Here is a 115,343-nt window from a genome sequence, read left to right as displayed (position 1 = left end):
GAAAATGATCAAACACCTTGTGGCCGCCTGCAACCAATGCAGCGTTTTAACGAAGCCTGCCAGACCCTGAACCTGCCGGTAACTCTGACCTTCGATATGGGCAACTGGTTGTGGGTAGGCGACACCCCGGAAGAAGCAGCGCAACAGCTGGCATCTGCCGTGGGATATATCCATGTGAAAGCCGCCACACCACATCACGACAGCTATCGTGCTGTGCCGCCTGATGAAGCAGACTCACGCTGGATGACGCTGCTAAACAAACTGCCCGCAGATGTGCCGCGCGGCATTGAGTTTCCCCTGGAAGGGCAAGATTTGGCGGCGGTAACCCGTCACTACGTCGATCTGTTACGCAAGGAGTAACGCATGAAAAATTCACTGGATGTCGTCACCATTGGTGAAGCGATGGCGATGTTTGTCGCCACGCAAACGGGTGATTTGGCGGACGTAGAGCAGTTTATCAAGCGCGTAGCGGGCGCTGAACTCAATGTGGCAACCGGCCTTGCCCGCCTGGGCTTGAAGGTCGGCTGGGTGAGTCGCGTGGGTAACGACAGTTTTGGTCGTTTTATTCTTAAGTCGCTGGCGAAAGAAGGGATTGATGCGCAGGGAGTTACCCAGGACGGGCGCTACGCAACCGGCTTTCAGTTAAAATCTAAAGTCGAAAATGGAACCGATCCCATTGTGGAGTATTTCCGCAAAGGCTCCGCCGCTAGCCACCTCAGTGTTGAGGATTATCACGATGGATACTTCTCCAGCGCGCGTCATCTGCACCTGAGCGGCGTTGCGGCAGCACTTTCAGCAAGTTCATATGCGCTGCTGTCTCATACTGCCCGCACCATGAAAGCGATGGGTAAGACAATCTCATTTGACCCGAACCTACGCCCGGTGCTGTGGAAAAGCGAAACAGAAATGGTGGAGAAACTCAATCGATTAGCCTTTCAGGCTGACTGGGTTCTACCGGGGTTAAAAGAGGGCATGATTTTAACCGGGCAACAGACCCCTGAAGGCATCGCAGACTTTTATCTGCGCCACGGCGTCAAGGCAGTGATCATCAAAACCGGGGCCGATGGCGCCTGGTATAAAGCCGCCAATGGCGAGCACGGTAGTGTCGCGCCAGTGAGAGTCGACAACGTAGTCGACACCGTTGGCGCGGGCGATGGTTTTGCCGTGGGTGTAATCAGTGCACTACTGGAAGGACGCTCTCTGCATCAGGCAGTAACCCGAGGCAACAAAATTGGTGCACTGGCCATTCAGGTTCAGGGCGACAGCGAAGGCTTACCCACACGTGAACAATTAGGGGAATAAACCCCCGACCCTCTCTGTACCCTACATGCAGAGGCGGCATAACAGCATAACCAGAGGGCAATCTATGAATAGCTCAACAAATGCAGCAAAACGCTGGTGGTACATCATGCCGATCGTGTTTATCACGTACAGTCTGGCGTACCTTGATCGCGCGAACTTCAGCTTCGCATCCGCCGCCGGAATCAACGAAGATCTCGGCATTACCAAAGGGATTTCCTCCCTGCTGGGTGCCCTGTTTTTCCTCGGTTATTTCTTCTTCCAGATCCCTGGAGCGATTTACGCCGAGCGCCGTAGCGTACGAAAACTGATTTTTATCTGCCTGATCCTGTGGGGAGCCTGCGCGTCACTGACCGGTATGGTCAGTAACATCCCCATGCTGGCTGCCATTCGCTTCATTCTTGGCGTTGTTGAAGCCGCGGTCATGCCCGCGATGCTGATTTATATCAGTAACTGGTTTACGAAGTCCGAACGTTCACGCGCCAATACCTTCCTGATCCTCGGCAATCCGGTAACCGTCCTGTGGATGTCCGTTGTTTCCGGTTATCTGATTCAAGCGCTGGGCTGGCGTGAAATGTTCATCATTGAGGGCTTCCCGGCCATCATCTGGGCGTTTTGCTGGTGGGTGCTGGTAAAAGACAAACCTTCACAGGTGGGCTGGTTGTCGGAATCCGAGAAAGCGGCGCTGCAGGCCCAACTGGAAAAAGAGCAGCAGGGTATTAAAGCCGTACGTAATTACAGTGAAGCTTTCCGCTCACGTAACGTGATCTTGTTGTGCCTGCAGTATTTTACCTGGAGTATTGGCGTCTACGGCTTCGTCCTGTGGCTCCCGTCCATCATCCGTAGTGGTGGCGCAAATTTAGGTATGGTGGAGGTCGGTTGGCTTTCATCAGTACCTTATCTGGCAGCAACGGCAGCGATGATTCTGGTCTCATGGGCTTCAGATAAACTGCAAAACCGTAAACTGTTTGTCTGGCCGCTGTTACTGATCGCCGCTTTCGCCTTTATCGGCTCCTGGGCCGTTGGTGCTGACCACTTCTGGGTTTCATACACCTTGTTGGTGATTGCAGGTGCGGCAATGTACGCTCCTTACGGTCCCTTCTTCGCCATCATTCCAGAAATGCTGCCTCGTAACGTTGCCGGGGGAGCAATGGCACTGATTAACAGCATGGGCGCATTAGGCTCATTCTTTGGTTCCTGGTTTGTCGGCTACCTCAATGGCACCACCGGCAGCCCTTCCGCCTCATACATTTTTATGGGGGTAGCGCTTTTTGTCTCAGTATGGCTAACTCTGATTGTCAGACCAAGTTCTGCTAATAATCAGCAACTTCCAACTGGCGCGCACCACGCTTAAACACTAACTTACGGAGATTCGTATGAAGCCGTCCATTATTCTCTACAAAGCGTTACCTGACGATTTGCTGCAACGCCTGGAAGAGCATTTTACTGTGACTCAGGTGCCCAACTTGCGCCCGGAAACAGTAACACAGCACGCACAGGCCTTTGCCAGCGCGGAGGGACTGTTAGGCTCAAGTGAAACCGTCAATACCGCCCTGCTGGAGAAAATGCCCAAACTGCGTGCGACATCAACAATCTCCGTCGGCTATGACAATTTTGACGTCGATGCTCTCAACACACATAAGGTGCTGTTGATGCACACGCCAACAGTGCTGACAGAAACCGTCGCTGATACGGTGATGGCGCTGGTGCTAAGCACAGCCCGCCGCGTGGTTGAAGTAGCTGAACGAGTGAAAGTCGGTGAATGGACCAAAAGTATTGGCCCAGATTGGTTTGGCACCGATGTGCACCACAAAACGCTGGGGATTGTCGGCATGGGCCGAATTGGGCTGGCTCTGGCGCAACGTGCTCATTTTGGTTTTGGCATGCCGATTCTCTACAACGCGCGACGCCACCATAAGGAAGCAGAAGAGCGCTTCAACGCGCGTTACTGCGATCTGGACACACTGCTGCAGGAGTCTGACTTTGTCTGCCTGATTCTGCCGTTAACAGAAGAAACGCATCACCTGTTTAGTACAGAGCAGTTTGCCAAAATGAAGTCCTCCGCCATTTTCATCAATGCGGGTCGTGGTCCGGTCGTGGATGAAACTGCGCTGATTACTGCTCTAAAAAACGGGGAGATTCATGCGGCAGGTCTGGATGTGTTTGAGCAGGAACCGCTGTCGGTAGACTCACCGCTTCTGTCACTGCCAAACGTAGTGGCAGTACCGCATATTGGCTCAGCAACCCATGAAACACGCTATAACATGGCGGCCTGCGCGGTAGATAACTTAATCGATGCGCTACAAGGAAAGGTCGAGAAAAACTGCGTGAACCCGCAGATTTTGGGGTAAAAAATACCGGGTTGCGTTAACGCATACCCGGCATTTTGTATATAGCTATAGGCCGGACAAGGCGAAGCCGCCATCCGGCATACTGCCATTACTGGGCTGCACTCACCGCAGCAGTCCAGGCTTGAGTAAAGGCCTGGTGCTGAGAAGCCAGCGGGCCAATCAGCGTATTGTACTGACTTGCCTGTTGTGATGTTGGGAACTGGATACCGTTCGCAACAAAGCTCACCTGCGTATCCTGTTGCGCCACAAAATCACCTACCTGTACCAACTGCTGCGTGAAGATTTGCGCGGCAGGTATCAGCGGCTGTAACGCCTCAGCAGGCGCGGTTACCACTTTGTTGTAGACCTGATCAAAAACAGGCTTCAGGTCGTCGCTCTGCTTCAACGCACCGTGTGCAGCATCGGCCTGGAGTTTCGCGTTCTGCAACTGCTGTCCTAACACACCCAGCGCACCATTTGCCTGACGTAGCGGTTCACGCTGAGTCACATAATCCTGAGGAACACGAATTGCATTGACGCTATCAACAACCGGACGCAGACCGGAGTCCATCGCCTGATTTACCTGCTGCGAATAGCCGTAAAGAATCGCGTAATCGGACACAAACGGGCCAAACTGTTTTTTCTGATCGGCGGTAAGCGTCGGTAAACGCTCCCCACTACGCATTGCAGTATTCTGCAGAAAATCGATAAACGCTTTACGCTGATCGCCTTCTTTATCAAAACACCCACTCAGGCCAACTACCATTAAGAGCGCCAAAACAGGCGCAAACCAGCGAGAGCAGGACTTACCTGTCGCCATTTTAATACTCCTTTCACCCAAAAATGCGCACAACGACACCCGCGTGCCTGACGATGACAAGGATAGTCCAGGTCAGCCCCGCAAGATACCCTTTCCACATAATCTTGTAAGGGAAAATCCCCCTCCCCATCGTCCTTCCTTTACTAACCAATGTTCCATTCCTCGCACGGTGTAATTTTTTAGTAATCTTTACAATTGGAATCCGTTGTCTGGAGATCCCGACCGTTATCAAATCGTTAGCAAACTACAGGTTGCCCCATGCGAGACGCTGAAACGAATCCATAACCAGAACCTTCAGCCCGCCTTCATTTTTTACGACTATTCTTAATGAGCTTTGATCAAATTCACGATCCCGTTGTGTGATTTTAGGAGTTCTCAATGGAATACAAAGATCCTATGTTTGAACTGCTGAGCAGTCTGGAACAGATTGTTTTTAAAGATGTATCGCAGACGGTAACCCTGACGCAAAAATCCAACCCTTTCACCGAATTTGAACAGCTACGACGAGGGACTGGATTAAAAACAGATGATTTTGCCCGTGTAATGGGCGTGACGGTCGCGATGGTTCATGAGTGGGAGTCTAAACGCGTAAAGCCTTCCAGCACTGAATTGAAATTGATGCGCCTGATACAGGCGGACCCAAGATTAAGTAAGCAGTTGATGGATTAGAACATTTTTCACATTTGATTTAAGAACGGCCCTGAAAAAGGGCCGTTTTCTCGCCGTCGCTATCCACAAAAAAGAAAATAGTAGTTGCATCCCTATGCGTAAAATGAGTTAATGCACTCAACGGTTTGACGTACAGACCATTAAAGCAGTTTAGTAAGGCAAGTCCCTTCAAGAGTTATCGTTGATACCCTTCGTAGTGAGCATTTCCTTTACTGTTAAAAAATCTGTAAAGCACGCCATATCGCCGAAAGGCACACTTATTTTTTAAAAGGTAATACACTATGTCCGGTAAAATGACTGGTATCGTAAAATGGTTCAACGCTGACAAAGGCTTCGGCTTCATCACTCCTGACGATGGCTCTAAAGACGTGTTCGTACACTTCTCTGCTATCCAGAACGATGGCTACAAATCCCTGGACGAAGGTCAGAAAGTTTCCTTCACCATCGAAAGCGGCGCTAAAGGCCCGGCAGCTGGCAACGTAACCAGCCTGTAAGCTTAAAAAAGCTCAGAATTCAAGATCCCTGCCAAATGGCGGGGATTTTTTTATTTGCACGTTGCGATAAATCCCTCTCCTCTCTTCTTTGCATTACTTTACCCACTACACCTTTGACCTTTCCCTAAGGGCAAGCTTTATAGTACGTCGGCATGTATTCCACAATTTTCACAAGGAATTGAAGCTATGTCGAAATCCTCACTGCTGCTGCTTTTGGGTTTATTCACAGCCAGTAACGTATTTGCAGCAACCCCAGAGTCAACCTTTCTGGCGCAACATGGGCTTAGCGGGAAATCCGTCGAACAAATGGTAGAAACCATTGACCAGTCGCCTCAGAGTCGTCCATTACCCTACTCTGCTTCCGTTACCAGTACGGCTCTTAAGCTGTCTTCCGGTGAGCAGGTTTATACACTGCCGCTCGGCGATAAATTCTACCTGTCCTTTGCCCCTTATGAATGGCAAACGCACCCCTGCTTTAACCACAGTCTCTCTGGCTGCCAGGGCGAAATGCCTGAGAAGACTTTTGATGTCAAAGTGACGGATAACAGAGGTGATGTGGTCGTACAAAAAGAGATGAAAAGCGGCCGTAATGGATTTATCGGCGTATGGCTACCGCGCAATATAGAAGGCACGATCGAAGTGAGTTATAACGGTAAAAGTGCGGCTCATTCCATTAAGACGATGAATGATAGCCAGACCTGCCTGACAGAATTGCAACTGCGCTGATAGCATAAAAAAATGCCGGATAGCGCAATTTTGCTTATCCGGCATTTTCTAAGTCATTTCACGACAATTACTGCAGCAGTGAAATATCCGCCACGCGCAGGAACAGCTCGCGCAGTTTTTCGAGCATAGAGAGACGGTTAATACGTAGCTCTTTATCCTCGACGTTCACCATCACTTTCTCGAAGAAAGCATCCACAGGCTCACGCAGTTCAGCCAGCTCAACCAGCGCTTCCTGGTAGCGGCCTTCAGCGAAGAACGGCTCGAGCTTGTCACGCAGCACGACAACCTGCATCGCCAGCGCAATCTCTTCCGGCTCTTTCAGCGTTGACGCATTCACGCGGTCATTCAGCTTCTCTTCTGACTTCGCCAGAATGTTCGATACACGTTTGTTGGCAGCAGCCAGCGCAGATGCGGCTTCCAGCGTACGGAAGTGCGAAACCGCCTTCATGCGTGCGTCGAAATCAGCCGGACGAGTCGGACGACGCGCCAGCACAGCCTGAATGGTATCAACGCTGTAACCTTCATCCTGATACCAGGCGCGGAAGCGGCCGAGCATAAAGTCGATAACGTCATCAACCACATTGGCGTTAGTCAGCTTATCACCGTACAGACGAACCGCTTCTTCGGTCAGCGTTTGCAGATCCAAAGTCAGGTTTTTCTCAACAATGATACGCAGTACGCCCAGCGCAGCACGACGCAGTGCAAACGGGTCTTTGTCACCTTTCGGATGCTGGCCGATACCGAAGATACCCGCCAGGGTGTCCATCTTATCGGCAATCGCTACCGCACAGGCAACCGGGTTGGACGGCAACTCATCGCCGGCAAAGCGAGGCTGATACTGTTCGTTCAGCGCCACAGCAACATCTTCCGCTTCGCCATCATGACGTGCGTAGTGCATGCCCATCACGCCCTGAGTGTCAGTGAACTCGAAGACCATGTTGGTCATCAGGTCACATTTTGACAGCAGGCCCGCACGGGTCGCATGATTAACATCAGCGCCAATCTGACCGGCAATCCAGCCCGCCAGCGCCTGAATACGATCGGTCTTATCACGCAACGTACCCAGTTGCTGTTGGAACAGCACGGTTTGCAGGCGCGGCAAATGGTCTTCCAGACGTTTTTTGCGGTCGGTATTGAAGAAGAACTCGGCATCAGCCAGACGCGGGCGAACCACTTTCTCGTTACCGGAGATGATTTGCTGTGGATCTTTAGACTCGATATTGGCAACGAAGATAAAGTTCGGCAGCAGTTTGCCGTCGTTCGCATATACCGGGAAGTACTTCTGGTCACCTTTCATGGTGTGGACCAGCGCTTCAGAAGGTACGGCGAGGAATTTTTCTTCAAATTTTGCCGTCAGCACCACTGGCCATTCAACCAGAGAGGCGACTTCTTCCAGCAGACTTTCGCTCAGATCGGCGTTACCACCAATCTTACGCGCCGCTTCTTCGGCATCGGCTTTAATTTTTGCCTTACGCTCGGCGTAATCGGCAATCACTTTACCGCGCTGACGCAGGATTTCAGGATACTGATCGGCATTGTCGATGGTGAATTCCGGCTCGCCCATAAAGCGGTGGCCACGAATCACGCGATCGGACTGAATACCCAGGATCGTTGCCGGAATAACTTTGTCGCCCAACAGCAAGGTCACAGTGTGAACCGGACGCACAAAGTGAACATCAGACGCACCCCAGCGCATCAGTTTCGGGATCGGCAGCTTAGCCAGCGAGGTGGCGATCATGTCAGGCAGCAGCGTTTCAGCACTTTCGCCTTTCACATGCGCACGATACAGCAACCACTCACCTTTATCGGTGGTCAGGCGTTCAGCCTGATCAACAGTGATGCCGCAACCACGCGCCCAACCCTCTGCCGCTTTGCTCGGATTACCGCTGGCATCAAATGCCTGGGCAATTGCCGGACCGCGTTTTTCAACTTCGCGGTCAGGTTGAGACTCAGCCAGAGCGGCTACCTTCAGCGCCAGACGACGCGGGGCGGCAAACCACTCAACATTGCCGTGCGCGAGGCCGGCGTTATCCAGCTCCGCGGTAAAGTTCGCAGCAAAGGACTCTGCCAGGCTGCGCAGTGCTTTTGGTGGCAGCTCTTCAGTGCCGATTTCCACCAGAAAAGTTTTCTCAGACATGGCCGCCTCTTATTTGTCTTTGTTGCACATCGGGAAGCCAAGGGCTTCACGGGAAGCGTAGTAAGCTTCTGCCACTGCTTTAGTCAGGGTGCGAATGCGCAAAATATAGCGCTGACGCTCGGTGACGGAGATGGCTTTACGCGCATCCAGCAGGTTGAAGCTATGGGCGGCTTTCAGAATACGCTCGTAGGCAGGCAGCGGCAGCGGATTTTCCAGTGCCAGCAACTGCTGAGCTTCTTTCTCGTACTGCTCAAAGCAGGAGAACAGGAAGTCAACGTCAGCGTATTCGAAGTTATAGGTGGATTGCTCCACTTCGTTCTGATGGAACACGTCGCCGTAAGTGGTTTTACCCAGCGGGCCGTCGCTCCAGACCAGGTCGTAAACGCTGTCTACGCCCTGAATGTACATGGCCAGACGTTCCAGACCGTAGGTAATTTCCCCGGTCACCGGCTTGCATTCCAGACCACCCACCTGCTGGAAGTAGGTGAACTGCGTGACTTCCATGCCGTTCAGCCACACTTCCCAACCCAGACCCCAGGCACCCAGCGTTGGGTTTTCCCAGTTATCTTCCACGAAACGAATGTCGTGAATGGTCGGGTCCATACCCAGCTCCTTCAGAGAGCCCAGGTACAGTTCCTGAATATTGTCCGGTGACGGCTTAATGACGACCTGGAACTGATAGTAGTGCTGTAAGCGGTTCGGGTTTTCGCCGTAGCGACCGTCGGTCGGACGACGAGAAGGCTGCACATAAGCAGTTGCCATCGGCTCCGGCCCCAGCGCGCGCAGGCAGGTCATTGGGTGAGAAGTCCCCGCGCCGACTTCCATGTCCAATGGTTGAACAATGGTGCAGCCCTGGCGAGCCCAGTAATCCTGTAAGGTCAGGATCAAGCCCTGGAAGGTCCTGGTATCAAACTTTTGCATATTATTTCGTGCTGGATACGTGTGGATTTAAAGGAAGCGGTCAGTATACCCGCTGGCTGCAAGATATACAGTACGAAACGGGAAAAAGGGGGCACTTAGCGCATGGAAAGGTGCAAAAACTGCCCGTCTGCATCAAATGAGCAGACAAAACTCTCTTTACGGAAGGTAGAACCGCGCATCTCATAGCTACCCTGGAATTGTTCAAAGCCGGTAACATCAATTTTCTGGGTCGCAGTGTTATAGCGTTCCGCAGCCTCATTTTTGCACAATGATTCCATATCCAGCGAACGCGTAGGAGTGACTTTGACCTTTTGCGCCTTCTGTTCGGCCGCGGACGATTGAGGGTCGGCGCATCCTGCCAACAGGAAGGTTGTCACCATCACAGGAAAGAAATACTTCATCATCATTTTATTACCGCCTGTTTTGCTGGTCAGTCTTATTATTATTTATGTCTGAAACTCGATTCCTATTGTGAGAATCTCCTCGGACCACCACAAGCTTTAGCGTAAGAACTCGGATTATTCCAGTGAGACACGCCGACAAAATGCCAGTCAGATTATTTTTAAATGGAAACAGAGGAACTGATGCAGCCCAAAATTTTCTGGATTGATAACCTGCGAGGGATTGCCTGTTTAATGGTAGTTATGATTCATACCACTACTTGGTACATCACTAATGCGCAAATCGTCAGCCCAGTAAACTGGGATCTTGCCAATGTGCTAAATTCAGCCTCACGCGTCAGCGTACCGTTGTTTTTTATGATCTCGGGTTACCTCTTTTTTGGCGAGCGAAGTGCTCAGCCACGACATTTTGTGCGTATCGCACTCTGCATTCTGTTTTACAGCTCCGTAGCACTGGCCTACATCCTGTTATTTACCTCAATCAATGCCAGGCTATCGCTAATAAATCTGTTGCAGAAACCGGTTTTCTATCACCTGTGGTTTTTCTTCGCCATCGCCGTCATCTATCTGGTATCACCACTGATTCAGGTAAAGAATATCAGCGGGAAAACGCTGCTGGCGCTAATGGTTGTACTTGGTGTCATTGCCAATCCCAACACCGTATCGCAAAAAATCGGCGGTTTTGAGTGGCTGCCCATCAACTTATACATCAACGGCGATACGTTCTATTACATCCTGTACGGCATGCTGGGGCGGGCAATTGGCATAATGGAGACGCAAAAACGCGCATTAACCTGGCTCAGTGCGTTACTGTGTCTCGTTAGCGTGGTTATTATTTCTCGGGGGACGTTGCATGAACTCCACTGGCGAGGCAATTTTGCCGATACCTGGTATCTCTATTGCGGTCCAATGGTATTTATTTGCGCTATATCACTGCTGACACTAATCAAAAATACGCTCGGCACGCGCACCATACCGGTACTTGGCCTTATTTCTCGCCATTCACTGGGTATTTATGGCTTCCATGCGCTGATCATTCATGCATTGCGCACGAATGGGATCGAGTTTAAAGCGTGGCCCCCGCTGGACATGCTGTGGATTTTTAGCGCCACCCTGGCAGGTAGCTTGCTGCTTTCCATACTGTTGCAACGAATAGATACGCGCAGACTGGTGAGTTAAGTCTCATCAGGTTGATCTTTTTTCAACGGACGCAACAGCAGGATCTGTCCCAGTAAACCCATTACGAATGCCGCCGGATACAGCCCCATTTCGACAGGTAATAACGGGGCATTCCATATTCCTACCAACAGTAATCCTGTTGTTATCAATGCCACCATCTGACATACAGAGGAAAAGCGTTCATCATTCTGATTAAGATTTTTAGCATGATGATAAGCATACGTAACGAACATCCCCGTCACCAACACACCCAAAAAATACCCTTTTCCACTCAACAGTGGGCATGCCCGCCATAAACCAACAATGTAAATAAGTGCGCCAGAAAGGAATAACATCCATGACCACAACCTCAAAGTCTTCATTGGGATCTCCTTATCCATCAGGGATGATGATATGAAGTACCCAAAGGAGATCACACAGGAAATAGTGCCAACGCTGAGATTTAAGAATTAATTCATACTCAATTTCTATTGTTTTGATTTAGTCATACAGAAGATTTATCCCCCTCTACTGAGCAGAGAGGGATAAGGTCAGGACATTAGCGGTAGCAATTGCTGGTAGATACGACGGAAGGTTTCGCGACGTTGCTGAAAGAGAGCATGGCGCTCTGCGTCAGGGTAATGCGACTGCTCCAGCACAAGCTGAGGCAGTAAATCAGATAATGGCTTCCGGGGGTTTATTGCAATTTGCGCCAAACGTGCCGCCCCCAAAGCAGGGCCGACATCGCCACCAGTACGGTAATCCAGTTGCAATCCACTGATATCAGACAACATCTGTCGCCAGTATTCACTGCGCGCCCCACCACCAATCAACGTAATGCTGGCCGGTTTAACGCCGCAGGCATGCACCACATCCATCCCGTCTGCCAACGCAAAACCGACCCCTTCCAGAACAGCTTGAGCCAGTTCAGCCGGACCATGTTGATGGGTCAAACCAAAAAACACGCCCTTCGCCTGCGGGTTGTTGTGCGGCGTACGTTCACCGGACAGATAGGGTAAAAACCAGACAGGACCGGCGTTGTCATCCGCCTGTTGCGCCGCGCTAATCAGTGCCGGAACGTTCGCCATCCCGGTTAATTTCGCCGCCCAGTCAAGGCAGGACGCCGCGCTGAGCATAACCGACATCAGGTGCCAGCGCTCAGGTAAGGCGTGGCAAAAACTGTGCACCGCGCTTTCTGGTTTGCTGAGGAACCCATCACTGACCGCAAAATAGACACCAGATGTACCCAGCGAGAGCATCGCCTGACCAGCATTCATCATGCCTACGCCAACCGCTCCCGCCGCGTTGTCACCACCGCCAGCAACGACCGGGACTTCCGACATTCCCCATGATTGGGCAACAGCAGGCAACAGTGTCCCGGTAATTTCGCTACCTTCATACAAAGCAGGCATATGCTCACGGGTCAGACCACATGCTTCCAGCATGACATCACTCCAGTCACGCTTCGCCACATCCAGCCACATCGTACCCGCCGCATCAGACATATCGCTGGCAAAATCACCGGTCATGCGCAGACGCAGATAATCTTTCGGTAACAGGACTTTCTCAGTCTGGCGGAAAATCTCCGGCTCATGGCGTTGAACCCACAGCAGTTTTGGCGCAGTAAAACCAGGCATCATCAGATTGCCCGTGATCTTACGGGACTGCGGAATCAGATTTTCCAGCATCACGCACTCTTCAGCGCAGCGTCCGTCATTCCACAAAATTGCCGGGCGTAATACCTTCTGTTGCTTATCAAGTAGTGTCGCACCGTGCATTTGTCCGGCAATCCCTAGCGCCTTCACCCCTCTGAGTGAATGTTGCTGAGACAGCGCTTTTACGGCGCGATCCGTTGCCAGCCACCACTGTTCAGGATCCTGCTCCGACCATAACGGATGAGGACGTGAGACCGTGAGCTTCTCCGCTTGTGAGGCCACCACATCACCCTGCTCGTTCAGCAGGATTACCTTTACGCCTGATGTACCAAGATCTATCCCGATATACATAGGGTATCTTTCCTTAAAGAAATGCCCGGTAGCGCAAAGCTATCCGGGCTTACGCACGCTCTCAGAGGCCTGTTATTTGTCGAACAAATACTGGTTTACCAGATTTTCCAGCAGTTCCTGATGACCGCTTTGGTGCACTGGTGCCAGGTTATGTTGTTCAGCGTACTGCGCAATTTCCGTTAACGTCATCTGACCTTTCAGAATTTGCTGGCCCAGCTCACTATTCCAACCGGCATAGCGTTTTGCCACTCGCTGATCCAGACCACCGTCTTCAATCATACGGGCCGCGACTTTCAGCGACAGCGCCATGGTATCCATAGCACCAATATGCCCATAGAACAGATCGTATTTATCGGTGCTCTGGCGACGTACTTTGGCATCAAAGTTCAGACCGCCGGTGGTGAAGCCACCTGCTTTCAGGATTTCGTACATCACCAGCGCATTCTCTTCCACGCTGTTCGGGAACTGGTCAGTATCCCAGCCCAGTTGCGCGTCACCGCGGTTTGCATCGACAGAGCCAAACAGACCCAGGGCGATAGCGGTGGCGATCTCATGATGGAATGAGTGACCCGCCAGTGTGGCGTGGTTTGCTTCGATATTCAGTTTGATCTCTTTTTCCAGACCGAACTGCTTCAGGAAGCCATAAACAGTCGCAGCATCGTAATCGTACTGGTGTTTTGTTGGTTCCTGCGGCTTCGGTTCGATCAGCAGCGTCCCCTGAAAACCAGTTTTGTGTTTGTGCTCCACCACCAGTTGCATAAAGCGTCCAATCTGCTCGCGTTCCTGACGCAGATCGGTATTCAGCAGCGTTTCATAACCTTCACGACCGCCCCACAGGACATAGTTCTCGCCGCCTAATTTATGCGTGGCATCCATGGCCGTCACGACCTGCGTGGCCGCCCAACTGAAAACTTCCGGGTCCGGATTAGTGGCCGCGCCTGCGCCGTAACGCGGGTTAGTAAAGCAGTTTGCCGTACCCCACAGCAGTTTTACACCGCTCTGTTCTTGTTTTTCCGCCAGAACATCAACCATCTGGGCAAAGTTGTTTTTATACTCTTTCAGCGAGGCGCCTTCAGGTGAGACGTCAACATCGTGGAAACAGTAGTAAGGCACGTTCAGTTTGTGGAAAAACTCAAATGCCACATCCGCTTTCCGCTTCGCTAATTCCAGCGCTTCACCAGGCTGTTGCCACGGGCGATTAAACGCGCCAACGCCAAACATATCGGCACCATTCCAGCAAAAGGTATGCCAGTAGCAGGCCGCAAATCGCAAATGATCTTCCATGCGCTTACCCAACACAATTTCATCTGGGTTGTAGTGACGGAATGCTAATGGATTGGTTGATTTAGTGCCTTCATAACGAACACGATCAAGCTGGTCAAAATAGGCTTGCATAATGAGCTCCATAATCAGGTAATGCGGCGGGTGATTGATAATGTCGTAATATTGGGCACTCCCCACATATTGCTCAATTATGTTATTTCACACTGCTATTGAGATAATTCACAAGTGTGCGCCACTTCTCAAAATAAAAACCTTCAATTAAAAAAACGTTACTTATCAAAGATAAATGTAATCATGCTGGTCAATCATTTAAAATAAGATCCCGGTCATAAATTAGAAAATAAACCAAAAAACGTAACTGGAAGATAAAAATCTATAATTGCCTTCTGTGCATTACCTGTTAAAAATCTGCTACGTCTTACGCTGTGATTGTTACTTTTACTGTTGTCTATCCCCTACAAAAGGCATCACGATTATGAAGATGAAAAATATTTTACTCACTGTCTGTACCTCTCTTTTACTCACCAGCGTCGCAGGTCATGCCAAAGAAGTTAAAATCGGTATGGCAATTGATGATCTCCGTCTGGAACGCTGGCAGAAAGACCGCGATATTTTCGTCAGCAAAGCTGAATCTCTCGGGGCGAAAGTATTTGTGCAATCGGCGAATGGTAATGAAGAAACCCAAATGTCGCAGATTGAAAACATGATCAACCGAGGCGTTGATGTCCTTGTGATAATCCCTTACAACGGCCAGGTATTAAGTAACGTTATCAAAGAAGCAAAACAAGAAGGGATAAAAGTACTGGCTTACGATCGCATGATCAATGATGCCGATATCGACTTTTATATCTCTTTTGATAATGAAAAGGTCGGAGAATTACAGGCTCAATCATTAGTCAATATCGTACCACAAGGAAATTATTTTCTGATGGGCGGTTCACCAGTCGATAATAATGCGAAACTGTTCCGTGCCGGACAAATGAAAGTATTAAAACCGTATATCGACAGCGGAAAAATTAAGGTTGTGGGCGATCAGTGGGTTGACGGTTGGTTACCTGAAAATGCCTTAAAGATTATGGAAAATGCGTTAACCGCCAACAATAACAAAATTGATGCAGTGGTTGCCTCAAATGACGCAACGGCTGGCGGTGCGATCCAGGCGCTGAGCGCACAAGGGTTATCAGGAAAAGTCGCTATTTCCGGACAGGATGCAGACCTTGCAGGTATCAAACGCATCGTTGCTGGAACACAAACGATGACAGTTTATAAACCCATTACTCTGCTCGCTAATACTGCCGCAGAGATCGCAGTCGAACTCGGAAATGACCAACAGCCAAAAGCTGATTCCACGCTGAATAATGGCCTGAAAGATGTTCCTTCCCGGCTACTAACGCCAATTGACGTGAACAAAGACAATATTAACGAGACAGTCATCAAAGACGGATTCCACAAGAAAAGCGATCTATAAGCGTTATGCCCTCTGCAAAATCGGAGGGCAACAAACGTGGTTTCAAAATAGCCACGGGTATACGTGAACGTCCACGCAGGGTTCTCTTATTGGCTTATGTGGAGCAGTTATGCCATATCTTCTTGAAATGAAAAACATTACCAAGACATTCGGCGTAGTGAAGGCTGTTGATAACGTTAGCCTCAGGGTCAATGCTGGCGAAATCGTTTCACTATGCGGTGAAAATGGTTCAGGTAAATCGACATTAATGAAAGTGCTGTGTGGTATTTATCCACATGGAACCTACGAAGGCGATATCATTTTTTCCGGCGAAACCATAAGGGCCAGCCATATTCGTGATACCGAACGCAAGGGTATTGCAATTATTCACCAGGAATTAGCACTGGTTAAAGATCTGACCGTTCTGGAAAATATCTTCCTAGGCAGCGAAATCACCCTTAACGGTGTTCTTGATTACGACATGATGACGCTACGCTGCCAAAAATTACTCGCTCAGGTCAGTTTGTCTATCTCACCAGATACGCGCGTGGGCGATTTAGGTTTAGGCCAACAACAGTTGGTTGAAATTGCTAAGGCGCTGAATAAGCAAGTTCGGTTGCTTATTCTGGATGAACCTACCGCCTCGCTCACCGAGCAAGAAACCGCAATACTGCTGAATATCATACGTGACCTGCAGCAGCATGATATTGCCTGCATTTACATTTCACACAAACTGAATGAGGTTAAAGCCATATCAAATACCATTTGCGTTATTCGCGATGGTCAACACATCGGCACGCGCGATGCCACCAGCATGAGTGAAGACGATATTATCACCATGATGGTAGGCCGTGAGCTCACTGCGCTTTATCCCAGTGAGCCTCATACGGCGGGAGAAGAGATTTTACGGGTTGAACACCTGACTGCCTGGCATCCCGTAAATCGTCATATAAAGCGCGTCAACGATATTTCTTTCTCACTCAAGCGTGGTGAAATTTTGGGCATTGCCGGGCTGGTCGGCGCCGGACGCACCGAAGCCGTACAGTGTCTGTTTGGCGTCTGGCCGGGTCGCTGGGAAGGTAAGATATTTATCGAAGGCACTCAGGTGAATATCCGTAATTGCCAGCAAGCGATTGCTCAAGGTATTGCCATGGTGCCCGAAGACAGAAAAAGAGATGGCATTGTTCCGGTGATGGCGGTGGGAAAAAATATCACGCTGGCTGCGCTCGATAAATTTACCGGGGGTATGAGCCATCTTGATGATGCCGCAGAACAAAAATGTATTCTGGAATCTCTTCAACAGCTCAAAGTGAAAACATCATCTCCCGACCTTGCGATCGGGCGTCTGAGCGGAGGTAACCAGCAAAAAGCGATACTCGCCCGTTGCCTCCTGCTAAATCCCCGAATCCTCATTCTTGATGAACCCACCAGGGGAATTGATATCGGCGCCAAATATGAGATCTACAAACTGATCAATCAGCTCGTTCAGGAAGGGATCGCCGTGATTGTCATCTCTTCTGAATTACCTGAAGTTCTCGGACTGAGCGATCGCATCCTGGTGATGCATGAAGGAAAACTGAAAGCTAACCTGGTAAATCATAACCTGACTCAGGAGCAGGTGATGGAAGCCGCATTAAGGAGCGAACATCATGTCGAAAAACAATCCGTCTGAAGCGAAACTTTCAGCCCCACAGGCAAGCGGTTTCCCCGCAATTAAATCGCTTAACTTACAAGTCTTCGTCATGATTGCGGCAATCATCGTGATTATGCTGTTCTTCACCTGGACCACGGACGGTGCTTACCTGAGCGCACGTAACGTCTCTAACCTGCTGAGACAGACCGCGATTACCGGCATTCTTGCCGTTGGTATGGTGTTCGTGATTATTTCCGCCGAAATCGACCTTTCAGTTGGTTCAATGATGGGGTTGCTGGGCGGTGTAGCGGCGATCTGTGACGTCTGGTTAGGCTGGCCGCTACCGCTGACTGTGATCGTCACGCTGGTTCTGGGCTTACTCCTCGGTGCATGGAATGGATGGTGGGTAGCCTACCGCAAGGTACCGTCGTTTATTGTTACCCTCGCGGGTATGCTGGCGTTCCGCGGTATTCTTATTGGGATAACCAACGGGACAACGGTATCACCCACCAGCGCTGCAATGTCTCAGATTGGTCAGAGCTACTTGTCCGATGGCACAGGCTTTATCATCGGCGCTCTCGGTTTAATGGCGTTTATTGGCTGGCAGTGGCGCGGGCGTATGCGTCGTCAGACTTTAGGTCTTGAATCTCCCGCATCAACGTCGGTTGTGGGTCGCCAGGCATTAACCGCCATTATCGTATTAGGGGCAATCTGGCTATTGAATGATTATCGCGGTGTCCCTACTCCCGTGCTACTGCTGACGTTGCTGTTGCTCGGGGGGATGTTTATGGCAACACGAACCGCATTTGGTCGGCGGATCTACGCGATTGGTGGCAACCTGGAAGCCGCCCGCCTTTCCGGCATCAACGTTGAGCGCACCAAACTGGCCGTCTTTGCCATTAACGGTTTGATGGTTGCCATTGCCGGGTTAATTCTTAGCTCGCGACTTGGTGCAGGCTCTCCTTCTGCCGGAAACATTGCCGAGCTGGACGCCATTGCCGCATGTGTGATTGGAGGAACCAGCCTGGCGGGAGGGATCGGAAGTGTTGCCGGTGCCGTCATGGGCGCATTTATTATGGCATCTCTGGATAATGGAATGAGTATGATGGATGTTCCCACCTTCTGGCAGTATATAGTGAAAGGGGCGATTTTATTGCTGGCGGTATGGATGGATTCAGCAACTAAACGCCGCGCCTGAATTTAAGAAGTGGGTGAGTCGCAATGCCGGTTAATGCAACCGGCATTGTCTTTTCTACATGATTCAGCAGGAAAAGAACCATGTTTGATAAACGTCATCGCATCACGCTGTTATTTAATGCCAATAAAGCTTACGACCGCCAGGTTGTTGAGGGTGTGGGCGAGTATTTACAAGCATCACAATCAGAGTGGGATATCTTTATTGAGGAAGATTTTCGTGCTCGCATTGATAACATCAAAGAGTGGTTAGGGGATGGCGTCATCGCCGACTACGACGACGATGACATCGCGCAACTGCTTGCTGACGTCGACGTTCCCATTATCGGTGTCGGTGGCTCCTACCATCTTCCTGAGCATTATCCACCAGTCCATTACATCGCCACCGATAACCATGCTCTGGTAGAAAGCGCCTTTCTGCACTTGAAAGAAAAAGGGATTAACCGCTTTGCGTTCTATGGCCTCCCCGCCTCCAGCGGCAAGCGCTGGGCCGCAGAACGTGAATATGCGTTTTGCCAGTTGGTTGCAGAAGAGAAATACCGTGGCGTAGTGTATCAGGGCCTGGAAACCGCACCTGAATACTGGCAGCACGCTCAAAACCGGCTGGCGGACTGGCTACAAACCCTGCCGCCACATACCGGTATTATTGCCGTCACAGATGCGCGTGCTCGACATGTTCTACAGGCCTGCGAGCATCTGCACATCCCGGTACCAGAAAAGCTGTGTGTTATTGGTATTGATAACGAAGAACTGACCCGCTACCTGTCGCGGGTGGCATTGTCATCTGTTGCGCAGGGGGCAAGACAAATGGGGTATCAGGCAGCCAAACTACTGCACCGACTGCTGGCCAACGAAGAGATGCCTCTACAGCGCATCCTGGTCCCTCCCGTGCGCGTTGTTGAGCGTCAGTCTACAGACTATCGATCCCTCACCGACCCTGCTGTCATCCAGGCCATGCATTACATTCGCAATCATGCCTGTAAAGGAATCAAGGTTGATCAGGTGCTGGACTCTGTTGGGATTTCGCGTTCGAATCTGGAGAAGCGGTTTAAAGAGGAGGTCGGAGAGACCATTCATGCCGTGATCCACGCTGAAAAGCTGGAAAAAGCACGCAGTCTGTTAATTTCCACTACATTATCAATAAACGAGATTTCGCAGATGTGCGGCTATCCGTCCTTGCAGTACTTCTATTCTGTCTTCAAGAAGGAGTACGACACAACGCCGAAAGAGTACCGCGATCGATACAGTGAGGTATTGTTGTAGTCGTGCCAGAGGAGGCTGAGCTTAACAGGTCTACGCATTCACCACGCAGGCCTGTTAAAGCAAAGCTGCTTACATATGCGCAGCGATTAAGCGCTGATTATCCTGGTACATAGCGAACAGATAGTTATTGTAGCTCTGCCCTTTAGTGGAATAACCCTTCAGCTTATGGATCATCGCGGTTGCCGTAACTTCCTGATCGGCTTTACGCAACTGAGCGCGAGATTTACGGAAGGAAGAGTAAGCCGGATGCGTATTCAGGTTAATGACATAGGCATTTACCGACTCTTTCACCGATTCAAACTGTGAGTAACCTTTCACCTTGCCCGGTGCATTATTACAACGACCTTTACCGCATTTCATGCCAAACAGGTTGTTATTGCTACGTGCCAGCTTAGACGTTCCCCAGCCACTTTCTGCTGCGGCCATCGTTGCCACCATGCTGGTTGGGATAATGTCTACACGCTCAAGCAGCGTATTCCACGGAATTTTACGCGTGTTACCAGACCAGTTAACCTTGTAACGTTTGGCGATATCTTTCATACGCGCACGTTCAGTCGGCGACCAGCGATTCTGGTACTGCTTTGAAATCAGCCAGTTACGTTCAGCAGTAATGGCAGCATTTTGACTGGTAATAAAAGGCATAACCGTCCGGAGAAACGCTTTTTTTCTAGGTGTTCCGGAAGGGTATTTTCGCAAATCAGGAAGTGAACTGCTCTTTGCACTATTGCGAGAATACTCTTGTTTACTGCTTACCTGTTTAATACTTGTCTTGGTTATGTGGGACTTCTGACTCGTTGTCGTCGTGTGCGTCTTTGCCAGCACCTCACCCGAAAATGCAATGGTGAGTAACATGAGAATCATTGCCCCATATCGTCGAATGGGAGTCAATATCATTAGGTCTCCTGGTCGGATTTATACATTCCAACACCTTATATTTTTCACAAAAATGAGAGATGAATCTCAAATCATATCAAAAATAGCCGTCAAGAGCACCCAAAGGAATAGTCCAATTCTGAAACTATGTCACGCACTAGCGGTTAAGATTGTCATTAATTCGAAGAAAATGTGGTGGTTATCGCAAAATACGTGCGTTTTTTGCACTTGATCGCTCACCCTCACTCCTCATCCTGACGGAATGCGCTCAAGGGATGAGTTTCTGGCCCCATTTCACTGGCAAACTGGCGAAAATCGCAGCATCAAGGACAGCATTATGAAAATGGCCGCCGTTGCGCTGGCACTCTTGCCCGGCATTACAATCGCCTCAACATGGACTGCTCAAGGCTTCCCTGTCTTCGAAACAGAAGGTACGGGTAAGTTTGTCAGCCATGCAGCGTTGACGAAGGGTACTCGTCCTTTAATCCTAAATTTTGACCAACAGTGCTGGCAGCCAGCCAATACCATAAAACTCAACCAGATGCTGTCACTGAAACCCTGTGAGGGCACACCACCACAGTGGCGTTTATTCAAAGACGGCAATTACACGCTGGAAGTTGATACCCGTTCCGGAACACCGACGCTGATGCTCTCGGTAAAAAACGCTGCAGAACCCATCACCGCTCAGATTCAACAATGTCCAAAATGGAATGGTTCGCCGCTGACGCTGGACGTAAGCCAGACCTTTCCTGAAGACACCGTCGTACGCGATTACTACAGTCAGCAAACAGCTACCGTAAAAAACGGGCAGATTACATTGCTGCCTGCCGCAACCAGCAACGGCCTGTTATTGCTCGAGAGAGCAGAAACGAACGCACCCGCCGCATTCGACTGGCATAACGCCACGGTCTATTTCGTGCTGACGGATCGCTTTCAGAACGGCGACCCAACCAACGACTACAGCTACGGTCGCCATAAAGATGATATGCAGGAAATTGGGACGTTTCACGGTGGCGACTTACGCGGCCTCACCAGCAAACTGGAATATCTGCAACAGTTAGGGATCAATGCTCTATGGATCAGCGCACCATTTGAGCAAATCCACGGTTGGGTTGGTGGCGGCACAAAAGGAGATTTTCCCCACTACGCTTATCACGGCTATTACACCCAGGACTGGACCACACTTGACGCCAATATGGGCAACGAAGCAGATCTGCGCGCACTGGTGGATGGCGCACATCAACGCGGCATCCGTATTTTGTTCGATGTCGTCATGAACCACACCGGTTACGCCACGCTTGCGGATATGCAGGAATATCAATTTGGCGCATTGTACTTATCAGGTGATGAGCTAAAAAAAACGCTCGGGGAACGCTGGACGGACTGGAAGCCTGCCGCCGGGCAAAGCTGGCACAGCTTTAATGACTACATTAATTTCAGCGATAAAGCCGCATGGGAAAAATGGTGGGGGAAAAACTGGATCCGCACCGACATTGGCAACTACGACAACCCGGGTTTTGACGACCTGACCATGTCACTGGCCTTCCTGCCCGATCTTAAAACTGAATCCACCACACCTTCCGGCTTGCCGGTGTTCTACAAAAACAAACCAGACACTCGCGCCAAAGCTATCGCGGACTATACGCCACGGGATTATTTGACCCACTGGCTCAGTCAGTGGGTACGAGACTACGGTATTGACGGATTCCGGATCGATACAGCCAAGCACGTCGAACTTCCCGCCTGGCAGCAACTGAAAATACAGGCCAGCGCAGCGTTGGTTGAATGGAAGCACGCTAACCCTGACAAAGCGCTGGATGATAAATCCTTCTGGATGACTGGCGAAGCATGGGGACACGGCGTCATGCAAAGTGATTATTACCGCCACGGCTTCGATGCAATGATTAATTTTGATTACCAGGAGCAGGCAGCCAAAGCTGTCGACTGCCTGGCCAATATGGATCTCACCTGGCAGCAGATGGCGGAAAAATTGCAGAGTTTCAATGTACTCAGCTATCTTTCATCGCACGATACGCGTCTGTTCCGCGAAGGTGGGGATAAAGCCGCCGAGCTGTTGCTGCTGGCTCCGGGGGCAGTACAACTCTTCTATGGTGACGAATCCGCCCGTCCTTTTGGACCAACCGGTTCTGATCCATTGCAAGGCACGCGCTCAGATATGAACTGGCAGGACATTAACGGGAAATCAGCCGCCAACGTCGCACACTGGCAGCGAATCAGTCAGTTCAGAGCCAGACATCCTGCCATCGGCGCAGGAAAACAAACCACGCTCACATTACAGCAGGGATATGGATTTATACGCGAACATAGCGACGATAAAGTGATGGTTGTTTGGGCAGGCCAGCCCTGATCCCACCGAGCTTCCCGTACCGAATAGTGCGGGAAGCCGGATGCAATATAAAAAACCAGCCATTCAAAAATCTGCAGCACAAAACATCAATTCGGACTTCGGGACCTGATTTGCACCCTGCCATAGGGAGCGTTATGGTTAGCCACTTTAATACTGAGTTCGACAGACCACCTGCTATGACATTCTCACTTTTTGGCGACAAATTTACCCGCCATTCAGGCATCACACGCCTGATGGAGGACCTCAACGACGGTTTACGTACCCCCGGTGCCATCATGCTCGGCGGCGGCAATCCGGCGCAAATCCCGGAGATGCAGGATTACTTCCAGACTCTGCTGGCAGAGATGCTGGAAAACGGCAAAGTCACTGATGCGCTTTGCAATTATGACGGTCCACAAGGTAAAACCGAGCTACTGTCTGAGCTGGCGAAACTGCTGCGCGAACAACTGGGCTGGGATATCGAACCACAAAATATTGCACTGACAAATGGCAGTCAGAGCGCGTTTTTCTACTTATTCAATCTCTTCGCAGGACGCCGCGCTGACGGAACCACCCGAAAAGTGTTATTCCCCCTGGCACCGGAATACATTGGCTACGCCGATTCAGGGCTGGAAGAGGAGCTCTTCGTGTCGGCACGGCCGAACATTGAGCTGTTACCGGAAGGCCAGTTCAAGTATCACGTTGATTTTGAACACCTGCACATTGGTGAAGAGACAGGCATGATTTGCGTGTCGCGTCCAACCAACCCCACTGGTAATGTGATCACTGACGAAGAGTTGATGAAACTGGATCGTCTGGCCAACCAGCACGGTATCCCGTTGGTGATTGATAACGCCTATGGCGTCCCGTTCCCCGGTATTATTTTTAGCGAAGCACGCCCGCTGTGGAACCCAAACATTGTGCTGTGCATGAGCCTTTCCAAGCTCGGCCTGCCAGGCTCCCGCTGCGGCATTATTATCGCTAATGAGAAAATCATCACCGCCATCACCAATATGAACGGCATTATCAGCCTGGCGCCTGGCGGTATGGGACCGGCGATCATGTGCGAGATGATTAAGCGCAACGATCTGCTACGTCTGTCAGAGACCGTTATCAAGCCGTTTTATTATCAGCGCGTTCAGGAGACAATTGCGATCATTCGTCGCTATTTATCCGAAGATCGCTGCCTGATTCATAAACCAGAAGGGGCAATTTTCCTGTGGTTGTGGTTTAAGGATTTACCGATCTCCACCGAACTGCTGTATCAACGCCTCAAAGCGCGCGGTGTCCTGATGGTTCCCGGCGATTACTTCTTCCCGGGGTTGGATAAGCCCTGGCCACATACCCACCAGTGCATGCGGATGAACTACGTTCCGGATCCGGAAAAAATCGAGGCTGGCGTGAAAATTCTGGCAGAAGAGATCGAACGCGCCTGGCTTGAAGGCTGACAGAAAACCCGACCGGAATACAGGTCGGGCTTCGCATTACAACGGCTGGGAACGCAGACGCTGCTGCTGAATCTTATTGGCATCCATACACTGCAACGCACTGGTTGGGCAGGCTTCAACACACGCCGGGCCAGCTTCACGATGCCAGCACAGATCGCATTTAATCGCCTGCACCCGTAACGTATGCGCGACAACATTCATCGCCCCGAACGGGCAGGCCAGCATGCAGCTTTTACAGCCGATACAACGTTCCTGTTCTACGAAGATATGCCCATGTTCGCGACGAATAGCGTGAGTTGGGCAGACATTGGCACAGGGAGCATCTTCACATTGATGACAGGCGACCGCAGTGGTAAATGCGTTGTCTTTAATGACCTGAATGCGTGGGACAAACGCGTCGGAGGAGATCGTCGCACAATCCTGGTTTTCCTGATGAGATACCACACAGGCAACTTCGCAGGTTCGACACCCAATACATTTCGCCGCATCAGCCATAATAAACCGGTTCATTGCCCTCTCCCTCTGCGTTAAAACCACAGAGTGCCAGAGAGCGCGCCCCGGCTGCCTTGATCAGACAGGGGAATCGGTTAAATTTTGTCAGGTGCCTGAACGACTACGGGTAAACGCCTAATCGCGAACGGTAAAGCCCATCGCTGAATAATCGATATAAGCGCGGGTAAGCAGAATACAGGTCCCGGCGGCGGTATTAGTGCATTCGCACGGGCCGTTTACCTGGGGTAAAAATGCTGCTGACGCCGTACATAACGCCGTGGTTCTTGAGGAATGCGCCTATTACAGACGCTGCAATCATATAGCTGTAATGATATGACGGATGGCGACTGTTAGTGCTATCCGTCAAAGCATCATGAAAAGATTACCCTCTTCCGTGAGGGCAAACGGGTGAGAATCAGAAACGCCAGCTCACCCCTGACAGGAAAGTGAAGCTGTCGTCGCGATCGACCATTGGGCTATTCTTAATATCGTCTGGTAGCACGCTATAATTGGCGCTGGCCAGCAACGTCAGGTTTGTGGTTAACGCATATTTTGCGGACAGGCCGACATAAGGTGTCCAGCTATCGCCAGGGGAAAAGCTTGATAACCCGCTACGCCGAGATTCACTGCCAGACACGCCGTAGTAATATTCGTTGAAATTCTCGTCATAGTAGAGAACGCCAATGGCCGGGGTGAGCGTCAGTCTGTCCATCGGCATTTGGCGGAACAGAGACACTTCTCCAATCCAGCCATTGCTGTTGTCCAGAACATCCGCTGCAGCAGAAACTTTTACGCTGCCCCAATTCTCATGGTGATACCACGCAGCCCCTGCCATCGCAGTACTGTCGCGCTTGTCCAGTTGCTTCATAGCATGATCATCGTTATCAGCGGGATCAAACTCAAGCGGCATCCATGAGGCAGTAATGCTAAATTCATTACTTTTACTCTTGGACAGAATATAGCCTAACGTTGTTTGTCTAAAATAGAATGATTCACTTTCATAACTGACAAGCGGTACTGCGTGAACATTATCATTATATCCACGATAAGGAGATTCATTATATACAGCCCCACCGCCAATAGAAAATTCTGCGGCTGTTGCACTAGCCATAAAAGAAAAGGCAAATAGCGCCACAATATTGCGTTTAATTAACATGCCAACATTCCATTTTAAAATAAGCTACAAAGCGCCAGCATAATAATGCTTACAATTTCATCAGTGCAAGATTCATATTTATATAGTAATATATAAATTCATATATATATTGGGTTTGGCGATGAATAAATTACAACTCAAACACCGGGAGCTGAAGATTATCTCTGTCATTGCTGCCAGTGAAAATATCAGCCATGCAGCGACTGTTCTCGGCATCGCGCAAGCCAACGTCAGCAAGTATCTCGCTGAATTTGAATCAAAAGTTGGGTTAAAAGTATTTGATCGAACCACCCGACACCTGACCCTCACGCCTTTTGGCACAGCGCTACTCCCTTACATCAATGACATGTTGGACAGAAACGATCAGTTGAATAATTTCATTGCTGATTATAAGCATGAAAAACGTGGTCGGGTAACGGTATATGCGCCTACGGGGATTATTGCTTACTTATCGCAGCATGTTATTGCCAAAATACAGAATATCGGTGGTATTACTCTTTCTCTAAAAACATATAATCTGGAACGTAAAGCATTTTATGAGGGCGCCGAATTCCCTGATGACTGTGATATTTTAATAAGTTATGCACATCCTAAAGATGAATCACTGGTTGCCAGTTTCATTACTAAATATGCCGTCACGGCTTTTGCCAGCGAGGAATATCTCAAAAAACATCCTATTACCAGTCCTGAAGAGCTGGAGCACCACTCCTGTATTCTAATTGATTCAATGATGATTGATGATGCTAATATTTGGCGATTCACCTCAGCCGAAGGTAAAGAGATACAAGATTATCGCGTGACGGGAAATTACGTCTGCGACAATACGCAGTCAGCGCTGGCGCTGGCCCGTAACCATCTGGGTATTGTTTTTGCGCCGAATAAAAGTGTGCAAAAAGAAACGCAGTCCGGGTTGCTGGTTCCTTGCTTCTCTGAGCAACATAAATGGTGGCTGGATCTCGTGGCTATTTTCCGTAAGCGCGAATATCAACCCTGGCGCGTACAGTTTATTCTTGATGAGATGTTAAATGAGATACGCCAACAGCTTACTCAGGCGCAACAGCAGCAACCTGAGTAGGCAAAAATGGCAAGCAGAACAGCCTACGCTTAGTGGTCGAGATACAGGTAATGCACCCAACTGGTCATTCGTAACAGCACCTTGCGCATCACTGACACGTGGGCAAAATGGTCAGAATAGACGGCTACCTGTGCATAAATACCATCAGGCAAAGCGTTTAAATCTTCATTTTCATTCAGATCTATCGTAGCAATAACGCCTTCAGAACCGGGGGTGGAGTTTAAGGATTGTAGCGTCCCATTTGACTGGTACGTACCACCTGGAACCGCAGGGCTAATCGCCGTCAACTTACCGCTAAATACCTTACCCGGCAGCGCATTAAACACCACTTCAGCTTCATCGCCCGGTTCCAGTCTCAGCAGCGAGTTTTGACGGAACTGGGCAATAATTTGCCGTTTTTGGTCTGGAATAAAGACCATTACCGGACGCATAGGCAGAGCTGCGGCATAGGTACCCGGTCGAATCAGCACCTGCGTGATATAACCATCGCTGGGCGCCCGTACCACAGTTTGCTCAAGGTTAAATTCGGCTTCTGCCAACTGGGCTTTCAGGCTGGCAATTTGTGAATGTTCCCCCAATACCATGCTGTCTAACTGACTCTGTATTTGCTGTTGCTCTGCGACGGATGATTTCACTGACGCTTCCTGCGCCAGATAGTTCTGCCGCGCCGCATCGATGTCGCGTTCAGAAAAAGGATTCACCTTCGCCTGGCTACCCTGCGCATAGCGCTGGTAATCTTTCGCCAGCTTGTCGCGCGTGGCTTTTGCCTGTTGCGTGTTAGCCTTCATTTCATCTAACTGCGCGGCAAGAGCCTGCTCTTTATGCTGTGCCGTCACAATATCAGCTTTCAGGCGGTCAACCCTCGCCTGATAGCGACCAGGGTTAAGTTTAAACAGGACCTCGCCTTTTTTGATTAGCGTATTCTTCTTATCCGTCACTTCTGTTACTACACCCGTTACCTGAGGCACTACGGGAATAGAAACCACTGCTTTTTGCGCCTTAAATGTATACGGATGGTTATAATTCATCAGTAATATAAGTCCACAAACAATAAATATGCCGCCCAATGCTGCTGTTGGTACGGTCCATTTATTTACAGGGATTTTAAATATTTTAAATATCGACCATGCGCACGCCACATAGGTCAGAACGATCAGTAAATCCATCAATATTACTCCGCCGGGGAGGTCTTAACCTCGGCCAGTTTCTTTTCCAGATCGGCTACCCGTGCCTGAAGCTGGTTAAGGGAAGGATCAGCACTCTGCATACCCCACCCTCGCTCCGGGCGATAAAGCGTTGCCCAGATCCATAAAAATGGCCAAATAACATGCAAAGTAAACAAACTTACCCAGCCCGCAACATGTATTGCATCGGCATGAGGATGGTTACGTTTTTTTGCAATCAGATAGGGAATATCATGCAGAATAATAACCCCATAAAAAATAACCAGGAATACAAAAATAAGCACTCCTAATGCAAAATAATCAAGAAACATATTTGCCTCAGGGATTTAAATTAATAAATTTGTCTGCTATTTGTTTTAAACAATAGAGTTAAGAATAATAGATGAACGACCAGAACGTATGCAATTCTCTTATTTATATAACGATATATGGGTTTCTATATACTCTAAATATTTCGGGCTGCAGGAAGACGAAAAGCATAACGATATGCCCGGTATCGCTTAGCGATACCGGGCAATGATTGAGGGGAATTTAAAACAGTCCCAGCGGTTTATCAGAGTAGCTCACCAGCAGGCACTTGGTCTGCTGATAATGCTCCAGCATCATTTTGTGGGTCTCGCGTCCAATGCCTGATTGTTTATAGCCGCCGAACGCCGCATGTGCCGGGTAAGCATGATAGCAGTTGGTCCATACACGCCCCGCCTGGATACCACGCCCCATCTTGTATGCCAGATTGCCGTTACGGCTCCAGACGCCAGCACCAAGTCCATACTGAGTATCGTTAGCGATTTCCAGCGCTTCCTCCATGGTTTTAAAGGTCGTGACAGCCAGCACCGGACCAAAGATCTCCTCCTGGAATACGCGCATATTGTTCTTACCGTACAGAATGGTCGGCTCGAGGTAATATCCCTCTTTTAACTCTCCATCCAGCTGCTTACGCCGCCCGCCGGTCAGCACATCAGCACCTTCTTTTTTACCAATATCGATATAGTTGAGGATGGTTTCCAGTTGACCATGCGAAACCTGCGCCCCCATCTGCGTTACGCTATCAAGCGGGTTACCGCTGCGGATACTCTCCACGCGGCGAATAGCACGCTCCATAAAACGCTCGTATATAGATTCCTGCACCAGCGCACGGCTCGGGCAGGTACACACTTCGCCCTGGTTAAAGGCAAACAGTGCAAAACCTTCCAGCGCTTTGTCAAAGAACGCATCTTCTTCATCCATCACGTCAGCAAAGAAGATATTGGGCGATTTGCCGCCCAGCTCCAGCGTAACAGGAATGATGTTTTGCGTTGCGTACTGCATGATCTGCTGACCCACTTCCGTTGAGCCGGTAAACGCCACTTTCGCAATGCGTTTTGACGTTGCCAGATACTCGCCAATTTCTCCACCAGCACCGTTGACCACGTTCACCACGCCTGGCGGCAGCAGATCTCCGATCACTTCCATTAGCAGCAGTACGGACAGCGGTGTCAGGCGGGCAGGTTTCAGCACCACGCAGTTGCCTGCCGCCAGGGCAGGCGCCATTTTCCAGCTCGCCATCAACAGCGGAAAGTTCCACGGGATAATCTGCCCAACCACGCCCAGGGGTTCATGGAAGTGATACGCCACCGTATCGCTGTCGACTTCACTGATCCCCCCTTCCTGCGCACGAATACAGGAGGCGAAATAGCGGAAATGGTCAATTGCCAGTGGTACGTCAGCAGCACTGGTTTCGCGAATGGGTTTACCGTTGTCCCAGGTTTCTGCGGTCGCCAGCAGCTCGAGATTTTGCTCCATTCGATCGGCTATTTTGAACAGAATCGCCGCACGATCCTGCACGGAGGTATGCGCCCATTTATCTTTTACTTTGTGCGCGGCATCCAGTGCCAGATCGATATCCTTCTTGCCGGAAGAGGCCACTTCGCACAGTAATTGCCCGGTTACCGGTGTCAGGTTCTGGTAATACTCACCGTCCGCAGGTGCGACCCAGTCGCCGCCGATAAAGTTATCGTATCGAGCTTTTAACTTCAGAGGGTAACCATACTCGCCGGGATAAATACGCGTTGAAGGGGGGTTATTAGTCATGACCATCTCCTTGCTGTAGGGGTACTACAAAGGTAGATGGGGCTGGCGAATTATTCGCCAGCCTTTTACTGCTTTACGACAGCGGTCACGGATTAAATGACATCAACTCTTTTCGGGGAATAGCAACGCATCCCGCAGTAAATGATCATTGCCCCGACGACGGGTAAAACCGATGCGGTCAAAATATTCCAGAATCTGGATAGCCAGTTTACGTCCCACGTTAAGCCGATCGCGGAAATCGGCGGCGCACGTCGATCCTCTTTCCTGATCGAGTTCGCGGATCATATTAGCGAAGGCGACAATCCGATCGTTACGGTAATAGCGATCTTTAACGATCGCAGTAATGATGCCTTGCTGGGCTGCCTGTCGTAACGCCAAACGCATAGATTGCTCATCCGTGCCCGTCTCTTTCGCCAGATCCCGCACCCACCATGGTTCATCACCAAAAAGAGGTTCGACTTTTTGCCAGATCGCCTGCTGTTCATCGCTGAAACCAGCTTTATGATCCGGCAAATGCAGCCAACCATGATGGCTATGGATAGCACCGCTATCGCGCATTTTTTCAATCAGCAACAGCACCAGCGCTTCGTCTTCCATCGGCAAGGCCATACGCCGCAGACGCTCACGCCCCGGTCCTGGCTCATCGCGATGCTGCTCATGGTACGTTGCCAGTGTATCGAGGATTTTGCGCTGCCAGCGTGCTGCAACAGGCGCATTCAGCAGACTGTAGCCGGCCTGAATAAAGCCATGCTGCTCAATCAACGGACGCATACCGTTGCCATTGAGTTGCCGCGCCCACGCGAAATCAGGAATATTCACCGCCCCGCGCGTCAGATGTATTGCCAGCGCGTCGCCGTCATCCTGCGCATTTTCCAGTGCTGACAGCCACTGCAGGTATTCCGGCTTACGCTTGCCCCGACGCGGCGGGTTGAGCGTTACCACGCGGGCGCCAGCTAACGTGGTACGCGCAGAAATGTCACGCAGCACCAGTCTGTCGTTATCAGCCAGCCACAGCGGAGTATCAAAAACCAGTTCTGCCAGCGTTCCTTCGAGCAGAGAAATCCGCCCGGTAACGTGGCTGGCCGCGTGATGAATGTGTAACGGTTGCCACTGCATTAGCGGGGCCGAATGTTCTAAGGAAACAATGACACGGGTAAAAGCCTCCGGCGGCGCATCAGAAAGCAGCCAGTCACCACGGTTGAGCTGTTCTTTTTCAGCATCTCCGACAATATTCAGCGCAATACGCTGACCAGCGTGGGCATGCTCACAGGCCTGGTTCTGCGCATGCAGGCTACGCACGCGCATCGGTTTGTTAACGCCCGTCAGCCACAGCGAATCGCCCACATTGACTTCACCACTGAGCGCGGTACCTGTTACCACCAGGCCTGCACCTTTTACCGTAAAGGCACGGTCAATCGCCAGGCGGAAGCTGTGATTGCTGGCATGCTCGCGCGTAGGTAATTGCAGCAAATGGTCACGTAAGATATCGATCCCACGCCCTTCACTGGCGGCGGTCACAAAAAGTGCTGCATCCGCAAAACCATAGTTAGCCAGTGTTGTTTGGACCTCTGCACGCACCTCGTTAATACGCGCCTCATCCACGCGATCGGCTTTCGTCAGTGCCACAGTAAGCTGCGGATTACCCGTCAGTTGCAGGATCTGCAAATGCTCACGTGTTTGCGCCATCACGCCGTCATCGCAGGCAACCACCAGCAGAGCGTGGTCGATACCGCCGACCCCCGCCAGCATGTTGGACAGAAACTTTTCATGTCCGGGAACATCGATAAATCCAAGTACGCGTCCGTCAGGCTGCGGCCAGTAGGCATAGCCGAGATCGATGGTCATACCGCGCTTTTTTTCTTCTGGCAGGCGGTCGGCATTCACGCCGGTAATCGCCTGTAATAACGTCGTTTTTCCGTGGTCAACGTGTCCGGCGGTTGCAATAATCATTTCAGCATCATCTCCATAAACCGGGTCTCGTCTTCAAGACAGCGCAGATCCAGCCATAAGCGGCCATCATAAATCCGCCCAATGACCGGCACCGGTAGCTCGCGCCAGTGGGCGGCCAGCGCCTCAAGACGGCTACCGCGCCCGTCATGCGGGGTAAACGTTAATGCCGCACTGGGCAGCCGATCAACAGGTAGCGAGCCGCTGCCAATCTGCGACAAGCAAGGCATCACGTTCAGTGCGAACGTGTCGCCGTAATGTTCTTCCAGCCGCGCCTGTAATCGTTGTGCCTGAGCGCGGATGGCCTCTTCAGTACGGGTGAGCAAACGTAACGTCGGTAATTTCTCTGCCAGCACCTCCGGGTGCAGATAGAGCCGCAGCGTCGCTTCCAGTGCCGCCAGGGTCATTTTATCGGCCCGTAACGCGCGTTTCAGCGGATGGTGCTGTAATCGGGCAATCATCTCTTTCTTACCGACGATAATCCCCGCCTGTGGCCCGCCCAACAGCTTGTCGCCTGAGAAGCTGACCAGGCTTACGCCTGCGGCGATCAACTGCTGTGGCATTGGTTCCTTCGGCAAACCATACTGGCTGAGATCGACCAGCGAACCGCTGCCCAGATCCGCCACCACCGGAATATCCAGCTCCTGACCCATCACCGCCAGTTCCATCTCATCTACCGCTTTGGTAAAGCCTTCGATGCTGTAATTACTGGTATGCACTTTCATCAGCAGAGCTGTGTTTTCATTCACTGCCTGGCGATAATCACTGGCGTGGGTACGGTTGGTCGTGCCAACTTCACGCAACACACACCCAGCCTGGGACATGACATCCGGAATACGAAACGCACCGCCAATTTCCACCAGCTCACCGCGTGAAACCACCACCTCTTTGCCACTGGCGGTTGCGGCCAGCATTAACAGCACCGCTGCCGCGTTGTTATTTACGATACAAGCGTCTTCCGCCCCGGTAATGCGACATAGCAAATCCGCCAGGGCACGATCACGATGTCCGCGCCCTGCACCGTCCAGATCGTATTCCAGTGTGACCGGCGTACGCATAGCCTGCACAACAGCATCAATCGCTTCTTCCGCCTGCGATGCACGCCCAAGGTTGGTGTGCAGCACTGTCCCCGTCAAGTTGATAACCGGACGCAGCGCGCTTTGCGATTCCCGTTCCAGCCGGGTGCAGGCCTCTTGCGCCCAGTCGTTGCACCATGCCGGAAGCGCTTGTACATCGCGAATCGTTTCCCTGGCTTCGTCGAGCATATGGCGAAGCAGGTCAACCACCCGGGTGTGACCATGGGACTCACGCAAGGCTGAAAAGGCGCTATCGCGCAATAAACGATCGATAGCAGGAAGCTGGCTGTAAAGTGAACGCATGTCGGTTGTCATGAAAGGGCCTGGCTGTTGGTGGCCCTCTCCACCGTGGAGAGGGCTATCGATATAGGGAGGATTGTACCGTGACTTTACTCATGCGGACATACATACACAAAATCAATCAAGATGCGTCGAGGTGGCAAGAGAATGAATCCCCAGGGGCGAACGAACGTTGCCAACAAAGAGGCAGCTTGATGGATGAGATGTATATGCCTATCAAGCTTTCGGCGGCTCTGTGCGGGCAAAGCTTTCTCGCTGAAAGAGTGTTTCCACCAGTTTGACCAACCGCGGCCGGTCCACACACCAACCGGGTGCAATCCGACGAAAATTGAGATAGCCCACCGCGCAGGCAATGGCGATGGTTGCAAGGTTAACCGAGTCTGTTTTAAGCGTACCGTCTGCCAGATAACCTTCCAGCACATCCAGGCTGCGGGTAATTTTCTCGCGCTGGCGCAACAGTTCGGTTTCCGATTGCTGCGCACCAGGGCGGGCCTGTTCGCGAACAGAGACTAACCCAGCATCCATAACACCGTCAGCCAGTGCTTCAAGCTGACGAATCTTAAGTGCCGCCAGCGGTTCGCGCGGCAACATGGCGGGCGCAATATCCAGCAGCTCAATGTATTGCGCAATAATCGGGGAGTCGAACCAGAACTCTCCCTCATCGGTGACCAGCGCGGGTACTTTTCCTAACGGATTATATCGTGCTACGCCGTTTTCAGCGTTATAGGGGAGTTCGTTAACAAATTCGAAAGTGATGCCCTTTTCCAGCAACAGAATAGAAATTTTTCGCACAAAAGGGCTGGTGTAGCTGCCAATGAGTTTCATACCGTGTCCTTTTTGCCAACAAAAAAATAGACTGCGCCTCTGGTTGCCCATAAGCGAACAATTTGGGATACAGCCTAGTATGGCTCAGATGATTTCAAAAAGACGGCAAAGGAAGAGAAATCCCAATAACAGGCTACTTAATACGATTGAAAATGAGACATATAGCTTATTTTTACCGCGCTGATGTAACAGGATGATCGATGCGCAACTCATCAACAAAAAAGTCGCAATCGCATAAGGCCATTCACCAAAATGAAGCCATCCCCGCAGCGTTAATACGGCGGGTACCATCATTGAAAACGCGGTACGTCTCCAGGAAAGTGCCGTGCGTTCAGGCTGAAGTCCAGGATCGCGGTTGGCGCTTACCCCCACAGCATTATTCCCAGTAATACCGCCACAACAACAAGAAACAGAGACAACGCAAAGATAAAGCGGGTATAGCACAACTGGCTGTCCAGGCGCATAGCGTATTCATTATGCCGCCAGCGCCGCCACGCCAGACCACCAAGCAGGGCTCCGCCCATGACAAGAAATAATGCAAGGGAGTGGCGTAAACCAGGAGAGGAGAGCTGCGGAGAAAATTGATCAACGCCCACCGCACCCGCCATTAATGCCAGAGCGGTGCGGATCCAGGCAAGAAAAGTACGTTCATTGGCAAGTGTAAAACGATAATCGGGTTTTTTACCCGCCAGCCACCATTTACCAACAGGTTTTGGAGCAAAATCATTATCCTGAGGACTCACGTTTAATCCTTTCTTTTATCAACAACTCTTTAATCGACAATCCGGTCACTCCGCTATCCCGCAGGTTGTGACGCGTAATTTCGGTACATAAAAACTCGATAATAAACAACTGCGAAATACGCGTAGAAATTGAATCCCCTTGCATCGGCCCTGCTTCACCACTTGTCAGCCAGAATGTATTCGCCAGCTCGTTCAGCGGTGAGTGATGACTATGTGTTATCGCCAGGGTGTAAGCGCCCCTTTTTTGAGCCAGACGAAACGCATTGACTACTTCTGGCGTCTCTCCTGAATGGGAAAATGCGACCACCAGGTCGTCAGCCTTCAGATTGGCCAGCTTAAGGGTCATCGTGAAGCGATCGGTAAACGCTTCAGAGTCAATTCCCAGACGATTCATCTTGTCGCGCGCCTCCAGCGCTGCCAGTCCAGATGCGCCAAATCCAACGAACATCACGCGCCGGGCCGCTAAAAAGCGCTCAACAACGGGCTTCACCACTTTCATATCCAGCAGGTCAATCGTCTCCCGACTTGAGGTCTCAATCATCAAGGCGATTTTTTGTGCTACTTCGTTGCGCGAATCATCCAGAAAAATATCCGGTGAAGATGGCAATGACAGATCGCTTTCCGTCAGTAGTTCCCGCTTGAGATCAGCCTTCAGGTTCAGCAACCCGTCATAGCCCACTTTCTTACAAAAACGCACGATAGTCGCTTCACTGACGCCAATTTCCAGCGCCAGTTTCTTTACTGGTAGCTGCACGACCAGGCCCGGGTTTTGCAAAATATAACCGGCAATTTTTCCATCAGTATCCCCAAGGCTACCGAGGATGTTCGCAAGATAAACGCGCACGTTTTTTTTATTCACACTCATTACGGGCTCTCCTGACCGCGAGATAAGTCAGGTAGTTTATCCCGCTTACCGTCCGCTGTCTGCCGGGAACCTGACCGAGAGCCAATGGCTATGCTGCTCTCCTGCATTCAGCCATTGAATGCCTCTCTTATGCGCTATTTGTCCGTCAAAACAGGGATCGTCCGTGGTGCCAGATAAGGGTTCCACGCACAATAAATTCGCGCCAGGTATGCCCCACAGGGCCAGCCATTGCTGGTTTCCAGCAAAGACTATCTGTTCAACGCCATCCGGCGAGCAAACCGCCCAATGGTTATCATCACTCTGCGAAAAATAGACGGCACCATGGTTAAAGCTCTCCGGCAGAAGCGGAAATGCCGCGATACCGGGGGCATTATCGCTAATCTGCAATGTCCTCTTCTGCGTAGCAAACGGCCCCGTGCACACTGAATTGAATCGCACCGTCCAACCTGGTTCACTCGCTACAGGCAGTGCAAATCCTGGATGCCAGCCAGAGGAATAGCCCCACGTTTCATCACTTGTATTGAATACCGACCATGTCACACGTATACCGTCGGATTCTAGATACCATCCAATACGAACCTGCCAGGAAAATGGCCACACCTCGCGTGTGCTGGCCGTATCATGAGCTTCAATCACCAGGTGAGTTGCATCCTGCTCCACGCAGTCAAATATCTGATAACGCAGAAAACCGTGTGCGGAGAGCGGAAAAAAGCGCTCTCCCTGCCATAGCCCGTTATGGATAAGCTGGCCTACAACGGGGAAAAGCTGCGTCGCCGAGTTATTCCACACGTCTGGTTGCGGTTGCCATATCCAGTTGCGTTGGCCTTTGTTATCCCACAGCAAGCTAAGCTCCGCGCCGGTTGCCTGCACGGTCATACGAAAGCGGGCGTTTTCTAAATTCCATTCCACTTTCCCGTTCCTATGCCGTACGCAGTAATAAGCGCGTCTGGTAGACCATGGCGCGATGTTTATCACCGGTAAATAACTTATCGATTAATGCGAAAATATCAGCTTCATCAACACTGCACCCCACGGTCAGTTCCAATGCATCTTCGCTGCTGTTGCGGATCAAAAACGCCAATGCCTCTGCAACGCCAGGATGCGCACAGGCATACCCTGCGATCTGTTCATGTTGTCGTTGGATAAATTGCGCATCGCGCTCAGGCGTGAGTGGATCGAGTTCGAAGCGCGTATACAGTTCTGGCGGCGCATCATGCTGTTGCATCATGGGGATCAACGCGGCGGCATAGCGTTGAGATAAGGTTCCATCATTAAGTGGCTGAAACTGTCCCGGATCGTTTTTAACATCGAACAACTTATCGCCAAAGCGCCATGGATTAAGATAACCAAAGGTGGCGGGGATCTGCATCACCTGTACACCCTGGGTAAAATCGAAGCCCGGATGAATACGAATATCCTTTAGCTCATCAATTTTAAAAGGGCTATCAATACGCGTAGGCATCAACGTATATTCATACAGATTCGTTTTATTCTGCTCGCGCGGGCAGCGCATATAAACGTATTCACCATCGGTGATATTGATATGGCCACCAAAATAACCAAACAGCGCATAATCACGGATCGACTCATCACGTTCAATGGCCGGGCGCAGCGGTTTTCCTGTCATGGTTGCCGGGCGGGGAATATCAAAATATTCCAGTAACGTCGCCGGAATATCTATTGTCTGCGCCAGTGCGCTACGTCTGACACCCTGCGTTTTACTGCGCGGATCGCGGATAAAGAACGGCGTATTAGCGATTTCGTTATACACCGGCATGATATTTTTACCCCACCACTGGTGCTCCCCCAGCAGGAACCCATGGTCGGTACAGACGATAAACAGAGTGTCATCCCACAGATCCAGCGCCTTAAGTTTATCCATCACCTGACCAAGATAATCATCACACATGGTGATTAGCGCCTGATAAAACTTACGGACTTTCTGATCTTCTGACCCGCCAGGCGCTCCACAGTAATAGGGTACCCAGCCGTCGAATTCACCGGGTTTACAGCCATACTGCGCCAGGTACTTTTCAGGAACGAAGAACGGTTCGTGCGGATCAAAACACTCGATTTGTAAAAACCAGTTATCCTGGTGTTGGTTAGTTTCGAGAAACTCTATACCCGCGCTAATCGTGCGGTGGGTAAAATGTTCCTGCTGGGTAGGCATAGCAGCACGATTGATTAAATCCTGGGTCATACGTCCGGCACGACGACGAAGCGTCTCTTCATCCTCGTTGCCCTGCCAGTGGATTAGTGGCTTTTCAACCTGCCCTTTCCAGCAATCCCCCTCTTGCCCGCGAATAAACTCAAACGTGGAATAACGCGTATGATACGTCGCGCCACCGTCGCGCCAGTAGTGCTTATGGTCAGTAACCATATGTGTATGCACACCATTCTGACGCAACGATTGCATCGCCGAGAAATCAAAAGGTTCCAGCGGTCCCCAGCTACGATGCAGAAAATTATAGCGCCCGGTATGCAGCTCACGTCGTGCGGGCATGCAAGGCATGCTCCCTACGTAAAAGTTATCGAACTGGGCGGACTCCTGCGCCAGACGCGTAAAATTCGGCGTTATCGCATCACCGCCATAGGGCGCAAGGTGATTACGGGTTAGGGTGTCGAACATCAACATAACTGCTTTCATAAGACCGCTCTCTCTATGAACCGATAAATTCTTCAATTTCGTTTTTAATCAGCGTGACATGAGGTCCATAAACAACCTGTACGCCCTGACCGCGAATGAATGCGCCTTTACTGCCAAGCTGTTTGAAGTCATCCAGCCTCACCTTCTCCGGCTCATTTACAGTGATACGCAAACGAGTTGCACAGCAGTCCACATCGACAATATTGCTGCGACCGCCTAACGCCTCAACGATCCCGGCAGCACGTGCATCCGTTGCCACGTTCACGACCGGCGTTTCTTCGCTTTCATCTTCACGACCCGGCGTTTTCAATTGCCGCCATTGAATGATGAAACGGAAGGTAAAGTAATAGACGCTGAACATCACAACACCCAGCGGCAGCATGTAAACCCAATTGGTTTTGGCGTTCCCCTGCAACACCCCAAAAAGCAGGAAGTCCACCAGCCCACCGGAGAATGTCTGACCGACCGTAATCTCCAGGATATGCGTCAGCATGAATGCCACACCGGTTAAGACGATATGCACGGCGTAAAGCAGCGGTGCGCAGAACATAAATGCGAACTCGAGTGGTTCGGTAATCCCGGTCACGAATGCGGTCAATGCGGCAGAAAGCATCAAGCTGGCGACTTTCTTTTTGTTTTCCGGTTTTGCACAGTGATAGATCGCCAACGCAGCACCCGGCAGACCAAACATGAAATCGGCAAAGCGTCCGGCCATAAAGCGTGAAACACCAATGTAGTACTGCGTTACCGAAGGATCGGCCAGTTGAGCGAAAAAGATATTCTGTGTGCCTTCGACGACATGGCCATTAACAACGGCTTCACCACCGACGCTCGTTAACCAAAATGGCATGTAGAAAAGATGATGTAACCCCAGAGGGATCAGGCATTTGAGGATCATGCCGTAAATTAACGTACCAAGATAACCGGTCTTTTCAACAAGAATGCCAAGGTGAGAAATCCCTGCCTGCACGTGCGGCCAGACCCAGAACAGCGCAACGCCAAGAAAGATGGCAAAGAACGACGTCATTATGGGGACAAAGCGCGAACCGCTAAAAAATGCCAGCATATTAGGTAGCTGAGTTTTTCCATACCGGCTATGTGTCCAGGAGGTTAGCAACCCACACATCACCCCACCAAGCACACCGGTTTGCAGCGTCGTGATCCCCAGAACACTCGCCTGCCCGGCAGCGGCGAGATTTTCTGTCGCCAATGTTCCCGTCAGCAGCAACAGCGCATTGATTGCTTTATTCATCACCAGAAAGCAAAGGACTGCTGCCAGACCCGCAGTGCCTTTGTCACTGCGCGCCAGTCCCACGGCAATACCGACGGAAAATAGCAGTGATAAGTTATCAAACACGACACTACCGCAAAGTCGCATAACGGTAAAAATAGCCTGCACAATCTCATTGTTGAGGAAAGGGTAGGTCGAAATGGTCACTGGGTTGGTAAATACGCCGCCAAATCCCAGTAACAACCCCGCAGCGGGGAGAATGGCAATTGGCAACATAAACGACTTACCCAGATTCTGTGCTCCAGAAAATAATCTGCTCATACGAATCCCTGATACTGGCGAATGAAGTTTTAATTTCACGATTAACATGCTTTAATGAAATTATTGTTCCGATCATTCGTTCACTTTGTCAACATAAGACGTTGGAATAGTGACCTTGATCACCAAAAACTTTCTAACGCCTTGAGGGAGAACGCCATGAAACGTCCATTTCATTTAATGGCAAAACCTGTTAGTTATCAGTGCAATATTGCTTGCGACTACTGTTTTTATCTGGGGAAGGAACACGGGACATTGAAACCTGCTCACCAGCAGCGCCATATGGATGAGAAGACGCTGGAGCAGTACATCAAACAGTACATCAATGCTCATCCGGGTAACGAAATTGAGTTTACCTGGCAAGGAGGGGAGCCCACTCTGGCAGGGCTACCCTTTTATCAGCGTGTCGTTGAGCTTCAGCAGAAACACGCCTGCGGCAAGACCATCCGCAACAGTATCCAGACAAACGGTGTACTCATTAATGAAGTATGGGCTAACTTTCTGGCCCAAAACCGTTTTCTTGTTGGGTTGTCTATCGATGGACCCGCGTACTTACATGACCGCTACCGCAAAACACGCAGCCAGGACTCAGTATTTGAGAAGGTGATTAACGCTATGCGTGTGCTGACTCAATATGGCGTGGAAGTGAATGTACTGTGCGTAGTCAACAACGTCACAGCTGAATATCCTGTTGAAATCTATAATTTTTTGAGCCGCGATTTAGGGGCGACTTTTATTCAATTCATTCCGGCAGTAGAACAGTTACCCCTTGCACAACGCTACGGTGAACTACTGTATCCACAATCAATGGCTCAGCGTGCTGTCACTTCGTGGTCCGTTTCAGGTGAGCAATGGGGACGATTTATTATCCAGGTTTTCGATACCTGGGTACGAAGAGATGTCGGACGCGTCTTTATCCAGTTATTTGACAGCGCACTGGCCGCATGGCTGGGTGAAAAACCTTCACTGTGCGTGATGCAATCGACCTGCGGATTCGGTCTGGTCGTGGAGCAAAATGGTGATGTCTACAGTTGCGATCACTACGTTTACCCTGAACACCGACTGGGCAATCTGCGACGCGATAATTTAGAAAAAATGGTGAACAGTAAGCAACAGCACAAATTTGGAATGGCAAAAGCACAAGTTGCTGCCCAATGTGAACGCTGTGAATGGCGTTTTGCCTGCCATGGGGGTTGCCCAAAACATCGGATTCATCCTTCAGGTAAACGCTGGCATAACCATTTGTGTGAGGGCTATCAAGCCATGTTCAGCCATATGGACCCGTATATGCAGTTTATGGCGGCGCAAATACGACGCCAGCAACCACCTGCAGCGGTAATGGATATAGCTGCAACTCTCAGCAACAAGACAACGTAATCACTCAATGATCCAAATAGAGGTAATGCATCCAGCTGGTCATGCGTAGCAAAACTTTACGCATCACGGAGACATGCGCGAAGTGGTCGGAATAGACCGCCACCTGGGCATAAATACCATCCGGTAAAGCGTCTACTTCAGCATTTGGCTCCAGCTCAATTGTCGCCAGTACGCCATCGGTGCCCGGCACAACCGTTAAAGACTGTAACGCGCCTTGTGCCTGATAAGAGCCACCAGGAACAACCGGCAAAATGCTGGTTAGCTTGCCAGAGAATACCTGGCCAGGCAGAGCATTAAACACCACCTCCGCCTCATCGCCCGGTTCAAGACGTAGCAGTGAGTTTTGGCGGAATTGCGCCACTATTTGCCGTTTTTGTTCGGGAATAAACACCATTACCGGTCGCAGCGGCAGCGCGGCAGCATAGGTGCCAGGTCGGATAAGCACCTGCGTCACGTAACCATTACTGGGCGCACGAATAACGGTCTGATCCAGATTGTATTTCGCTTCTGTCAGTTGAGCCCGCAGGCTAACAATCTGCGACTGCTCACCGTTGACCATACTGTCTAACTGACTTTGAATTTGTGCCTGTTCAGCGACAGAGCCTTTGACTAAGGCATCCTGAGCCAGAAAGTTTTGCCGGGCGTTGTCGATATCGCTTTCAGAGAACGGATTCACTCGCGCCTGGCTACCTTTCAGATAACGTTGGTAATCTTTGTACAGACGGTCACGTTCTGCAGAAACCTGGGTGGTATTGGCCTGCGCTTCGGCTAATTGCGCTTTCAAAGTCTCAATATTATGCGTTTCCGTCACCAGGTCAGCCTGTAATCTGTCGACGCGTGCCTGATAACGGACAGGATCGAGCTTAAAGAGCACCTCGCCTTTTTTAATCAACTGGTTATTTTTGTCTGTTACCTCGCTAACAATCCCAGTGACCTGCGGCGTAATGGGAATTGAGATAACGGCTTTCTGCGCGGTAAATGTGTACGGGTGGTTATAGTTCATTAATAAGATAAGTCCCGCGACAATAAACACCCCACCCAATGCTGCGGTAGCTAATGTCCACTGATTGACCGGAATTCGAAATATCTTAAATATCGCCCACGCGAACGCGACGTAGGTCAAAACAATCAACAGATCCATGATCAAATCTCCGGAAAGGTAGAGTCATCGGTTTTATTCGCCTCTGCCAGCTTTTTTTCCAGCAGAGTGATGCGCGCTGACAATGCGGCAATCTCAGGATCTGGCTCCTTTCCGGCCGGCGTGATGTGTGACTGCATTCCCCAACCCCGTTCAGGCTGGTAGAGCGTGGCCCATATCCACAGGAATGGCCAGATGACATGCAGCGTAAACAGACTCACCCATCCTGCGGTATGAATAGCGTCGGCATGTGGATGATTGCGCTTTTTCGCCATGTTATAGGGGATATCATGGATAGCGATGATTCCGTAGAACAGAACCAGAAAAACGAAGATCAGCACGCCCAATGCAAAATAGTTTAGAAACATAGCTGCCTCGGATTCACGCTAATTAGAATTTTGTATGTGCTGGCAGCCGTACGCACCCTGGCTGATATTTTGAACATAACTGCAGATAGGCATTTCTGCCATATCACAAATAAAATATTTTTTCTGGTGAGAAATTGCTCTATTTTGCGGAAAAACAGGCCAGAGAAGAATCAGCTATAGATCACATTTGGATTTATTCAAATGAAAATATCTTGAGATCCAGATCACAAAAACTCAACAAACAGAGAAGTGAAAAACGTGAACTAATTCACATTTAACCGCCTTTTTTAGCGAATTCTTGCGCATCGATGTTTTTATGTACTGGTATTTTGTGATCATAGTCACATTAACTAATACCACACACCCTATATTTACGTGACGCGAATCACATAAAAGCCCGTCGACTGGACAGTTGAACGATTCAGTGCCAGATTTCGCAGTATCTACAGGGTCCGGCTACCTCCTGCCGCTACATTAACAAACCTCGGGCTTTCAGCCTGCGCGATAGCAAACATAAGAAGGGGTGTTTTTATGTCATCCGATTTTAAGATCAAAGTGCAAAGCTTTGGTCGATTCCTCAGCAACATGGTGATGCCAAATATCGGCGCGTTTATCGCGTGGGGTATTATCACCGCATTATTCATTCCGACAGGGTGGTTGCCGAACGAAACGCTGGCGAAGCTCGTCGGTCCAATGATCACCTATCTCCTGCCGCTGCTGATTGGTTACACCGGCGGTAAACTGGTTGGCGGCGATCGTGGCGGCGTGGTCGGTGCTATCACCACTATGGGTGTTATCGTCGGTGCGGATATGCCGATGTTCCTCGGTGCAATGATCGCGGGCCCGTTGGGCGGCTGGGCAATCAAACACTTCGACGGCTGGGTAGACGGTAAGATCAAGTCCGGTTTTGAGATGCTGGTGAATAACTTCTCCGCTGGCATCATCGGTATGATCCTCGCCATTCTGGCATTCCTCGGCATTGGTCCATTGGTTGAAGCACTGTCCAAAATTCTGGCGGCAGGCGTTAACTTCATGGTTGTCCATGACATGCTGCCACTGGCGTCTATTTTTGTTGAACCGGCGAAAATCCTGTTCCTGAACAACGCCATCAACCACGGTATTTTCTCACCGCTGGGTATTCAGCAGTCCCATGAGATGGGCAAATCCATCTTCTTCCTGATTGAAGCAAACCCGGGTCCGGGTATGGGCGTCCTGCTGGCGTACATGTTCTTTGGTCGTGGCAGCGCTAAACAGTCTGCTGGCGGTGCGGCTATCATCCACTTCCTGGGCGGTATCCACGAAATTTACTTCCCGTACGTACTGATGAACCCGCGTCTGATTCTGGCTGTTATCCTCGGCGGTATGACTGGCGTCTTTACCCTGACTATCCTGGGTGGCGGTCTGGTTTCTCCAGCATCTCCTGGTTCTATCCTGGCCGTGCTGGCAATGACGCCGAAGGGCGCATACTTTGCCAATATCGCTGCGATCTGTGCGGCAATGGCGGTCTCCTTTGTGGTCTCAGCTATTCTGCTGAAAACCAGCAAAGTGAAAGAAGATGACGACATTGATGCAGCAACTCGCCGCATGCAGGACATGAAAGCGGAATCTAAAGGCGCATCTCCGCTGTCTGCTGGCGATGTCACCAACGACCTGAGCCACGTGCGTAAAATCATCGTAGCCTGTGATGCCGGTATGGGGTCCAGCGCGATGGGTGCCGGCGTACTGCGTAAGAAAGTACAGGATGCGGGTCTGTCGCAGATTTCCGTCACCAACAGTGCGATTAACAACCTGCCGCCGGATGTGGATCTGGTCATTACCCACCGTGACCTGACCGAACGCGCTATGCGCCAGGTTCCGCAGGCGCAGCATATTTCGCTGACCAACTTCCTCGACAGCGGCCTGTATTCCAGTCTGACTGAGCGTCTGGTGGCGGCACAGCGCCACAACGTCAACGAAGAGAAAGTACGTGGTCATCTGAAAGACAGCTTTGACGAGGGTGATAACAACCTGTTCAAACTGGGTGCGGAGAATATCTTCCTTGGCCGTAAAGCCACCAACAAAGAAGAAGCTATTCGCTTTGCCGGTGAGCAACTGGTAAAAGGCGGCTACGTTGAACCTGAGTATGTTGAAGCGATGCTGGACCGCGAAAAACTGACCCCAACCTACCTGGGTGAGTCCATCGCTGTACCGCACGGTACGGTTGAAGCCAAAGACCGCGTGCTGAAAACCGGGGTGGTGTTCTGCCAGTATCCGGAAGGCGTCCGCTTCGGTGAAGAAGAAGACGACATTGCCCGTCTGGTGATTGGTATCGCCGCTCGTAATAACGAGCACATTCAGGTCATTACCAGCCTGACCAACGCGTTGGATGATGAATCCGTGATCGAACGTCTGGCGCATACCACCAGCGTGGATGAAGTTCTGGCACTGCTGGCTGGTCGTAAGTAAGTCCCATGGCCCGATGGCGCTAGCGCTTATCGGGCCTGCGTCCCACTCTCTCCGATGGCGGGAGAAGGTTGGGGTGAGGGGGAACGTATCGCTGTCCCTCACCCCAGCCCTCTTGGGTAAAAACATTAATGAAGGTTAATACTATGAAAGCATTACATTTTGGCGCAGGTAATATCGGTCGTGGCTTTATCGGTAAACTGCTGGCTGACGCGGGGATACAACTGACGTTTGCGGATGTAAATCAGGTGGTCCTCGACGCCCTGAATGCCCGTCATAGCTATCAGGTTCATGTCGTCGGTGAAAACGAGCAGGTCGATACTGTTTCCGGCGTCAACGCCGTTAGCAGCATCGGCGATGATGTCGTGGAACTGATTGCCCACGTTGATTTAGTGACTACCGCCGTGGGTCCGGTGGTACTTGAGCGTATCGCTCCGGCCATCGCCAAAGGCCTGGTCAAACGTAAAGCCCAGGGTATTACCACCCCGCTGAATATCATTGCCTGTGAAAACATGGTGCGCGGAACCACGCAGTTGAAAGGTCATGTGATGAATGCGCTGGCAGATGCCGATAAAGCCTGGGTTGAAGAGCACGTCGGCTTTGTCGATTCCGCCGTAGACCGTATTGTTCCGCCTTCCGCTTCCGCAACCAACGATCCGCTGGAAGTCACCGTGGAAACCTTCAGTGAGTGGATTGTCGACAAAACGCAGTTCATAGGCGAACTGCCGAATATCCCGGGAATGGAATTAACTGATAACCTGATGGCATTTGTCGAACGTAAACTCTTCACGCTGAACACCGGGCATGCTATAACCGCGTACCTCGGAAAATTGACCGGCCATCAGACCATTCGTGACGCGATTCTCGACGAGAAAATCCGCGCAGTGGTAAAAGGTGCGATGGAAGAGAGCGGCGCGGTGCTGATCAAACGCTATGGCTTTGATGCAGCAAAACATGCGGCATACATTCAGAAAATCCTCGGTCGTTTTGAAAACCCGTATCTGAAAGATGACGTTGAACGTGTTGGCCGTCAGCCACTGCGTAAACTGAGCGCTGGCGATCGTCTGATTAAGCCGCTGCTGGGCACAATGGAGTACGCTCTGCCGCACGTTAATCTGGTCAAGGGTATTGCTGCGGCGATGCACTATCGCAGTGAAGAGGACCCACAGGCGCAGGAACTGGTGGCATTAATTGACGAAAAAGGGCCACAGGCCGCACTGGCGCAAGTGTCCGGGCTGGATGCCAACAGTGATGTGGTGGCGGAGGCGGTTAACGCATACATCGCGACCAAATGATAGAGAATCTGGCGCAGCTCAGCCTGCGCCCGAATAACAGATTGTCAGATATGCAGGCAATAATGGAACAAACGCAGGCCTTTGAAAATCGTGTGCTTGAGCGTCTGAATGCTGGCAAAACCGTACGCAGCTTCCTCATCACCGCCGTAGAATTACTCACCGAGGCGGTGAATATTCTGGTGCTCCAGGTATTTCGCAAAGACGACTATGCGGTGAAATACGCAGTAGAACCGTTACTCGACGGCGACGGTCCGCTGGGCGATCTTTCTGTCAGGTTGAAGCTTATCTACGGCCTGGGCGTACTCAGCCGCCCGGAGTATGAGGATGCAGAACTGCTCATGGCTCTACGTGAAGAGTTGAATCACGACGGCAATGAATATGCATTCACCGATGACGAAATCCTCGGACCGTTTGGTGAACTTCACTGCGTAACAGCACTTCCTCCACCGCCACAGTTTGATACCTCAGACTCGGGTTTGTACGCAATGCAAATCCAGCGCTACCAGCAGATGGTACGCTCAACCATGGTACTTTCCCTGACCGAGCTGATTTCTAAAATCAGCTTAAAAAAAGCTTTTCAGAAATAAGCGATGTCGATTTACTTTTCATCCTGCTGTGGCCGGTACAGCTGGCGATAATACTCCAGACGCTGCAAATACAGCTGCACATTTTCCTGCGGGACTTCAGAAGGAACAACATTGCGCGGCGGTGTTTTATTCAGATACTCGCGAAAAGCCTGGCTTGACGCCATAAAATCGATGGTCTTATCAATAAGAATTGAAACGTTCTCGCCTAGTTTCGCCATAATGACCAATCCTCCATGTATTATCCGCATCCAGCCTGTGTGGCCGTTGATTTAAGTTTAGGATCAGAGAAAAGATTGTATTGAGGAAAACGTGCTTCGCGATAAACCCGCCAACAAAAGCGCCATCATTGATCTTATTACTTAAAATCCATTACCAATCAAACAACTAGTATTATTGTTAGCGATAAAATACTTGCGGCATTTGATTATTTATCTTCGATTAGTTGAGAATAATCCCGCTCTGCGCGCATACTATAGGATATTCATCCTATTTTTATCAGAAGCTATCCTATGAAAGAAGTCGAAAAAAACGAAATTAAACGTCTGAGCGATCGCCTGGATGCCATCCGCCACCAGCAGGCTGATCTCTCGCTGGTTGAAGCCGCCGACAAATACGCCGAGCTGGAAAAAGAGAAAGAAACGCTGGAAGCCGAGATCGCACGTCTGCGTGAAGTGCACGGTCAGAAGCTGAGCAAAGAAGCGCAAAAGCTGACGAAACTCCCGTTTCGCCGTGCTATCACCAAAAAAGAACAGGCAGACATGGGCAAGCTGAAGAAAAGCGTGCGCGGTCTGATCGTCGTACACCCGATGACAGAACTGGGCCGTGAAATGGGCCTGAAAGAGATGACAGGCTTTTCAAAGACCGAGTTTTGATAACAAACCGGGCAACATCCGCTTGCCCGGCCTTCCTTTCCTGCAAATTGGCCCTACCAATTCCAGCCAGTTCCGAAAACCACCTCACATTTCATTAAAATTAACCTACAATACCGTTGCCAATAAATAACATTTGATTAACCATTCATTGTCATTATCCCTACACAACAATATTGGCAGGGCCACTTTTACACATAATGTGACCAACAGATGAGCACAGACTCATCCCATTATGTCGGAGGCCCTCAGGAGACCTGCAATGAATCTCTGGCAACAGAACTACGACCCAGCCGGTAACATCTGGCTCTCAAGCTTGATCGCATCACTCCCGATCCTTTTCTTTTTCTTCGCGCTGATTAAGCTCAAGCTGAAAGGTTATGTCGCTGCATCATGGACGGTTGTGATTGCCCTGTCGGTTGCCCTGCTGTTCTACAAAATGCCAGTCGATCACGCCCTGGCTTCGGTGGTGTACGGCTTCTTTTATGGCCTGTGGCCGATAGCCTGGATAATCATCGCGGCGGTATTTGTCTATAAAATCTCGGTCAAGACCGGGCAGTTCGACATCATCCGCTCCTCAATACTGTCGATTACACCTGACCAGCGCCTGCAAATGCTGATTGTCGGTTTCTCATTTGGTGCATTCCTCGAAGGAGCCGCAGGATTTGGCGCTCCGGTCGCAATAACCGCCGCGCTACTGGTAGGTCTGGGCTTTAACCCTTTGTATGCAGCAGGTTTATGCCTGATTGTGAACACGGCACCAGTCGCTTTTGGTGCGATGGGCATTCCGATTCTGGTCGCGGGTCAGGTTACCGGACTGGACAGTTTTGAGATCGGCCAGATGGTAGGCCGTCAGCTGCCATTCCTGACAATTATCGTACTGTTCTGGATTATGGCGATTATGGATGGATGGCGCGGGGTGAAAGAAACCTGGCCTGCAGTCATGGTCGCGGGCGGTTCCTTTGCCATCGCTCAGTACCTCAGCTCTAACTTCATCGGGCCGGAACTGCCGGATATCATCTCCTCTCTGGTATCGCTGGTCTGTCTGACGCTGTTCCTGAAACGCTGGCAACCGGTGCGCATCTTCCGCTTTGGCGATATGGGTGCTTCACAGGTTGATCAGACGCTGGCCCGCACCAACTATACTGCCGGACAAGTTGTCCGCGCCTGGTCGCCGTTCTTGTTCCTGACGGCAACAGTAACCCTCTGGAGCGTACCACCGTTTAAAGCGTTATTTGCACCAGGTGGCGCGATGTACCACTGGGTAGTCAATATTCCGGTTCCGTTCCTCGACAAGCTGGTTGCCCGCATGCCGCCCGTGGTGCATGAAGCAACGGCCTATGCGGCGGTGTACAAGTTTGACTGGTTCTCGGCAACCGGCACCGCCATTCTGTTTGCCGCCTTGTTGTCTATCGTCTGGCTGAAAATGAAGCCGTCCGCCGCTCTGCAAACCTTCGGCAGTACGCTGAAAGATCTGGCGCTGCCAATCTACTCCATCGGTATGGTGCTGGCATTTGCGTTTATCTCTAACTACTCCGGGCTTTCTTCAACGCTGGCATTAGCGCTGGCGCACACAGGCAGCGCTTTCACCTTCTTCTCACCGTTCCTTGGCTGGCTGGGAGTATTCCTGACAGGTTCGGATACATCGTCAAACGCGCTGTTCGCGGCCCTGCAGGCAACAGCAGCCCAGCAAATTGGTGTCTCAGATGTTCTGATGGTGGCAGCAAATACCACCGGCGGCGTAACCGGAAAAATGATTTCTCCACAATCTATCGCCATTGCCTGTGCAGCTGTGGGACTGGTGGGGAAAGAGTCTGACCTGTTCCGCTTTACCGTGAAACACAGCCTGATTTTCACCTGTATGGTGGGTGTTATTACCACCCTTCAGGCTTATGTCTTAACCTGGATGATTCCATGATTGTGATGCCCAGACGCTTGTCAGACGAGGTTGCTTCTCGTGTGCGGGCGCTGATTGAAGAGCAAAGACTGGAAGCGGGCATGAAATTGCCCGCCGAGCGCCAACTGGCCGTACAGCTGGGTGTGTCGCGCAACTCACTGCGCGAAGCACTGGCAAAACTGGTGAGCGAAGGCGTACTGCTCAGCCGTCGTGGCGGCGGGACGTTTGTCCGCTGGCAGCATGAAGCCTGGTCTGAGCAAAATATTGTTCAGCCCCTGAAAAGTCTGATGGCGGACGATCCCGATTACAGTTTCGATATTCTGGAAGCCCGTCACGCCATCGAGGCCAGCACCGCCTGGCACGCCGCAATGCGTGCCACGGTCGCTGATAAAGAGAAAATCCGGCTCTGTTTTGAAGCAACGCAAAGTGAAGATCCGGATCTCGCTTCACAGGCAGACGTTCGCTTTCATCTCGCCATTGCTGAAGCCTCGCACAACGTGGTGCTGTTACAAACCATGCGCGGTTTCTTCGACGTCCTACAGTCTTCGGTGAAACAGAGTCGTCAGCGTATGTACCTCGTCCCCCCCGTATTTTCAAAACTTACGGAACAACATCTGGCGGTACTGGATGCCATTGTCGCCGGGGATGCCGACGGGGCACGCAAAGCGATGATGGCGCACCTCAGTTTTGTCCACACCACGATTAAACGATTTGATGAAGATCAGGCCCGCCAGGCGCGTATCACACGCCTGCCCGGTGACCATAATGAGATTAGCAGGGAGAACAACACATGATTATTTCAGCAGCCAGCGATTATCGCGCCGCAGCCCAACGCATTCTGCCCCCTTTCTTGTTCCACTACATTGACGGTGGTGCGTATGCGGAGCATACCCTGCGTCGTAACGTGGCAGATTTATCAGAGGTGGCACTCCGCCAGCGCGTGCTGAAGAACATGGCAGACCTCAGTCTGGAAACTACCCTGTTCAACGAAAAACTGTCGATGCCGGTCGCTTTAGCGCCGGTTGGTTTGTGTGGCATGTATGCACGCCGGGGTGAAGTTCAGGCCGCCGCCGCTGCTGATGCCAAGGGTATTCCGTTTACCCTTTCGACGGTTTCCGTTTGCCCAATTGAAGAAGTTGCCCCGACCATTAAGCGTCCAATGTGGTTCCAGCTGTACGTCCTGCGCGACCGCGGTTTTATGCGTAACGCCCTGGAGCGCGCCAAAGCAGCGGGCTGCTCCACGTTGGTCTTTACCGTTGATATGCCTACGCCCGGCGCACGTTATCGTGATGCCCATTCTGGTATGAGCGGCCCGAATGCAGCAATGCGCCGCTACTGGCAGGCAGTAACTCATCCACAGTGGGCGTGGGACGTCGGCCTGAACGGTCGTCCGCACGATTTAGGCAATATCTCAGCCTATTTAGGTAAACCAACTGGCCTTGAAGATTATATCGGCTGGCTGGCGAATAACTTCGACCCTTCCATTTCCTGGAAAGACCTGGAGTGGATCCGTGAATTCTGGGATGGCCCGATGGTGATCAAAGGGATCCTCGATGCGGAGGACGCCCGCGACGCCGTGCGCTTTGGCGCGGATGGCATCGTCGTCTCTAATCACGGCGGCCGCCAGCTTGATGGCGTGCTGTCTTCTGCACGCGCGCTGCCCGCCATTGCCGACGCAGTAAAAGGCGATATCGCGATTCTGGCAGATAGCGGCATTCGTAACGGTCTGGACGTCGTGCGTATGATCGCACTGGGGGCCGACAGCGTTCTGCTGGGTCGCGCGTATCTGTACGCTCTGGCAACCCATGGCCAGGCGGGTGTGGCGAATCTGCTGAATCTGATTGAGAAAGAGATGAAGGTGGCGATGACGTTGACCGGCGCGAAATCGATCGGTGAAATCAGCAAGGACTCACTGGTACAAGAGCTTAGTAAACTTCCGATGGCGCTGGCACCGCTTGCCCATGGGGACGCGGCGTAGTGAAAATGCTATGCTGCCCCCCGCAATTAAGGGGGCAGCATGCTTAACATCGTTTTATTCGAACCAGAAATTCCGCCGAATACCGGCAATATCATCCGCCTGTGCGCTAACACCGGGTTTCGTCTGCATATCATTGAGCCGATGGGTTTTACGTGGGACGATAAACGCCTGCGCCGCGCAGGGCTGGATTATCATGAGTTTACGGCGGTGGTTCGCCATCACGATTACGCCGCGTTTATCGAAGCCGAAAAACCGCAGCGCATGTTCGCCCTCACCACCAAAGGCACCCCAGCACATAGTGCTGTGAGCTATCAGGATGGTGATTATCTGATGTTTGGCCCGGAAACACGCGGCCTGCCAGCGACAATTCTGGACGCCCTGCCAGCCGAACAAAAAATCCGTATTCCAATGATGCCGGACAGTCGCAGTATGAACCTGTCAAATGCGGTATCGGTGGTGGTGTATGAGGCCTGGCGCCAGTTGGGCTATCCTGGAGCAATATTGCGAAGTTGATTTTGAAGGATGGCGGCTGGCGCCTTATCCGACACGAATTTGCCATTTATTTTTCGAGCGTTATCGGCGCAGTCAGGTTGGACACGGACTGCGCGCAGCCACCGGAGCGTACACGCAGTACGTGAGGATGGCGAGCACAGCCCGGGTTCAAGATGAGCTCGAAATCAGATGCCGTCGCCGTACTCGAACGTATGGTGTATGCCATTGAAATGCTGATCCATATCCATAGATGGCTTATCACTGTCGGGTTTGCCGACAATCCGTGCTGGAACGCCTGCGGCGGTGGTGTGTGGCGGTACAGGCTGTAAGACGACAGAGCCTGCGCCAATCTTCGCGCCGCGTCCAACCTCTATGTTGCCGAGAATTTTCGCTCCCGCGCCAATCATCACGCCTTCACGAATTTTCGGATGGCGATCGCCCCCCGCTTTCCCCGTCCCGCCAAGCGTCACGGATTGCAGGATGGAAACATCGTTTTCAATTACCGCTGTTTCACCGACCACAATACCGGTAGCGTGATCGAGCATAATCCCGCGGCCAATTTTTGCCGCCGGGTGAATATCGACCTGGAAAGTGACTGACACCTGATTTTGCAGGAAGATCGCCAGCGCCTGTCGCCCCTGATGCCACAACCAGTGACCGATGCGGTAGGCCTGCAAAGCATGAAAGCCCTTCAGGTACAGAAGTGGGGTTGAGTATTTATCAACGGCCGGGTCACGAGTGCGCACAGCCTGAATATCGCAGGCCGCTGAAGCAATCATTTCTGGATCAGCCGCGTAAGCTTCTTCCACGACTTCGCGGATAGCAATCGCAGGCATTATTGGAGAAGCAAGTTTGTTCGCCAGCATATAACTCAGCGCACTGCCGAGGTTTTCATGCTTGAGCAGCGTTGCGTGGTAAAAACTGGCCAGCATTGGCTCACAGTCAGCCAGTGCCCGGGCTTCCGCTTTAATATTTTTCCAGACAATATCCAGTTCTTCACACGGCATTGCATACTCCAGAAGGTAGCAAAACGACCGACCCGTTCTATGCGGGTCGGGCCGTTATAGTAAAACAGATCCTGATAGCTAGTGGTTACTACGCTCGTCCTTGCGTGCACGACCTAATAACGTCAATGCTGCCTCGCGCGCGTTTTTTCCGCAATACAATACTTGATAAATTTCCTCGGTTATTGGCATTTCGACACCAAAACGGTGCGCCAATTCACGAACTTCTTTCGTATTACGGTAACCTTCAACCACCTGGCCAATCTTGTCCTGCGCGCCCTGCACATCCATACCCTGACCAAGCATCATACCGAAACGACGGTTACGTGACTGGTTATCGGTACAGGTCAGCACCAGATCGCCTAAACCTGCCATTCCCATGAAGGTGGCAGGATCGGCCCCCAGCGCCACGCCAAGGCGCGACATCTCGGTGAGACCACGGGTAATCAATGCCGTACGCGCATTGGCGCCAAAACCGATACCATCAGACATCCCCGCGCCAATCGCAATCACGTTTTTCACCGCGCCGCCAAGCTGGACACCAATGAAGTCCGGGTTGCTGTAGACACGGAAGCTTTTGCCACAGTGCAGCAATTGCTGCAGATCGTCAGCAAAGGTATCGTCCGTCGAAGCCAGAGAAATCGCGGTAGGCATACCCGCCGCCAGCTCTTTAGCAAACGTTGGGCCGGAAATGACCGCCAGCGGGATAGCATCCCCCAGCGCTTCACGCGCGACGTCCTGTAACAGGCGTCCCGTTTCAGCTTCCAGACCTTTTGTCGCCCAAACCAGGCGCGCATCAGAGCGCATCAGTGGTTTGATCTGTCGCAGCACTTCGCCAAAGACATGGCTCGGCACCACTACAAGAATATTACGGCTGGCTGCCAGCGCCGTGGCTAAATCACTTTCCAGGCGCAGCGTTTCAGGAAAAGGCACATCAGGGAGGAACGCGACGTTGCAACGATCGTGCTCAAGAGTCGCGATATGTTTGGGATCATGGCCCCACAGAACAACCTGATGGCCATTTCTTGCCAGGGTGATGGCAAGAGCGGTGCCGTACGAGCCGGCACCAATCACAGTCATTGAAGCATTACTTTGGTTCATCAGGCATCCTGATGTTCTTCAGTACCTTCACCAGCCTGCTGCTGTAAATAGTTCATGAACAGCGCATCGAAGTTGACCGGCGCAAGGTTCAGTTGCGGGAACGTACCGCGTGAAACCAGGCTGGTGATGCATTCGCGGGCATATGGGAACAGAATGTTCGGGCAGTATGCACCCAGGCAATGCGCCATCTGAGTCCCTTCAATACCACTGATGGAGAAGATACCGCCCTGCTGAACTTCGCACAGGAACGCAGTTTCTTCACCCAGAGAAGCCGTTACGGTGACACGCAGCACAACTTCATACACATCATCTGCCAGTTGGGTAGATGCAGTATCAAGATCAAGTTTAACCTCTGGCTGCCAATCTTTCTGGAAAACATGCGGTGCATTTGGCGCTTCGAAAGATACATCCTTGGTATAAATACGTTGGATCTGGAAAGCCATTTCAGTGTTGTTTTGTTCTGACATGTTTAGAAAACCCTTTAGTGTTGTCCTTTAAATACTTTCTGTACGCCTTAACGCAGCAGGGGATCCAGTCCACCACGCGCATCCAACGCATACAAGTCGTCACAACCGCCAATGTGCTGTGCATCAATAAAAATCTGCGGAACCGTCGTACGGCCACTGCGCTTGATCATCTCTTCACGCTTCACGGCATCACCGTCAATCGGAAGTTCCTGGAAACTCACACCCTTGCTGTTCAACAGCGCTTTTGCGCGGTGGCAAAACGGGCAGGTTGCTTTGGTATAGATCTCGATGTTGGCCATGACTTCTCTCCGATATTACCTTACGGTGCTATTTGCCGCGAACCAGTGGCAGGTTTTCACCACTCCAGCCTGCTACGCCGTCTTTCAGTACAGATACCTGCTCAAAACCAGCTTTGATCAGTGCGGTTGCAGATTCCTGACACTGCATGCCGGAGCCATCAACCACAATGACCGGTTTGGCCTTGTGTTTTTCAAGCTCACCAAAATTGTTGGCTTTGATTTCGCTTGGCAGCAGGTTCGTGGAGCCTGCGATATGACCTTTGCGGAAGTCATCGCGCTGACGTAAGTCCACAATAACCGCATCTTCTTTATTGATAAGACGCGTAGCTTCACCACGTGTGATTACCTTCACTTTCGAGGTCAGGCTTTTAAACGTAGTAAATAATACAGCCGCCAGTAACGCAATCCAGGCGATACTCAATACAGGGTGGCGACTAACAAATTGCATAATTTCTTGCATGGGGGGTAACAACTCCCGACTTAGTGATTAAAAAACAGGGAAAGAGTATACCTGCGCGTTGGCGCAAATACAGCCAGAGCGTGCATTGGATTGCATTTTTGCGGAGCGCTACCGAAAAAAAAACGTAAATCAGAGCACTCCCCGGACCGCTCTACCCCATTATTTGATCTTCTGGGGCTATTTTATCGATTCAGCTGTAGTAAAATTACGCAATTACTTTTGTCTATTGAGTGTGAGGTTGTCGCAATGTCGGTTTCTAAAAAACCTATGGTACTGGTGATTCTGGATGGCTATGGCTATCGTGAAGACAGCCAGGATAATGCCATCTTTAATGCCAAAACCCCGGTGATGGATGCTCTGTGGGCAAAACGTCCGCATACCCTGATTGATGCGTCTGGTCTGGAAGTCGGGCTGCCTGATCGCCAGATGGGCAACTCCGAAGTGGGCCACGTCAACCTGGGCGCGGGCCGTATCGTGTATCAGGACCTGACTCGTCTGGATGTTGAAATCAAAGAACGTACCTTCTTCGCTAACCCGGTGCTGACCGACGCGGTTGACCAGGCAAAAAATAGCGGAAAAGCAGTACACATCATGGGTCTGCTGTCTGCTGGTGGCGTACACAGCCACGAAGATCACATCATGGCGATGGTTGAACTGGCTGCAGAACGCGGCGCAGAAAAAATCTATCTGCACGCCTTCCTCGATGGCCGCGATACCCCACCGCGCAGCGCTGAAAAATCCCTGCAAAAATTCGAAGAGAAATTTGCTGCACTGGGCAAAGGCCGCGTAGCGTCCATCATTGGTCGTTACTACGCAATGGACCGCGACAACCGTTGGGATCGCGTTGAACAAGCGTATGACCTGATGACGCTGGCACAGGGTGAATTCCAGGCTGATACTGCGGTAGCTGGCCTGCAAGCTGCTTATGCCCGCGATGAAAACGACGAATTCGTGAAAGCGACCGTGATCCGTGCTGAAGGCCAGGCTGATGCCGCAATGGAAGACGGCGATACGCTGATTTTCATGAACTTCCGTGCTGACCGTGCGCGTGAAATTACCCGTGCGTTTGTTAACACTGACTTCGATGGTTTCGCACGTAAGAAAGTCGTTAACCTCAACTTTGTGATGCTGACTGAATACGCGGCTGACATCAAAACTGCCGTTGCCTATCCACCAGCATCTCTGGCTAACACTCTTGGCGAGTGGATGGCGAAACACGACAAAACGCAGCTGCGTATTTCCGAAACCGAAAAATATGCACACGTCACCTTCTTCTTCAACGGCGGCGTAGAAGAGCCGTTCAAAGGCGAAGAACGCATCCTGATCAACTCCCCGAAAGTTGCTACCTACGATCTGCAGCCAGAAATGAGCTCCGCAGAACTGACCGAGAAGCTGGTTGCCGCGATTGAGAGCGGTAAATACGACACCATCATCTGTAACTACCCGAACGGCGATATGGTCGGCCACACCGGGGTGATGGAAGCGGCAGTTAAAGCAGTGGAAGCGCTGGATCACTGCGTTGAGCAGGTAGCCAAAGCGGTTGAATCCGTTGGCGGCCAGTTGCTGATTACCGCAGACCACGGTAACGCTGAGCAAATGCGCGATCCGTCTACCGGTCAAGCACATACCGCACATACCAACCTGCCAGTTCCGCTGATTTATGTGGGCGACAAAAACGTCAAAGCAGTCGAAGGCGGTAAACTTTCCGATATCGCCCCGACCATGCTGACGCTGATGGGTATGGAAATCCCGCAAGAGATGACTGGTAAGCCGCTGTTCATCGTGGAATAATCCCTCCCCATGAGGGGAAAGGCGATTAATACCATCACATGGGCCGTGAAATTGCGAAAGTTTTCAGTCAGGCCCTTGTTCTACGCCAGCGCGCTTAGCGCTGGCGTATTGTTGTGCGCCTTTTCCGCCCACGCGGACGAACGCGATCAACTCAAATCTATTCAGGCCGATATCGCGGCAAAAGAACGCGCGGTACGCCAACAGCAGCAGCAGCGCTCTACCCTCCTCGCCCAGCTTAAAGTCCAGGAACAGGCTATCGCCGTTGCCGCGCGTCAATTGCGCGAAACGCAAAATTCGCTGGTGCAGTTGAATGCACAAATCGCTGAGATGAATGCCTCAATAGCAAAACTGGAAAAACAACGCGCAGCGCAGGAGCGCAGCCTCGCGGCCCAACTGGATGCCGCGTTTCGTCAGGGTGAGCATACCGGTATCCAGTTAATCCTCAGCGGTGAAGAGAGCCAGCGTGGACAACGTCTACAGGCCTATTTTGGTTATCTGAACCAGGCGCGGCAGGAAACAATCGCCCAGTTGAAGCAAACTCGCGAAGAAGTCGATGCGCAGAAAGCCGAACTGGAAGATAAGCAGAGTGAACAACAGACGCTGCTGTACGAACAGCGCGCTCAGCAGGCTAAGCTGGAACAGGCCCGTAGTGAGCGCAAAAAAACGCTCGCAGGGCTGGAGTCATCCATCCAGCAGGGTCAACAGCAGTTAAGCGAGTTGCGTGCCAACGAATCCCGTCTGCGCAACAGTCTTGCCCGGGCTGAAGCCGCCGCCAAAGCACGCGCTGAACGTGAAGCTCGAGAGGCGCAGGCTGTACGCGATAAGCAGCAGGAAGCGTCACGCAAAGGCTCTACGTACAAGCCGACCGAAAGTGAAAAATCACTGATGTCTCGTACCGGCGGTTTGGGTTCACCACGCGGTCAGGCATTCTGGCCTGTACGCGGACCGACTTTGCATCGCTATGGCGAACAACTGCAAGGTGAGCTACGTTGGAAAGGGATGGTTATCGGCGCTTCCGAAGGTACCGAAGTAAAAGCCATTGCTGATGGCCGCGTTATTCTGGCGGACTGGCTACAAGGCTACGGTCTCGTCGTCGTGGTTGAACATGGTAAAGGCGATATGAGCCTGTACGGTTATAACCAAAGCGCACTGGTCAGCGTGGGTACGCAGGTTCGCGCCGGGCAGCCGATTGCCCTGGTGGGTAGCAGTGGTGGTCAGGGCAGACCTGCACTCTATTTCGAAATTCGTCGCCAGGGTCAGGCGGTCAATCCACAACCGTGGTTGGGAAGATAAGTTTTGCCTCAGTTTCATCGCATATTGTTCTCACTCGCCAGCCTGCTGGCATTCGCAACCCCTGTTTTTGCTGGCAAACTCGCTATCGTCATTGATGATTTCGGTTATCGCCCGCACACTGAAAACCAGGTACTGGCGATGCCGTCAGCGATCTCCGTCGCCGTATTACCTAACGCCCCACATGCACGTGAGATGGCGACCAAAGCGCATAACAGTGGCCACGAAGTCTTGATCCACTTGCCAATGGCGCCGCTGAGCAAGCAGCCGCTGGAAAAAGATACTTTGCGTCCGGAGATGAGCAGCGACGAGATTGAGCGGATAATTCGCGACGCGGTGAACAAAGTGCCGTATGCCGTCGGACTCAACAACCATATGGGCAGCGCGATGACTTCCAGCCTGTTTGGGATGCAGAAAGTAATGCAGGCGCTGGAGCGCTACGATCTCTACTTCCTGGACAGCATGACCATCGGCAATAGCCAGGCCATGCGTGCGGCTGCAGGAACGGGTGTGAAGGTCATCAAACGCAAAGTCTTCCTCGACGACACACAAAACGAGGCGGACATTCGCCGTCAGTTTAATCGCGCAGTCGATCTTGCCCGCCGCAACGGTTCCGCTATTGCCATTGGGCACCCTCACCCTTCTACAGTACGTGTCCTGCAGCAGATGGTTTATAGCCTGCCAGCTGATATTACGCTGGTGCGCCCGAGCAGCCTGCTCAATGAACCGCAGGTGGACACCTCCACGCCAAATCTGACGACACCGAAAAACGGCGCGCCTGATGCACCGCGAAATCCTTTCCGCGGAGTAAAACTGTGCAAGCCGAAAAAACCGTTAGAGCCGGTTTACGCCAGCCATTTCTTTAACGTGCTTGGAGAAAGCATCACCCAAAGCACGCTGGTGCAGTATATGCGACTGCAGTGGCAGGGCTGGCAGTAATCAGTCTTTCAGATTGAGCGTTAAATGGGCCAGTCGGCGCGGAGTCAGTGATGTATCGCGCCACTTGCTAAACCGGATGGCCCACAGAAGCACCTGATAACCCAGTTTGACGCTGCAAATATTACTCACCATGCGCTTAAACATACCAGAGGCAAAAACCTCGGCAATCATGCGCTGACGAATCTTTTCGTCAGGCTCTTTACGTATGCAATGACAAACACGCAACGCTTCGTAAATCACCTGCTGTTTGAACTCTGGATAAATCGGGATCCGTCCGGCGTAATCATGATTCATCTTATCCAACAGACGAGTAATTTTTATGTAATGACGCTGATAGGCCAGGTTTTTCAATCCCGTACGTTTCAAACGGCTAACAGAAGCGCCGTGCAGGAAGTATTTATACAGCGGAACTTCCGTGTAACGCGCACGTTTAGCGTTAAACATAAACTCCGTAGTCCAGATAATATCCTGATGGTGGAGGCCGGAAAGAAAAGTCAGCCCAGCGTCACGGATGGTTTGATGGCGGTAAACGCCCATCCAGACCACATGTCGCCAGCGGCGACTGGCTAACGCTTTTCGCAACCAATCCGGCCCGGTCATCACCTCGGTAGAGCGAATACGATCGGTTGGAATAGATGCCCAGGTATGGCCTGTTTCCGCAATACACCAGTCCGCGTTGCACTGCGCAACATCCAGATTGTCCTTCAGCGCCATAGTCATCAGCGTTTCGTACATTTCCGGATAGGCAATATCATCGCCGTCAACGTAAGCGATGTATTCACCTTTCGCAATCTTCATGCCGGTATTTCGCGCCGCCGAAACGCCCCCATTACGCTGGTGTAACAGATGAACGTGCGGATAACGATCCGCATAAGTCTGAGCGAGCTCCGCCGAGTTATCCGTAGAGCCATCATTAACAATAATTATTTCCAGATTTTTCCAGGTTTGCGCAATCAGCGAATCCATACACGCAATGAACGGTTCACCCGTGTTGTAAAGCGGCATAATGACGCTCAGGAGACCAGGGGTATAGGTCATATAAAATCCTGTCAGACAGTATAATTAACGGCAATTTTAAACATATTAAGCGGCAAATGATCAGAGATAATGAGTCATATCTTTGACGGAAAATGCGCCGGACATGTGGGATCGTGCAAACAAAAAAATCCCCGGAGATTTAACGATAATAAATATCCGGGGACAACACACAGAATCCATTGAATGGATATGGTTAATCCCAGCTCAGGATCACTTTCCCTGACTGACCTGAACGCATTGCGTCAAAGCCCTGCTGGAACTCATCGATAGAGAATCGATGCGTGATGATTGGCGACAAGTCCAGGCCAGACTGGATCAGGGCCGCCATTTTGTACCAGGTTTCAAACATTTCGCGACCGTAGATACCTTTAATAAACAGTCCCTTAAAGATAACCTTTGTCCAGTCGACTGACATGTCTGACGGTGGGATCCCCAGCATGGCAATACGGCCACCATGGTTCATGGTGTCTAGCATGGCGCGAAACGCTGGCGGCGCACCGGACATCTCCAGACCCACATCAAACCCTTCAGTCATCCCCAGTTCGGCCATCACATCGGTCAGATTTTCTTTCGATACATTGACCGCGCGAGTGATACCCATTTTGCGCGCCAGATCCAGGCGATACTCATTAACATCCGTAATCACCACGTGGCGTGCGCCAACATGCTTCGCTACCGCTGCGGCCATAATACCGATAGGGCCAGCACCAGAGACCAGCACGTCTTCACCCACCAGATCGAATGACAGAGCCGTATGCACGGCATTGCCGAACGGATCGAAGATAGATGCTAAATCATCGGAAATATTATCCGGGATTTTAAACGCGTTAAACGCCGGGATCACCAGATATTCTGCAAAGCAACCAGGACGGTTCACGCCGACACCAGTCGTATTCCGGCACAGGTGAGTACGCCCACCGCGACAGTTACGACAATGTCCACAGGTAATGTGACCTTCACCGGAAACACGATCGCCGATTTTAAAACCTTTAACTTCCTGGCCGATACCGACAACTTCGCCGACATATTCATGCCCTACTACCATCGGAACCGGGATGGTTTTTTGCGACCATTCATCCCAGTTATAAATGTGAACGTCAGTCCCGCAGATGGCTGTTTTACGGATTTTAATCAGCAAATCGTTATGACCGACTTCCGGTTCAGGAACGTCAGTCATCCAAATGCCCTCTTCCGCTTTCAGTTTGGATAACGCTTTCATTTCACATCCTCAGGCAATAACGCCCAGTTGTTTACCAATGCGTGTAAACGCGTCGACAGCACGCGTAATCTGCTCAGGAGTATGCGCCGCAGACATCTGGGTACGGATACGCGCCTGACCTTTCGGAACCACCGGATAGAAGAATCCAGTAACGTAAATCCCCTCTTTTTGCAGCTCGCGGGCAAAGTCCTGTGCTACCACAGCATCACCCAGCATTACCGGGATAATGGCGTGATCGGCACCAGCCAGCGTAAAGCCAGCAGCTGACATTTGTTCACGGAACTGACGTGCGTTCGCCCACAGACGACCACGCAGTTCGCTACCTGCCTCGACCATCTCCAGCACTTTGATGGAAGCAGCAACAATTGCCGGGGCCAGAGAGTTAGAGAACAGATACGGGCGCGAACGCTGACGCAGCCACTCCACCACTTCTTTACGTGCCGCAGTATAACCACCAGATGCGCCACCCAGTGCTTTACCCAGCGTCCCGGTGATGATGTCCACACGCCCCATCACGTCACAATACTCATGAGAACCGCGACCGTTTTCGCCGACAAAGCCAACCGCGTGGGAATCATCAACCATCACCAGCGCATCGTATTTGTCTGCCAGATCGCAGACGCCTTTCAGGTTTGCAATCACGCCATCCATGGAGAAGACGCCGTCGGTGGCGATTAGCACATGGCGAGCCCCCGCTTCACGAGCTTCTTTCAGGCGAGCTTCCAGCTCCTGCATATCGTTATTGGCGTAACGGAAACGCTTCGCTTTACACAGACGAACGCCGTCGATGATTGATGCGTGGTTCAGGGCATCGGAGATAATCGCATCTTCTGCACCCAGCAGCGTTTCGAACAGGCCGCCGTTGGCGTCGAAACAGGAAGAGTAAAGAATGGCGTCTTCCATCCCCAGGAATGTAGCCAGTTTTTGCTCCAGTTGCTTATGGCTGTCCTGGGTTCCGCAAATAAAGCGCACCGACGCCATACCAAAGCCGTGAGAATCCATACCCGCTTTTGCTGCCGCAATCAGTTCCGGGTGGTTAGCCAGTCCCAGGTAATTGTTCGCACAAAAGTTAATAACGTGGCTTCCGTCTGCCACGGTGATATCCGCCTGCTGGGCAGACGTAATAATGCGCTCTTCTTTAAACAATCCTTCCGCACGTGCGGTTTCCAGATCGTTCGTTAACTGCTTGTAAAAATTCCCACGCATTGCAATTCTCCAGACTGGGCAAATTTCAGCACATATTACCCAAAGCTATACGTTGATACGAGATGACGCATCATCACTTCTTTAAAATGAAGCATAAATCACGTGTACCCGCACAGCTTATCTGTGAATGGCTGAAGCCAGAGCCATGTAGTGATATGATTAGAGACATTCGTGTCTGAGATTGTCTCTGACTCCATAATTCGAAGGTTACAGTTATGATCATCGTTACCGGCGGCGCGGGCTTTATCGGCAGCAACATCGTTAAGTCCCTGAATGATAAAGGCATCACCGATATTCTGGTGGTGGACAACCTGAAAGACGGCACCAAGTTTGTGAACCTGGTGGATCTGAATATTGCTGACTACATGGACAAGGAAGACTTCCTGATCCAGATTATGGCCGGAGAAGATTTCGGCGATATTGAGGCGATTTTCCACGAAGGCGCATGCTCCTCCACCACCGAGTGGGACGGCAAGTATATGATGGACAATAACTATCAATACTCTAAAGAGCTGCTGCACTACTGCCTGGAACGCGAAATTCCGTTCCTGTACGCCTCTTCTGCCGCCACCTACGGCGGTCGTACTTCTGACTTCATCGAATCCCGCGAATATGAGAAACCGCTGAACGTGTACGGCTACTCAAAATTCCTGTTCGACGAATATGTGCGTCAGATCCTGCCTGAAGCAAACTCCCAGATCGTTGGCTTCCGTTATTTCAATGTCTACGGACCGCGTGAAGGCCATAAAGGCAGCATGGCAAGTGTGGCTTTCCATCTCAACACCCAGCTCAACAATGGCGAAACACCAAAGCTGTTTGAAGGCAGTGAAAACTTCAAACGTGATTTCGTCTATGTCGGCGATGTTGCAGCGGTAAACCTGTGGTTCCTGGAAAATGGCGTTTCCGGAATCTTCAACCTCGGTACTGGTCGGGCAGAATCTTTCCAGGCCGTCGCGGACGCTACGCTGGCGTACCACAAAAAAGGCAGTATTGAGTACATTCCGTTCCCGGAAAAACTGAAAGGCCGTTACCAGGCATTTACCCAGGCGGATCTGACTAACCTGCGTGCTGCGGGCTATGACAAACCGTTTAAGACCGTTGCCGAAGGCGTAACGGAATATATGGCCTGGCTGAACCGCGACGCGTAAGTATGAAAATTTTGGTGATAGGCCCGTCATGGGTGGGCGACATGATGATGTCGCAAAGTCTCTATCGCACGCTCAAGGCGCGCTATCCCCAGGCGATAATCGACGTGATGGCACCTGCATGGTGCCGTCCGCTGCTGTCGCGTATGCCTGAAGTCAACGAAGCCATCGCCATGCCGCTGGGACACGGTGCGCTGGAGATCGGCGAACGCCGTAAACTCGGTCACAGTATGCGTGAGAAACGCTATGACCGTGCTTACGTGCTACCAAACTCTTTTAAATCCGCTCTGGTGCCGTTCTTTGCAGGCATTCCCCATCGTACAGGCTGGCGTGGCGAGATGCGCTACGGCTTACTCAACGATGCGCGCGTGCTGGATAAAGAGGCCTGGCCGCTGATGGTCGAACGCTATGTGGCGCTGGCCTACGATAAAGGCGTGATGCTTTCCGCCAAAGATTTACCGCAACCGCTGTTATGGCCACAACTGCAAGTCAGTGAAGGCGAAAAATCACTGACCTGTAACCAGTTCTCCCTCTCTGCTGAACGCCCAATCATCGGTTTTTGCCCTGGCGCAGAATTTGGTCCGGCGAAACGCTGGCCTCACTATCACTATGCTGAACTGGCGAAGCAACTGATCGACGAAGGCCATCAGATTGTGCTGTTTGGCTCGGCCAAAGATCATGAGGCCGGCAATGAGATTCTGGCAACGCTGAACACCGAACAGCAGGCGTGGTGTCGTAACCTGGCTGGCGAAACGCAGCTGGAACAGGCCGTTATTCTGCTTGCCGCCTGTAAAGCTGTTGTCACCAATGACTCCGGCTTAATGCACGTTGCCGCGGCGTTGAACCGACCTCTGGTAGCATTGTATGGCCCAAGTAGTCCTGACTTTACCCCGCCGTTGTCTCACAAAGCGCGGGTCATTCGTCTGATTACGGGTTATCACAAGGTTCGTAAAGGGGATGCAGCAGAAGGTTATCACCAGAGCCTGATTGACATCACTCCCCAGCGTGTACTGGAAGAACTCAATGACCTGTTGTTACAAGAGGAAGTCTGACGGATGCGGGTTCTGATCGTTAAAACATCGTCAATGGGCGATGTACTGCATACGTTGCCCGCATTAACGGATGCGCAGCAGGCCATTCCGGATATTCAATTTGATTGGGTAGTGGAAGAAGGGTTCGCCCAAATCCCCGCCTGGCATTCGGCCGTTGACCGCGTAATTCCGGTGGCGATTCGCCGCTGGCGCAAGGCCTGGTTTTCCGCACCGATTAAAGCGGAGCGTAAAGCCTTTCGCGATGCAGTTCGTTTGCAGCAGTATGACGTGATAATTGATGCACAAGGCCTGGTAAAAAGCGCCGCGCTGGTCACGCGTCTGGCGCGTGGCATCAAGCATGGTATGGACTGGAGCACGGCGCGCGAGCCCCTGGCGAGTCTTTTTTATAACCGCAAACATCATATTGCCAAACAGCAGCATGCCGTTGAACGAACCCGAGAACTGTTCGCAAAAAGTCTGGGATATGCCAAACCACAGCCACAAGGTGATTACGCTATCGCGCAGCATTTTCTGAATGAACTTAATGCCGATGCGGGACAGTATGCGGTCTTCTTGCATGCCACTACGCGTGATGATAAGCACTGGCCAGAAGCTAACTGGCGGGAGCTGATTGGCCTTTTAAATAATGCAGGCATACGCATTAAGCTCCCCTGGGGTGCTCCTCATGAAGAAGCGCGGGCCAGGAGACTGGCTGAGGGATTTGATTACGTAGAGGTTCTACCGCGAATGAGCCTGGAGGATGTGGCCCAGGTATTAGCAGGCGCTAAATTTGTCGTCTCAGTTGATACCGGATTAAGCCATTTAACTGCCGCACTGGATCGACCGAATATTACGCTGTATGGCCCGACGGACCCTGGGTTGATTGGGGGATATGGGAAGAATCAATACGCGCAGAAGAGCCATTCCGGAAAGTTACAGGATCTGGATGCCAGCGCTATCAAAGTATTGCTACTTGATATTAATTTGCTTTAATTTTAAGAGACGAATCATGCTTCGCCAACACATGTTTTCTCGCCTTATCTGCAGCATAAGAAATAATCCATATGATTTTATATACGTACTATTTTATGCTGGGATCCTTGCAACCCTTGCGATGGTATTGGTCAACCCAGATGAAGCGCTAAAGGTATTTATTGTCTGTGCGATCCTGTCTCTACCATTGATTGGTAAAAATATTAAGCATGTGCTTAGCCACAAACAAAATCTATTTTTACCATTTATGTTGCTGCTCTTCGGTTTAGTCCAAATCATTTGGGTGGAAATCTTTAAGCAACCCGGTTCTGCTTTTACCGGCGCTTATCGTTCATACCAGAACGGCGGCAAGGTCATGATTTTTGCCGCACTGGTTATTGCCGCATTGACATCACAACCATCACGCGCAATAAAAAACCACATTGTCAGCATCTGGGTGATTATTACAGCGATTGGCCTGTATTTTTACGCTGGCTATCAGCTTGCCGGTGCCCCCGATCTTTCGACCTACCGTGTTGCACTCGGTTTTGAGCACCCAACCGGAGCGGCCTACGGCCTGACGTTTATCGCGTTATTAGCATCACAGGCGATTCTCAACCTGCGTTTAAAACATACCGTCTCACTTTACCTGCTACATTTCTTAATATCATTGGCCGTTATCATCACCACACAAACCCGGGCAGCTATTCTGATCTATCCGCTCCTGAGTATCGGTCTTTTTTTCATACACTATCGCCATAACCGCACTATATTATTAAGGGCACTGCTGGCCTTCGCGGTATTAGTCGGGCTGGCAGCGATCCCCCTGAAATCGGTTATTGAAAATCGCTACCAGAATATGATGGTTGATCTGCATTCTTATAGCCAGAGTAATAGTAATACTTCCATTGGCGCGCGATTTGCGATGCAACGAGTAGGAATTGATGCCGGCAAAGCACACTATTTGGGACAATCACTTGAACAACGTGATGCTGAAATCAAAGTATCCGCTTTACAAAATGTCTCACTGCAAGGGGCACTCGCGTATGTTGACATCCACCTGCATAATGAAGTCATTGATACGTTTTCACTTAAAGGCATCCCAGGGGTTGTTGTGCTAATCTTGCTGTATAGTGCTATGTTTTTAATAGGTTACACGCAACGTAGTCCTTTACTATTCGCCATATCAGGCGCTATAGCTATCTATGGCTTAAGTGATTTATTATTATACGCTAAAGGCGAAGCCTTGAGCAGCGTTCTGACGTTATGCGTAGCGGTAATGCTGGTACCGGGTCCAACGAGAGAAAGATGCCATGATTAACGCTTCAGGTTATTTACTAAGCATTATTATACCTGTATACAATAATGCTGAATTTATTACAGCTACGCTGACGTCTATACATCAGAGTATTACTGAAGATGTTGAGTTAATAATTATTAATGATGGCTCTACAGATTTGACTGATGAACGTATCAATGCGTTTTATCGCGAAAAAAACTGCAATAACATTAAATACATCAATAAGGAAAATCAAGGTGTTGCGATTACTCGCAACGTTGGGCTTGCGCATGCTACAGGGAAATATATTGGCTTTGTAGACAGCGATGATATCATCAGCCCAAATTATTTTTCTGTTCTTCTCCCTAAATTACGAGAAGAAAAATATGATATTGTCGAATTCAATTTAACTCGTGATATCAATAAGTTGTATCAGGCTCCATCAGATAGTGAGAGCACTATAGCCCAGCATGAAATTATTTTAACTGACGACAACTACGCGCCCCTGTTACCAACATTCCGTGCCGGGCAATGGCATCTCATGACAAAGATCTTTCATCGCGACATTATCGGCGAAGATCGATTTGAAGAACATCGCCGCTACGAAGATGTTATTTTCTGCCCTTTTCAGTATTTCAAATGTCATCGTATTTTAAAAATTGATAGCAAGTTATACTATTACCGGGTGAATGATAAAAGTATCACCGAGAATATTATCGATAGTGATGCTGATAATATCTTCTTTGCCATGAAAAAAATGAGCAACTACATAAGTAAAAATGATGAAAAGCGAGCTGTTGCTTCATTAATGATTATTAATTGTTTTTTAGAAGGGCGCAAAATTTTACGCAAGAAGAGAGGGTATTATCGCTATGACGAGGATATGATTAATAATATTCAGAATGCACTGGCTAACTGTGACACCAGAGTCGTTAAGAAAAAAATTATTTATAAAATGAAATATCCACATATTGATCGTTCCATTTCTGAATTGAGATATAAAATAATAACAGCTTGCAAAAATTTGTTTTTTGGAAAGGGAGCTAAAAATGTTTGATAAAGTAGAAAGAGTTCTCATTTGCAAGCTAAAATTTTATGGTGATGTACTGTTAATCACACCTGTAATTAACAGTATTCAGACTCGGTATCCGCACGCTAAAATTGATCTTCTTCTTTATAAAGATACCAAATCAATCTTAGCCGCTAATGAAGGTATCAACGATTTCTATCTCATTGAGAAAAAGAAAGGTCCACTGACAAGCGTAAAAAATTACATATCAATACGTCAGCAACTAAAAAAGAACCAGTACGATCTTATCATTAATTTAACCGAACAATGGCCGATTGGTGTACTTATCGCTTCGTTACACCGTCCATCTGTTGCGTTTGAACGCGACAAGAAACAATGGAACAGACTATTTTCACGAGTTACACCACTGACTGGCACACATATTGTCGAACAAAATTTATCAATCCTCAAAGGCATTGGCTTTAGCGAAACAGAACTAAAGAAAAAAATGAGTCTTCGCTATCGTCAGAATGACTATCAATATTTGGTATCTCAACTCCCGGCATTACCTACGCAAAAATATGTTGTTATTCAACCGACTGCAAGACAAGAGTTTAAATGCTGGGATGATGATAAATTTGCACACGTTATAGATCATCTGCATCAACTTGGCCTACATGTTTATCTTACCTGCGGACCAGCATTAAGTGAGCAGCAGCAGGTCCAACGCATTGCTGCACTGTGTAAATTATCTCCTGACCTGACACTGGCTGGTCACACCACTTTCCTGCAGTTAGCCGCATTAATCGACCATGCCATTCTCTATATTGGTGTCGATTCGGCACCCATGCATATGGCAGCGGCATTAGGAACACCACAGGTATGTTTATTTGGTGCGACCAAATATCAACAATGGAAGCCATGGTCAGATAAAGCGATTGTGATTTGGGCTGGTGATTATCACCCTATGCCTTCCAGAGAGGAGCTCGACAGGTCAAAAAAATATTTAACATGGATACCAGAACAAGCTGTGATTGACGCTATCGATACGGTACTTCATGATAGTGATACTGACAAAGGTAATGAGAAAGAATAAATGGATAACAAAAATAACGTCATTAATATTGCTTACTGTACAGATGCTAATTATCTGGAATATGTAGCAGTGTCCATTATGTCGGTCATAATGAACAATCCAGGACAATCTCTTTCATTTTTCGTCTTTGTCTATGATGTCAATGATGAGGATATTGATAAATTACGTTCAACCAGCGAAAAAATTCAGGTTGTAAAGATCGATAAAGAAGAAATTGAAAAATATAATAACGACTTTGCAATCAAACATCTTAACCGCTCGACTTATATGCGTTTGGCCGTGCCGCGCTTACTAAAAGATAAGGTAGAGCATTTTATCTATTTAGATGCCGATACTTTGTGCTTTGATAAGCTCAATGAGATTAATAACATTGATATTAGTGATGTCATCTGTGCTGTTAGCCATGACTCGCTCGATATTCATGATAATAAAAATGCAAAACGTTTAGGTTTGCGCACTGATCACTATTTTAATGCCGGGTTCCTGTACATTAATGTAGCCAATTGGATCAAATATGATATTGAGCATAAAGCAAATACTGTCCTATTTGAACAAGGGAAATCATTACCTTATTTCGACCAGGATGCATTAAACATTGCTATGGATGGTAACGTTGCGTTTATTGATAACCGATGGAATTTTTTATTCAATTGGTTCAACGATGAACAAAGGGAGTCTTTTTTCTACAACTCAGAGTTCCTCCCTCGAATTGTCCATTTTACCGGCGGAAGAAAACCATGGTATAAGGAACATACAGGGCTTTCACAGCAACTCTATCTTTTCTATCATCATTTCACGCCATGGCGAAATACAGAATTGCGCTCATATGCACCACGTATGAGACCTACCGATTATAGGGTTTACTCTCGCCAGGAAGCCAAAAAAGGGAATTATTTCACCGCAATAAAATGGTATATGAAATATCTCAAAACTAAATTGCAATAAAAAAACTCCCTCACGGGAGTTTTTTTTATTTTTGCTTTAATTTTTGTATTAAATAACCTGCATAACTTATCAGCGAGGCGAAAAATTTACCCTGTAATCGCTCATGCCGAGATTTCTTTTTATATTGTTTTGGCGTTCTGGCTGGTAACAGGGGAACATCAGCCCATGGTGATGCCTTCCATGCCTCAACAAAATACTGTGCAGAGGGGTAGTTAGCCCAAGAATTCCATGGTTTAGTTACGCCAACATAATGAATAAGGATTGTATCATCCGTAATATATTTTTTATATCGAGAAAGATCTTTGCTTTTCAATTCTTGTTTAATACCATAAATGGCGTTAAATTTTCTCGGTAAAAAAATAACTTTATTTAAAAAAATAATATTTAAAACATCCTGGTCAGGGAAAGATAGTTTATTTCTTTTATCTAACAGAATATCAAAAGCAGCATTAATAAAATTCTGTTCTTTCCACTTTTTAAGATTTGCGTAGATAACTCCAGAATTAAAATATTCACTGTTTTCTGTAACATCTCTGGCGGGACTATCATCCACATCGGTAACTACAGCGGCAACATGCTGATTAATATCAATTTGACTAAGTTCAATGAGCGAACCTTTACACATCACATCGGCATCGATATATAACAGAGACTCTATTTTTTCGCCCAAATATTCGAATGCAACAAATCTAAAGTACATTGCATGGGACCAGGCATGGCCGCTCGGCAATACTTTTAATCCTTCGGCATCCATAACATAAATTGAGATATTTGTGGAAAATTGTTTTGCTAGTTTTATAATTCTTTGTTGATAATCGTCGTCCAGATAATCTGTAAAGAGATGGAAATGTATATTTAAACCTCTATTATGTAACAGTACTGATGTCATCGAGATCGCAGCACCAAACATAAAATTTTTATCAACACCCCAGGCAATGTTAAATTCTGTTTTTTGTTCAGTGGGTGCCTGATTAAATTCAAGTATCTTTTTTATGGATCGATGACAATCAAAGTTCATTCGCTACACCTATTTAATCTTATTATCAATAAATTACAGTTAGTGTTTTCAGTGCACTTTAGGACTATGTAACTTAGTCTTTATATACATCACATGACTAAGAACTGATCGGATATATTTTCGCTGTACTCTCTCATGCCGCGATTTACGTTTATACAGTTTTGCTGTATTTGCGTTAAGTAAAGACTTTTCCGCCCATGCCGATTTTTCATAAGCTTCAATGAAGTATTTAGCTACTGGGTATTTAGCCCATTTATGCCATGGTTTAGTAACACCAACATAATGAATCAACACCGTATCATCAGTAATATAATCTTGATAGATTTCATCATTTTTATTCTGCAGTTCCTGATCCACACCGTAGATACAGTTAAAATCTCTTCTCAGAAAAATGACATTATCCACGAACAATATATTCAGAACATCCTGATCAAAATAAAGGAGTTCCTTCTGGCGCTCCTCTAAAATAGAAAACGCCTTAGTCAGGAGCTGTTGTTCTCGCCAAACATCTAAATTCGCATATACAACACCAGAATTAAAATAACCATTACTCAGCGCTGGTATACCGAGCCGGTTACCTGATTTGATACGCACTTCATCGATATCATTGATAACAGCAGCATATTCCCCACAGAAATTAACCTCAGTAAACTCTCGCAAAGAACCTTTGCATATAACATCAGCATCAAGATACAGTACGGAGCTTAATTCTGCGCTTAAATATTCAAAGGCAAAATAACGATAGTACATTGCATAAGTCCAGGCTTTCGTGCTCGGTAGCTTACGAAATGCAGCGTTATCGAAAACAAGAATCGTCACCGTCGTACTATACATTTGGGTCAGTCGATTTATGCTTTCCAGATAGTCATTATCAATATAGTCTGTTGCTATATAAAAATTGATATCGATATCAGGATTATTAACTAATACTGATGTCATTGAAATCCCGGATCCAAATAAAAAATTGCGATCGACGCCATACGCAATATTTAATTTCTTATCTTTATCGTGCGTAGAGCTGTCAATAACATGCTTTTGAATAATTACTTTTTGAAAATCAATGTTCATAATAAAATGGCCTCAAACTTTTTATGCATTTTATAGCGCTTTTCTTATTGTTCTTTGTCTTATTTTTTGCGCTTTTGTAACAGCTTGTTGAAACAATCTGGCTTCGTGGCGGAGAATTTCACGCAATGGCATTGCGAAATATACACGTAAGAAACGATAGATATCCCTGGATGTCAATCCGATCTCCAGTGAGGAGAAATAGAGCCCAATTAAATCCTTGTCACGCCAACGGCGCGGTACATGCTGACGTATTTGTGCTCGATGCAGGTCAATTACAGAAAGTTTAATATCCGCGATTTCTGTTGGCATCGGCTGTTGAAGCAGAAAGTGACAGATATAACAGTCCCGATGGTTCACCCCACCACGATGCATTTTTCCGACCATTTCTGCTACACGGGTAATAATGGCCTGTTTTAAGACAAAATCAGGGCGCTCGACACCCCATCTGGCACAAAAATCTTCAAGGCTGATTGCAGGAGACAGGTCTTCAGTGATGATAAATGACGTTCGCTCTAACGGGTTAAGTCCTTTCTGACCAAATGCAACACCGTTCATTGTATCAACATTCAGCTCTTTCAAACGGTGAATAGCTAACCATTCTCGATCTGCGCCAAGAACAGGCATGCGGAGAGAAATGAGGTTCTTCACCACTTCTTTTAGCGTGGTTCCGTGATGATATTTAAGAAAATACCCCTTACCCATCATCTCAAAACGCAGGGTACGCCGTGTTTCCAGAGCGCGGAAGACTTCACCATCCAGCTTAGACACTTCCGCGAACGGATCTTTTCCTTGCCATTGCGTGGCAAACGGTTCTTTTAGTTCAATCATTCTCAATGACCTAAAATGATATCTGCAGCCCTGTCCGCCAGGCTGTAGAGATCCTCTGTATCAGCAAAATGCCGGGCATGGCCTGCCCAGCTATTTCTCTTCTCATTATTTTGCAGCGCATCGAAAAGTGCTGTATTCAGATTTGTCTGCTCGAACGGTTCAGAAATTACCACTCCACATTGGGCGGCATTGATGTAATCGGCATATCCGCATACTTCCGTGGTTAATACAGGCAAACCTGCAACCACAGCCTCTAACAATACAATACCAGCGGCTTCCTGAACGGCAGGATGGAGCAATAAATCAGCAGCGGACATCAATTCAGCAATATCATCTCGCCCCGAGAAAAATTGTACGAGCTCTTCAATACCCAATTGGCGGGCCTGAGCACGGTAGCGATCGGCTTTATCCTGGCCTACTACCATCAATCGCGTCCGCTGGCGTATTGACTCTGGTAAAGACGCCAACGCCTGCAATGTTCTCGATACACCTTTGCGCTTAAAATCTGATCCCACTTGCAGGAGAAAAAACTGATCGCGTTGTATACCATTTTTATTCCTGACATTCTGCCTGCTGTTTTCAGGTTGCTGGCTATATTTCCGATCAGGGTAAATCCCAGGGGGAAGAATATGAAAACGCTGGTTCTCTGTTCGATAATGATGTTTGAAATCGCCAATTTGCTTGTTGGTTAACATCAATAACGCGGTGCGGGATCCTTGCTGAAATACGGCTTTTTCAAATGAAGAATAATGCCGATATCGCTGCGTCAGCTTGTAAAAAAAACCTTTTTCCCGGGCAACTTTTTCGGCATAACAGACGTCAGCTGCATAATAAACATCCAACCCCGGCATTTTATTAAACCCTACGATCCGATCAACTGGGTGCTGGCTTAAATATTGCTGAACCCACTGATAATATTGCTCATTTTTTCCATGGTTAGTTCTGGATGTTACTGGGACGAGTATAATTTCAAGCCCCTCAGGACGCTCCCCCTGCCAGCTCTGGGTAAAAACCTGAACACGGTGGCCACGTGCAGCAACCGTAAGCGCAACCCGCAGGAAATCACGTTGTAACCCGCCATAGGGAAAATACTTGTACAAACAAAAAGCAATGATCATCCATTAATATCCGCATCGCGTCGCCAGCCACACCAAACCTGATGCATAAGAGTACTGTAATCTCTGCTTGCGCTATCCAAAGATTGCCTCCCATGGCTCCGAAGCGTTGATGGCTGCTAGCTACCTGAAATTATGCAGCAGTATACCATTTATTATCACTCAATCCGAAATGAATATTTTTTAACCATATAAAAAATTTATCAATTAAAAACAATCAGATAATAAGAAACGCAATTCACCAAAAAAGTCGTACCGCACAAGACGCTAAGCCTTACAAATGGGAATATGTGCCTTTTTGATACAGTCGCAGCTAAAACAAGGCATTGCCAATTCAATCCTTTTGATACAACCTGGATAAAAATGATGGTAAAGCCATAGTTAAATACATAGAATCCCCAGCACATTCATAAGTCAGCTACTATTATGCTCGAATTGCTTTACACCGCCCTTTTCTACCTTATTCAGCCCCTGATCTGGATACGGCTTTGGGTGCGCGGACGTAAGGCTCCGGCCTATCGTAAACGCTGGGGTGAACGCTATGGATTTTATCGCCGCCCACTGAAACCTGGCGGCATCATGCTTCATTCCGTTTCTGTAGGCGAAACGCTGGCGGCGATCCCTTTAGTTCGCGCTCTGCGACATCGTTATCCCGATCTACCGATCACGGTAACGACCATGACGCCAACAGGTTCCGAGCGCGTACAGTCTGCTTTCGGTACTGACGTTCAACACGTCTATCTCCCTTACGATTTACCAGACGCACTGAACCGCTTCCTGAACAAAGTTGACCCCAAGCTGGTGTTAATAATGGAGACTGAGCTATGGCCAAATCTGATTGCTGCACTGCATAAGCGTCATATCCCTCTGGTCATTGCCAACGCACGTCTTTCTGCCCGCTCAGCTGCCGGCTATGCGAAACTGGGTAAATTTGTTAGCAGGCTACTACGTCGCATTACGCTGATTGCTGCACAAAATGAAGAAGATGGCGCACGCTTTATTACCCTTGGCGCAAGAAACAATCAGGTAACGGTTACTGGCAGTCTTAAGTTTGATATTTCCGTCACTCCGCAACTGGCTGCCAAAGCGATTACATTGCGCCGCCAGTGGGCACCACATCGCCCGGTATGGATTGCAACCAGCACGCACGATGGTGAAGAAAGCATCATCATTGCTGCTCATCAGGCGCTATTAAATCAGTTTCCGAACCTTTTACTGATTCTGGTTCCCAGACATCCAGAGCGATTCCCGGATGCTATTAACCTCGTACGCCAGGCTGGGCTAAGCTATACCACACGGTCCTCGGGTGAAGTCCCGTCTTCAGCTACCCAGGTCGTTATCGGCGATACTATGGGCGAGCTGATGCTTCTGTACGGCATTGCCGACCTTGCTTTTGTCGGTGGCTCACTGGTGGAACGTGGAGGTCACAACCCATTAGAGGCCGCAGCGCATGCCATTCCGGTACTGATGGGGCCACATACCTTTAATTTTAAAGATATTTGCGCGCGACTGGAGCAGGCAAGCGGATTGATCACCGTTACCGACACCACCACGCTGGTTAAAGAGATCTCTTCTTTACTGACAGATGCAGATTATCGTAGTTTTTATGGTCGTCATGCGGTTGAAGTTCTGTATCAAAACCAGGGCGCGCTACAACGTCTGCTGCAGCTGCTGGAACCTTACCTGCCACCCAAAACGCATTGAGGGTTGTCATGCAAAAACGGGCGATTTATCCAGGAACCTTTGATCCAATAACTAATGGCCACATTGATATCGTGACGCGCGCAACGCACATGTTTGATCACGTTATCCTGGCGATTGCCGCAAGCCCCAGTAAAAAGCCGATGTTTACGCTTGAAGAGCGCGTTGAACTGGCACAACAGGCAACGGCACATCTTGGCAATGTGGAAGTTCTGGGATTTAGCGATCTGATGGCAAACTTCGCCCGCGATAATCAGGCTAATATTCTGATACGCGGTCTGCGTGCGGTCGCGGATTTTGAATATGAAATGCAGTTGGCGCACATGAACCGCCATCTGATGCCCCAGCTGGAGAGCGTCTTTTTGATGCCTTCCAAAGAGTGGTCATTTATCTCATCATCGTTGGTTAAAGAGGTCGCCCGCCATCAGGGTGACGTGACCCACTTTTTACCAGAGAACGTTCACCAGGCGTTAATGGACAAGCTAAAGTAAAACGCGTTATTCAGCTTGCTGATGAACTTTATTTCTGACAGCTGCGACAATAGAACGTCGTCCGCTGGGCATGTTTAGTGGCGACAACGGGTGCACCACATGCGCGGCAGGGCTCACCTTCGCGCCCATAGACTTGCAATTCTTGTGCAAAATAGCCCGGCTTACCGTCGCTTTGCAGGAAATCCTTCAGCGTCGTCCCGCCCTGCTCGATAGAGCGCAGTAAAACCGCTTTGATAACGCGCACCAGCAATTCACACTCGGCTTTTGACAGTGACGATGCCAGACGGTCAGGATGGATGCCAGCCGCAAAGAGCGACTCACTGGCATAGATATTACCCACGCCCACCACCAACTTGTTATCCATCAGCCAGGGTTTAATCGCCGTTTTCTTCTTCGCACATTTGTGCTGGAGATAATCGGCGTTGAAATCATCGCTCAGAGGCTCGGGACCAAGATGTGCGAGAACATTGTGTCCTTCCAGCTCTTTTGTCCACAGCCAGGCACCAAAACGACGAGGATCGGTGTAACGCAGGACTTTGCCATTACTCATCACTAAATCGACATGGTCATGTTTTTCTGCCGGAAGCTCTTCAGGGAGGATACGCAGGCTGCCTGACATGCCCAGATGAATGATAATCCAGCCATCCGGTAGCTCCAGCAACAGATATTTCGCACGGCGCTGTACGCTAATGACGGGTTTATCACTAAGACGATAAATTTCCTCTGATACCGGCCAGCGCAAACGACCATTCCGAACATTGGCATACAGAATCGTTGCCCCTACCAGATGAGGTTCAATACCACGGCGACTGGTTTCGACTTCAGGTAATTCAGGCATAGCATCTCCGGCTGTATATCAGGTTTTATTAATATGGGGACGGCCAGAAAACAAAAAACCCCGCCGAGGCGAGGTTTTTCGTGACATCGAAACTAAAATTATTTGATTTTAGCTTCTTTGTACAGAACGTGCTGACGGACAACTGGATCGAATTTTTTCAGTTCCAGTTTTTCCGGCTTAGTACGTTTGTTCTTCGTAGTGGTATAGAAGTGACCAGTACCAGCAGAAGAAACCAGCTTGATTTTCTCACGAATACCTTTAGCCATGATTTATTTCCTCTTAGTACTTAGTACTTTTCGCCACGGGCACGCAGTTCAGACAGAACTGTTTCGATGCCTTTCTTATCAATTACACGCATACCTTTAGCAGATACACGCAGGGTGACAAAACGCTTCTCGCTCTCAACCCAAAAACGGTGAGAGTGCAGGTTAGGCAGGAAACGGCGTTTAGTCGCGTTCAGTGCGTGGGAACGGTTGTTACCGGTCACCGGACGCTTGCCAGTAACTTGGCAGACTCGGGACATGTCTATTCTCCAAAAATCAAATTAGCTCGAGCTTCGTATGGGGTATTGGCGCCTCGTCAGGCTTCTCAGCCCGGTTATCGCAGTTCAATACACTTAATCGTTCATACTGCATCATCATTGGACGCCGAATGAATGATCTCATGTATTCGCGAACTCTCGATTGCCAGGCCCAAATGCCAAACCCGAGATTCTCAAAGGTGGCGTAGTATACGCTGAGTCAGCGATGTGCTCAAGTCCCGAACAGACAAAGATCCCGATGGATCGCGTAAAGTGCGCTAAATCCAACCACGTTCCGCAAAAGAAACGTACTCTCCACGCCCAATTACAAGATGATCAATCACCCGGATATCCATGAACTGACAGCATTTCACCACACGCTCGGTGATGAGTTTATCTGCTTTGCTCGGCTCTGCACACCCCGAAGGGTGATTATGTGCAAGGATCACCGCTGACGCATTCATTTTTATCGCCTCACGGACAATCTCTCGCGGATGCACCTCTACGTGGCTAAGCGTACCGGAAAAAAGTTTGCTGTGTTTAATTACGCGATGCTGAGCATCCATAAAGATCACCAGAAAGATCTCCCGCTCCTCTTCCGCAAGCTGACTTTGCAGAAATTCTCTCGTCATTTCCGGGCTAAGTAGCGCCCTTTCCTCAATCACACGCACGTTGTAGTAGCGCCTCGCCAGTTCGGCAATCCCCTTGAGTTGCGCATACTTCGCCACGCCAATACCCTGGACGTGGCTAAACTCCATGTAATCTGCGGACAAAAGGCCATAAAGCGAATCAAAATGCTGAAGCATTTCTTTCGCCAGCGTGAGTACATCAGTACCGCGTAATCCGGTGCGTAAAAAGAGCGCCAGTAGCTCAACATCCGTAAGAGAACGGACTCCCAGCTTCATCATCTTTTCCCGGGGCATCAAACATCCTGTATTTTTCATGCCTCCCTCCTTTGGCGTCAGCATGGTGGCATAACGCCAACAACGAATCGACGCTCAGTTCTCACTTCTTCGTAGCGCCTCGCAAAGTGGATCGCGCTCAAAAGCACGACAAATGGTGGATTGTGATAAAATATCCGCCTTCTGGTGTAACCCAACAGGAAAGATCATGATGAGCCTGGCCGGTAAAAAAATCGTACTTGGCGTCAGTGGCGGCATTGCTGCATACAAAACCCCTGAGCTGGTGCGTCGTTTACGGGAGCGTGGCGCAGACGTCCGCGTGGCAATGACCGAGGCGGCAAAAGCGTTTATTACTCCCCTGAGCTTACAGGCGGTTTCGGGCTATCCCGTTTCCGATAGCCTGCTTGACCCCGCAGCAGAAGCCGCGATGGGCCATATTGAACTGGGAAAATGGGCTGATTTGGTTATTCTTGCCCCCGCTACGGCAGATCTGATTGCACGCGTCGCCGCAGGCATGGCTAACGATCTGGTTTCAACGATCTGTCTGGCAACACCAGCGCCTGTTGCCGTTCTGCCCGCCATGAACCAACAGATGTACCGTGCCGCTGCTACGCAACACAATCTGGGGATTCTCGCCTCACGTGGATTACTCATCTGGGGGCCAGACAGCGGCAGCCAGGCATGTGGCGATGTCGGCCCTGGGCGCATGCTGGATCCGTTAACGATTGTCGATATGGCTGCTGAACATTTCTCATCTGTCAACGATCTGCAACATCTCAACATCATGATTACGGCTGGCCCGACACGTGAACCACTTGATCCTGTACGTTATATTTCCAACCACAGTTCAGGGAAAATGGGATTTGCCATCGCAGCAGCAGCGGCAAAGCGTGGTGCAAACGTCACGCTGGTATCGGGTCCCGTTACGCTATCAACCCCCCCCTTTGTACAGCGCATAGATGTGATGACAGCGCTGGAAATGGAGGCCGCCGTACAATCTACGGCACAACAGCAGCATATTTTTATCGGCTGCGCCGCAGTTGCTGATTACCGGGCAGAAACCGTCGCCAGTGAAAAAATCAAAAAGCAGGCCACGCAGGGTGATGAATTAACAGTAAAAATGGTCAAAAACCCGGATATTATCGCTGGCGTTGCCGCACTGGATGCTAATCGTCCTTTTGTCGTTGGATTTGCCGCAGAAACGAATAATGTGGAAGAATACGCCCGGCAAAAACGTATTCGTAAAAACCTTGATATGATCTGTGCAAACGATGTTTCACTGTCTACTCAAGGGTTTAACAGCGACAGCAATGCATTACACCTTTTCTGGCAGGATGGAGATAAAGTCTTACCGCTTGAGCGCAAAGAACTCCTGGGCCAATTATTACTCGACGAGATCGTGACCCGTTATGATGAAAAAAATCGACGTTAAGATTCTGGACCCGCGCGTAGGGCAACAATTCCCACTCCCGACGTACGCAACTTCTGGTTCTGCTGGACTTGACCTGCGCGCCTGTCTGGATGACGCCGTAGAGCTGGCACCTGGTGCAACGACACTGGTACCGACCGGATTAGCCATTCATATCGCCGATCCCTCGCTGGCGGCAGTGATGTTACCGCGCTCCGGACTGGGTCATAAGCACGGCATTGTGCTGGGCAATCTGGTCGGTCTGATTGATTCCGACTACCAGGGACAACTGATGGTGTCCATCTGGAACCGTGGTCAGGATAGCTTCACTATTGAGCCTGGTGAACGCATTGCACAAATGATCTTTGTACCAGTCGTGCAGGCTGAATTTAATCTGGTGGAAGAGTTTGAAGCCACCGATCGTGGCGAAGGTGGCTTCGGCCATTCCGGGCGCAAGTAACCCGTAGAGAAGTATCCCACAGCGCAATAACGCAATAACAAACCGCAAACAGCAGTTTGCGGTCGCTGTGTGGATGCCTGCCTGGCAAGTGCTTATTTTCAGGGGTATTTTGTAACATGGTAGAAAAGCAAACTGCGAAAAGGAATCGTCGCGAAGAAATACTTCAGTCTCTGGCGCTGATGCTTGAATCCAGCGATGGAAGCCAACGCATCACGACAGCAAAACTGGCGGCCTCTGTTGGCGTTTCCGAAGCGGCATTGTATCGCCATTTTCCCAGCAAGACCCGCATGTTCGATAGCCTGATTGAGTTTATCGAAGATAGTCTGATTACCCGTATCAATTTGATTTTAAAAGATGAAAAAGACACAAGCGCACGTCTGCGTCTGATCGTACTGCTGATTTTAGGTTTTGGTGAACGAAATCCCGGCCTGACGCGTATTCTGACCGGACACGCGCTCATGTTTGAGCAAGACCGCCTGCAAGGTCGTATTAACCAGCTTTTTGAGCGCATTGAGGCGCAATTGCGCCAGGTTCTGCGAGAAAAAAGAATGCGTGAGGGCGAAGGTTACGCTGTGGATGAAACGCTGCTGGCCAGCCAGTTACTGGCTTTCTGCGAAGGTATGCTGTCTCGCTTCGTGCGTAGCGAATTTAAATACCGTCCAACGGACGATTTTGACACCCGCTGGCCGCTACTGGTTGCTCAACTGCAATAACGTCTTAGCCAGACTGCGGCGTTGCCTTATCCGGCCTACTGCTTTGTAGGCCAGGTAAGCGCAGCGCCGCCGGCGATTAAACCCCAAACTCTTCGCGATACGCCCGCACAGCGGCCAGGTGTTCCGCCATTTCAGGCTTCTCTTCCAGATACGCAATCAGGTCTTTCAGGGTAATAATTGAAATCACCTTGCAGCCATAGTCACGCTCTACTTCCTGGATTGCAGAAATCTCACCACGACCACGTTCCTGGCGATCAAGAGAAATCAGTACCCCAGCCAGCGTCGCACCATTGGCCTGGATTATCTCCATCGACTCGCGAATCGCTGTACCGGCGGTGATCACATCATCCACCAACATCACTCGGCCCCGTAGTGCACTGCCTACCAGGGTTCCACCCTCGCCGTGGGTTTTCGCCTCTTTACGGTTAAAGCAGTACGGCAAATCTTTTTCGTGGTGTTCCGCCAGCGCAACGGCCGTGGTAGTGGCAATAGGAATCCCTTTGTATGCGGGGCCAAACAGCAGATCAAAATCAATACCGGAATCCACAAGCGCTTCAGCATAAAAACGACCTAACAGTGCCAGATCGCGCCCGGTATTAAACAGCCCGGCGTTGAAGAAATAGGGGCTCTTGCGCCCGGATTTCAGCGTAAACTCGCCAAACTTTAGTACCTGCTTGCCAAGCGCAAACTCAATAAACTGGCGCTGATATGGTTTCATGGATTCGCTCCTCTTTTCACTTTCATCATTTACGAAATCTGCAGACAAAAAAAAGGGCGACTACGTCGCCCTTAAAATCAATTTTCTAACGCCGCCTTCTGCGTCGCTACAATGGATTCGATCCCCCCTCTGGCCAACGCCAGTAGGGTGAGTAGTTCTTCATGGCTGAACGGTTCACCTTCTGCAGTACCCTGCACTTCGATAATGCGACCATCTTCAGTCATCACCACGTTCATATCGGTTTCTGCCGCAGAGTCTTCAACATACTCCAGGTCACAGAGCGCTTCGCCATTAACAATACCTACTGAGACCGCAGCGACCATCCCTTTCATTGGGTTGGTTTTCAGTTTACCGCTCGCCACCAGCTTGTTTAGCGCGTCAGCCAGCGCAACACAAGCACCTGTAATCGATGCGGTTCGCGTGCCACCATCTGCCTGAATAACATCGCAATCCAGGGTAATAGTAAATTCGCCGAGAGTCTTCAGGTCAACGGCTGCACGCAGCGCACGTGCAATCAGACGCTGTATTTCCATGGTACGGCCACCTTGTTTACCCTTCGCCGCTTCACGTGCGTTACGGGTATGAGTGGCGCGAGGCAGCATGCCGTATTCGGCGGTGATCCAGCCCTGGCCCTGGCCTTTCAGAAAACGCGGAACGCCTTCATCAATAGAGGCAGTGCACAGCACTTTAGTATCACCAAATTCGACCAGTACGGAGCCTTCAGCGTGTTTTGTATAATTACGGGTCAGGGTGACAGGACGCACCTGATTGGCACTACGACCGGCTGGACGCATGATAAAATCTCCGACTTGAAACGAATGTGGCTGCGCATTATACGGACTTCCGACGGTTATTCCTATCCTGACAAGACGTGGATGGCTATAATCCTCCCATCTCATCTTTAAAAACAGGAACGTCTATGATCCGCAGCATGACCGCCTACGCCCGGCGTGAAATCAAGGGTGAATGGGGTAGCGCCACCTGGGAAATGCGCTCGGTAAACCAGCGTTATCTGGAAACCTATTTTCGCCTGCCGGAGCAGTTCCGTAGCCTTGAACCTGTTGTACGCGAACGTATCCGCTCACGTCTGACGCGCGGTAAAATCGAATGCACACTGCGTTTTGAGCCTGACGCCAGCGCGCAAGGTGAGCTGATTCTGAATGAGAAGCTCGCTAAACAGCTCGTTACCGCCGCAAACTGGGTCAAAATGCAGAGCGATGAAGGTGAAATTAATCCGGTTGATATCCTGCGTTGGCCGGGTGTAATGGCTGCCCAGGAGCAAGATCTGGACGCTATTGCCGCCGAAATCCTTGCCGCACTTGACGGTACGCTGGATGACTTTATTGTCGCGCGTGAAACCGAAGGCCAGGCGCTGAAAACACTGATCGAACAGCGTCTGGAAGGCGTCAGCACCGAAGTGGCGAAGGTCCGCGCGCACATGCCGGAAATTCTGCAATGGCAGCGCGATCGTCTGGTTGCCAAGCTGGAAGATGCACAGGTGCAGCTGGAAAATAACCGCCTTGAACAAGAGTTAGTGCTGATGGCACAGCGTATTGATGTGGCAGAAGAATTGGATCGTCTCGAAGCCCACGTTAAAGAAACCTACAACATCCTGAAGAAAAAAGAAGCGGTCGGTCGCCGTCTGGACTTCATGATGCAGGAATTTAACCGTGAGTCGAACACTCTGGCATCTAAATCCATCAATGCTGAAGTCACTAACTCCGCGATTGAACTGAAAGTATTGATCGAGCAAATGCGCGAACAGATTCAGAATATCGAGTAAGTTCCCTTACACGTAGCGTGTCGATAAACGGTGGCGCTACGTGTAATTCTCTTTTGTCAGCTATTCTTTGCTCTAATTGGATTATATTTTCTCATCAATTATTATCCTAATTAACGATCAAAAGTCCGTTATCTCTGGCATTTCCAATAAATTCGCATTAGCTATTTTTATTAAAATCACTTCGCCTTAGAAAATCTCAATCGTGACATTGCGCACAAATCGTTAACCTTAGCCCCAGCAAATCAGGGGGGAAGGCATGCTGCTACACGTTTTATATTTAATTGGTATTACCGCTGAAGCTATGACAGGTGCGCTTGCGGCAGACCGTCGTCGTATGGATACATTTGGCGTAATTATCATTGCCACCGCGACTGCCATTGGCGGCGGGTCCGTACGCGATATTCTTCTCGGTCACTATCCGCTCGGCTGGGTCAAACACCCTGAGTACGTCATTATCGTGGCAACCGCCGCTGTACTGACCACGATTATTGCTCCCGTCATGCCCTACCTGCGCAAAATATTCCTGGTGCTGGATGCTCTGGGTCTCGTAGTTTTCTCTATTATTGGCGCTCAGGTGGCGCTCGATATGGGGCACGGACCGATTATTGCCGTTGTCGCCGCCGTCACCACCGGTGTCTTTGGTGGCGTCCTACGAGACATGTTCTGCAAACGCATTCCGTTAGTGTTCCAGAAAGAGCTGTATGCCGGTGTGTCATTTGCCGCCGCCGTGCTTTACATTGTGCTGCAACATTATGTCTCCAGCCACGATGTAGTGGTTATCTCTACCCTGCTATTTGGTTTTACCGCCCGATTATTGGCGCTGCGCCTGAAGTTAGGGCTGCCGGTATTTTATTATCGCCATGAAGGTCATTAAGGCGTAAAGCCCGTAATACGCTGAGCTGCTAACCAGTTGCTCAGCGCTTTTACTTTCTGATTCTCCAGCCACTGAATTAACTGTCGGGTACGGCGCCCCCCCATCGACGGAAGCTGCCGCCAGCTTTTTTCATCGCGTTCCTGTAGTTGCCGCCATGATCGGTCACGACTGGCATCCAGTGTCACCTGTGTTAACGGTATTCCCATAGCAACTATCCAGCGAGTAAAAGGATGCTGACGCGACAGGTTAAACTGATGCCATAACTTCTCGCCTTTACGGACTCCAAGCGTGGACTGTAGCTGTTCCTGGGTTAAGGCGAGCCAGGAAAAGATATGTTCAAAGCGATGCGCATGATGGAGTTCCCGCCACCCTGCCTCACCGAGGCCGTCAAAATTCAACGCCTCTTTTGCACTCAGCCAGACCAGCCTGGCAACAAATTGTTGCTGGCATTCCGGCGTTGCATAAAAACAGGTTAATGAATTGAAATGACCTTTTGGAGGAGCGGGTTTAGTCCGCTGGGTACTGCGCCAGACCACATCGTCTATGCGGGGAATCCCCTGTCCGGCCAGACTGACAAGGAGATGATCGCCAGGTGCGATATCCCATTCATTCCACCGGCGAACAGAGCCAATATTGACGCGCTGCACTCGTTTATCATCCAGCATAACCGGAGCCAACAAGGCGACTACGGCAATTTGCCCACTCTTGCCGACAGAGAATTGAATCCCCGTCACCTCGGATACCCGGGCAACCGGAGGATATTTCCAGGCCACCAGCCAGTCTCCCTGGCCAGGTAACCAGTTTCGTGCTTCTGGCTCCTTTCCCGTTCGTACCACAACACCATCGGTCACAAAAGGCAATCCCGAGGTCCACCAGTGTGTACGGGCACGCTCAACCTCATCGGCATTTTTAACAGGCTGGGTAAATTGCCGAGTCAAACTGAAACCTGCATCAGCAAGCTGTCGCAGTCTGTCCGGCATGTTCACCGGACCATCGGGCCAGGCCCAGATAAAAATGGCTAAAGATCGCAACAACTCTGGATTATCCTTGCGCATCATCATCCCAGCCACCTTAGAGCGGGCATTCATTCCGCCACTCTTTTGTTGGATATGACCGTCCTGCGGCAAAAAAATCTCACCCTGCAACGTACTGTTAGCCAGCTGGCCTTTGGTCATTTTTGGCACGGAAGGGATCTGGCGAACTTTGTTCGTCCAGTCTTCTCCTTTCAGCCCATTACCGCGACTAATTGCCCTGACCAGATTACCATCCCGATAGACCAGCGTAACCGCCACTCCGTCCACCTTCGGCTGTACCCAGAGATCGCCACGAGTACGCATCCATTGTTGTACAGATCGCTTATCTGCAAGCTTACGTACCCCCGTGTGGGGGACTGGGTGCGATATCGTTCCACTAATTGGTGGAACTGACTGGTCTGCATGTGAATCATCGCTAAAACAGCGGTGCCATTGGGCCAATTGCGCATCAAGCTGGTCATAGACACTATCATCTACAGCACTGATGCCTTGTTTCCAGTAGCTATCATTCCATTGAGCCATTTGCTGCTGTAGCCGTGATATTTCCGCGTTTGCCCGGGCAGGCGACCAGACAGGACATACTGTCCATGCCGGAAAATGCCATACCAGTAAAACCAGTGCTACGCATTTCCATAACCTCATCACCACCTCCGCTAAACATTACGTTGCCCGGCAGGTATAGCGCGAAGCGTCAGCGAAACAGAGTGGCAAAAGATCATCCTGCGAACCGCTTTCCAGACATTTTTGTTTATTGCAGCAAATCCCCGGTAAAAAAGGAAAAAGGTATACAAAACGCAATAATCATGCGCAAAAAGTGTGACAAGGGCTACGTCGTATAGCGGCTACGTGTATAATAAGCCCGTATGTAGGCTCTCTTTCGACAATCACATACATAAGATACTCATGGCTCAAGGCACGCTTTATATTGTTTCTGCCCCCAGTGGCGCGGGTAAATCCAGCCTGATTCAGGCTTTATTAAAGACCCAACCGTTGTATGACACCCAGGTTTCTGTTTCGCACACTACCCGCGCACCGCGTCCCGGGGAGGTGCATGGTGAACACTATTACTTCGTAAACCATGATGAATTCAGAAGCATGATTGGCAGAGATGCGTTCCTGGAACACGCTGAGGTATTTGGCAATTATTATGGCACCTCGCGTGAGGCAATTGAGCAAGTGCTGGCATCGGGTGTAGATGTCTTTTTAGATATCGACTGGCAAGGTGCGCAGCAAATTCGTGAAAAAATGCCGCATGCGCGCAGTATTTTTATTTTGCCGCCCTCTAAGATCGAGCTGGACCGCCGCCTGCGCGGTCGTGGTCAGGATAGCGAAGAAGTCATCGCAAAACGTATGGCGCAAGCTGTTGCAGAAATGAGCCATTACGCCGAATATGATTATCTTATTGTGAATGATGATTTCGATACTGCCCTGGGCGATTTGAAAACTATCATTCGCGCCGAACGTCTGCGCATGAGCCGCCAAAAGCAGCGTCATGACGCTTTAATCAGCAAACTGTTGGCAGACTGAACTCACATTCAGTATCATGCCCAGTCATTTCTTCACCTGTGGAGCATTTTAAGTATGGCACGCGTAACTGTTCAGGACGCTGTAGAGAAAATTGGTAACCGTTTTGACCTGGTACTGGTCGCCGCGCGTCGCGCTCGTCAGATGCAGGTAGGCGGAAAGGATCCGCTCGTACCGGAAGAAAACGATAAAACTACTGTAATCGCGCTGCGCGAAATCGAAGAAGGTCTGATCAACAACCAGATCCTTGACGTGCGTGAGCGTCAGGAACAGCAAGAGCAGGAAGCCGCTGAATTACAAGCCGTTACCGCTATTGCTGAAGGTCGTCGTTAATCACAAAGCGGGTCGCCCTTGTATCTGTTTGAAAGCCTGAATCAACTGATTCAAAACTACCTGCCGGAAGACCAGATTAAGCGTCTTCGGCAGGCGTATCTCGTTGCACGTGACGCTCACGAGGGCCAGACACGTTCAAGCGGTGAACCCTATATCACGCACCCGGTTGCGGTGGCCTGCATTCTGGCCGAGATGAAACTCGACTATGAAACGCTAATGGCCGCGCTGCTACATGACGTGATTGAAGATACTCCTGCCACCTACCAGGACATGGAACAGCTTTTTGGTAAAAGCGTTGCTGAGCTGGTAGAAGGGGTATCAAAGCTTGATAAGCTTAAGTTTCGCGATAAGAAAGAGGCGCAGGCCGAAAACTTTCGCAAGATGATTATGGCGATGGTGCAGGATATCCGCGTCATTCTCATCAAACTTGCCGACCGTACCCACAATATGCGCACGCTGGGCTCATTACGCCCGGATAAGCGTCGCCGCATCGCCCGTGAAACCCTCGAAATCTACAGTCCGCTGGCACACCGTTTAGGTATTCATCACATTAAAACCGAGCTGGAAGAGCTGGGTTTTGAAGCGCTATACCCGAACCGCTACCGCGTGATTAAAGAAGTGGTTAAAGCCGCTCGCGGCAACCGCAAAGAGATGATTCAAAAAATCCTCTCTGAAATCGAAGGACGTTTACAGGAGGCAGGCATTCCGTGCCGCGTAAGTGGTCGCGAGAAACACCTGTACTCTATCTACTGCAAGATGGTACTCAAAGAGCAGCGTTTTCACTCAATCATGGATATCTACGCATTCCGCGTTATCGTCCATGACTCTGATACCTGCTATCGCGTACTCGGGCAGATGCACAGCCTGTATAAACCACGTCCTGGCCGAGTAAAAGATTATATTGCGATTCCGAAAGCGAACGGATATCAGTCTTTACACACCTCAATGATCGGCCCGCACGGTGTTCCAGTCGAAGTACAAATTCGTACTGAAGACATGGACCAAATGGCGGAGATGGGGGTTGCTGCACACTGGGCGTACAAAGAGCACGGCGAAACCAGCACAACGGCACAAATCCGCGCCCAGCGCTGGATGCAGAGCCTGTTGGAACTGCAGCAGAGCGCCGGTAGCTCATTTGAATTTATTGAAAGCGTCAAATCTGATCTCTTCCCGGATGAGATTTATGTTTTCACACCGGAAGGGCGCATTGTTGAACTGCCTGCCGGTGCAACGCCTGTCGACTTCGCCTACGCGGTACACACCGATATCGGCCATGCCTGCGTCGGCGCGCGCGTCGACAGGCAGCCATACCCGCTTTCACAGCCGCTCTTTAGCGGTCAGACCGTTGAAATCATCACTGCACCGGGCGCACGTCCCAATGCGGCGTGGCTTAACTTTGTTGTCAGTTCGAAAGCACGCGCCAAAATTCGCCAGTTGCTGAAAAACCTCAAACGCGATGATTCCGTCAGTCTTGGGCGTCGTCTGCTCAACCATGCCTTAGGCGGTAGCCGTAAGCTGGCTGAGATCCCGCAAGAAAGTATCCAGCGTGAGCTTGAGCGTATGAAGCTCGCCACGCTTGACGATCTGTTAGCGGAAATCGGGCTGGGGAACGCCATGAGCGTTGTGGTGGCAAAAAACCTTCAGCAAGGTGAAGTACCGGCGAACGCTCCCGCACAATCCGGTCATGGGCATCTGCCAATTAAAGGCGCAGATGGCGTGCTGATTACCTTCGCGAAATGCTGTCGCCCGATTCCTGGCGATCCGATCATTGCCCACGTCAGCCCGGGTAAAGGTCTGGTTATCCACCATGAATCCTGCCGTAACATCCGTGGCTACCAGAAAGAGCCAGAGAAGTTTATGGCGGTGGAATGGGATAAAGAGACAGAGCAGGAATTCATCACCGAAATTAAGGTGGACATGTTTAACCACCAGGGTGCACTGGCTAACCTGACGGCGGCAATCAACACAACCACCTCTAATATTCAGAGTCTGAATACCGAAGAGAAAGATGGTCGCGTCTACAGCGCCTTTATTCGCCTGACCGCACGCGATCGTGTGCACCTGGCAAATATCATGCGCAAAATCCGTGTTATGCCGGACGTGATAAAAGTCACCCGTAACCGAAACTAGTTTTATGAATAAACAACGTTATGCTCGAATCTGCGAGATGCTCGCCAGGCGTCAGCCTGATCTGACCGTCTGCATGGAGCAGGTCCATAAACCTCATAACGTTTCTGCGATCATTCGAACCGCAGATGCAGTCGGCGTACATGAAGTTCACGCTGTTTGGCCAGGGAGCCGTATGCGCACCATGGCCTCTTCTGCCGCAGGTAGCAACAGTTGGGTACAGGTTAAGACCCACCGCACGATTGGCGATGCGGTAACGCATTTAAAAAGCCAGGGCATGCAGGTTCTGGCGACGCACCTCTCTGATAAAGCCGTCGATTTCCGCGAGATTGATTACACGCGTCCTACCTGCATCCTGATGGGTCAGGAGAAAACCGGTATTACTCAGGAAGCGCTGGCTCTGGCGGATCAGGACATCATCATTCCTATGACCGGCATGGTACAGTCGCTGAATGTCTCAGTCGCCTCCGCGCTTATTCTGTACGAAGCACAGCGCCAGCGACAAAACGCCGGGATGTACCTGCGAGAGAACAGCATGCTGCCGGAAGATGAACAGCAGCGGTTGCTGTTTGAAGGCGGCTATCCGGTGCTGGCAAACGTTGCTAAGCGCAAAGGTCTTCCCTATCCCCACGTCAATTCGCAGGGCGAAATTGAAGCCGATGCAACGTGGTGGGCCACTATGCAATCTGCGAGATAAACGCGATGAAAGGCCGTTTACTGGATGCTATTCCACTCAACTCTCTGACGGGCGTTGGCGCAGCGCAAAGCAGTAAACTGGCGAAAATCGGCCTGCACACCGTGCAGGATCTTCTCTTACACCTTCCCCTGCGCTACGAAGACCGCACGCATCTGTATCCAATTGGCGAACTGCTGCCTGGCGTATATGCGACCGTAGAAGGCGAAGTGCTGAACTGCAACATCACCTTTGGCGGCCGCCGAATGATGACCTGCCAGATAAGCGATGGCTCCGGCATTCTGACAATGCGCTTTTTCAACTTCAGCGCAGCAATGAAAAACAGCCTTGCGACAGGAAGACGGGTGCTGGCCTATGGCGAAGCCAGGCGCGGGAAATACGGCGCAGAGATGATCCACCCGGAATATCGCGTGCAGGGAGATCTCAGCACACCGGAACTCCAGGAAACACTCACGCCTGTTTATCCGACCACTGAAGGTGTAAAACAGGCAACACTGCGCAAACTGACCGATCAGGCTCTGGATTTGCTTGATACCTGTGCCATTGCCGAACTGCTGCCGCCAGATTTATTACAGGGTTTGATGAGCCTGCCAGAAGCTTTACGCACGCTGCACCGCCCGCCGCCATCACTACAGCTCAGCGACCTTGAAACCGGGCAACACCCGGCGCAGCGACGTCTGATCCTTGAAGAGCTACTAGCGCATAACCTCAGCATGCTGGCATTACGCGCAGGCGCTCAGCGCTTTCATGCTCAGCCTCTCAGTGCCAATGATACCCTGAAAAACCAACTACTGGCCGCGCTGCCATTTAAACCTACCGGCGCACAGGCTCGCGTAGTGGCTGAGATCGAACGCGACATGGCGCTGGATGTCCCGATGATGCGTCTGGTTCAGGGCGATGTCGGTTCCGGTAAAACTCTTGTCGCCGCACTCGCGGCGCTAAGGGCTATCGCACATGGCAAGCAGGTAGCGCTCATGGCACCAACCGAACTTCTGGCTGAACAGCACGCGAATAACTTCCGTAACTGGTTTGCGCCATTGGGTGTTGAGGTGGGCTGGCTGGCGGGTAAGCAGAAAGGTAAAGCGCGTCTTGCGCAACAGGAAGCTATCGCCAGCGGACAGGTGCAGATGATTGTCGGCACTCATGCGATTTTCCAGGAGCAGGTGCAGTTCAACGGTCTGGCGCTGGTTATCATCGACGAACAACACCGCTTTGGCGTTCACCAGCGTTTGGCGCTGTGGGAAAAAGGTCAACAGCAGGGTTTTCACCCGCACCAGTTGATCATGACCGCTACCCCGATCCCCCGTACGCTGGCAATGACCGCCTATGCCGATCTCGATACCTCGGTGATTGACGAACTGCCTCCGGGCCGTACACCAGTCACTACTGTCGCCATCCCGGATACCCGTCGCAGCGACATTATTGACCGCGTGCGTAACGCCTGCACTCACGAAGGGCGTCAGGCATACTGGGTCTGCACGCTCATTGAAGAGTCTGATTTACTGGAAGCACAGGCTGCGGAAGCCACGTGGGAAGAACTTAAACTCGCCCTGCCAGAACTCAATATTGGCCTGGTACATGGGCGAATGAAACCCGCAGAGAAACAATCGGTGATGGCCGCCTTCAAACAGGGTGAACTGCATCTGCTGGTCGCCACCACGGTGATTGAAGTTGGCGTGGACGTGCCAAACGCCAGCCTGATGATTATCGAAAACCCGGAGCGCTTAGGCCTGGCCCAGTTGCACCAGCTTCGTGGCCGCGTAGGCCGTGGCGCGGTGGCCTCTCACTGTGTGCTGCTCTACAAATCGCCGCTTTCAAAAACTGCTCAGAAGCGTCTGCAAGTGTTGCGGGACAGCAACGACGGATTCGTTATTGCGCAAAAAGATTTGGAGATCCGCGGCCCGGGCGAATTGTTAGGTACGCGTCAGACCGGAACTGCAGAATTCAAAGTGGCGGATTTGCTGCGCGATCAGGCGATTATTCCGGAAGTTCAGCGCATTGCCCGTCACATTCATGAACGTTATCCACAACAGGCGATGGCGCTGATAGAGCGCTGGATGCCGGAAACAGAGCGCTACTCCAACGCATAACAGATCAAGATCAATAGCGGCGGCGGTTATCACACCGCCGCACAGCCTTTATTGCGCAAAAATCGGCAACAGTAGATACAGCTTAATCACCAGCGCGTTGACAATATCGATAAAGAACGCCCCCACCATTGGCACCACCAAAAATGCCATATGCGACGGACCAAAACGCTCAGTAATTGCCTGCATATTAGCAATCGCCGTCGGCGTCGCGCCAAGACCAAAACCACAGTGTCCTGCCGCCAGCACCGCTGCATCATAGTTCTTACCCATCATGCGCCAGGTCACGAATACAGCGTACAGCGCCATGAAAATGGTCTGTACAACGAGGATAGCCAGCATCGGCAGTGCCAGTGAAGCCAGCTCCCACAGTTTCAGGCTCATCAACGCCATCGCGAGGAATAGCGACAGGCTAACGTTACCCAACACCGAAACCGCACGCTCAAATACCCGATAAAAGCCCATTAACGCCAGGCCATTGCTGAGGATCACCCCCACAAACAGCACGCAAACAAAAGTCGGAAGTTCCAGTACCGTTCCCACCAGCAATTGCGCAACGATTTTTCCGACCGTCAGACAGATAGCAATCAGCGCGATGGTTTCAATCAGCACCAGAGAGGTGATTATGCGCCCGACATCCGGTTTTTCAAACGCGGTCGGAACCGCCTGATCGTCCGGCATACCGTCCGGCGTCGTGGAGTGCTTTACCAGATAGCGCGCCACCGGACCACCAATCAGTCCGCCCAACACCAGGCCAAACGTTGCGCACGCCATCGCCACTTCGGTGGCATTGGTGAAACCATAGCGTTCAATAAACAGTTTGCTCCACGCAGCTCCGGTGCCGTGGCCGCCAGAGAGCGTTATCGAACCGGCAATCAGCCCCATCAGCGGGTCAAGGCCGAGCAGACTTGCCATCCCAATACCAATGGCGTTCTGCATCAATAGCAAACCTACCACCACAATCAGAAATATTCCCACCACGCGCCCACCGGCTCGCAGGCTGGCGATATTGGCGTTCAGGCCGATAGTCGCAAAGAACGCCAGCATCAGCGGATCGCGCAGCGTCATATCAAAATTGACTTCCCAGCCCATACTTTTTTTCAGTACCAACAGCGCGATCGCCACCAGCAATCCACCCGCTACAGGTTCGGGAATGGTGTATTTCTTCAGGAAGGGAACAGACTGGACGAGCTTGCGCCCCAGCAGCAACACCAGGGTTGCAGCAACCAGTGTTGATAAAGTATCGAGGTAAAACATATACAGCTCCATTAGTGCGTTTAGCACAGTCACGCACGATGCATTCCAGATCGATTTTTAGCTCTTAATGAGTTATCGGGGTGGATTTTAAGCAGAAAATGATGAAAAGTTATATAAAAATGTTTGTTTATCCGTTTTAAATATTAGCAATAGTTACTGGCAAACGTTTGCTTTTACGCCATGGTCAGATAAAATCACCGCTTTTCCACCATGGGATTGCCTCTGATGTCCGTTAACGCCGTAGAGTCAGCAAATGCGCAACCGGTTGCGCAGACTCACAACAGTGAACTGATTTACCGTCTTGAAGATCGCCCTCCGCTAGCCCAGACCCTGTTTGCCGCCTGTCAGCACCTGCTGGCGATGTTCGTCGCGGTTATCACGCCTGCCCTGCTCATCTGCCAGGCGCTCGGTTTACCGGCTCAGGATACTCAACACATTATCAGTATGTCGCTGTTCGCATCCGGCGTAGCTTCCATCATTCAGATTAAAGCCTGGGGGCCAGTTGGCTCGGGGCTGTTATCCATTCAGGGCACCAGCTTTAACTTTGTTGCGCCGCTGATTATGGGCGGCACGGCGCTGAAAACCGGTGGTGCCGATGTCCCTACTATGATGGCTGCGCTGTTTGGCACGTTAATGCTGGCAAGCTGCACTGAAATGGTTATCTCTCGTGTACTGCATCTGGCGCGCCGTATTATTACCCCGCTGGTCTCAGGCGTGGTGGTGATGATCATCGGCTTGTCGCTGATTCAGGTCGGCCTGACATCGATTGGTGGCGGCTACGCGGCGATGAGTGATAACACCTTTGGCGCACCGAAGAATTTGATGCTGGCAGGTGTCGTACTGGCACTCATTATCATTCTGAATCGCCAGCGCAACCCATACCTGCGCGTTGCGTCACTGGTGATTGCGATGGCCGCGGGCTACCTGCTGGCCTGGTTTATGGACATGCTGCCGCAAAATACCGCACCGGTAAGCCAGGACCTCATCATGGTGCCAACACCGCTGTACTATGGTCTGGGTATCGACTGGAACCTACTGCTGCCGCTGATGCTGGTCTTTATGATCACTTCGCTGGAAACCATCGGTGATATTACGGCCACGTCCGATGTCTCCGAACAACCCGTCTCCGGCCCGCTGTATATGAAGCGTCTGAAAGGTGGCGTACTGGCTAACGGTCTGAACTCATTTGTCTCCGCCGTATTCAACACCTTCCCGAACTCCTGCTTTGGGCAGAACAACGGGGTCATCCAGTTAACCGGCGTCGCCAGCCGCTATGTCGGCTTTGTAGTCGCGCTGATGCTGATCGCACTGGGCCTGTTCCCGGCGGTAAGTGGTTTTGTGCAGCACATTCCAGAACCCGTTTTGGGCGGCGCTACGCTGGTCATGTTTGGTACCATTGCAGCATCCGGGGTACGCATTGTTTCACGCGAGCCGTTGAATCGCCGCGCCATTCTGATTATCGCGTTGTCGCTGGCTGTCGGTCTTGGCGTCTCCCAGCAGCCGCTGATCCTGCAGTTTGCTCCTGACTGGGTGAAAAACTTACTCTCCTCCGGCATTGCCGCTGGCGGTATTACCGCTATCGTCCTGAACCTGATTTTCCCGCCAGAGAAAGCCTAAGCGAAGTGCGGCGTTGATTCAGAATCAACGCTGCTGTAACGCTCTTTCACCATTCCCGCCTTGAGCATTGCGCATAAATCGTGCATAACTTGACTATGTGCACTTCGCGGGATGGAAGACCATGAAATTTATTGGAAAGCTGCTTCTTTACGTGCTGATCGCTTTTGCAGTGGTGATCCTCGGCCTTTATTTTCTACTGCAAACCCGCTGGGGCGCAGAGCATGTCAGCGCCTGGGTATCGGAGAATAGCAGCTACCACCTGACTTTTGATGCCATCGATCACCGGTTTTCCGCACCCTCCCACATTCTGTTGGAAAACGTCACCTTTGGCCGGGACGGGCAGCCTTCCACTCTGGTCGCAAAAATGGTCGATATTGGGCTGAGTAGCCGTCAAATCACCGATCCATTGCACGTTGACACCATTCTTTTGCAAAACGGTACGCTCAATCTTTCCCAGCAAACTGCGCCGCTTCCATTTCAGGCCGATCGCCTGCAATTGCAGGATATGGCGCTTAACAGCCCCGGCAGTGCGTGGAACCTGAGCGCCCAGCGCGTGAACGGTGGCGTTATCCCCTGGAGTCCTGAGGCAGGTAAAATTCTCGGCAACAAGGCGCAAATCCAGCTCAGCGCCAGCTCGTTGACGCTGAACGATGTTCCCACCACTAACGTGCTGATTGAAGGCAGTATCGACCATGAACGGGTGACGTTAAGCAACATTGGTGCAGATGTAGCACGCGGTGCATTAACCGGTGTGGCACAGCGGAATGCCGACGGCAGTTGGGTAGTGGAGAATCTGCGTCTGAATGATATCCGACTACAGAGCGATAAATCACTGGCCGATTTTTTCGCGCCGTTAACCACCATTCCTTCTCTGCAAATAGGTCGCCTTGAGGTGACGGATGCCCGTCTGCAGGGCCCTGACTGGGCGGTAACGGATCTCGACCTTAGCTTGCGCAACATGACCTTCAGCAAGGACGACTGGCAGACACAGGAAGGTAAACTGTCGATGAACGCCAGTGAGTTCATCTACGGTTCACTGCACTTCTACGATCCTATTCTGAACGCCGAGTTCTCACCGCAAGGCATTGCACTTCGCCAGTTCACAACCCGCTGGGAAGGCGGCATGGTCAGAACGTCCGGCAACTGGCTGCGCAACAACAAAGCGCTGATCCTCGACGATGCCGCGATTGCCGGGCTGGAATACACGCTTCCGGAAAACTGGAAGCAACAGTGGATGAAACCGCTGCCAGCCTGGTTGAACAGCCTGACCCTGAAGAAATTCAGCGCCAGCCGTAACCTCGTGATTGATATCGATCCAGCGTTCCCGTGGCAACTTACCGCGCTGGATGGCTACGGCGCTAACCTGGGGCTGGTGCAAAACAATCAATGGGGGATCTGGAGCGGTAATGCCACGCTCAATGCCGCTGCTGCTACATTCAACCGCACCGACGTTCGCCGTCCTTCGCTGGCACTCACAGCGAACAGCAGCACGGTTAACATCAGCGAGCTAAGCGCGTATACCGAGAAAGGGCTGCTGGAAGCCACCGCCAGCATCTCGCAGCTACCACAGCGCCAGACAAAAGTCAGCCTGAACGGGCGCGGTGTACCAATGACTATCCTGCAACAGTGGGGTTGGCCTGCACTGCCGCTTTCCGGTGACGGCAACATCCAGCTTATCGCCAGCGGTAACATTCTGGCAGATGCACCGTTGAAGCCAACAGTGAACGGTCAGTTGCATGCGGTGAATGCGCAACAACAACAGATGACGCAAACCATGCAGGCAGGCGTCGTGTCTGGCGGGGAAGTCACGTCCCCGTCGCCAGCGCAATAAAACCAGATTGCCCGGTGGCGTTTGCGCTTACCGGGCCTGCGATTTTGCCTCCTTGCCAGCCGAATAAGACCAAGCCACCATCCGGTGACGGGCTATTCCCGTAAACCATCATATTCACTGCATAACAACCATTTTACTGGCTCATCCTCAGCTATCGCCGGGAAGCGCCCGCCTGGCTCAAGGAAGTGGTTATCCTGCAGGTCGTCATTCACCATCGAAATTTCCCAACCCAGCACAAACGCTTTCTCAGCCCAGAAGCGATGGTACAAACGCGGCGGCAGGCAGACACTCTGCCCCGGCTTCAGCACCAGAGTGTCGCCGGGCTTGAAAGTACGCCGTTGACCATCCACGCTGACATCAACTATTCGCTGACCGTCGTACTGTGCATCGGGCGTAGCCCACGCCAGCTGCATGCATAAATCACCACCGCCGCGATTCACGATATCTTCCATTTTATGCGTATGAAAATGCCACGGAGTTTGCTGATCCTGCTGAATTTGCAGCATCTTTTCGGCATACGGTTTGGGGTAGTTGGCTGAACCCAGCAAGCCATTGCGCAACGTCAACAACGTCAGCCCCGTTTGCGAAAAATCCCCGCGACCAAAGTCGGTAATATCCCAGCCCAACCTGAGATCGAGTACTTCACACCACTCCGCTCTATCCTGCTGTCGCCAGACATCGGCGGTAAAATAGGCAAAATCAGGCAGACACACCCGAAAGGTCTCGGCGATGGCATGCGCTTTATCAACGGCATAATTTATTTGAGAACGCTTCATTCCACTTTTCCTTGTTGCGAAAGAGGCGGGTCACCCCGCCTGCATGCGGTTAGTAAAGTGACGCTTTTCCGGTGGAGCCGAACAGTTTCATTTTGTGACGGATCACATCTCGTGCGGCGCTGATCGCTTCCGGATAGATTACATTTGGGTCCCACCAGGTCTCTTTTGCCAGGATTTCACGGACTTTCTGGAAATAGGCGTATTTCATATCACTGGAAATATTGATTTTTCCGACCCCCAGCGTGACGGATTCGGCAATTTCCGCATCCGGATTCGCTGAGCCGCCGTGCAGAACCAGCGGAATATCCAGCCGTCCGGCGATGTCGCGCAGGATGTTCATTTGCAGTTCAGGCTGCATACCTTTCGGGTAGATCCCGTGTGCGGTACCAATCGCCACCGCCAGCGTGTCGGCACCCGTACGGGCAATAAAATCCTCTGCCTGAGCAGGATCGGTATAGGTAACTTGCGAGACACCGCCTTCTACTGACGTCCCGGTCTGACCAATCGTTCCCAACTCACCTTCAACAGAAACACCTACCGCGTGCGCCAGTCTGACCACTTCCTTCGTCAGTGCCACATTCTCCTCATACGGCAGCAGCGAGCCGTCAATCATCACGGAGGTAAATCCGCATTGAATTGCGCGCAGGACATGCTCTACCGAAGCACCGTGATCCAGATGCAGAGTGAACGGTACCGGGCTGCGCATCGTGATATCACGAACATAGCTAAAAAACGCATCACCGAGGAAATCATGCTCGCTAGGGTGGATGGAGATAATCGCAGGTGTGTTGGTCGCTTCCGCTTCTTCCACCACAGCACGCACAAAACAGCTATCTGCAACGTTAAAGGCGCCAATGGCAAAACCGTGCTGACGGGTAGGTTGCAGTAATTCTTTCATCGAAACTAACATGGTAATTCTCCAGTTTCAGGGTGTAGAAAGCCCTGCCAGTGCGTTATCGCAGAGGCATAGAGGGCGTTACAGAAAACGAATCAGGCTTTGTCGATAGCGCCGCTGGCCTGCAGGTACGGAATTATGGCTTCCTCGCTGGCCTGCTCCATCACCGCCAGAGCATCAACCAGTTCACAGGATTTGTCCCGACAGAGGGTATGCAGCAATGCCGCTTTTCCTGCCTCAAAGACAGCCGCCCCAACGTTGATCTTGGCAACGCCAAAGGCCGGGCAACGCTGGAGCTGGTCAAACGGCGTACCGCTACCGCCATGCAGAGCAAGCGGCACGGTCGACATACGGGCGATCTCCTCAAGACGCTGGAAATCAATGGCAGGGGTAATGCCAGGCGCGTACATGCCGTGCGCCGTTCCGACTGAAACGGCCAGTAAGTCGATACCTGTCTGCTGGATAAACGGCGCAACATCTGCGACCTGAGTCATCAAATCGACGTTCGTCGCATGGTCATAGCGCGGCGCATCGGCCAGATGGCCCAGTTCCCCCTCAACGCAAAGTTTTGCGCTGGCGGCCAGTTCCACCACTGCCCTGGTCTGGCGAATATTCTCTTCCAGCGCAAACGCAGAGGCGTCGATCATCAAACCGCTAAATCCGGCGCGGAAAGCCTGGCGAATGCGTACAGGATCCTTTCCATGGTCAAGTGCTAACGCGACAGGTACAGAGGCTTCTTCTGCTAGTGCTTTAACGACCGCCGCCGCCAGTGAGGCAGGGAAATGATCCAGATGTCCCTGGTACAGATTCAGAATGATGGGCGCACGGTGTTTCTCAGCAACCCGCACCGCAGCTCTGGCACTTTCCAGGTTCATACAATTGATCGCCAGCAGTGCGTACTGCCCACGCCAGGCTTTCGTCACCATGCTTTTCATATCGGCAAACATACGGCCTCCAGTTATTCCAGGGTGAAGGTGATATCTTCGTCTTTCAGTTTTTGATCGCTAAGTTCGTCAAACTCTTCGTCACGCTCGGTCACTGGTTTCTTCCACAGCGACAGCATGACGCCACAGATAACTGTCCCGATGCCCAACGCCAGGCAAAACAGCAGTGGATGTGTGAAGAGTGGGACAACAAACATGCCGCCGTGCGGGACAGGACTTTCTACGCCCCACACCATAATCAGGCCGCCCGCCACCGCGGAGGCCACCACACAGGACCCCACCACGCGCAGCAGGTCGCGCGCCGCAATCGGAATGACCCCTTCGGTGATCATGCAAATCCCCATCGGAAACGCCGCTTTCAGCGCTTCGCGTTCAGCACGGGTGTACTTGTGACGCGTCAGCAGGAAGGAGAGCGTAATGCCGAACGGCGGGATAATCGAACCGACAAACTTCACGGCTTCCGGGCCGTATACGCCACTTACCAGCATGCCATCGGCGAACAGTGACATGGTTTTATTCACCGGGCCGCCAAAGTCGAATGTCGCCATTGCGCCGAGGATTGCGCCCATCAGAAAGCGCGATCCGCCCTGCATGGACTCCAGCAAATGAATCAGCGCTTCCTGAAGCCAGGCAATTGGCTTGCCAATCAGCGTCATCATCAACAGGCCGCCAATCACGGTGCTCAATACCGGCAATACCATAATGGGCATCAACCCCTGCATCGACTGCGGCAACCGGATATAACGCTTAAGCAGCAACACGGTGTAGCCGACAAGAAATCCGCCCAGCATCCCGCCAATAAAACCGGTATGAATTTCACCGCAGACAAAACCGACAATCAGACCCGGCGCGAATCCGGGGCGGTCGGCGATAGAGTAAGCAATTGCCGCACTAATCAGCGGAACAATTAATCCCATCCCCCAACCGCCAATCTGGTTAAGCATCCACGGTATTGTCCCGGTTTTTTCACCAACATTTGTGCCACCGAGGATTTGCCCAAGGGCGATACAAATCCCTGCGGCAACAATTAACGGGATCATCCACGAGATTCCCGTTAACAAATGTTTTTTTATTTCCTGAGATAGCGGTATTTTATTTTCATTCATGTGAGATCCCTCCAGAATGAGGATCGCTACTGGTTCAAATTAACCAATGATTTTTCGACCTTTTCAAGAAACTGAATTGGCGACTTTATCACTATTTCTGTTTTCACTCGCACAATACGTTTATTTATAAAGCGTTCCTCCCCTTTTATTTTGACATCCACAGCCAGAATGACGACATCAGCGGCAGAAATATCACCTGCCAACAGTTCGTTTTCCGTGCCGATGGTGCCCTGGGTTTCAACTTTGATATTATGGCCAAGCGCTTTTGCGCCTTTTATTAACTTTTCACGGGCGATATAAGTGTGCGCAATCCCCGCCGTACAAGCGGCAACACAAACAATATTCATAAGATGCTCCACATTTTATTTAGCAGACATTCGACTCAGCATATTGGCTAAACAACTCAATAATTTTTTGTGGACTGCGCTCGATCAGTAACTGCTCAATAATCTCGTCATCTGCTAACGCCCCGGCAACCTGAGAGAGCAGACGAATATGTGTTGTGTTTTGATCTTCAAGACGAACGGCAAATAAAATAATGCACCGCACGTTGCTGCCATCAAGCGTTTCCCACGGAATATCATGCCGAGTACGCCCGATAGCCAGAGTAGTATTGACCACCGCCGAAGATTTACCGTGCGGGATAGCAATATGATTTTCAAAACCAGTCGAGCCTTCAGACTCACGCTGCCAGACGTCCTGAATAAACGTATCCCGGCAGCTAATCGCACCATCTTTTTGCAGCAGGTCAGTCAGTTCCTCAATGGCCTCCGTTTTATTTGTAGCCTTCATGTCCAAAATAACGCGATTTGTATTGAGTATTTTCGTTATGTCCATCAATCATACCTCATGGAGTTCAGACATTAATTTTCAACGACCAGCGACGTCGCACGATGTAATTTTTCAGTAATAACCGTTTCAGTAACCCGTTTAATATCAGCATCATTGAAGAACGCGGTAACATACACGACAGGCATCGCAATGGTGGGTAAATTTATTGTTGAAACCACCAGTTCAATATCTTCCGTCAGTACGGAGGGCAAACTTCCTGCCGACACCACACCCACAATGGTCCAGTCCGGAAAGGCGCGTAAAATGCGGCTTTTGAGTAAGTGAGAAGTACCGATACCCGTTGAGCAGACCAGTAGCACCCGCTTGCGGGCAATCTGGCGTTCCATTGCTGCCTGAAAATGCACAGTTAAGTACCCAACTTCATCTTCCGATACAGCCCGGTCGCCCCAGCCGCTAAACACCCGATTCACCGCGCACTGTGTTAAACGCCAGACATCCTCCAGCTCTCCTTTGATGTCATCCAACAGCGGGTTACGAATACGAATATGGTAGTTCAGCCGGTTAATCAACGGCTTAATATGAATCAGTAACCCGTCATACAGCGCAACGTCCTGACTGAGGTCGCTGTCGACCATCTCCGCAAATGTCGCGATCAGCCGCCAGGTAATCAACCGCGCCTCATCGCTGGAGTGCATATGGCCAATTACGCTCACATCGTTATGTTCTTCAATCATCACACCAGAAGAGATAATGTACTGATAAATAAACCAGACTTCGTCTTCCGGCAGCGGGTGCGCAATACGTTTTTCGATATGCTGGATCATGCGGCTGGCAATGGAAAAGATGCTCTCGTCAAATGAGGTAATATTTTCATCTTTTCTCGGTAACGCATTCCCCCGTGTGATGCGGTACATCATGATCAGAATATGAGTAAAAATATTGACGTAATAAGGCTCACCCAACGACCAACACAGATCATTCTCCATTTCCTGCAACAGCGTTTGTACAAATAAAACGTCTTCTTCACCGAAGTAATGCACTAGCGCTTTATAGCTACCTGAATCAAGGCGAGAATAAACGACGCTGCCGGGTTCATTATGGTTAATCACACCATTAATCAACGAGGCCATCGCCTGACGCACACCACTCTCGCTGCCTTCAATGTGCGTTCCGCTTTGGCTACGAATCAAAGATAATCCCAGCGGGGTTATCCATGATTCAATGACTTTCAGATCGTTAACAATCGATGCGCTACTGATAAAATAACGTTCAGATAATTTGCTGATAGATGTTTCATGCGGCGTTTCGCTTAATAATTGTGATGCTATCTTTACGCGCCGTGAATTATTCATCATTCCATCAACGTCATCGCCCTCGGCACCTAATAACTGATCCAAATATAAAAGATCAGTAATATTATCGGCAATCAGCATCACGCCTGCGCCAGTACGTTTATCAATGGATATTTTCCATTCCGATAACCACTGCTCCAGCATCCGCAGATCGCGTTGCACAGTTTTTTCTGAAACAGCTAAGTATTCAGCGATTTTCAGCAGCGTGACATATTCCTTCCGGGGCAGAAGAAATTTTAATAATCTGTTTTGTCGCGAGGTAATCATTTGCATTATTTACCCTTATCACACACCAGATTAAATATCTAACGAAGCACTGACGCTCCACTTGCAATCCGTGATGATAAATATAAAAGGCCTACGATGTTGCAACAATACTAAATCGTGTCCTGTATTCCGGACAGAAATAAGACAAAAAAGGGAAATAGTGAGATATTTACAGCGCAGATCACATTTTTTGCCAGAGTTATAGTGATAACGCTCGCAAAAACCCTCCCTCTTTATCAGAGAGAGGGAGGATAAAAAATTTATAACGTGATGGTTAATTCATTGCTGTCAGGCGTCACAACCACGCCCCATTCGCTGCCCGCAGATGAACCGCCCTTCACGCCACTAATTTGCAGGATATTTCGCAGGCACAGCGTCCAGTTACGCGCTTCGCCGACACCTTGCACAGTAATGGTGTTACCCGCGCGCGTGGCCTTCAGCGTGAAGGTAACCGAGCCGTCAGCCGCCGGGACTTCACAGATGGCTTCCCGGCCCTCCTCCAGTTGGAATAACTGGAATGCCGTCCCTTCGTGCCAGGCATAGTCAGGCTTCTGGCTATTGCAGCCTAGCGCCAGCAGGGTGTTGTCTCGCACATAGACCGGCAGGCTCAGGAAGCCATGCTGTTGCTTATGCCACCGGTTGCCCTGCACGTCGTCATTATGCCACAGGTGTGTCCAGCGTCCTTCCGGCAGGTAAAACTGTACATCCCCTGCCTGCGAGAACACCGGTGCGACCATGATGCTATCGCCCAGCATGTACTGACGGTCGAGATAATCACACGCCGGATCGTCCGGAAACTCCAGCATCATCGCGCGCATCATCGGCGTACCCTGTTCACTGGCGCGGGCCGCTTCACGGTACAGATACGGCATCATGCGGCATTTCTGTTCGGTGAAGTAACGCACCACATCACAGGACTCGTCGTCATATGCCCACGGCACACGGTAGGATTTACTGCCGTGCAGGCGGCTGTGGCTGGAAAGCAGTCCAAACGCGCACCAGCGTTTATAGACGTGCGCGGGCGCTGTATTTTCGAAACCGCCGATATCGTGGCTCCAGAAACCAAAGCCGGAAAGGCCGATAGATAATCCACCGCGCAGGCTTTCCGCCATGGATTCGTAGTTGGCGTAGCAGTCACCCCCCCAGTGCACCGGGAATTGTTGCGCGCCCACGGAGGCGGAACGGGCAAACAGCACCGCTTCTTTCTCACCCACGGTTTCTTTCAGCACGTTCCACACCAGTTCGTTGTAGATGAAAGCGTAGTGATTGTGCATTTTCTGCGGATCGGCACCGTCGAACCACTGTACATCCGTGGGGATCCGTTCGCCAAAATCGGTCTTGAAGCAATCCACTCCGATATCCACCAGACCTTTTAGCTTGCTGGCGTACCACTCGCAGGCAGCGGGGTTGGTAAAATCATAAATCGCCAGGCCGGGCTGCCATTTATCCCACTGCCACAGAGAACCGTCAGGCCGCTTGAGCAGATAACCTTTCTCTTTCAGCTCATTGAAGAGAGGGGATTTTTGACCAATGTACGGGTTAATCCATACGCAAACCTTCAACCCTTTCTCTTTCAGGCGGCGGATCATCCCTTCCGGGTCCGGGAACGTCACCGGGTCCCATTCGAAATCACACCACTGGAATGCTTTCATCCAGAAACAGTCGAAGTGGAAAACGTGCAGTGGCAGGTTACGCTCCGCCATACCGTCAATAAAGCTGTTTACTGTCGCTTCATCATAGTTGGTCGTGAACGAGGTGGTGAGCCACAGACCGAATGACCAGGCTGGAGGCAGCGCCGGACGGCCAGTAAAACGGGTATATCGCTCCAGTACCGCTTTAGGCGTTGGCCCGTCGATCACAAAGTATTCCAGATACTCACTCTCCACGCTGAACTGCACTTTTGAGACTTTCTCGGAGCCGATTTCAAACGATACGCACTGCGGATGGTTCACCAGTACGCCGTAGCCACGGTTGGTGATATAAAACGGGATGTTCTTATAAGACTGCTCAGTACTGGTACCGCCATCGCGGTTCCAGGTATCTACAGTCTGACCATTACGCACCAGCGCGGTAAAGCGCTCGCCCAACCCGTAGACCGTTTCACCGACGCCCAGATCCAGACGCTCAAACATATAGTTGCGCCCGCTGTTGGTATCCTGCACATAGCCGTTATTTTTCAACTGGCTGCCGGTAATACGCACGCCGTTACGTAAAAAATCGAGTGACCAGAACTCCCCTTTGGTAACGCGCACGCTCAAATTACCGCTCTTCAGTTCGGCAAATTCGGCATTGTTCTGCATTACTACCGGCACATCCTGCTGCACATGCAACGGATAATGCGGACCTGTATCCAGCGCGCCCTGGAAGTGCTCCATACGCACGCCTACAACCCCTTCCTGCGGCGAGAAGAAGCGCAGGGTAAACAGTGGAGTATCGAGTTGCCAGGTGCGCTCACGTACATCGCGCGGCGCAACGTAGACCACCATCTCACTTCCCTGCTGCTCAACGTCGAATACCTGAATCGGGTTTATCAAATTTAGCCCAGGCTGAATCAGCCAGTTTCCATCGCTAATTTTCATCGTCTGTTCCTTTAGTTCTGAAATTCTTTGGTCGTAAAGTCCTGCTGATTGCGACGTGCCCCCTGAGCCAACTGGCTCATAATTTCAGTCAGATACGGGGTTTTCAGGGTATAGAAGCGTTTGGCAATGACGGCACTCAACAGGTAGCAGATCGCTGGGGCGATGGTGAACAACGCAATAATGATGCTGATGGTGGCGCTGTTCTGGGTTTTCGCTGCGGCATCGTAGCCACCGCCAGCCAGCATCCAGCCAATAAGCGCCCCACCGAGTGCGAGGCCCAGCTTGAGCACAAACAACGTCCCTGCGAAGCTGATACCCGTCAGGCGCTTGCCGTTGCACCACTCACCGTAGTCAACGGTGTCAGACATCATTACCCACTGGATAGGCGTCACCAACTGGTGCAACACACCAATCGCAAAGATAAAGATGAACATGGTGATAGTGGCGTGCATCGGCACAAAGAACATCGCCAGGCTGATAACCGCCAACAGGGCGTTGGTCCACCAGAAGACGCTCACTTTGCATTTCCAGTCGGTAAGTGGTTTTGCCAGCGCAGAGCCGATCAGATTTCCGACACAATAGGTGGTGAGGAAGGCGACAAACACCTCCGGCGTGCCGAGGATCCAGGTGACGTAATACATCATTGCCCCGCCGCGTACGCAGACAGCCAGAATATTGAGAATGGTGAGCAATCCGACGATGCGCCATTGATCGTTCTTCCAGATATCGCGCAGATCTTCCCGCATTGAGTTATTACCCGGAGGTGCTGCAACACGTTCTTTGGTAGTAAAGAAGCAAAAGGTCAGCATCAGGAATGCAATGACCGAGAGCACAGCAATCCCGCCCTGGAAACCCAATGCTTTGTTTTCGCCGCCAATCAGGTTTACCAACGGCATCATCAGCACCGTGGAGAGCATGCCGCCCGCCGTCGCCAGCACAAAGCGCCAGGACTGCAGTGAGATACGTTGAGTCGGGTCTTTGGTAATAACGCCGCCCAACGCGCAGTAAGGGATGTTAACCACGGTGTAGAGCAGGGTCAGCAGCGTATAGGTGACGGCGGCGTAAATCATTTTGCCATTCAGACTGAGGTCCGGCGTGGTGTATGCCAGCACGCAAACGAGGCCAAACGGAATCGCGCCAAACAGGATCCACGGGCGGAACTTACCCCAGCGCGATTGGGTACGGTCGGCAATCAGTCCCATGCACGGGTCTGAGATAGCATCCAGTGCGCGCGCCAGCAAAAACATAGTGCCGACAAAACCGGCGGGGATACCGAAGATATCAGTGTAAAAAAACATCATATACAACATAACGTTATCAAAAATAATATGACTGGCGGCATCACCCATTCCATAGCCAATCTTCTCTGTGACGGACAATATCTCGCTCTTCATTGTTTTATCCTTTAACACCGTAAGGTAGCTGAAACCGGTTACAGACGTTGTAAACCATCCTTGTGAGCGCGAACATTCCGATATTTTGTAATCAATTTACGATTCTTGCTTTCTGTGATCGGAGTAGCGTCGAAAAAATATGTCTAAATGTAAGTATTGGATTTTGTAGAGGTTTATTTGAAAACGGTCATGGTAAAGAGAAAGGGAAGTTAAAAAAGTGAGTGGGGGGGTGTGGAAACTCCTGGAAGTAGCTATAATGCGCCCCGCCTCCATGTAGCAATCGAGGCGCGGAAGATCGTCATCTCCGGTGAGGTGGCTGGACTTCAAATCCAGTTGGGGCCGCCAGCGGTCCCGGGCAGGTTCGACTCCTGTGATCTTCCGCCAAAATGCCTCAAGTAAGCACGTCTTTAATCACATCTCTTTTAAGCTGTCTTTATCCCGTATTGAACTCTGGCCAACCTGTAAGTCTTACTTACAAGTTCCACAGGAAGGGAATTGTCAGGTAATCCGTAATATTCGCGCCAGCCAGCCGGAATACAGTCAATTTGCCGGGCAACAATGACGCTTAAAAGAAGCCGAAGGCGAGTAGGATATTGCCGGTTTACTACAGTGGAAAAAAGAGCCGAAAAAGTAGCTCAGAATGCCCCCACATCCCACAAGCAGAATCATTTGAGGGGGATTATGGGGGTTACTCATTTATCCAATACAAAACATCAATATTAAATCAAAAGACCAGAGGTATTTCATCCACGCTGTGCACAATCATTAATTACGTCATTTTGTGCCATTGTTTATCTGTAAGAAGTGAAGTACAACAGATTGCAGAGTGATATAAATTTATAATATTCCGTTTTCAACTGGCTATGCACCATCCTCAACGAATTCCACCATGTCCGTAGTCTTCCATTCCTGATACAAAATGCGCCTACCACCCCTTCAGTTGTGATGATCGGCTAAAAAACAACGTTTCTTTAACAGTTGATAATTTCTCTTTCAACTGCTTATCACTGACTGTGTCAATGCTAATTCCATTTACCTAACACATATTTATCTAATAATTCACTCTCCAGTACTGAATTTAAAAACTTTCTGGTAAGAATTTTATACTCTTAAGATGCCCTTTACTGATATCTATGTACTCTCCTTTTTTTAATTCACTAATAATTAATGAAATCATGCTTTTAGACAATTTTGTATGCTTATGCAGATAATACAACGCACTCAATCTCTCTTTTACTTCCGGGCATTCAGAATTCAGAATATTGAGATAGTGACAGATAATCTTGTACGCATTACTGGACGATAGCAGCACCTCACGCGCCAACAACCTTCGGATAATATAGCTCAGGACAACAGATACATCGTACCACAAGTCATTCTCAGAGATGAGCTGACCCACTTTCTCGGCAGAAAGATAGAACCCTGATGTTTCCGTCTCCGTAAAAAAACGCCCGGCGTATTCATTCGGATAGTAATAATCTACAAATCCTAAGACCATGGGCGCTCTGACGGAAGACAACCAATAATCATCAGATAACTCATAACGCACCTGTCCCTTTACAAGATAAAAGAATAAAGGTTCGCCATCTGGTGATGTTCTTATTAATTCATTGCCTTCTGCAAGATGGAATGAATAACCATATTGAATAATCATATCGCCAAGTCGTTTAATTGACTCACGAGGGATTTCTAACATAAAGCACGTTACTCCGGTTATTAGCTAATTAAAATAAACAAAGTTAAGGCGCCGACAGCCTCACTGCGACAAATCGGCTGTAAAGTGTTTCAGTTTTGCCATTTCCAGTGTGGTAGTAATACTATGTCGTCTGTCTGCGTGCTGATATACTAATACCAGCAACAATAGTCCCTCCATACTCCTGTTCTTACCACTACCAGGCATCACTGACTGCTGCGGTATCTAATCTGCAACAAATTCTATCTGCTTTGTCTGGCTACTGTTACCGACCGTAGCCGTTACCTGCACTGGTTCCGCAACGGTATCAGCGATATATACAGTGAATGTTCCTCCATTATTAGTTGTGAACTGCTCCTCACTTGCCGCTGCTGTCGATGCGAGTCCGTCGCCTCCCATTGCAAATGTCACTGTACTCTTATCTGCGCTCATGGTGACCACGGCTCCGCCTACCGGGTTACTGTTGGCATCTACCACGGTGACTATCGCTCCTACCGTAGTCTTACCAGCCACACCACTGCTATTACTGATCTCCATCTCTACCCTGGCCGTAGCGATATCACCCACAAATCTCGACGGACTGGTCTGGCTGGAACCACCCAGCGTGGCGGTGATTTGAACCGTTTGCGCCACCGTGTCGGTGAAGGTCACACTCACATGTCCATTCGCATCCGTGGTACCTTGCGTGCCAAAATTTACCGTACCTTTGTCTGCACTCCAGGTCACCACAGCCCCGGAGACCGGGTGATTGTTTGCATCCAGCACCGTGGCTGTTGCGACATTCGCGGTTGAACCATTCGCCGCGCTGCCGTCAGTATCGATGGTCAGTGTGCTAACGACTGCCGATGTGATGTCTCCGTTAAATCTTGACGGACTGGTCTGGCTGGAACCGCCCAGCGTGGCGGTAATCTGTGCCGTTTCCGCCACCGTGTCGGTGAAGGTCACACTCACATGCCCGTTCGCATCCGTGGTGCCTTGCGTGCCGAAATTTACCGTGCCTTTGTCTGCACTCCAGGTGACCGTCACCCCAGCCACCGGATTGTTGTGTGTATCCAGCACAGTCGCCGTAGCACTATTGGCCGCAACTCCGTTCGCCACACTGCCGTTCTTATCGATGGTCAACGAACTCACCGTCGCGGTCGTCGGATCTCCTACAAACACTACTGTTGCATTCATACGGCTGCCATTCTCCAGAACAGCTCCAACGGGAGAATTCCGGGACATCGTATCAGTGATTCTGACTGTCAGCTTTCCATCAATTCCGGTATATCCGGAGGCCTGACTGAAATGCATCGTTCCATCGAATGCAGGAGTCCAGCTCACATTTATTCCTGAGACTGGGTTGTTGTGCGCATCCAGCACTGTGGCCGTTGCAACATTGGCGGTTACACCATCCGCCACGCTGCCGTTCGGATCGATGACCAACGAACTGACCACCGCCGTTGCCGCATCCGCTATAAAGAGCGACGGTTCGGTCTGGCTGCTGCCGCCCAGCGTGGCGGTAATCTGTGCCGTTTCCGCCACCGTGTCGGTGAAGGTCACACTCACATTCCCGTTCGCATCCGTCGTGCCTTGCGTGCCGAACCTTACCGTGCCTTTGTCTGCGCTCCAGTCCACCGCGGCTCCGGCGACCGGGTTATTGTTCGCGTCCAGCACCGTGGCTGTCGCCTTGTTCGCCGTCGAACCATTCGCCACACTATTGTTAGTATTGATGGTCAGCGTACTGACCACCGCCGTTGCCGCATCCGCTATAAAGAGCGACGGTTCGGTCTGGCTGCTGCCGCCCAGCGTGGCGGTAATCTGTGCTGTTTCCGCTACGGTGTCGGTAAAGGTCACACTCACATGCCCGTTCGCATCCGTGGTGCCTTGCGTGCCGAAATTTACCGTGCCTTTGTCTGCGCTCCAGACCACCGCTGCTCCGGCGACCGGGTTATTGTTCGCGTCCAGCACCGTGGCTGTCGCCGTGTTCGCCGCCGAACCATTCGCCACGCTGCCGTCCTGGTTGATGACCAGCGTACTGACCACCGCCGTCGCAGCATCCCCCACAAAATGACTGTTCTGTGATTTAGCGCTACCATTATCCAAACCTGCGGTAACACTTATGGTTTCTGCCACTGTATCGGTGAAAGTGGCACTCGCCACACCACTCTGATTAGTGCTGGTAAATTTCGAGGAGAATTCCACCGTATTACTACTCGCACTGAGAGCAACTCTTAATCCACCAACCGGATTACCGTTCGCATCCACTACCGTCACAGCAACACCATTTTTCGAAGCGCCATTAGCTGGACTATTATCGGGATCAATAACAATAGAGCCGATCCTGGCGGTACTTGCATCTGCAACAAATGTGCTGCCCTGCACCTTACTACTGCCGTTTTCCAGAGTAGCCGTGATCTCTACATGCTCCGCTACGGTGTCCGTATAGGTCAGGCTCGTCCTACCACTACTATCGGTCACTCCTGAAGAGACACTGAGTTTCGCCGTGCTCTTATCTACCGTCCACGTCACAATCGCCCCGGCAATTGGGTTATTGAGAGCATCGACGACCATTGCCGTTACACCATTAGTAGCAATGCCATCTGCAATACTACCGCTATGATCGGGTAGCAAAGTGAGTGTTGCCGTCGCCGCATCCCCCACAAATTTCGACGGTTCAGTCTGACTGCTGCCGCCCAGCGTGGCGGTAATCTGTGCTGTTTCCGCGACGGTGTCGGTGAAGGTCACGCTCACATGCCCGTTCGCATCCGTGGTACCTTGCGTGCCAAAATTTACCGTGCCTTTGTCTGCGCTCCAGACCACCGCGGCTCCGGCGACCGGATTATTGTTCGCGTCCAGCACCGTGGCTGTCGCCGTATTCGCCGCCGAACCGTTCGCCACGCTGCCGTCCTGGTTGATGACCAGCGTACTGACCACTGCCGTTGTCGCATCCGCCACAAATTGCGATGGTTCGGTCTGGCTGGAACCACCCAGCGTAGCGGTGATTTGCGCCGTTTCCGCTACCGTGTCGGTGAAGGTCACGCTCACATGCCCGTTCGCATCCGTGGTGCCCTGCGTGCCGAACCTTACTGTGCCTTTGTCTGCGCTCCAGACCACCTCTGCTCCGGCGACCGGGTTATTGTTCGCGTCCAGCACCGTGGCTGTCGCCGTATTCGCCGCCGAACCGTTCGCCACACTGCCGTCCTGGTTGATGACCAGCGTACTGACCACCGCCGTTGCCGCATCCGCCACAAATTTCGACGGTTCAGTCTGACTGCTGCCGCCCAGTGTGGCGGTAATCTGTGCCGTTTCCGCCACCGTGTCGGTGAAGGTCACACTCACATGACCATTTGCATCAGTGGTACCTTGCGTGCCGAAATTTACCGTGCCTTTGTCTGCGCTCCAGACTACCGCAGCTCCGGCGACCGGGTTATTGTTCGCGTCCAGCACCGTGGCTGTCGCCGTGTTCACCGCCGAACCGTTCGCCACGCTGCCGTCCTGGTTGATGACCAGCGTACTGACCACCGCTGTATCCGTATCGGCAACAAAGGTGGTGGTTTTTGTTTGCGTCGCACCACTGACACTTACCGTCACTGTTACGTTCACCGTTTCGGCTTTCGCATCCGTCAGCGTCATCACCGCCTGGCCCGAAGTATCCGTCGTGGATGTTGGCCCCGCCAGGGAGGCTGTTCCATCCACCGTCCAGTTCACTACAACATTCGCCTGCGGGGTATTTGCGGCATCTACGACAATAACCGTGGCGGTACTGACGGTACGCCCGTCGGCTTTTATCTGTTGCGCGACATCAAAACGGCTGATCTTCAAAGCGGTCAGATCAACAGAGAAATGACTGGGCTGCGACTGGCTGCTACCGTTCGCCAGTACCGCAGTGATGTTGGTACTTTCAGCCACAGTATCTGTAAATTGCACACTGACTTTGCCGTCTGCCCCGGTATTGCTCGAGCCGGAACTGAATTTCACCGTTCCTTTATCCGCCTGCCATGCCACAGCAATCCCCGGTACCGGATGCCCCTGCGCGTCCAGTACTGTCACCGTCGCCGTATTGGTTGTCTTACCATCTGCCGGGCTGCTGTCCTGGTCCACCGTCAGGCTGCTGATAAACGCCGTCGCCACATCCGCTGTAAACGTTGTATTTACACTACGGGACACATTATTCGCCGTCGCGGTCACGACAGTCGTGCCCATAGAAAGATTCGTCAGCGTGGTCGACGCCAGCCCTTTGGCATCCGTTACTACCGAGGTATTTTCCAGCACCGCACCGTTCCCGGCACTGAATGCCACTGTGATCCCAGCTACCGCATTGCCCCGCGCATCGGTCACGCTGGCCTGTACCACGTTAGTCGCTTTCCCATCTGCCGCGGCATTGTCTTTCGTTATTTTTAGATCGCTGAGGGTGGCTGCCTCATCTGGCAAAAACGTCACGCTGACATCTGCCGCATTGCCGTTCTCCAGCGTCGCGGTGATTTTCGCTTCTCCGGCAACCACACTGGTGATCTCCGTGGTCGCCATTCCCTGTGCATCCGTCGTCGCACTTGCCGCCAACAGAGTTCCGGCACTGGTTGCAAATTTGACCGCCAACCCAGGTACCGGCTGGTTTGTCTGCGTATCAATTACCGTCAGACGTACCGTGTTTCGGGTATTACCGTCCGCCAGTGCGTTATCGTTTACCACCACAAATGACGAGATGTCGTTTCGCGCTTTGTGGACCATTACCACCGTTTCCGCGCTGTTTGATTTGTTATGGCGAGAGTCATACGCCACTGCGCTAATACGATAGGTATTCACACTGCCCTGCTCCGCTTTCCAGGCCGGCAGTGTGATAAGCAGTGATTCACGGGATTGTTGTGTAACGCTGCCTCCCGCATTGACAATACTGCTGTAGTCCCAGTCCACACTCTCTGTACCGTATTTTGCCCGCACGTCCGCGGTTAGCGACACGGTACTGTTCGCATCCGCAGATACTGTCGCTGGCAGCGACAAGGTAATAAGATCCTGTTTTTTATACTGCATAACGATGGTGTTATTACGTTCAACCATATCGTAACGACTGCCTGCCAGCGTCCGGGCCAACCCGACCATATCCGGATCGGTCTGATCGGCCATTGATACGCCCAGACGATAGTTGAAGTTCAAAAACACCCGTGAATCATTCGTATTGCTGCCGCTACGATGCTCCGCTCCTAACGTAACCAGCGGGATCGGCGTGTAGTTCAACCCAACCGTCACCGCCGAAGGTGAGTCCGCCAGATCCGTGTGGTCATCAAGAGCGACATTCTTGCCAAAATATTTCTCATACGTTGCGTTCATGCCAACATTTGGATATGAAGGCAACCAGCCGGCCAGACGCACGTCATATCCGTTGGCTGGCCGCTCATCGTAATCTTCCATATCTTCAACGCCAGACTGGTGCCAGTCGGTAATGCGCTGGTAAAGGTTGGCGGACAGTTTGAGGTAATCCGTCCAGGCTTCAGTGCCAATACCGTAGCGACTG

Annotated in this window: 104 protein-coding genes, 1 tRNA gene and 1 pseudogene (2 of these 106 cut by a window edge); 50 read left to right on the top strand and 56 right to left on the bottom strand. The window is 50.7% G+C overall.

Annotated elements, in window-relative coordinates:
- From LG384_RS18435 to ghrB, 4 genes are all read left to right on the top strand, one after another.
- On the top strand, nt 1-360 hold the 3' end of the coding sequence (locus LG384_RS18435; protein ID WP_048223039.1) for a sugar phosphate isomerase/epimerase. It extends 390 nt beyond the left edge of the window; the window shows 360 of its 750 coding nt (coding positions 391-750); the start codon falls outside the window, past its left edge; it ends in the stop codon at nt 358-360.
- A gap of 3 nt (nt 361-363) precedes the next feature.
- Nucleotides 364-1,302 carry a sugar kinase gene (locus LG384_RS18430; RefSeq protein ID WP_200011301.1) on the top strand — a complete coding sequence of 313 codons (939 nt, stop codon included), beginning with the start codon at nt 364-366 and terminating at the stop codon, nt 1,300-1,302.
- Nucleotides 1,303-1,366: 64 nt separating this feature from the next.
- Entirely contained in the window at nt 1,367-2,653 is a 1,287-nt protein-coding gene (locus LG384_RS18425) for an MFS transporter (protein ID WP_200011298.1), read from the top strand.
- A gap of 22 nt (nt 2,654-2,675) precedes the next feature.
- Complete coding sequence (gene ghrB, locus LG384_RS18420; RefSeq protein WP_225761356.1) at nt 2,676-3,650, top strand: glyoxylate/hydroxypyruvate reductase GhrB; 975 nt, start codon at nt 2,676-2,678, stop codon at nt 3,648-3,650.
- 88 nt (nt 3,651-3,738) lie between these two features.
- Here ghrB and LG384_RS18415 read toward each other — a convergent pair whose 3' ends face one another.
- Nucleotides 3,739-4,449: a DUF3053 domain-containing protein gene (locus LG384_RS18415; protein ID WP_045448690.1), complete on the bottom strand. Its 711-nt coding sequence runs from the start codon at nt 4,447-4,449 to the stop codon at nt 3,739-3,741.
- 378 nt (nt 4,450-4,827) lie between these two features.
- Here LG384_RS18415 and LG384_RS18410 point away from each other — a divergent pair, with 378 nt between their 5' ends.
- The 3 genes from LG384_RS18410 (at nt 4,828) to cueP (ending at nt 6,338) form a co-directional block, all read left to right on the top strand.
- On the top strand, nt 4,828-5,118 hold the full coding sequence (locus LG384_RS18410; RefSeq protein WP_045448692.1) for an HTH-type transcriptional regulator: 291 nt from the start codon (nt 4,828-4,830) through the stop codon (nt 5,116-5,118).
- 281 nt (nt 5,119-5,399) lie between these two features.
- Nucleotides 5,400-5,612, top strand: a complete 213-nt coding sequence (cspA, locus tag LG384_RS18405; RefSeq protein ID WP_000014594.1) for an RNA chaperone/antiterminator CspA — start codon at nt 5,400-5,402, stop codon at nt 5,610-5,612.
- A 186-nt stretch (nt 5,613-5,798) separates the two neighbouring features.
- A complete protein-coding gene (cueP, locus tag LG384_RS18400; protein WP_225761355.1) occupies nt 5,799-6,338 on the top strand; it encodes a copper-binding periplasmic metallochaperone CueP in 540 nt (179 codons plus the stop codon).
- Between the two features lie 67 nt (nt 6,339-6,405).
- Here the strand turns inward: cueP and glyS are convergent, their stop codons facing one another.
- From glyS to LG384_RS18385, 3 genes are all read right to left on the bottom strand, one after another.
- On the bottom strand, nt 6,406-8,475 hold the full coding sequence (glyS, locus tag LG384_RS18395) for a glycine--tRNA ligase subunit beta (protein ID WP_045448701.1): 2,070 nt from the start codon (nt 8,473-8,475) through the stop codon (nt 6,406-6,408).
- A gap of 9 nt (nt 8,476-8,484) precedes the next feature.
- Nucleotides 8,485-9,396, bottom strand: a complete 912-nt coding sequence (glyQ, locus tag LG384_RS18390) for a glycine--tRNA ligase subunit alpha (RefSeq protein WP_006817708.1) — start codon at nt 9,394-9,396, stop codon at nt 8,485-8,487.
- A 95-nt stretch (nt 9,397-9,491) separates the two neighbouring features.
- On the bottom strand, nt 9,492-9,803 hold the full coding sequence (locus LG384_RS18385) for a YsaB family lipoprotein (RefSeq protein ID WP_045448705.1): 312 nt from the start codon (nt 9,801-9,803) through the stop codon (nt 9,492-9,494).
- A 177-nt stretch (nt 9,804-9,980) separates the two neighbouring features.
- On the opposite strand from LG384_RS18385, the gene LG384_RS18380 reads away from it, so the two are divergent.
- Nucleotides 9,981-10,976 carry an acyltransferase gene (locus tag LG384_RS18380; RefSeq protein ID WP_045449826.1) on the top strand — a complete coding sequence of 332 codons (996 nt, stop codon included), beginning with the start codon at nt 9,981-9,983 and terminating at the stop codon, nt 10,974-10,976.
- Here LG384_RS18380 and yiaB read toward each other — a convergent pair.
- The 3 genes from yiaB to xylA all read right to left on the bottom strand — a co-directional run bounded on the left by yiaB (nt 10,973) and on the right by xylA (nt 14,356).
- Entirely contained in the window at nt 10,973-11,338 is a 366-nt protein-coding gene (yiaB, locus tag LG384_RS18375) for an inner membrane protein YiaB (RefSeq protein ID WP_045448707.1), read from the bottom strand. The genes LG384_RS18380 and yiaB overlap by 4 nt on opposite strands.
- A gap of 168 nt (nt 11,339-11,506) precedes the next feature.
- On the bottom strand, nt 11,507-12,961 hold the full coding sequence (xylB, locus tag LG384_RS18370; RefSeq protein ID WP_225761354.1) for a xylulokinase: 1,455 nt from the start codon (nt 12,959-12,961) through the stop codon (nt 11,507-11,509).
- A gap of 72 nt (nt 12,962-13,033) precedes the next feature.
- Nucleotides 13,034-14,356, bottom strand: coding sequence for a xylose isomerase (gene xylA, locus LG384_RS18365; RefSeq protein ID WP_045448712.1), 1,323 nt, complete (start codon nt 14,354-14,356; stop codon nt 13,034-13,036).
- Between the two features lie 364 nt (nt 14,357-14,720).
- Here xylA and xylF point away from each other — a divergent pair, with 364 nt between their 5' ends.
- The 4 genes from xylF to xylR all read left to right on the top strand — a co-directional run bounded on the left by xylF (nt 14,721) and on the right by xylR (nt 19,782).
- Complete coding sequence (xylF, locus tag LG384_RS18360) at nt 14,721-15,713, top strand: D-xylose ABC transporter substrate-binding protein (protein ID WP_045448714.1); 993 nt, start codon at nt 14,721-14,723, stop codon at nt 15,711-15,713.
- Between the two features lie 109 nt (nt 15,714-15,822).
- Entirely contained in the window at nt 15,823-17,364 is a 1,542-nt protein-coding gene (locus LG384_RS18355; RefSeq protein ID WP_048223063.1) for a xylose ABC transporter ATP-binding protein, read from the top strand.
- Nucleotides 17,342-18,523 (top strand): xylose ABC transporter permease XylH, encoded by a 1,182-nt coding sequence (gene xylH, locus LG384_RS18350; protein ID WP_045448717.1) that lies wholly within the window; start codon nt 17,342-17,344, stop codon nt 18,521-18,523. The genes LG384_RS18355 and xylH overlap by 23 nt, the downstream gene beginning before the upstream one ends.
- Before the next feature lie 80 nt (nt 18,524-18,603).
- Nucleotides 18,604-19,782, top strand: coding sequence for a D-xylose utilization transcriptional activator XylR (xylR, locus tag LG384_RS18345; RefSeq protein WP_045448719.1), 1,179 nt, complete (start codon nt 18,604-18,606; stop codon nt 19,780-19,782).
- Between the two features lie 69 nt (nt 19,783-19,851).
- On the opposite strand, the gene LG384_RS18340 is transcribed toward xylR, so the two are convergent.
- Complete coding sequence (locus tag LG384_RS18340) at nt 19,852-20,676, bottom strand: protein bax (protein ID WP_045448721.1); 825 nt, start codon at nt 20,674-20,676, stop codon at nt 19,852-19,854.
- A gap of 316 nt (nt 20,677-20,992) precedes the next feature.
- Between LG384_RS18340 and malS the strand changes: the two genes are divergently transcribed.
- Together malS and avtA are read left to right on the top strand one after the other, a co-directional pair.
- Nucleotides 20,993-23,023 carry an alpha-amylase gene (gene malS / locus LG384_RS18335; RefSeq protein ID WP_225761353.1) on the top strand — a complete coding sequence of 677 codons (2,031 nt, stop codon included), beginning with the start codon at nt 20,993-20,995 and terminating at the stop codon, nt 23,021-23,023.
- 176 nt (nt 23,024-23,199) lie between these two features.
- Nucleotides 23,200-24,450: a valine--pyruvate transaminase gene (gene avtA / locus LG384_RS18330; RefSeq protein ID WP_045448723.1), complete on the top strand. Its 1,251-nt coding sequence runs from the start codon at nt 23,200-23,202 to the stop codon at nt 24,448-24,450.
- Between the two features lie 36 nt (nt 24,451-24,486).
- Here avtA and LG384_RS18325 read toward each other — a convergent pair whose 3' ends face one another.
- On the bottom strand, nt 24,487-24,960 hold the full coding sequence (locus LG384_RS18325; RefSeq protein WP_048223070.1) for a 4Fe-4S binding protein: 474 nt from the start codon (nt 24,958-24,960) through the stop codon (nt 24,487-24,489).
- Nucleotides 24,961-25,150: 190 nt separating this feature from the next.
- On the opposite strand from LG384_RS18325, the pseudogene LG384_RS18320 reads away from it, so the two are divergent.
- Nucleotides 25,151-25,243 (top strand): annotated as a pseudogene (locus LG384_RS18320) (class II aldolase/adducin family protein); the annotation flags it as partial.
- Between the two features lie 114 nt (nt 25,244-25,357).
- Here LG384_RS18320 and LG384_RS18315 read toward each other — a convergent pair.
- A complete protein-coding gene (locus LG384_RS18315; protein WP_045448744.1) occupies nt 25,358-26,098 on the bottom strand; it encodes a MipA/OmpV family protein in 741 nt (246 codons plus the stop codon).
- Nucleotides 26,099-26,219: 121 nt separating this feature from the next.
- Between LG384_RS18315 and LG384_RS18310 the strand changes: the two genes are divergently transcribed.
- Nucleotides 26,220-27,173, top strand: a complete 954-nt coding sequence (locus LG384_RS18310; RefSeq protein ID WP_045448746.1) for a LysR family transcriptional regulator — start codon at nt 26,220-26,222, stop codon at nt 27,171-27,173.
- A gap of 29 nt (nt 27,174-27,202) precedes the next feature.
- Here LG384_RS18310 and LG384_RS18305 read toward each other — a convergent pair whose 3' ends face one another.
- The 12 genes from LG384_RS18305 to LG384_RS18250 all read right to left on the bottom strand — a co-directional run bounded on the left by LG384_RS18305 (nt 27,203) and on the right by LG384_RS18250 (nt 40,382).
- On the bottom strand, nt 27,203-28,339 hold the full coding sequence (locus tag LG384_RS18305; protein ID WP_045448747.1) for an HlyD family secretion protein: 1,137 nt from the start codon (nt 28,337-28,339) through the stop codon (nt 27,203-27,205).
- 5 nt (nt 28,340-28,344) lie between these two features.
- Nucleotides 28,345-28,668, bottom strand: a complete 324-nt coding sequence (locus LG384_RS18300; protein ID WP_045448749.1) for a DUF3302 domain-containing protein — start codon at nt 28,666-28,668, stop codon at nt 28,345-28,347.
- A gap of 220 nt (nt 28,669-28,888) precedes the next feature.
- Complete coding sequence (aldB, locus tag LG384_RS18295; RefSeq protein WP_045448751.1) at nt 28,889-30,427, bottom strand: aldehyde dehydrogenase AldB; 1,539 nt, start codon at nt 30,425-30,427, stop codon at nt 28,889-28,891.
- Nucleotides 30,428-30,529: 102 nt separating this feature from the next.
- Nucleotides 30,530-32,377: a selenocysteine-specific translation elongation factor gene (selB, locus tag LG384_RS18290; protein ID WP_200011277.1), complete on the bottom strand. Its 1,848-nt coding sequence runs from the start codon at nt 32,375-32,377 to the stop codon at nt 30,530-30,532.
- Complete coding sequence (gene selA, locus LG384_RS18285; RefSeq protein ID WP_225761352.1) at nt 32,374-33,765, bottom strand: L-seryl-tRNA(Sec) selenium transferase; 1,392 nt, start codon at nt 33,763-33,765, stop codon at nt 32,374-32,376. Before selA ends, selB begins: the two co-directional genes overlap by 4 nt.
- 201 nt (nt 33,766-33,966) lie before the next feature.
- Complete coding sequence (locus tag LG384_RS18280; RefSeq protein ID WP_045448754.1) at nt 33,967-34,575, bottom strand: glutathione S-transferase; 609 nt, start codon at nt 34,573-34,575, stop codon at nt 33,967-33,969.
- An 84-nt stretch (nt 34,576-34,659) separates the two neighbouring features.
- Nucleotides 34,660-34,947, bottom strand: coding sequence for a DUF202 domain-containing protein (locus LG384_RS18275; RefSeq protein WP_052369295.1), 288 nt, complete (start codon nt 34,945-34,947; stop codon nt 34,660-34,662).
- The gene (locus LG384_RS18270) at nt 34,938-35,318 is read right to left on the bottom strand and encodes a YidH family protein (RefSeq protein WP_045448756.1); all 381 of its coding nucleotides are present in this window, start codon (nt 35,316-35,318) and stop codon (nt 34,938-34,940) included. Before LG384_RS18270 ends, LG384_RS18275 begins: the two co-directional genes overlap by 10 nt.
- The gene (locus tag LG384_RS18265; protein WP_045448758.1) at nt 35,302-36,183 is read right to left on the bottom strand and encodes a MurR/RpiR family transcriptional regulator; all 882 of its coding nucleotides are present in this window, start codon (nt 36,181-36,183) and stop codon (nt 35,302-35,304) included. The genes LG384_RS18270 and LG384_RS18265 overlap by 17 nt, the downstream gene beginning before the upstream one ends.
- Before the next feature lie 45 nt (nt 36,184-36,228).
- On the bottom strand, nt 36,229-37,092 hold the full coding sequence (locus LG384_RS18260) for a hypothetical protein (protein WP_075261818.1): 864 nt from the start codon (nt 37,090-37,092) through the stop codon (nt 36,229-36,231).
- Between the two features lie 10 nt (nt 37,093-37,102).
- Nucleotides 37,103-38,830, bottom strand: coding sequence for a sulfatase (locus tag LG384_RS18255; protein ID WP_045448762.1), 1,728 nt, complete (start codon nt 38,828-38,830; stop codon nt 37,103-37,105).
- A gap of 13 nt (nt 38,831-38,843) precedes the next feature.
- Nucleotides 38,844-40,382, bottom strand: coding sequence for a PTS transporter subunit EIIC (locus LG384_RS18250; protein ID WP_045448763.1), 1,539 nt, complete (start codon nt 40,380-40,382; stop codon nt 38,844-38,846).
- 156 nt (nt 40,383-40,538) lie between these two features.
- Here LG384_RS18250 and LG384_RS18245 point away from each other — a divergent pair, with 156 nt between their 5' ends.
- Nucleotides 40,539-41,756 carry an anaerobic sulfatase maturase gene (locus LG384_RS18245; protein WP_225761351.1) on the top strand — a complete coding sequence of 406 codons (1,218 nt, stop codon included), beginning with the start codon at nt 40,539-40,541 and terminating at the stop codon, nt 41,754-41,756.
- Between the two features lie 4 nt (nt 41,757-41,760).
- On the opposite strand, the gene LG384_RS18240 is transcribed toward LG384_RS18245, so the two are convergent.
- Both LG384_RS18240 and LG384_RS18235 read right to left on the bottom strand, forming a co-directional pair.
- Nucleotides 41,761-42,897 carry an HlyD family secretion protein gene (locus LG384_RS18240; RefSeq protein ID WP_225761350.1) on the bottom strand — a complete coding sequence of 379 codons (1,137 nt, stop codon included), beginning with the start codon at nt 42,895-42,897 and terminating at the stop codon, nt 41,761-41,763.
- 2 nt (nt 42,898-42,899) lie between these two features.
- The gene (locus LG384_RS18235) at nt 42,900-43,262 is read right to left on the bottom strand and encodes a DUF3302 domain-containing protein (protein ID WP_045448768.1); all 363 of its coding nucleotides are present in this window, start codon (nt 43,260-43,262) and stop codon (nt 42,900-42,902) included.
- A 531-nt stretch (nt 43,263-43,793) separates the two neighbouring features.
- On the opposite strand from LG384_RS18235, the gene mtlA reads away from it, so the two are divergent.
- The 3 genes from mtlA to mtlR all read left to right on the top strand — a co-directional run bounded on the left by mtlA (nt 43,794) and on the right by mtlR (nt 47,586).
- The gene (mtlA, locus tag LG384_RS18230) at nt 43,794-45,707 is read left to right on the top strand and encodes a PTS mannitol transporter subunit IICBA (protein WP_048223087.1); all 1,914 of its coding nucleotides are present in this window, start codon (nt 43,794-43,796) and stop codon (nt 45,705-45,707) included.
- Nucleotides 45,708-45,850: 143 nt separating this feature from the next.
- Nucleotides 45,851-46,999, top strand: a complete 1,149-nt coding sequence (gene mtlD / locus LG384_RS18225) for a mannitol-1-phosphate 5-dehydrogenase (protein ID WP_225761349.1) — start codon at nt 45,851-45,853, stop codon at nt 46,997-46,999.
- Nucleotides 46,996-47,586: a mannitol operon repressor MtlR gene (gene mtlR / locus LG384_RS18220; RefSeq protein WP_045448772.1), complete on the top strand. Its 591-nt coding sequence runs from the start codon at nt 46,996-46,998 to the stop codon at nt 47,584-47,586. Before mtlD ends, mtlR begins: the two co-directional genes overlap by 4 nt.
- 11 nt (nt 47,587-47,597) lie before the next feature.
- On the opposite strand, the gene LG384_RS18215 is transcribed toward mtlR, so the two are convergent.
- Entirely contained in the window at nt 47,598-47,804 is a 207-nt protein-coding gene (locus tag LG384_RS18215; RefSeq protein WP_045448774.1) for a hypothetical protein, read from the bottom strand.
- 291 nt (nt 47,805-48,095) lie between these two features.
- Between LG384_RS18215 and LG384_RS18210 the strand changes: the two genes are divergently transcribed.
- The 5 genes from LG384_RS18210 to trmL all read left to right on the top strand — a co-directional run bounded on the left by LG384_RS18210 (nt 48,096) and on the right by trmL (nt 52,843).
- The gene (locus LG384_RS18210) at nt 48,096-48,458 is read left to right on the top strand and encodes a YibL family ribosome-associated protein (protein ID WP_048223092.1); all 363 of its coding nucleotides are present in this window, start codon (nt 48,096-48,098) and stop codon (nt 48,456-48,458) included.
- A gap of 259 nt (nt 48,459-48,717) precedes the next feature.
- A complete protein-coding gene (gene lldP / locus LG384_RS18205; RefSeq protein ID WP_045448778.1) occupies nt 48,718-50,373 on the top strand; it encodes an L-lactate permease in 1,656 nt (551 codons plus the stop codon).
- Nucleotides 50,370-51,146, top strand: a complete 777-nt coding sequence (lldR, locus tag LG384_RS18200; protein ID WP_045448779.1) for a transcriptional regulator LldR — start codon at nt 50,370-50,372, stop codon at nt 51,144-51,146. Before lldP ends, lldR begins: the two co-directional genes overlap by 4 nt.
- Nucleotides 51,143-52,330 carry an FMN-dependent L-lactate dehydrogenase LldD gene (lldD, locus tag LG384_RS18195; RefSeq protein WP_045448781.1) on the top strand — a complete coding sequence of 396 codons (1,188 nt, stop codon included), beginning with the start codon at nt 51,143-51,145 and terminating at the stop codon, nt 52,328-52,330. Before lldR ends, lldD begins: the two co-directional genes overlap by 4 nt.
- 39 nt (nt 52,331-52,369) lie before the next feature.
- Nucleotides 52,370-52,843, top strand: coding sequence for a tRNA (uridine(34)/cytosine(34)/5-carboxymethylaminomethyluridine(34)-2'-O)-methyltransferase TrmL (gene trmL / locus LG384_RS18190; RefSeq protein ID WP_045448782.1), 474 nt, complete (start codon nt 52,370-52,372; stop codon nt 52,841-52,843).
- Between the two features lie 164 nt (nt 52,844-53,007).
- Here trmL and cysE read toward each other — a convergent pair whose 3' ends face one another.
- The 5 genes from cysE to LG384_RS18165 form a co-directional block, all read right to left on the bottom strand.
- Complete coding sequence (gene cysE / locus LG384_RS18185) at nt 53,008-53,829, bottom strand: serine O-acetyltransferase (RefSeq protein ID WP_045448784.1); 822 nt, start codon at nt 53,827-53,829, stop codon at nt 53,008-53,010.
- 78 nt (nt 53,830-53,907) lie between these two features.
- Nucleotides 53,908-54,927, bottom strand: a complete 1,020-nt coding sequence (gene gpsA / locus LG384_RS18180; protein WP_045448786.1) for an NAD(P)H-dependent glycerol-3-phosphate dehydrogenase — start codon at nt 54,925-54,927, stop codon at nt 53,908-53,910.
- Nucleotides 54,927-55,394, bottom strand: a complete 468-nt coding sequence (gene secB, locus LG384_RS18175; RefSeq protein ID WP_003024155.1) for a protein-export chaperone SecB — start codon at nt 55,392-55,394, stop codon at nt 54,927-54,929. The genes gpsA and secB overlap by 1 nt, the downstream gene beginning before the upstream one ends.
- A gap of 47 nt (nt 55,395-55,441) precedes the next feature.
- The gene (grxC, locus tag LG384_RS18170; RefSeq protein WP_003024152.1) at nt 55,442-55,693 is read right to left on the bottom strand and encodes a glutaredoxin 3; all 252 of its coding nucleotides are present in this window, start codon (nt 55,691-55,693) and stop codon (nt 55,442-55,444) included.
- Between the two features lie 28 nt (nt 55,694-55,721).
- A complete protein-coding gene (locus LG384_RS18165; protein ID WP_045448788.1) occupies nt 55,722-56,153 on the bottom strand; it encodes a rhodanese-like domain-containing protein in 432 nt (143 codons plus the stop codon).
- A gap of 246 nt (nt 56,154-56,399) precedes the next feature.
- Between LG384_RS18165 and gpmM the strand changes: the two genes are divergently transcribed.
- The 3 genes from gpmM to LG384_RS18150 are packed head-to-tail and all read left to right on the top strand — an operon-like array spanning nt 56,400 to nt 60,173.
- Nucleotides 56,400-57,944, top strand: coding sequence for a 2,3-bisphosphoglycerate-independent phosphoglycerate mutase (gpmM, locus tag LG384_RS18160; RefSeq protein ID WP_045448790.1), 1,545 nt, complete (start codon nt 56,400-56,402; stop codon nt 57,942-57,944).
- A 33-nt stretch (nt 57,945-57,977) separates the two neighbouring features.
- Complete coding sequence (gene envC, locus LG384_RS18155; protein ID WP_255642575.1) at nt 57,978-59,237, top strand: murein hydrolase activator EnvC; 1,260 nt, start codon at nt 57,978-57,980, stop codon at nt 59,235-59,237.
- A 3-nt stretch (nt 59,238-59,240) separates the two neighbouring features.
- Nucleotides 59,241-60,173: a divergent polysaccharide deacetylase family protein gene (locus LG384_RS18150; protein ID WP_048223104.1), complete on the top strand. Its 933-nt coding sequence runs from the start codon at nt 59,241-59,243 to the stop codon at nt 60,171-60,173.
- Here LG384_RS18150 and LG384_RS18145 read toward each other — a convergent pair whose 3' ends face one another.
- The 3 genes from LG384_RS18145 to kbl form a co-directional block, all read right to left on the bottom strand.
- A complete protein-coding gene (locus tag LG384_RS18145) occupies nt 60,174-61,211 on the bottom strand; it encodes a glycosyltransferase (protein ID WP_045448796.1) in 1,038 nt (345 codons plus the stop codon). It lies immediately after the preceding gene.
- A 193-nt stretch (nt 61,212-61,404) separates the two neighbouring features.
- Complete coding sequence (gene tdh, locus LG384_RS18140) at nt 61,405-62,430, bottom strand: L-threonine 3-dehydrogenase (RefSeq protein ID WP_045448798.1); 1,026 nt, start codon at nt 62,428-62,430, stop codon at nt 61,405-61,407.
- A 9-nt stretch (nt 62,431-62,439) separates the two neighbouring features.
- Nucleotides 62,440-63,636 carry a glycine C-acetyltransferase gene (gene kbl, locus LG384_RS18135; RefSeq protein WP_045448800.1) on the bottom strand — a complete coding sequence of 399 codons (1,197 nt, stop codon included), beginning with the start codon at nt 63,634-63,636 and terminating at the stop codon, nt 62,440-62,442.
- A 215-nt stretch (nt 63,637-63,851) separates the two neighbouring features.
- On the opposite strand from kbl, the gene rfaD reads away from it, so the two are divergent.
- Genes rfaD through LG384_RS18100 form a run of 7 tightly spaced genes read left to right on the top strand, consistent with a single transcriptional unit; the run spans nt 63,852 to nt 71,113 of the window.
- On the top strand, nt 63,852-64,784 hold the full coding sequence (gene rfaD / locus LG384_RS18130; protein WP_003827312.1) for an ADP-glyceromanno-heptose 6-epimerase: 933 nt from the start codon (nt 63,852-63,854) through the stop codon (nt 64,782-64,784).
- 2 nt (nt 64,785-64,786) lie between these two features.
- Complete coding sequence (gene rfaF / locus LG384_RS18125; protein WP_045448802.1) at nt 64,787-65,833, top strand: ADP-heptose--LPS heptosyltransferase RfaF; 1,047 nt, start codon at nt 64,787-64,789, stop codon at nt 65,831-65,833.
- A gap of 3 nt (nt 65,834-65,836) precedes the next feature.
- A complete protein-coding gene (gene rfaC, locus LG384_RS18120; protein WP_225761347.1) occupies nt 65,837-66,805 on the top strand; it encodes a lipopolysaccharide heptosyltransferase RfaC in 969 nt (322 codons plus the stop codon).
- Nucleotides 66,806-66,821: 16 nt separating this feature from the next.
- A complete protein-coding gene (locus LG384_RS18115; RefSeq protein WP_190284571.1) occupies nt 66,822-68,105 on the top strand; it encodes an O-antigen ligase in 1,284 nt (427 codons plus the stop codon).
- On the top strand, nt 68,098-69,120 hold the full coding sequence (locus LG384_RS18110; protein WP_048223110.1) for a glycosyltransferase: 1,023 nt from the start codon (nt 68,098-68,100) through the stop codon (nt 69,118-69,120). The genes LG384_RS18115 and LG384_RS18110 overlap by 8 nt, the downstream gene beginning before the upstream one ends.
- On the top strand, nt 69,113-70,168 hold the full coding sequence (gene rfaQ, locus LG384_RS18105) for a lipopolysaccharide core heptosyltransferase RfaQ (RefSeq protein ID WP_225761346.1): 1,056 nt from the start codon (nt 69,113-69,115) through the stop codon (nt 70,166-70,168). Before LG384_RS18110 ends, rfaQ begins: the two co-directional genes overlap by 8 nt.
- Nucleotides 70,169-71,113 carry a glycosyltransferase family 8 protein gene (locus tag LG384_RS18100; protein ID WP_045448810.1) on the top strand — a complete coding sequence of 315 codons (945 nt, stop codon included), beginning with the start codon at nt 70,169-70,171 and terminating at the stop codon, nt 71,111-71,113.
- Between the two features lie 25 nt (nt 71,114-71,138).
- On the opposite strand, the gene LG384_RS18095 is transcribed toward LG384_RS18100, so the two are convergent.
- Genes LG384_RS18095 through LG384_RS18080 form a run of 4 tightly spaced genes read right to left on the bottom strand, consistent with a single transcriptional unit; the run spans nt 71,139 to nt 75,145 of the window.
- Nucleotides 71,139-72,131, bottom strand: coding sequence for a glycosyltransferase (locus LG384_RS18095; RefSeq protein WP_225761345.1), 993 nt, complete (start codon nt 72,129-72,131; stop codon nt 71,139-71,141).
- Between the two features lie 48 nt (nt 72,132-72,179).
- Complete coding sequence (locus LG384_RS18090) at nt 72,180-73,199, bottom strand: glycosyltransferase (RefSeq protein ID WP_045448814.1); 1,020 nt, start codon at nt 73,197-73,199, stop codon at nt 72,180-72,182.
- Between the two features lie 30 nt (nt 73,200-73,229).
- Entirely contained in the window at nt 73,230-74,027 is a 798-nt protein-coding gene (rfaP, locus tag LG384_RS18085) for a lipopolysaccharide core heptose(I) kinase RfaP (RefSeq protein WP_045448815.1), read from the bottom strand.
- A 2-nt stretch (nt 74,028-74,029) separates the two neighbouring features.
- A complete protein-coding gene (locus LG384_RS18080; protein ID WP_045448817.1) occupies nt 74,030-75,145 on the bottom strand; it encodes a glycosyltransferase family 4 protein in 1,116 nt (371 codons plus the stop codon).
- A gap of 423 nt (nt 75,146-75,568) precedes the next feature.
- Here LG384_RS18080 and waaA point away from each other — a divergent pair, with 423 nt between their 5' ends.
- Nucleotides 75,569-76,846 (top strand): lipid IV(A) 3-deoxy-D-manno-octulosonic acid transferase, encoded by a 1,278-nt coding sequence (gene waaA, locus LG384_RS18075; protein WP_225761344.1) that lies wholly within the window; start codon nt 75,569-75,571, stop codon nt 76,844-76,846.
- Nucleotides 76,847-76,854: 8 nt separating this feature from the next.
- Nucleotides 76,855-77,334, top strand: coding sequence for a pantetheine-phosphate adenylyltransferase (coaD, locus tag LG384_RS18070; RefSeq protein ID WP_045448820.1), 480 nt, complete (start codon nt 76,855-76,857; stop codon nt 77,332-77,334).
- Nucleotides 77,335-77,362: 28 nt separating this feature from the next.
- Here the strand turns inward: coaD and mutM are convergent, their stop codons facing one another.
- From mutM to radC, 4 genes are all read right to left on the bottom strand, one after another.
- The gene (gene mutM, locus LG384_RS18065) at nt 77,363-78,172 is read right to left on the bottom strand and encodes a bifunctional DNA-formamidopyrimidine glycosylase/DNA-(apurinic or apyrimidinic site) lyase (protein WP_225761343.1); all 810 of its coding nucleotides are present in this window, start codon (nt 78,170-78,172) and stop codon (nt 77,363-77,365) included.
- A gap of 98 nt (nt 78,173-78,270) precedes the next feature.
- Entirely contained in the window at nt 78,271-78,438 is a 168-nt protein-coding gene (rpmG, locus tag LG384_RS18060) for a 50S ribosomal protein L33 (RefSeq protein ID WP_003024094.1), read from the bottom strand.
- Nucleotides 78,439-78,458: 20 nt separating this feature from the next.
- Entirely contained in the window at nt 78,459-78,695 is a 237-nt protein-coding gene (gene rpmB / locus LG384_RS18055) for a 50S ribosomal protein L28 (protein WP_003024071.1), read from the bottom strand.
- 275 nt (nt 78,696-78,970) lie between these two features.
- Nucleotides 78,971-79,636 (bottom strand): DNA repair protein RadC, encoded by a 666-nt coding sequence (gene radC, locus LG384_RS18050; RefSeq protein WP_045448824.1) that lies wholly within the window; start codon nt 79,634-79,636, stop codon nt 78,971-78,973.
- A 169-nt stretch (nt 79,637-79,805) separates the two neighbouring features.
- Here radC and coaBC point away from each other — a divergent pair, with 169 nt between their 5' ends.
- The 3 genes from coaBC to slmA all read left to right on the top strand — a co-directional run bounded on the left by coaBC (nt 79,806) and on the right by slmA (nt 82,175).
- Nucleotides 79,806-81,026 carry a bifunctional phosphopantothenoylcysteine decarboxylase/phosphopantothenate--cysteine ligase CoaBC gene (coaBC, locus tag LG384_RS18045; RefSeq protein WP_136345383.1) on the top strand — a complete coding sequence of 407 codons (1,221 nt, stop codon included), beginning with the start codon at nt 79,806-79,808 and terminating at the stop codon, nt 81,024-81,026.
- Nucleotides 81,004-81,462 (top strand): dUTP diphosphatase, encoded by a 459-nt coding sequence (dut, locus tag LG384_RS18040; protein WP_045448827.1) that lies wholly within the window; start codon nt 81,004-81,006, stop codon nt 81,460-81,462. Before coaBC ends, dut begins: the two co-directional genes overlap by 23 nt.
- 116 nt (nt 81,463-81,578) lie before the next feature.
- The gene (gene slmA, locus LG384_RS18035) at nt 81,579-82,175 is read left to right on the top strand and encodes a nucleoid occlusion factor SlmA (protein ID WP_045448829.1); all 597 of its coding nucleotides are present in this window, start codon (nt 81,579-81,581) and stop codon (nt 82,173-82,175) included.
- Nucleotides 82,176-82,251: 76 nt separating this feature from the next.
- On the opposite strand, the gene pyrE is transcribed toward slmA, so the two are convergent.
- Together pyrE and rph are read right to left on the bottom strand one after the other, a co-directional pair.
- On the bottom strand, nt 82,252-82,893 hold the full coding sequence (gene pyrE / locus LG384_RS18030; RefSeq protein WP_225761342.1) for an orotate phosphoribosyltransferase: 642 nt from the start codon (nt 82,891-82,893) through the stop codon (nt 82,252-82,254).
- A gap of 77 nt (nt 82,894-82,970) precedes the next feature.
- The gene (rph, locus tag LG384_RS18025; RefSeq protein WP_003024054.1) at nt 82,971-83,687 is read right to left on the bottom strand and encodes a ribonuclease PH; all 717 of its coding nucleotides are present in this window, start codon (nt 83,685-83,687) and stop codon (nt 82,971-82,973) included.
- Between the two features lie 125 nt (nt 83,688-83,812).
- Here rph and LG384_RS18020 point away from each other — a divergent pair, with 125 nt between their 5' ends.
- Both LG384_RS18020 and LG384_RS18015 read left to right on the top strand, forming a co-directional pair.
- A complete protein-coding gene (locus LG384_RS18020) occupies nt 83,813-84,676 on the top strand; it encodes a YicC/YloC family endoribonuclease (protein WP_045448832.1) in 864 nt (287 codons plus the stop codon).
- A gap of 256 nt (nt 84,677-84,932) precedes the next feature.
- Nucleotides 84,933-85,550, top strand: coding sequence for a trimeric intracellular cation channel family protein (locus LG384_RS18015; RefSeq protein WP_225761341.1), 618 nt, complete (start codon nt 84,933-84,935; stop codon nt 85,548-85,550).
- Here the strand turns inward: LG384_RS18015 and ligB are convergent.
- Nucleotides 85,547-87,226: an NAD-dependent DNA ligase LigB gene (ligB, locus tag LG384_RS18010; protein ID WP_225761340.1), complete on the bottom strand. Its 1,680-nt coding sequence runs from the start codon at nt 87,224-87,226 to the stop codon at nt 85,547-85,549. The two genes, LG384_RS18015 and ligB, sit on opposite strands and share 4 nt — an antisense overlap.
- A gap of 261 nt (nt 87,227-87,487) precedes the next feature.
- Here ligB and gmk point away from each other — a divergent pair, with 261 nt between their 5' ends.
- From gmk to recG, 5 genes are read left to right on the top strand one after another with little or no spacing between them, the layout of a single operon-like run.
- Nucleotides 87,488-88,111 (top strand): guanylate kinase, encoded by a 624-nt coding sequence (gmk, locus tag LG384_RS18005; protein WP_048223121.1) that lies wholly within the window; start codon nt 87,488-87,490, stop codon nt 88,109-88,111.
- A 54-nt stretch (nt 88,112-88,165) separates the two neighbouring features.
- Entirely contained in the window at nt 88,166-88,441 is a 276-nt protein-coding gene (gene rpoZ / locus LG384_RS18000) for a DNA-directed RNA polymerase subunit omega (protein ID WP_000135058.1), read from the top strand.
- Between the two features lie 18 nt (nt 88,442-88,459).
- Nucleotides 88,460-90,571: a bifunctional GTP diphosphokinase/guanosine-3',5'-bis pyrophosphate 3'-pyrophosphohydrolase gene (gene spoT / locus LG384_RS17995; protein ID WP_048223122.1), complete on the top strand. Its 2,112-nt coding sequence runs from the start codon at nt 88,460-88,462 to the stop codon at nt 90,569-90,571.
- 4 nt (nt 90,572-90,575) lie between these two features.
- On the top strand, nt 90,576-91,265 hold the full coding sequence (gene trmH / locus LG384_RS17990; protein ID WP_045448840.1) for a tRNA (guanosine(18)-2'-O)-methyltransferase TrmH: 690 nt from the start codon (nt 90,576-90,578) through the stop codon (nt 91,263-91,265).
- Nucleotides 91,266-91,270: 5 nt separating this feature from the next.
- The gene (gene recG / locus LG384_RS17985; RefSeq protein ID WP_200011223.1) at nt 91,271-93,352 is read left to right on the top strand and encodes an ATP-dependent DNA helicase RecG; all 2,082 of its coding nucleotides are present in this window, start codon (nt 91,271-91,273) and stop codon (nt 93,350-93,352) included.
- A gap of 48 nt (nt 93,353-93,400) precedes the next feature.
- Here the strand turns inward: recG and gltS are convergent, their stop codons facing one another.
- On the bottom strand, nt 93,401-94,606 hold the full coding sequence (gene gltS, locus LG384_RS17980; RefSeq protein WP_045448843.1) for a sodium/glutamate symporter: 1,206 nt from the start codon (nt 94,604-94,606) through the stop codon (nt 93,401-93,403).
- 225 nt (nt 94,607-94,831) lie between these two features.
- Between gltS and xanP the strand changes: the two genes are divergently transcribed.
- Complete coding sequence (gene xanP, locus LG384_RS17975; protein ID WP_045448845.1) at nt 94,832-96,223, top strand: xanthine/proton symporter XanP; 1,392 nt, start codon at nt 94,832-94,834, stop codon at nt 96,221-96,223.
- A gap of 121 nt (nt 96,224-96,344) precedes the next feature.
- Complete coding sequence (locus tag LG384_RS17970) at nt 96,345-98,054, top strand: AsmA family protein (RefSeq protein WP_045448846.1); 1,710 nt, start codon at nt 96,345-96,347, stop codon at nt 98,052-98,054.
- A 92-nt stretch (nt 98,055-98,146) separates the two neighbouring features.
- Here LG384_RS17970 and LG384_RS17965 read toward each other — a convergent pair whose 3' ends face one another.
- From LG384_RS17965 to LG384_RS17925, 9 genes are all read right to left on the bottom strand, one after another.
- On the bottom strand, nt 98,147-98,830 hold the full coding sequence (locus tag LG384_RS17965; protein WP_045448848.1) for a D-lyxose/D-mannose family sugar isomerase: 684 nt from the start codon (nt 98,828-98,830) through the stop codon (nt 98,147-98,149).
- A 49-nt stretch (nt 98,831-98,879) separates the two neighbouring features.
- Complete coding sequence (locus tag LG384_RS17960; protein WP_048223132.1) at nt 98,880-99,740, bottom strand: ketose-bisphosphate aldolase; 861 nt, start codon at nt 99,738-99,740, stop codon at nt 98,880-98,882.
- Nucleotides 99,741-99,820: 80 nt separating this feature from the next.
- Nucleotides 99,821-100,672 carry a class II fructose-bisphosphate aldolase gene (locus LG384_RS17955; protein WP_048223133.1) on the bottom strand — a complete coding sequence of 284 codons (852 nt, stop codon included), beginning with the start codon at nt 100,670-100,672 and terminating at the stop codon, nt 99,821-99,823.
- 11 nt (nt 100,673-100,683) lie between these two features.
- Nucleotides 100,684-101,775: a PTS fructose transporter subunit IIC gene (locus tag LG384_RS17950; RefSeq protein ID WP_045448853.1), complete on the bottom strand. Its 1,092-nt coding sequence runs from the start codon at nt 101,773-101,775 to the stop codon at nt 100,684-100,686.
- 26 nt (nt 101,776-101,801) lie between these two features.
- Nucleotides 101,802-102,122 (bottom strand): PTS fructose transporter subunit IIB, encoded by a 321-nt coding sequence (locus LG384_RS17945; protein ID WP_045448856.1) that lies wholly within the window; start codon nt 102,120-102,122, stop codon nt 101,802-101,804.
- 19 nt (nt 102,123-102,141) lie between these two features.
- Nucleotides 102,142-102,612 (bottom strand): PTS sugar transporter subunit IIA, encoded by a 471-nt coding sequence (locus LG384_RS17940; protein ID WP_045448857.1) that lies wholly within the window; start codon nt 102,610-102,612, stop codon nt 102,142-102,144.
- Between the two features lie 26 nt (nt 102,613-102,638).
- Complete coding sequence (locus LG384_RS17935; protein WP_200011186.1) at nt 102,639-104,192, bottom strand: transcription antiterminator; 1,554 nt, start codon at nt 104,190-104,192, stop codon at nt 102,639-102,641.
- A gap of 254 nt (nt 104,193-104,446) precedes the next feature.
- Nucleotides 104,447-106,765 (bottom strand): alpha-xylosidase, encoded by a 2,319-nt coding sequence (gene yicI / locus LG384_RS17930; RefSeq protein WP_225761339.1) that lies wholly within the window; start codon nt 106,763-106,765, stop codon nt 104,447-104,449.
- An 11-nt stretch (nt 106,766-106,776) separates the two neighbouring features.
- Nucleotides 106,777-108,159 (bottom strand): glycoside-pentoside-hexuronide family transporter, encoded by a 1,383-nt coding sequence (locus LG384_RS17925; RefSeq protein WP_048223139.1) that lies wholly within the window; start codon nt 108,157-108,159, stop codon nt 106,777-106,779.
- A 289-nt stretch (nt 108,160-108,448) separates the two neighbouring features.
- Between LG384_RS17925 and LG384_RS17920 the strand changes: the two genes are divergently transcribed.
- Nucleotides 108,449-108,543, top strand: a tRNA-Sec gene (locus tag LG384_RS17920).
- 694 nt (nt 108,544-109,237) lie between these two features.
- On the opposite strand, the gene LG384_RS17915 is transcribed toward LG384_RS17920, so the two are convergent.
- Both LG384_RS17915 and LG384_RS17910 read right to left on the bottom strand, forming a co-directional pair.
- Entirely contained in the window at nt 109,238-109,855 is a 618-nt protein-coding gene (locus tag LG384_RS17915) for a helix-turn-helix domain-containing protein (RefSeq protein WP_048223141.1), read from the bottom strand.
- Between the two features lie 222 nt (nt 109,856-110,077).
- Nucleotides 110,078-115,343 carry the 3' portion of an Ig-like domain-containing protein gene (locus tag LG384_RS17910; RefSeq protein WP_225761338.1) on the bottom strand. 755 nt of this gene lie beyond the right edge of the window, so the window shows 5,266 of its 6,021 coding nt (coding positions 756-6,021); the start codon falls outside the window, past its right edge — the gene reads right to left on this strand; the stop codon is at nt 110,078-110,080.

Source organism: Citrobacter sp. Marseille-Q3906 (assembly GCF_916618775.1).
In the GTDB taxonomy this organism is placed as follows: Bacteria; Pseudomonadota; Gammaproteobacteria; order Enterobacterales; family Enterobacteriaceae; genus Citrobacter; species Citrobacter murliniae.
This window is presented reverse-complemented; position numbering and strand designations above follow the sequence as displayed.

Excerpts from the sequence above, each read along its gene's own strand:
- LG384_RS18430 (WP_200011301.1), top strand. The coding sequence starts at position 364 with ATGAAAAATTCACTGGATGTCGTCACCATTGGTGAAGCGATGGCGATG.
- LG384_RS18425 (WP_200011298.1), top strand. The coding sequence starts at position 1,367 with ATGAATAGCTCAACAAATGCAGCAAAACGCTGGTGGTACATCATGCCG.
- ghrB (WP_225761356.1), top strand. The coding sequence starts at position 2,676 with ATGAAGCCGTCCATTATTCTCTACAAAGCGTTACCTGACGATTTGCTG.
- LG384_RS18415 (WP_045448690.1), bottom strand. The coding sequence starts at position 4,449 with ATGGCGACAGGTAAGTCCTGCTCTCGCTGGTTTGCGCCTGTTTTGGCG.
- LG384_RS18410 (WP_045448692.1), top strand. The coding sequence starts at position 4,828 with ATGGAATACAAAGATCCTATGTTTGAACTGCTGAGCAGTCTGGAACAG.
- cspA (WP_000014594.1), top strand. The coding sequence starts at position 5,400 with ATGTCCGGTAAAATGACTGGTATCGTAAAATGGTTCAACGCTGACAAA.
- cueP (WP_225761355.1), top strand. The coding sequence starts at position 5,799 with ATGTCGAAATCCTCACTGCTGCTGCTTTTGGGTTTATTCACAGCCAGT.
- glyS (WP_045448701.1), bottom strand. The coding sequence starts at position 8,475 with ATGTCTGAGAAAACTTTTCTGGTGGAAATCGGCACTGAAGAGCTGCCA.
- glyQ (WP_006817708.1), bottom strand. The coding sequence starts at position 9,396 with ATGCAAAAGTTTGATACCAGGACCTTCCAGGGCTTGATCCTGACCTTA.
- LG384_RS18385 (WP_045448705.1), bottom strand. The coding sequence starts at position 9,803 with ATGATGATGAAGTATTTCTTTCCTGTGATGGTGACAACCTTCCTGTTG.
- LG384_RS18380 (WP_045449826.1), top strand. The coding sequence starts at position 9,981 with ATGCAGCCCAAAATTTTCTGGATTGATAACCTGCGAGGGATTGCCTGT.
- yiaB (WP_045448707.1), bottom strand. The coding sequence starts at position 11,338 with ATGAAGACTTTGAGGTTGTGGTCATGGATGTTATTCCTTTCTGGCGCA.
- xylB (WP_225761354.1), bottom strand. The coding sequence starts at position 12,961 with ATGTATATCGGGATAGATCTTGGTACATCAGGCGTAAAGGTAATCCTG.
- xylA (WP_045448712.1), bottom strand. The coding sequence starts at position 14,356 with ATGCAAGCCTATTTTGACCAGCTTGATCGTGTTCGTTATGAAGGCACT.
- xylF (WP_045448714.1), top strand. The coding sequence starts at position 14,721 with ATGAAGATGAAAAATATTTTACTCACTGTCTGTACCTCTCTTTTACTC.
- LG384_RS18355 (WP_048223063.1), top strand. The coding sequence starts at position 15,823 with ATGCCATATCTTCTTGAAATGAAAAACATTACCAAGACATTCGGCGTA.
- xylH (WP_045448717.1), top strand. The coding sequence starts at position 17,342 with ATGTCGAAAAACAATCCGTCTGAAGCGAAACTTTCAGCCCCACAGGCA.
- xylR (WP_045448719.1), top strand. The coding sequence starts at position 18,604 with ATGTTTGATAAACGTCATCGCATCACGCTGTTATTTAATGCCAATAAA.
- LG384_RS18340 (WP_045448721.1), bottom strand. The coding sequence starts at position 20,676 with ATGATATTGACTCCCATTCGACGATATGGGGCAATGATTCTCATGTTA.
- malS (WP_225761353.1), top strand. The coding sequence starts at position 20,993 with ATGAAAATGGCCGCCGTTGCGCTGGCACTCTTGCCCGGCATTACAATC.
- avtA (WP_045448723.1), top strand. The coding sequence starts at position 23,200 with ATGACATTCTCACTTTTTGGCGACAAATTTACCCGCCATTCAGGCATC.
- LG384_RS18325 (WP_048223070.1), bottom strand. The coding sequence starts at position 24,960 with ATGAACCGGTTTATTATGGCTGATGCGGCGAAATGTATTGGGTGTCGA.
- LG384_RS18315 (WP_045448744.1), bottom strand. The coding sequence starts at position 26,098 with ATGTTAATTAAACGCAATATTGTGGCGCTATTTGCCTTTTCTTTTATG.
- LG384_RS18310 (WP_045448746.1), top strand. The coding sequence starts at position 26,220 with ATGAATAAATTACAACTCAAACACCGGGAGCTGAAGATTATCTCTGTC.
- LG384_RS18305 (WP_045448747.1), bottom strand. The coding sequence starts at position 28,339 with ATGGATTTACTGATCGTTCTGACCTATGTGGCGTGCGCATGGTCGATA.
- LG384_RS18300 (WP_045448749.1), bottom strand. The coding sequence starts at position 28,668 with ATGTTTCTTGATTATTTTGCATTAGGAGTGCTTATTTTTGTATTCCTG.
- aldB (WP_045448751.1), bottom strand. The coding sequence starts at position 30,427 with ATGACTAATAACCCCCCTTCAACGCGTATTTATCCCGGCGAGTATGGT.
- selB (WP_200011277.1), bottom strand. The coding sequence starts at position 32,377 with ATGATTATTGCAACCGCCGGACACGTTGACCACGGAAAAACGACGTTA.
- selA (WP_225761352.1), bottom strand. The coding sequence starts at position 33,765 with ATGACAACCGACATGCGTTCACTTTACAGCCAGCTTCCTGCTATCGAT.
- LG384_RS18280 (WP_045448754.1), bottom strand. The coding sequence starts at position 34,575 with ATGAAACTCATTGGCAGCTACACCAGCCCTTTTGTGCGAAAAATTTCT.
- LG384_RS18265 (WP_045448758.1), bottom strand. The coding sequence starts at position 36,183 with ATGAGTGTGAATAAAAAAAACGTGCGCGTTTATCTTGCGAACATCCTC.
- LG384_RS18255 (WP_045448762.1), bottom strand. The coding sequence starts at position 38,830 with ATGAAAGCAGTTATGTTGATGTTCGACACCCTAACCCGTAATCACCTT.
- LG384_RS18250 (WP_045448763.1), bottom strand. The coding sequence starts at position 40,382 with ATGAGCAGATTATTTTCTGGAGCACAGAATCTGGGTAAGTCGTTTATG.
- LG384_RS18245 (WP_225761351.1), top strand. The coding sequence starts at position 40,539 with ATGAAACGTCCATTTCATTTAATGGCAAAACCTGTTAGTTATCAGTGC.
- LG384_RS18240 (WP_225761350.1), bottom strand. The coding sequence starts at position 42,897 with ATGGATCTGTTGATTGTTTTGACCTACGTCGCGTTCGCGTGGGCGATA.
- LG384_RS18235 (WP_045448768.1), bottom strand. The coding sequence starts at position 43,262 with ATGTTTCTAAACTATTTTGCATTGGGCGTGCTGATCTTCGTTTTTCTG.
- mtlA (WP_048223087.1), top strand. The coding sequence starts at position 43,794 with ATGTCATCCGATTTTAAGATCAAAGTGCAAAGCTTTGGTCGATTCCTC.
- mtlD (WP_225761349.1), top strand. The coding sequence starts at position 45,851 with ATGAAAGCATTACATTTTGGCGCAGGTAATATCGGTCGTGGCTTTATC.
- mtlR (WP_045448772.1), top strand. The coding sequence starts at position 46,996 with ATGATAGAGAATCTGGCGCAGCTCAGCCTGCGCCCGAATAACAGATTG.
- LG384_RS18215 (WP_045448774.1), bottom strand. The coding sequence starts at position 47,804 with ATGGCGAAACTAGGCGAGAACGTTTCAATTCTTATTGATAAGACCATC.
- LG384_RS18210 (WP_048223092.1), top strand. The coding sequence starts at position 48,096 with ATGAAAGAAGTCGAAAAAAACGAAATTAAACGTCTGAGCGATCGCCTG.
- lldP (WP_045448778.1), top strand. The coding sequence starts at position 48,718 with ATGAATCTCTGGCAACAGAACTACGACCCAGCCGGTAACATCTGGCTC.
- lldR (WP_045448779.1), top strand. The coding sequence starts at position 50,370 with ATGATTGTGATGCCCAGACGCTTGTCAGACGAGGTTGCTTCTCGTGTG.
- lldD (WP_045448781.1), top strand. The coding sequence starts at position 51,143 with ATGATTATTTCAGCAGCCAGCGATTATCGCGCCGCAGCCCAACGCATT.
- trmL (WP_045448782.1), top strand. The coding sequence starts at position 52,370 with ATGCTTAACATCGTTTTATTCGAACCAGAAATTCCGCCGAATACCGGC.
- cysE (WP_045448784.1), bottom strand. The coding sequence starts at position 53,829 with ATGCCGTGTGAAGAACTGGATATTGTCTGGAAAAATATTAAAGCGGAA.
- gpsA (WP_045448786.1), bottom strand. The coding sequence starts at position 54,927 with ATGAACCAAAGTAATGCTTCAATGACTGTGATTGGTGCCGGCTCGTAC.
- secB (WP_003024155.1), bottom strand. The coding sequence starts at position 55,394 with ATGTCAGAACAAAACAACACTGAAATGGCTTTCCAGATCCAACGTATT.
- grxC (WP_003024152.1), bottom strand. The coding sequence starts at position 55,693 with ATGGCCAACATCGAGATCTATACCAAAGCAACCTGCCCGTTTTGCCAC.
- LG384_RS18165 (WP_045448788.1), bottom strand. The coding sequence starts at position 56,153 with ATGCAAGAAATTATGCAATTTGTTAGTCGCCACCCTGTATTGAGTATC.
- gpmM (WP_045448790.1), top strand. The coding sequence starts at position 56,400 with ATGTCGGTTTCTAAAAAACCTATGGTACTGGTGATTCTGGATGGCTAT.
- LG384_RS18145 (WP_045448796.1), bottom strand. The coding sequence starts at position 61,211 with ATGACCTATACCCCTGGTCTCCTGAGCGTCATTATGCCGCTTTACAAC.
- tdh (WP_045448798.1), bottom strand. The coding sequence starts at position 62,430 with ATGAAAGCGTTATCCAAACTGAAAGCGGAAGAGGGCATTTGGATGACT.
- kbl (WP_045448800.1), bottom strand. The coding sequence starts at position 63,636 with ATGCGTGGGAATTTTTACAAGCAGTTAACGAACGATCTGGAAACCGCA.
- rfaD (WP_003827312.1), top strand. The coding sequence starts at position 63,852 with ATGATCATCGTTACCGGCGGCGCGGGCTTTATCGGCAGCAACATCGTT.
- rfaF (WP_045448802.1), top strand. The coding sequence starts at position 64,787 with ATGAAAATTTTGGTGATAGGCCCGTCATGGGTGGGCGACATGATGATG.
- rfaC (WP_225761347.1), top strand. The coding sequence starts at position 65,837 with ATGCGGGTTCTGATCGTTAAAACATCGTCAATGGGCGATGTACTGCAT.
- LG384_RS18115 (WP_190284571.1), top strand. The coding sequence starts at position 66,822 with ATGCTTCGCCAACACATGTTTTCTCGCCTTATCTGCAGCATAAGAAAT.
- LG384_RS18110 (WP_048223110.1), top strand. The coding sequence starts at position 68,098 with ATGATTAACGCTTCAGGTTATTTACTAAGCATTATTATACCTGTATAC.
- rfaQ (WP_225761346.1), top strand. The coding sequence starts at position 69,113 with ATGTTTGATAAAGTAGAAAGAGTTCTCATTTGCAAGCTAAAATTTTAT.
- LG384_RS18100 (WP_045448810.1), top strand. The coding sequence starts at position 70,169 with ATGGATAACAAAAATAACGTCATTAATATTGCTTACTGTACAGATGCT.
- LG384_RS18095 (WP_225761345.1), bottom strand. The coding sequence starts at position 72,131 with ATGAACTTTGATTGTCATCGATCCATAAAAAAGATACTTGAATTTAAT.
- LG384_RS18090 (WP_045448814.1), bottom strand. The coding sequence starts at position 73,199 with ATGAACATTGATTTTCAAAAAGTAATTATTCAAAAGCATGTTATTGAC.
- rfaP (WP_045448815.1), bottom strand. The coding sequence starts at position 74,027 with ATGATTGAACTAAAAGAACCGTTTGCCACGCAATGGCAAGGAAAAGAT.
- LG384_RS18080 (WP_045448817.1), bottom strand. The coding sequence starts at position 75,145 with ATGATCATTGCTTTTTGTTTGTACAAGTATTTTCCCTATGGCGGGTTA.
- waaA (WP_225761344.1), top strand. The coding sequence starts at position 75,569 with ATGCTCGAATTGCTTTACACCGCCCTTTTCTACCTTATTCAGCCCCTG.
- coaD (WP_045448820.1), top strand. The coding sequence starts at position 76,855 with ATGCAAAAACGGGCGATTTATCCAGGAACCTTTGATCCAATAACTAAT.
- mutM (WP_225761343.1), bottom strand. The coding sequence starts at position 78,172 with ATGCCTGAATTACCTGAAGTCGAAACCAGTCGCCGTGGTATTGAACCT.
- rpmG (WP_003024094.1), bottom strand. The coding sequence starts at position 78,438 with ATGGCTAAAGGTATTCGTGAGAAAATCAAGCTGGTTTCTTCTGCTGGT.
- rpmB (WP_003024071.1), bottom strand. The coding sequence starts at position 78,695 with ATGTCCCGAGTCTGCCAAGTTACTGGCAAGCGTCCGGTGACCGGTAAC.
- radC (WP_045448824.1), bottom strand. The coding sequence starts at position 79,636 with ATGAAAAATACAGGATGTTTGATGCCCCGGGAAAAGATGATGAAGCTG.
- coaBC (WP_136345383.1), top strand. The coding sequence starts at position 79,806 with ATGAGCCTGGCCGGTAAAAAAATCGTACTTGGCGTCAGTGGCGGCATT.
- dut (WP_045448827.1), top strand. The coding sequence starts at position 81,004 with ATGATGAAAAAAATCGACGTTAAGATTCTGGACCCGCGCGTAGGGCAA.
- slmA (WP_045448829.1), top strand. The coding sequence starts at position 81,579 with ATGGTAGAAAAGCAAACTGCGAAAAGGAATCGTCGCGAAGAAATACTT.
- pyrE (WP_225761342.1), bottom strand. The coding sequence starts at position 82,893 with ATGAAACCATATCAGCGCCAGTTTATTGAGTTTGCGCTTGGCAAGCAG.
- rph (WP_003024054.1), bottom strand. The coding sequence starts at position 83,687 with ATGCGTCCAGCCGGTCGTAGTGCCAATCAGGTGCGTCCTGTCACCCTG.
- LG384_RS18020 (WP_045448832.1), top strand. The coding sequence starts at position 83,813 with ATGATCCGCAGCATGACCGCCTACGCCCGGCGTGAAATCAAGGGTGAA.
- LG384_RS18015 (WP_225761341.1), top strand. The coding sequence starts at position 84,933 with ATGCTGCTACACGTTTTATATTTAATTGGTATTACCGCTGAAGCTATG.
- ligB (WP_225761340.1), bottom strand. The coding sequence starts at position 87,226 with ATGAGGTTATGGAAATGCGTAGCACTGGTTTTACTGGTATGGCATTTT.
- gmk (WP_048223121.1), top strand. The coding sequence starts at position 87,488 with ATGGCTCAAGGCACGCTTTATATTGTTTCTGCCCCCAGTGGCGCGGGT.
- rpoZ (WP_000135058.1), top strand. The coding sequence starts at position 88,166 with ATGGCACGCGTAACTGTTCAGGACGCTGTAGAGAAAATTGGTAACCGT.
- trmH (WP_045448840.1), top strand. The coding sequence starts at position 90,576 with ATGAATAAACAACGTTATGCTCGAATCTGCGAGATGCTCGCCAGGCGT.
- recG (WP_200011223.1), top strand. The coding sequence starts at position 91,271 with ATGAAAGGCCGTTTACTGGATGCTATTCCACTCAACTCTCTGACGGGC.
- gltS (WP_045448843.1), bottom strand. The coding sequence starts at position 94,606 with ATGTTTTACCTCGATACTTTATCAACACTGGTTGCTGCAACCCTGGTG.
- xanP (WP_045448845.1), top strand. The coding sequence starts at position 94,832 with ATGTCCGTTAACGCCGTAGAGTCAGCAAATGCGCAACCGGTTGCGCAG.
- LG384_RS17970 (WP_045448846.1), top strand. The coding sequence starts at position 96,345 with ATGAAATTTATTGGAAAGCTGCTTCTTTACGTGCTGATCGCTTTTGCA.
- LG384_RS17965 (WP_045448848.1), bottom strand. The coding sequence starts at position 98,830 with ATGAAGCGTTCTCAAATAAATTATGCCGTTGATAAAGCGCATGCCATC.
- LG384_RS17960 (WP_048223132.1), bottom strand. The coding sequence starts at position 99,740 with ATGTTAGTTTCGATGAAAGAATTACTGCAACCTACCCGTCAGCACGGT.
- LG384_RS17955 (WP_048223133.1), bottom strand. The coding sequence starts at position 100,672 with ATGTTTGCCGATATGAAAAGCATGGTGACGAAAGCCTGGCGTGGGCAG.
- LG384_RS17950 (WP_045448853.1), bottom strand. The coding sequence starts at position 101,775 with ATGAATGAAAATAAAATACCGCTATCTCAGGAAATAAAAAAACATTTG.
- LG384_RS17945 (WP_045448856.1), bottom strand. The coding sequence starts at position 102,122 with ATGAATATTGTTTGTGTTGCCGCTTGTACGGCGGGGATTGCGCACACT.
- LG384_RS17940 (WP_045448857.1), bottom strand. The coding sequence starts at position 102,612 with ATGGACATAACGAAAATACTCAATACAAATCGCGTTATTTTGGACATG.
- LG384_RS17935 (WP_200011186.1), bottom strand. The coding sequence starts at position 104,192 with ATGCAAATGATTACCTCGCGACAAAACAGATTATTAAAATTTCTTCTG.
- yicI (WP_225761339.1), bottom strand. The coding sequence starts at position 106,765 with ATGAAAATTAGCGATGGAAACTGGCTGATTCAGCCTGGGCTAAATTTG.
- LG384_RS17925 (WP_048223139.1), bottom strand. The coding sequence starts at position 108,159 with ATGAAGAGCGAGATATTGTCCGTCACAGAGAAGATTGGCTATGGAATG.
- LG384_RS17915 (WP_048223141.1), bottom strand. The coding sequence starts at position 109,855 with ATGTTAGAAATCCCTCGTGAGTCAATTAAACGACTTGGCGATATGATT.